The following is a 111596-nucleotide window of genomic DNA, read 5'->3' as shown; positions in this document are numbered from 1 at the left end:
GTGGTCGACTGGCTGGCCGAGCACATGCCGCCGCTGCTGGCGGCCCGCTGAGCGGCTTTGCCCGCTATCCTCGGGTCGCCTTTCATCCTTCGGAGAACGCATGCGCCCCTTTGCCATCAGGAACGTCGCGGCCCTTGCCGCATGCGCGGGCGCCATGGCCCTGTTTTTTTCCCCAGGCGCCGCGGCGCAGGGCGCGGTGAATGCGCTGTGCAGCACCGACGCGGGCTGGTGCGAAGCCGCGGCCACGGCCTTCACGCGCGAGACCGGCATCCGGGTGCAGCAGGCGCACAAGGGCACCGGCGAGATCGGTGCCCAGCTGCGCGCCGAGGCCGCCAATCCCAAGACCGACATCTGGTGGGGCGGCACCGGCGATCCGTTCCTGCAGGCTGCCGAGCAAGGTTTGCTCGAAGCCTACCGGCCGGCCTACATCAATGACCTGCACGACTGGGCGGTGCGCCAGTACGCGATGTCGCAGAACATGGTGGGCGGCTTCTACACCAGCGCCATCGGCTTCGGCTTCAACACCGATCTGCTCAAGCGCAAGAAGCTGCACGAGCCCAAGTGCTGGGCCGACCTCGTCAAGCCCGAATACCGGGGCGAGATCGAGATCTCGCATCCGGCGTCCAGCGGCACGGCCTACACCATCATCGCGGGCCTGGTGCAGCAGATGGGCGAGGACGCGGCCTTCGACTATTTGAAGAAGCTGCACCGCAACGTCACCAGCTACACGCGCAGCGGCCAGGCGCAGGCGCCCAACGTGGCCAAGGGCGAGGTGGCGGTGGGCGTGAGCTTCATCTTCGGCTTCGAGCGCTGGCGGTACGACAAATTCCCGGTCAAGACGGCCGCGCCCTGCGAGGGCACGGGCTACGAGGTGGGCGGCATCGCGCTGGTCAAGGGCGCGCGCAACAAGGAGAATGCGAAGCGCTACTACGACTGGCTCATGAGCCCGGCCGGCCAGGCGATCGGCGGGCAGGTCGGCAGCCTGCAGTCGCCCGCCAACAAGACCTTCAAGCCCGATGCGCGCATTCCATCGATGAGCGACGTGAAGCTCATCAAATACGACTTCGAGAAATACGGCAAGGCCGCCGAGCGCAAGCGGCTGATCGACCGCTGGACCCGCGAGGTCGAGTCCCAGGCCAGGTAAAACGGGGACTATTGTTTTTCCGGGGCGCAAGCCCCAACTCGCGGAGTTGGTAAGCCGGGCGCCCGGTGGCGGCTGTCCGGCTTAGAATTTTTTGGCTTCGATATTTCTTCTCTTTCCATGGCTGATTCTTCCAATACGAAACTCCCGTTCCAGGCCGAAGTCGCGCAACTGCTGCACCTCGTCACGCATGCGCTCTACTCGAACAAGGAAATCTTCCTGCGCGAGCTGATCTCGAACGCATCGGACGCCTGCGACAAGCTGCGCTTCGAGGCGCTCGACCACCCCGAGCTGTACGAGGACCAGTCCGAGCTGGACGTGCGGCTCTCCTTCGACAAGGCCGCGCGCACCATCACCATCACCGACAAGGGCATCGGCCTGTCGCGCCAGGAAGCCATCGAGAACCTCGGCACCATCGCCAAAAGTGGTACCAAAGACTTCGTGAGCAAGCTCAGCGGCGACCAGAAGGCCGACGCCCAGCTGATCGGCCAGTTCGGCGTGGGCTTCTATTCGGGCTTCATCGTGGCCGACAAGATCACGGTCGAATCGCGCCGCGCGGGCCTGCCGCCCGAGCAAGGCGTGCGCTGGACGAGCGGCGGCGCGGGCGACTTCGAAGTGGCCGACATCACGCGCGCCGAGCGCGGCACCCGCATCACGCTGCACCTGCGCGACGACGCCGACGAATACCTCAACGCCTGGAAGCTCAAGCAGATCGTCGGCAAGTACTCCGACCACATCTCGCTGCCCATCCTCATGGAAAAGGAGGAGTGGAAGGAAGGCGAGAACGACCAGCCCGGCGACATGGTCAAGACCGGCGAATGGGAAACGGTCAACAAGGCCAGCGCCCTCTGGAGCCGCCCCAAGAAGGACATCACGCCCGAGCAGTACGAAGAGTTCTACAAGACCATCAGCCACGACTACGAGGCGCCGCTCGCCTGGAGCCACAACCGCGTGGAGGGCAGCACCGAGTACACGCAGCTGCTCTACATCCCGGCCAAGGCGCCGTTCGACCTGTGGAACCGCGAGAAGAGCGCGGGCGTCAAGCTCTACGTGAAGCGCGTCTTCATCATGGACGACGCCGAGGCGCTGCTGCCGAGCTACCTGCGCTTCGTGAAGGGCGTGATCGACTCGTCCGACCTGCCGCTCAACGTGAGCCGTGAACTGCTGCAGGAAAGCCGCGACGTGAAGGCCATCCGCGAAGGCAGCACCAAGCGCGTGCTCGGCATGCTCGAGGACCTGGCCAGGAAGCAGAAGACCGGGCCGGAAAGCGGCGAGGGCAAGATCGACGTGGGTTCGGGCGAATCGGTGCCGGCCCCCGAGCCGACCGAGGCCGTGACCGACGTGGTCGACAAGAACGCGCCCACGGCCGCCGAAGCCGCCGCGGCCGCCGCCGACGAATCGGGCAAGTACGCCAAGTTCTATGCCGAGTTCGGCGCCGTGCTCAAGGAAGGCCTGGGCGAGGACTTCGGCAACCGCGACCGCATCGCCAAGCTGCTGCGCTTCGCCTCCACCACGAGCGACGCGGTGAGCGTGAGCTTTGCCGACTACAAGGCGCGCATGAAGGAAGGCCAGGACGCGATCTACTACATCACGGCCGACACGCTCGCCGCCGCCAAGAACAGCCCGCAGCTCGAGGTCTTCAAGAAGAAGGGCATCGAGGTGCTGCTGATGACCGACCGCGTCGACGAGTGGGCGCTCAACTACCTCACCGAGTTCGACGGCACGCCGCTGCAGAGCGTGGCCAAGGGCGCGGTCGACCTGGGCAAGCTGCAGGACGAGGCCGAGAAGAAAGCCGCCGAGGAAGCCGCCGAATCCTTCAAGCCGTTGCTCGAGAAGCTCAAGGAAGCCCTCAAGGACAAGGCCGAGGACGTGCGCGTGACCACGCGCCTGGTCGATTCGCCGGCCTGCCTGGTGGTGCAGGACGGTGGCATGAGCACGCAGCTCGCGCGCATGCTCAAGCAGGCCGGCCAGCCCGCGCCCGACCTCAAGCCCGTGCTCGAAGTGAACGCCGAGCACGCGCTCGTGAAAAAGCTCGACGGCTCCGAGCATTTCGACGATCTTGCGAACATTCTTTTCGACCAGGCGCTGCTGGCCGAAGGCGGCCTGCCGGCCGATCCCGCGGCCTACGTGAGGCGCGTCAACGCGCTTTTGGTGTGAACGCCCGGCCGCGCACCGCCCGTGCAGCTGCCGCCCTTGCGGCGGCGCTGCTGCTGGTGATGGTGAGCGGCTGTTCGCACTACCGCATCGGCATTCCGCTGGTGCCCGGGCTCTCGCTCGGGCTCGGCGCCACCAGGGACGGCAATTTTTCCGTCGGCCTGAACACCGGCTGGGGCCCGCTCGGCGCCGGCGTGGTGGTCAACAACGCCGGCGTGGTGGCCGGCACGGCCGGCGTGGGCGTGGGCGTCGGCATCGGGCCGATCGGCACCGGCGTGGGCGTGGGCAAGAGCGTGGTGCTGCACGACCCCAATGCGGGGCAGGCCGGGTACGCGCCTGCGGGCGGCGCCGCACCGGTCACGACGGCGGCGGTGGGGGCCACGGTCCCGGTTTCCGGTACCTCCGGCATCACGGGCGTGGCGCCCGTGGCGGCCGTGGCGGCGACTCCACCGGCTGCGCCGGTCACGGTCACCAAGGGCGGCGTGACCAAGCCGGCCGCCGGCCCCGCGCCGCAGGCGGCACCTCAGCCTTCCGCGGTACGCGTCTCCTACCGCCCGCCCGCCAATGCCGCCGCCGCTCCGGCCGGCAGCCTCGGCACGCCGGGCAATCCCGTCGCGCCTTGATGGCCGCGTCTTTCCAATCATCCGCGCCGCGGGTCGGCGCGAGGGTGCCCCGATGACTCTCAGCACAGAAGCCGTCCTGGCGCTCGCGCCCGACGATGCCTCCGCGAAAGCCGCGAAGGGCCTGCTCGCGCCGGCCAAGTGGCCCACGCTCGGTTATTCCGACGATGCGGTGTGGGGCGAATGCCAGGGCAGCGGCAGCAAGCCCTACCAGACGCAGGTCGACCTCGGCGGCCCGGTGTTCCGCTGCTCCTGCCCGAGCCGCAAGTTCCCGTGCAAGCATGGCCTCGCGCTGTTGCTGCTGCGCGCGCAGGGCGGCGCCAGCTTCACCGCGGGCGCGCCGCCAGCCTGGGTTTCCGAATGGATCGCCTCGCGCCGCGAGAAGGCCGAGAAGAAGGAAGCGCGCGCCGCCGAGCCTGCGGCCGCGCCCGATCCCGCAGCGGCCGCCAGGCGCGACGCACAGCGCTGGAAGCGCATCGAGGCCGGCGTGCAGGAACTCGCGCGCTGGCTCGACGACCAGGTGCAGCGCGGGCTCGCCTCGCTCGGCAGCGAACAGCAGCAGGCCTGGGGCGCGATGGCCGCGCGCATGGTCGATGCGCAGGCGCCCGGCCTCGGCCAGCGCGTCACGCAGGCGGCCGAACTCATCGGCGCCGGCGAAGGCTGGCCGGCGCGGCTGCTCGACCGGCTGGGCCGGCTCCAGCTGATCGCCGATGCGGTGCCGCGCCGCGAATCGCTCTCGCCCGCCACGCTGGCCGACCTGCGCAGCGCGCTCGGCTGGCCGCAGGACCGCGAAGCCCTGCTCGCGGACGGCGAGCGCATCAGCGACCACTGGCTCGTGCTGGGCCAGTGCACCGACGAACGCGACACGAAACTGGTCGAGCGCCATGTCTGGCTGCAGGGCCGCGCGAGCGGACGGCGCGCGCTGCTGCTCGACTATTCGCACGGCGGCCGCGGCTTCGAGACCGCCTGGGTCACGGGCAGCGAGCGCGCCGCCGTGCTGTGCTTCTATCCGGGCCATGCATCGCAGCGCGCCCTGGTGGCCGAGCTGGCCGCCGATGCGCCAGTTGCATCGGCTGCATCGGCCGGCGCCGCTCCGGACGCAGCCGGCGAATGGCAGCGCATGGCGCAGCAGATCGCGGCCAACCCCTGGCAACCGCTGCTGCCGATGGTGTGGACCGAAGCCGTGCCCGCGCGCCATGGCGATCAATGGTGGCTGCGCCTGGATGACGTGTCGCAGGCCCTGCCGATGCAGCTGGCGGCGCAGGAGGCGTGGCAGCTGATGGCGCATTCGGGCGGTGCGCCGCTGCGCGTCTTCGGCGAATGGGACGGCGAGCAGTTCGCGCCGCTCACCGCCTGGGCGCAGGGCGCACCGGCCGGCGCTGCGCCGGTCTGGACGCTGGCCGGAGTGCGTGCATGAGCCGCCACTCTGCTTCCGCTGCGAACACCGCGGCGCGCAGCGCGGAGGTCGACCAATGAGCCACTGGAACACCCTGCTGCAGACCGCGCTGGTCGGCACCGCGCGCCAGCCCGTGCCCGCAGCCGATGGCATGGCGGGAGAATTCGCGGCGCTGCTGCAATCGATCAACGGCGGCGACGCCCAGGGCCGCTTGCTGCGCGCCGCCGGCGCCGTGGCTGTCGGCCGCCGCGCGGGCTTCGTGGCGCCCGGTCTGTCGCCGTCCGATGCGCCCGTCGCAACCGCCGACGCGCGGCCCCCACTCGCCGAACCCGCTTTGCAGGCCGCGATCGCGGATGCGCTGGGCAGCGGCCCGCTGCGCCTGCAGCACGAAGGCCTGGCCGCGCTCGCCGCCGCCGGCCTGCGGCTACCACACGGCCTGCTGCCCGCGGCACTCGACGCCGGCCGCCGCGCCGTCGAGCTGCGCCCCGCCGTGGTCGCCGCGCTCGGCGAACGCGGGCTCTGGCTTGCCGCGCGCAACGACGACTGGCGCTATGCCGCCGGTGCCAGCGAGCAGGCCGATGCGCAGACGCGCTGGGACCAAGGCAGCCTCGAGCAGCGCCGCGCGGTGCTGGTCGAACAGCGCCGCATCGACCCGGCGGCCGCGCGCGAGCGCCTCGCCGCGGAGCTGCCGCAGCTTCCCGCCAAGGAGCGGGCCGCGCTGCTCGGTGCGCTGGCCGAGAACATCGGGCCCGGCGACGAAGCCCTGCTCGACGCCCAGCTGAAGGACCGCGCCCGCGACGTGCGCCAGGTGGCCACCGAGCTGCTGCAGCGATTGCCCGGCAGCGCGCATGTGCAGCGCATCCAGGCCTTCCTCGGGCCGCTGCTGTCGCCGCAGGACGCGGGCTGGCAGCTGCAGGCGCCCGAGGCCGCCGACCCGCGCTGGAAGGACGATGCCATCGACCCCGCGCGCCCCACGCACGACAGCCTCGGCGAGCGCGCCTGGTGGCTCTACCAGCTGGTGCGCCAGGCGCCGCTCGCATGGTGGACCGCGCGCACCGGCATGGCGCCCGCCGCGCTGCTCGACTGGGCCGCCAACGGCGACTGGAAGGACGCCCTGCTGCGCGGCTGGAACGAAGCCGTCCTCGCCACCCCCGATGCCGACTGGTGCGACGCGATGCTCGATCGTTCGCGCAACCAGCGTGCGTGGACGGGCCAGCTGCTGGCGCTGCTGCCGCGCGGGCGGCGCGAGCGCCACTGGCTGCGCGAGCTCGGCGAATCGGGCGATGGCGTGCAGGAGGTCGTGGCCTTCGCCGAACAGGCCTGCGCGCCGGGCGGAACCCCATCGGCCGAGCTGTCGCTGCGGATCGCGGCCGCGCTGCGCGCCCGCGTCGAGCGCGGCGACCTCGTCAACGACTACGTGCTGCGCCAGGTGCTCGGCGACGCCGCCGCGCTGCTGCATGCGAGTGCGCTGCACCTCCTGGCCGGCCTGCCGCGCGCGGCCGAGGAAAGCCCCGGCCTTGCCAACGCGCTGAGCGACACCGCGCGCATCGTGCGCGCGCGCCAGCTGTTCTCTTCCCTTTCTTCCCAGCCAACCTCTTCTTCATCTTCCCAAGGCCGTCCATGAGCAATGTCCTGCGCCAGCATGCCGAACAGCAATTCGCCGAAGAACTCGATGCGCTCCAGAAGGTCGACGACCGCCAGCGTCCGGCCAACTGGAAGCTCTCGCCTTGGGCCGTGCTCACCTACCTGATGGGCGGCAAGCTGGCGAATGGTTTCGAAGTCAGCCCCAAGTACATCGGCAGTCCGCGGCTCATGGAGATCGCGGTCTCCACGCTCGCGACCGACCGCGCGCTGCTGCTGTACGGCGTGCCGGGCACCGCCAAGTCGTGGGTGTCGGAGCACCTGGCCGCCGCCGTGAGCGGCGACTCGACCATGCTGATCCAGGGCACCGCCGGCACCAGCGAGGAGCAGCTGCGCTACGGCTGGAACTACGCCGAGCTGCTGGCCAACGGCCCTTCCGAAAAGGCGCTGGTGCCCAGCCCGCTGGTGCATGCGATGCGCCTGGGCAAGATCGCGCGCGTCGAGGAACTCACGCGCATTCCGGCCGACGTGCAGGACACGCTGATCACCGTGCTCTCCGAAAAGACGCTGCCCATTCCCGAACTCGGCAGCGAGGTGCAGGCGGTGCGCGGCTTCTCGGTGATTGCCACCGCCAACAACCGCGACAAGGGCGTGAACGAGCTCTCGAGCGCGCTCAAGCGCCGCTTCAACACCGTGGTGCTGCCGGTGCCGGCCAGCGAAGCCGAGGAAGTGCAGATCGTGGTCAAGCGCGTGTCCGAGCTGGGCCGCGCGCTCGCGCTGCCGGCCGAGCCGCCGGCGCTGCAGGAAGTGCGCCGCGTGGTGCAGATCTTCCGCGAACTGCGCAACGGCCAGACCGAGGACGGCAAGACCCGCATCAAGTCGCCGAACTCCACGCTATCGACGGCCGAGGCCATCTCCGTCATCAACAGCGGCATGGCGTTGGCCGGCCATTTCGGCGACGGCGTGCTGCGCTCGGCCGACGTGGCCTCGGGCCTGATCGGCGCCGTCATCAAGGACCCGGTGCAGGACCAGGTGGTGTGGAAGGAATACCTGGAGACCGTGGTCAAGGAACGGGGCGACTGGAAGGACCTCTACCGCGCCTGCCGCGAACAGCTCTGACTGCGGACCGGCGCATGAGCACGACGAGCACGCCGCCTTCGCCGCCGCACTACTTCGGCATCCGCCACCACGGGCCCGGCTGCGCGCGCAGCCTGCTGCGCGCCTTCGAGTCGCTGCAGCCCGACTGCATCCTGGTCGAGGGCCCGCCCGAGGCCGAGCCGCTGCTGTCCTTCCTGGCGCACGCCGACCTGCAGCCGCCGGTCGCGGTGCTGATCCACGCGAGCGAGGACACCGGCCTGGCCGCGTTCTATCCCTTCGCCACGTTCTCGCCCGAATGGCAGGCCCTGCAGTGGGGCGCCGCACGCGGCGTGCCCACGCGCTTCATCGACCTGCCGCAGGCGCACCGCATGGCGATCGATCAGGCCGCACGCGCAGCCGACGAAGCCAAGGCGGAAGCGCCCGAAGAAACACCGCTGGGCGATGACGAGACCGGCACGGTGCCCGTGTCCGAGACGGTCGAAGCGCCCGAACAGGAACAAGCAACCCGCACGCTGCCCGACGACCCCTTCGACTGGCTCGCCCACGCCGCCGGCTATGCCGATGGCGAAAGCTGGTGGAACCACATGGTCGAGGAGCGCGGCGACGGCGAAGACCTGTTCGGCGCCATCGCCGAAGCCATGACCGCGGTGCGCGCCGAAACACCCGAAGACCGGCGCGGCCAGCGCGCGATGGAGCGCGAGCAGCAGCGCGAGGCCTTCATGCGCCAGTCGATCCGCGAGGCCGTCAAGGCCGGCCACCAGCGCATCGCGGTGGTCTGCGGCGCATGGCACGTTCCCGCGCTGCAGGGCGCGGCCACCGCCAAGGCCGATGCCGCATTGCTCAAGGGCCTGCCCAAACTCAAGGTGCTCGCCACCTGGGTGCCCTGGACCTTGCGCCACCTCACGAGCGCGAGCGGCTACGGCGCGGGCATCGATTCGCCCGGCTGGTACGAGCACCTCTGGCAGCAGGGGCACGAGGCGGCCGGCCGCACGACGGGCTGGCTCGCACGCGTGGCCAGGCTGCTGCGCGCGCACGACCTCGACTGCTCTTCCGCCCACCTGATCGAGGCCACGCGCCTGGCCGACACGCTGGCCGCGCTGCGCGGGCGCCCCGCGCCGGGCCTGCCCGAGCTCGACGAAGCCGTGCGCAGCGTGATCTGCATGGGCGAACAGGCGCCGCTCACGCTGATCCGCGAACGCCTCACGGTCGGCGACCGCATGGGCCAGGTGCCTGCCGACGTGCCGACCGTGCCGCTGCAGCGCGACATCGAACAGGCGCAGAAAAGTTTGCGCCTGAAGCCCGAGGCCACCGCGAAGACGCTCGACCTCGACCTGCGCCAGCCCAACGACCTGGCGCGCAGCCACCTGCTGCACCTGCTGCACCGGCTGCGCCTGCTCGACCTGCCCTGGGGCCAGGTCACCGCCGGCCAGCGCGCCAGCCGCGGCACCTTTCATGAGGTGTGGCAGTTGCAATGGCAGCCCGAGTTTGCCCTCCGCATCATCGAGGCCAGCCGCTTCGGCGCGACCGTGGCGCATGCCGCGAGCGCGCGTGTGATGGAAGGGCTCGCGGCGGAAACCTCGCTGGCCGCGTTGGCCGAGCAGGTCGACACCGTGCTGCTGGCCGACCTGCCCGTGGCCGTGCAGGCCGTGACCCGCGCGCTCGAAGACCGCGCCGCGCTCACCGGCGACGCGGTGCAACTGATCGGCGCGGTGCCGCCGCTGGCCAACGTGTTCCGCTACGGCAGCGTGCGCCAGACCGACAGCGCGCTGCTCTCGCACGTGCTCGACAGCCTGATCGTGCGCGGCGCCATCGGCCTGCCGATCGCCTGCGGCGCGCTCGATGCCGAAGCCGCCGAGGCGCTGCGCACCCGGCTCATCGCCGCGCACGATGCGGTGCGGCTGCGCGACGCCGAGGAAACCACCGCCGCCTGGCGCGCCGCGCTGCGCGCCATTGCCTTCGGCGAAACCGGCGCGCCGCTGCTGCGCGGCGTGAGCTGCCGGCTGCTGCTCGACGAGGCGCAGCTCGACAGCGACGGCGCTTCGCAGCAGCTCGCGCGCAATCTTTCCTCCGGCGCACCGCCGGCCGAAGCGGCCGCCTGGCTCGAGGGTTTTCTCAACCGCAATGCGATGGTGCTGCTGCACGACGAGGCCGTCTGGTCGCTGGTCGACCGCTGGCTTTCGGGGCTCGGCGAAGAACACTTCGTGCAGGTGCTGCCGCTGGTGCGGCGCAGCTTCGCGGATTTTTCGGGTGCCGACCGGCGTGCGCTCGGCGAGCGCGCCAAACGCGGCACGGTGGGTGGCACGGCGCCGGCTGCCACGGCCGCCGCCGACTGGGACGAAACGCGCGCGGTGCTCGCGCTGCCGCTGCTGCGGGAACTGCTGGGAGTGAAGGCATGAGCGCGAATCCAACCTCCATCGACGACGAAGAGGCCCTGCCGTCCACCGACCGCCTGCAGCGCTGGCGCCTCGTGCTCGGCAGCGAGGCCGATGCCAGCTGCGGCGCCATCGAGGGCCGCGTGCGCGAGATCGACCAGGCGCTCGCCGCGCTCTACGAGGCCGACAGCCGGCGCGGCCTGGGGCAGGGCGGCCAGCGCGGCGGCCGCGGCGATTCGGCGCCCAGCGTGGCGCGCTGGCTCGGCGACATCCGCAAGTACTTCCCGAGCCAGGTGGTGCAGGTGATGCAGCGCGACGCGATGGAGCGGCTCAACCTGCGCCAGATGCTGCTGCAGCCCGAGATGCTCGAGAACGCGCAGCCCGACGTGCACCTGGTCGCCAACCTCGTGGCGCTCGCGAGCGTGATTCCGGCCGGCACCAAGGACACCGCGCGCGCCGTGGTGCGCAAGGTGGTCGACGAGCTCATGAAGAAGCTCGAGGAGCCGATGCGCAGCGCCGTGAGCGGCGCGCTCAACCGCAGCCAGCGCAACCGCCGGCCGCGCCATTCGGAGATCGACTGGAACCGCACCATCCGCGCCAACCTGCGCCACTGGCAGCCCGCCTACCGCACCGTGGTGCCGCAGACGCTGGTCGGCTATGGCCGCAAGGCGCGCCAGCCGCAGCGCGAGGTGATCCTGTGCATCGACCAGAGCGGCTCGATGGCCGCCTCGGTGGTCTATTCGAGCATCTTCGGCGCCGTCATGGCGAGCCTGCCGGCCGTGTCGACCCGGCTCGTGGTGTTCGACACCGCCGTGGTCGACATGACCGAGCAGCTGCGGGACCCGGTGGACCTGCTGTTCGGCGTGCAGCTCGGCGGCGGCACCGACATCAGCGGCGCGGTCGGCTACTGCCAGGGCCTGGTGCGCGAGCCGCGCAACACCATCCTGATCCTGATCTCCGACCTGTACGAAGGCGGGGTCGAGGGCAAGCTGCTGCGGCGCGCCAACGAGCTGGTCGAGGCTGGCGTGCAGTTCATCGCGCTGCTGGCGCTCAGCGACGAAGGCGCGCCCGCCTACGACCGCGACTTGGCCGCCAAGCTGGCTGCGCTCGGCGTGCCCTCGTTCGCCTGCACGCCCGATGCGTTTCCGGGCCTGATGGCCGCTGCCATCAAGCGCGAGGACGTGTCGGCCTGGGCCGCGGGGCAGGGCCTGAAGACCAGCCGGGCGGCATAGCTCTGAACGGAGGCCGCTCCTTGGAACTCAAACAATGGCGATGCTTCGTCACGCTGGCCGAGATCGGCAACATCCGCCGCGCCGCCTCGCTGCTCGCCATCTCGCAGCCGGCGCTCAGCGTGCGGGTGCAGCGGCTCGAGGAAGCCCTGGGCTTTGCGCTGTTCGACCGGCAGGCGCGCGGCGTCCGGCTGACGGAGCAGGGCGCGCGCCTGCTGCCGCACGCGCGGCGGCTGCTGTCACGCGCCGCCGAGACCGACGAGGCCGCGCGCGCCATCGGGCGCGGCGCCTTCGACCGGCTGGAGATCGGCGTCACGCCCATCGCGGCGCTGTCGTTCTTTCCCGATGCGATGCGTGCCTTTTCGGCCGCGCATCCGGGCGTGGTGCTGGCGCTCACCGAGGGCCTGTCGGACGAACTCGAGGAGGCCGTGGCGCACCGCAGGCTCGACCTCGCGGTGGTGCATCCGCCGTCTTCGCGCGACGACCTCGTGGTGCGCGAGGTGGCCCGCGACCGCTTCATGGCCGTGATGCCGGCCGCGCATCCGCTCGCGGGCGCCGGGCGCATCGCGGCGGCGGACCTGCGCCAGCAGACGCTGGTCGGCGTGCGCCGCGACATCGGGCCGGTGGTGTTCGACCGCATCGCCGCCTACCTTGCGCGTGCCGGCATCACCACGCAGGTCAACCAGTGCGCGAGCTCGTCGATCTCGCTCGTGGGGCTGGTGGCGGCTGGAGCCGGCATCGGGCTGGTGGTGGAATCGCTCGCCTGCATTGCGCGGCCCGACATCCGTTTTGTTGCGCTGTCCGACGATCCGCCGAGCCTCGGCTATGCGATGTGCCACCGGCCCGACCTGCCGGCGGAGCTGCAGGGCGCGTTCATGCAGGCTTTCCATGCGCCCAAGGCGGGCGGCGGCGTGCGGCCCGAGCTATGAGCTGCTGTCGCCGGCCGCGGATTCGGGCAGGAAGCGCTCGCCCGGCGTGAGCGGCGCGTGGCGGTAGCTCGCCGGCGTGCGGCTGAGCTTCACCGGCGCGCCGATGCCGCGGTAGCCGCCCTCCATTTCCACCACCATTTCGCGATGCGCGGTGTGCGGATGCTCGAGCGCCGCATCCACCGGCAGCACCGGCGCGGCGGGCACGCCCGCGGCCATCAGCTGCTCGACCAGCGCACGGCCGTCGAACGCCGCCATGGCCGCTTCCAGCTGCTGCTTGAGCCCCGCACGGTGCACCGAACGCGCGCCGGCCGTGCGGTAGAGCGGATCGTCGGCCAGCGCGGGCAGGCCGATGCAGCGGCACAGGCTTGCGAACTGGCGGTCGTTGCCCACCGCCACGAACACCGGGTCGGCGCCGGTGGCCAGCGCGTCATAGGGATAGATGTTGGGATGCGCGTTGCCGGTGCGGCGCGGCTCGGTGCCATCCATGAACCAGTTGGCCGCATGCGGATGCAGCAGCGAGAGCCCGCTGTCGTACAGCGCGGCTTCCACGAACTGCCCGCGGCCGCTGCGGTTGCGCTCCTGCAGCGCGAGCAGCACGCCGATCACCGCATTGAGCCCGGTCACCATGTCGACCACCGGCAGGCCCACGCGCAGCGGGCCGCCGTCGGCCTCGCCGTTGATGCTCATGATGCCGGTCATGGCCTGCACGGCGGCGTCGTAGCCGGGCAGCGCGCCCAGCGGACCATCGGCGCCGAAGCCCGAGACGCGGCACCACACGAGGCGCGGAAAGCGCGCCGAGAGCGCCTCGTAGCCGATGCCCCAGCGCTCCATGGTGCCGGTCTTGAAGTTCTCGATCAGCACGTCGGCCTCGGCCACGAGTGCGAGCAGCGCTTCGCGGCCTTCGTCCGTGGAAAAGTCGAGGTGCTGCACGCGCTTGTTGCGGTTCAGGCCGTGGTAGTACGAGGCCACGCCGTCCTTGAAGGGCGGACCCCAGGTGCGCGTGTCGTCGCCTTGCGGCGGCTCGACCTTGAGCACGTCGGCGCCATGGTCGCCGAGGATCTGGCCGCAGTAGGGGCCGCCGAGGATGCGCGAGATGTCGAGGACTCGGATGCCTGCGAGGGCGCCTTGAGGGTTTGTCATTTCGGTGTTCCGATGCATTGCTTGTTGGTGCTGCTGTTCTTGTTCGGGGCGCTTTGCTCGGGGCGCTTTGTTCAGGGCGCGTGCACAGATCACCGGGTACTCCCCTCCGCGAATGTCCCCCGGCCTTCGGCCTCCTCCTTGATTTCGCTGCGGGGAGCACCCGATGCTCTGTGCACTTGGGCACGCTCGTTGTGCATCGCTGATCAACGACCGCTCCGCATAACGCTCCCGTCGATGGGGTGCCTTGCGCAGCGAAATCAAGGGGGAGGCCGAAGGCCGGAGGACATTCGCGGAGCAAGGTGCCCCGTCGGCGTGAGCGCGCCCTGAACAATAACGCAACAGGGCGCAAATCAATCCAGCTGCGCCCCCGACTTCTTCACGACATCCTTCCACTTGGCCGACTCGCTCACGATGAACTGCCCGAGCTTCTGCGGCGAGGTGTCCGCCGAGGCCTCGAGGCCCTGCGCCGCGAACATCTGCTTGACCTTGGGCGAATTCAGAACCTCGGCGAAGGCCTGGTTGAGCCTGGCCACGCGGTCCGCGGGCGTGCCGGCCGGCGCGACGATGCCGAAGAACACGCTCACGTCGTAGCCTTTGTAGCCCTGCTCGGCAATCGTCGGCACCTCGGGCAGCGCCTGCGAGCGCGCGAGCGTCGCCACGCCCAGCGCACGCAGCTTGCCGGCCTTCACGTAGGGCAGCGCGGTGAGGATGTCGGTGAAGGTCATGCTCACCTGGTTGCCGAGCAGGTCGTTGAGCGCGGGGCCGGTGCCCTTGTAGGGGATGTGCTGCAGGTCGGTGCCGGCCACCGAATTGAACAGCACGCCCGCCAGGTGCGACGACGCACCGTTGCCCGACGACGCATAGCTGAGCTTGCCGGGGTTGGCCTTGGCATGGGCGACCAGTTCCTTCACGTCCTTCACCGGCAGCGCGGGGTTCACCACCAGGATGTTCGGCAGGTAGCCGACCTGGATCACCGGCGCAAAGCTCTTGACCGGGTCGTAGCTGATCTTTCGGTAGAGGCTCGCGTTGATGGCCAGCGGCCCCGAGGTGCCGAACAGCAGCGTGTGGCCGTCGGCCTCGGCGCGCGCCACGTAGTCGGCGCCGATGTTGCCGCCCGCGCCCGCGCGGTTCTCCACGATCATCGGCTGGCCGAGGCGGTCCTTCATCTCGGCGGCCAGCGTGCGGGCCATGGCATCGGTCGGGCCGCCGGGCGGAAAGGGCACGACCAGCACCAGCGGCTTGGAAGGGAAGGCTTGGGCCTGTGCGGCGGGAGCGGCGCCCAGCAGCGCGGCGCAGGCGGCCAGGGCCGCGAAGAAGGGGGTGAGGTGTCGCAAGGTGATGTCTCCGTTTTTTCTGTCGTCGTGAATCAGGCCGTGGCCCTGGCGGTGTGCGTGGTGGCCACGCTGTTCCAGTCCGCGGGCATTGCGTCGGGCGCGAGCGGGTCGCGCGGCAGCACGCGGTGCAGCAGCACCAGCTGGGCCCAGCGCAGGCGCGGGGCCGAGCCGCTGCGCGCGGCCTCCCAGGCCATCGCGATGCTGCTCGTGCAGTGGTAGAGCGCCGAGGCGGCCTGGCGCGCAAGCACGTCGCCGCCTTCGCGCGCGGCGGTCTTGGCGAGCGCGGCGGCGCGCGCCAGTGCATCGCGCAGCGCCTTGGCAAAGGCCGGCGGCAGCGCCGCATCGGCCAGCAGCTGTTCGCAATGCGCGCGCAGCACCGGCAGCGAGCCCTCGCGCTTCACGGCGCGGATCACGTCCAGCGCCACGATGTTGCTCGTGCCTTCCCAGATCGAGCCCAGGTGCGCATCGCGCACGAGCCGCGGGTCGCTCCATTCCTCGATGTAGCCGCAGCCGCCGCGCACTTCCATGGCATCGCCCGTCACCTTGCGCGCGTCTCGGCAGGCGCGGAACTTGATGAGCGGCGTGAGGATGCGCAGCAGCGCGTAGGCGTCGGGTTCCCCGGCATCCGAGCGCGCGAGCGCCAGCGCCGTCTGGCACACCATGGTGCGCGCCTGCTCGGCCGGCAGGCGCAGCTTGTCGAGCTGGCGCTGCATCAGCGGCATCTGGTCGAGCGTGCGGCCGAAGGCACGGCGTTCGGCGGCGATGTACTCGGCCTCGGCCACCGCGCGGCGCATGAGGCCGGCGGCGCGCACGCCGTTCGACAGGCGCGAGTTGTTGACCATGTCGGCCATCTGCACGAAGCCGCGGCCTTCCTCGCCCACCAGGTACGCGACGGCGCCTTCGAGCCGGATCTCGCCGCTGGCCATCGAGCGCGTGCCGAGCTTGTCTTTCAGGCGAATGATGCGGTAGTGGTTGAGGCTGCCGCCATCGAGCCGGCGCGGCAGCAGGAACAGCGACACGCCCTTCATGCCGGCCGGGCCGTTGCCGGCGCGTGCGAGCACCATCGCAAAGTCGGCATCGGGGTTGGAGCAGAACCACTTGTCGCCGCTGAGGCGCCAGCTGCCGTCGGCCTCCTGCCGCGCCGTCGTCGCGGTGGCCGCGATGTCGGAGCCCGCGACCTGCTCGGTCATGAACATCGCGCCCTGCGCGAGCTCGTCGAAGTCGAGCGAGGTCAGGCGCGGCAGGAAGCGCGCGACCAGTTCGGGGCTCGCGAACTTCTTGAGCGTGCGCGTGAGCGAGTCGGTCATCGAGACCGGGCAGCACAGGCCGAACTCGGCCTGCACGAAGAGATAGGTCAGCACGTACTTGACCAGCGGCGGCATCCTGCCCTTCCAGCCCAGCGTCTCGTCGCGGTGCGACATGGCGGCCAGGCCGAATTCGCTGAGCGCGAGGCGTTCCATCTCCACGTAGGCCGGGTGCTTGACGATCTTCTGCTCGTCCAGGCCGGTGCGGGTGCGCTGCTTCAGCGTGGGCGGGTTGCGGTCGGCGGTGCCGGCCAGGTCGTCGAGCAGGCCGCCCGCGAGGCCGCCCAGGCGCTCGAAGTGCGGCTGCATGTGGGCCAGCAGGTCGGCGGGCAGGTAGAGCGCGAGCAGCTTGTGCAGCTCGGCGTCGGTGCTGAACAGGTTCTGGCCGTGGCGGTCGGGAATCGGGTGCGCGTGCGCGGCGGTGGCGTCGTTCTGGGCCATGCGTTTGTCTCCTGGTTCGCCGCATTGTTGGTTTCCGGGCGATCCGTGTCTAATATCGAATAGGTCTTGTCCGATTCGATTTGCCTATTCATGGAACTGCGACACCTGCGCTACTTTTCCGTGCTGGCCGAGGAGCTGCACTTCGGCCGCGCCGCGCGGCGCCTGTCGATCTCGCAGCCGCCGCTGTCGGTGGCCATCCGCCAGCTCGAGGAGTCGGTGGGCGCGCGGCTGTTCGAGCGCAACAGCAAGGAGGTGCGGCTCACGCATGCGGGCGAGGCGCTGCGCATCTCGGCGCGGCGGCTGCTCCTGCAGGCGGAAGAGGCGGCACTCGAAGCACGCGACGTGGCCGCGGGCTCGGCGGGGCGGCTGCGCATCGGCTTCGTCGGCGCGATGCTCTACCGCGGCCTGCCGCAGGCGCTGCGCGCGTTCCAGGCCAGGCACCCGGCGGTGCGCATCACGCTCGCCGAACTCAATTCAGGCGTGCAGATCGCCGAGCTGCTGCACGACCGGCTCGACCTGGGCTTCGTCCACACCAGCCGCATGCCGCCCGAGCTGCAGCACCGGCTGCTGCTGTCCGAGCCTTTCGTGTGCTGCCTGCCCGCGGGCCACGCGCTCGCGCGCAAGCGCGTGCTGGCGCCGGCCGACCTGCGCAACCAACCCTTCGTGCTGTTCTCGCGCGAGGCCTCGCCCGACTACCACGAGCGCATCCTGTCGATCTGCGCCGACGCCGGCTTCCTGCCCGAGGTGCGGCACGAGGTGCGCCACTGGCTCGCGGTGGTCTCGCTGGTGTCGCAGGGCATGGGCGTGGCGCTGGTGCCGCAGGCCATGCGGCACTCGGCCCTGCGCGGCGCGGTGTTCCGGCCGCTCGACCGCGCGGTGGCGCAATCGGAGGCCCATGGCGTGTGGCGCAGCGGGCCGCCGAACGTGCTGGCCGAACGCTTGCTGCAGGGGGTGGCGGAAAGCCTCGCGGCCGAAGCGGCGTCCTAAGCGTAGAGCGGCTCTTCGGCCATCTGCTCGCATTGCTCCTGCAGCACCAGGATCTGGCCCTTCCAGTAGTCGCTGGAGCCGAACCACGGAAAGTTGATCGGGAAGATCGGGTCTTCCCAGCGCCGCGCGAGCCAGGCGCTGTAGTGGATGAGCCGCAGGGTGCGCAGCGGCTCGATCAGCGCGAGCTCGCGGCGGTCGAATTCGCGAAATTGCTCGTAGCCGTCGAGCAGCCCCGAGAGTTGCGAGGTGCGCTGCGCGCGCTCGCCCGACAGCAGCATCCAGAGGTCCTGCACCGCGAAGCCGGTGCGCGCATCGTCCAGGTCGACGAAGTGCGGGCCGCCGCCGGGCCGGTCGGTGGGTGTCCACAGGATGTTGCCGGGATGCACGTCGCCGTGCAGGCGCAGCTTGCGCGGCTTGAAATCGGACGCCGGGGCGTTCACCGCCAGTGCCGTGGCGCCAATCATGTCCAGTGCTTCGTTGCAGGCCTTTTCCCAGTCGCGCTGCACGTCGAGCGGCACCTTGTCGTTGGCCAGCAGCCAGTCGCGCGAGGCGATGCCGAAGGTCTGCAGGTCGAGCGCGGGCCGGGCCTCGAAAGGCCTGGCGCTGCCCACGGTGTGGATGCGCGCGAGAAAGCGGCCGACCCATTCGAGCACTTCGAAATCGTCGAGCTCCGGCGCGCGGCCGCCGCGGTAGGGGCTCACGCTGAAGGCAAAGCCGCCGTGGCGGTGCAGCGTGCTGCCGTCGAAGGCCAGCGGCGCCACGGCGGGCACTTCGGCCGCCGCCAGTTCGAGCGAGAAGGCGTGCTCCTCGAGGATCTCGGCTTCGCTCCAGCGCCCGGGGCGGTAGAACTTGACCACCACGGAACTGCGGTCTTCCAGGTAGACCTGGTAGACCCGGTTCTCGTACGAGTTCAGGCCGGTGAGCCGGCCATCACCGTGCAGGCCGAGCGTTGCCAGGGCGTCCAGCACCACGTCGGGCGTGAGGTTCTCGTAGGGATGGGTATTCGCGGGCGCTGCGGGGGAAAGGGTCATGCGGCGATTGTCGCTACCCCGGCGCCCGGAATGTCAGAGGCCGCCCGGTTGTTTGTAAAGCGAAAGGACATGGCCGATGCGCGGGTCGCCCTTGCCGGCCAGCACCTGCGCATAGGCGGCCTGCACCGCCTCGCCGCCGTGGTGGTGCTCGGCGCGCAGCCAGGGGTTCTTGGCATCGGTCACGGTGGCCAGGAAGCGGTGCCATGCGGCCACCATGCGCCGGCCGAATTCGTCGGCGCCCCATTCGGCGGTGCGCTTCTTGATCTGCGCCGGCGCGAAGAACAGCGTGGCGCGCGGGCCCGCCAGGTCCTTGCCCGCGCCCTTGGCCGCGAGCTGCTCCACATGCGTGCCGCCGATCGAGCAGCTGTACTTGAGGTTCGTGAAGCGCGCGTGGATCGCGTTGCGCAGCCCGGCGTTGCCCGCAAAGTCCACATAGACGCAAGGCGTGTCGGCCGCGATGCCGTCGAGCGCGTCGTAGGTCAGCACGCGGTGGTAGCAGCCCAGGCTCTCGCAGAAGGCAACGTTGGCGGCGGATGTCAGGCCGATCACCTCGACGCCTTCGCGCTGGTGCAGCTGGAAGGCGGTGCCGTAGGCCGTCTTGCTCGATGCGCTCGACAGCAGCATGGTGTTGGCGCCGAAGAAATCGTTGTCGGCCATGAAGTCGTCGATCAGCCACGAGGTGATGAACAGCGGGCGCAGCAGTGCCTGCACGTCTTCGGTGTCGGCGGTGTAGAGCGGATCGGCGTTGCAGCGGAAGTACTGGTTGTAGACCGCGGGCAGCTCCGCGCGGTGCGCGGCGGCGTCGGTAAAACGCCCGGGCGAAAGGCGGTCGGGGCTCAGCACGGCGCCCGACGACATCGGCCAGTAGCCGTAGAGCCGCTCGCCCACCGCCACGCCCGGGTGCAGCGACTGCACCACGCTGGCAAAGCCCCACACCGGGATGCTGCCCCAGCCTTCTTCCGTGGACGGGAAGAACTGCCAGTAGCTCATCGCATCGCCGAAGGCGGCGTAGGTGATGTTGTTGGAGGTGAGCGCAAAGCTGTCGATGCGCACGCGCACCTGGCCCTCGGCCAGCGGCTGGTCGGTGGCGGTGTGCAGGCGCGTGGTGGCGAGTTCGCCCTTGCGGATCAGGAGGCTGGTGGTGGTGCTCATGGTGTCGATCTCCATGGTGGTGGTATGGGTTGCGGGATGGCGCGTGCTGCAGCCACATTAGCCAAGCTCGATGAAAGGCGCTATCGCGTTTCCCTTTTCCGCGTCGCCCGCGGGACAACGCCGGCCATGAAAAACAAAAAGCGCCCCGGCTTGTGGCCGGGACGCTTTGCTTCTTGTTGCCGCTGCTGCTGTTGCGCAGGGCGCGCGGAATCAGGCGATCGAGAGTTCGACGTCGATGTTGCCGCGCGTGGCGTTCGAGTACGGGCAGACCTGGTGAGCCGTGTCGACCAGCTTCTGCTTCTGCTCGGCGTCCAGGCCCGGCAGCGTGATGGCCAGCTTCACGGCGATGCCGTAGGCGGCGCCGCCGTTCGTCGGGCCAAGGGAAACGCTGGAGTCGATGGCCACGTCCTCGGGCACCTTCACGCCGATCTTCGGGCCGACGGCCTTCATCGCGCCGATGAAGCAGGCGGCATAGCCGACCGCGAACAGCTGCTCGGGGTTGGTGCCGGGCTTGCCCGAACCGGGCGAGCTGAGCTTGACGTCGATGGCGCCGTCGCTGGACTTGCCTGCGCCGTCGCGGCCGCCGACGGTGTGGGCTTCAGCGGTGTAGAGAACCTTGTCGAGCTTGGTGGTCATGGTGGTGATTCCTTCGGTTGGTGAGGGTGGTGAAAAAGAGCTTCTTTTTTGAATCGAAGCGGGGGGAACCTGGGATTGCTTGCTTGCCTGCGTGTCAGGCCGCTTTCCTGATGCGGTCGCGCAGCGTCTGGATCTGCTGGGTGAGCGAGATGAGTTCAGGCACCGAGCATTGCGCTGCGGCCATGAGGCAGCCGGGCACGCCGGCGGCGCGCGCCTTGAGCTTGCGGCCCGCGGCGGTGAGCGTGATGTGCACGCGGCGCTCGTCGGCCACGTCGCGCAGCCGCGTGACATAGCCGACGGCTTCGAGCCGCTTGAGCAGCGGCGTGAGCGTGCCGGAGTCGAGCGAGAGGCGTTCGCCGAGCTCGGAGACCGTGGGGCCGTCTTGCTCCCAGAGGGCGAGCATGACGAGGTATTGGGGATAGGTGAGCTGCAGCTTTTCCAGGACCGGCTTGTAGAGGCGGGTCATGGCCAATGAGGCGGAATAGACGGCGAAGCAGAGCTGGTTGTCCAGCTTGAGCATTTCGTCTGAGGCTTGTATGGTGCTGCGCATGGCTGTGATTGTAGCGTGCAATTGAATTGTGTGCAATGTAGTTATTTTGGGTGCTGTTTTGGGTTTGTGTTTCGGGGCCGGGTCTCGCCCCGGCGGGCGACCTACTTTTCTTTGCTTCGCCAAAGAAACGTAGGCAAAAGAAAGGCGACCCCACTGTCTGCGACCCTCCGCTTCGCTACGGGCAACCTGCGGTGCTCGCGTTTCGCGGGGTCTCGCAGAACTCGCCTTCGGCTCAAACAGCTGCGAGCCCTGATCCGCGAAACGCTGCGCTCCTCGGCGCATACAGAGGGGAGGGCAAACCACACGGGCCTTTGCTTCGCTCGGCCACCAAGCCACCGCAGGCGCGCAGCGCCTGCGGTGGTTGGTATTGAGTTGGGCTGTTGGTCTTGGGGCCGAGCGCAGCGAAGGCCGCCCGCTCCCACCCCTTCTGTATGCGCCGAGGAGCGCAGATGGAGGCGGGATCAGGGCCGCAGCTGTTTGAGCGAAGCGAGTTCTGCGGACCCCCGCCGGAATCGAGCACCGCAGGTTGCCCGCAGCGAAGCGGAGGGACGCAGACAGTAGGGGTCGCCTTTCTTTGCTTACTTTCTTTGGCGAAGCAAAGAAAGTGAGTCGCCCGCCGGGGCGAGACCCGGCCCCGGAACAAAAACTACCCCCGAAACCTCTTCCGAGTCAACGCCAAAGCAACCCAAAAAGAAACAACCCCATAAACCACCAGCACCCCCGCATGCACCCACCACCCGTTAGGCCATTGATCCATGAACAGCGGCCGCACCAGCGCCACCGCATTGGTCAATGGCAGCCAGGCCGCCACCGCCCTCACGGCGGAAGGCAGTTGTTCCAGCGGAAAGAACACGCCGCTCAAGAACATCATCGGCGTCATGAACAGCGTGAAGTAATAAGTGAAGAAGTCGTACCCCTTCGCGAGCGCATTGAAGATCAGCGCAATCGACGAGAAGGTGATCCCCGCGCCGATCAGCACCATCCACGCGACGATCAGCTTGGGGCTGTGGCTGATGCCCAGCCCGAGCATCACGAACAGGATCGCGGTCACGGTGAAGATCGACTTGAATGCGGCCCACAGCATCTCGGCCAGCACGATGTCGTCCAGGCCCACGGGCGCGTTCATGATGCCGTCCCAGGTCTTCTGCACGTGCATGCGCGAGAACGCCGAATACAGCGCCTCGAAGCTCGCGGCGTTCATCGCGCTCATGCAGATCGAACCGCTCGCGAGGAACAGGATGTAGGGCACGCGGATTCCGTCGACCGACACCTCGCCGACCAGCGCGCCCATGCCGTAGCCGAAGGCCACGAGCCAGATCAGTGGCTCGGCGATGTTGCCGATGAGGCTGGGAATCGCGAGCTTGCGCCACACCAGCAGGTTGCGCAGGAACACGGGCCACCAGCGCAGCGAGATCTCGGGGGGGCGCCACACGGAACGGGCCGGCGGCGATGCCGCGGCAGAAGAAGAACTTGCAGTCGTCGTATTCATGATCGTCGTGGCCTAGCCGTCTTCGCGGATCTGCCGGCCCGTGAGCTTGAGAAAAAGGTCTTCGAGGTTCGCGGGCCGGTGGAAGGTGCGCAGGCGGCCATGCCGGCTGAGCGCATCGAGCAGCCGGCGCGCATCCTGCGTGTAGAAGAACACGGTCTCGCCGCTCACCTCCACGCGCGCCGCCATCGCCTTCAGTTCCGGCGACTCGGCCAGCGAGAGCGCGCCATTGCCGTACACCTCGACCACGTCGGGCTCCAGGTGCTCGGCGATCAGGTCGCGCGGGCGGCCCTCGGCGATCTTGCGGCCGTGGTCGAGCACCAGGAGGCGCGAGCACAGGCGCTCGGCCTCGTCCATGAAGTGCGTGGTCAGCAGGATCGACTTGCCCTGCTGCAGCAGCACCTGCAGGCGCTCCCACATCAGGTGGCGCGCCTGCGGATCGAGCCCGGTGGTGGGTTCGTCGAGCAGCAGCAGCTTGGGGTCGTTCACCAGCGCGCGCGCCAGCGAGAGGCGCCGCCGCATGCCGCCCGAGAGCTCGCCCGGCTTCGCATCGGCCTTGTGCGATAGCGCCGCAAACTCCAGCAGCTGCGGCACGCGCTCGCGCACCTGCGCCTTGCTGAAGCCGAAGTAGCGGCCGTACACCACGAGGTTCTCGGCGCAGCTGAAGTCGGGGTCGAGCGTGTCGAACTGCGTCACCACGCCGAGCTGCGCCTTGATGGCCAGCGCGTCGCGCGGCATCTGCAGGCCCAGCGCGCAGATGTCGCCGCCGTCGGGCGTGGTGAGGCCCAGGCACATGCGGATGGTGGTGGTCTTGCCGGCGCCGTTCGGCCCGATCACGCCCAGGCATTCGCCGGGCGCGATCTCGAACGACAGGTCGTCCACGACCGTGGTGCCGCCGTAGCGCTTGCAAAGGTGGCTGGCGTGGAAGAGCGGGGCGGAGGAGGAAGAAGAGGAAGGCACGCGGCCATTCTGACGCAGGCCCGAGAAGCCTGCCGCCATCGCTTCAACCGATGGACAAGCCGCGCATATTCGGAGCCACTGCTGCCGCCGCCGGCCTACATGCGAAGGCCGCTGAACTCCGTCTTCATCCAGTCGATGAAGGCCCGCGTGCGGGCTGGCAGCAGCCGCGCGTTCGGGTAGATCACGCTCACCGGACGCGGCGGCGGCTCGAAGTCTTCCAGCACCAGCTTCAACCGGCCCTGCGCCACATGCGGCAGCACCTGGTAGGAGAAGAAGGTGCCGAAGCCCATGCCCGCGGCACAGGCCTCGATGGCTGGGGCGAGGTGGTTGAACTCGAGGCGGCAGCTCGGCGTCACGCTGAGGGTCTTGCCGCGTTCGTGGAACACCCACTGCGGCGGCGCGTCGACGCGGCCGCGCACGCAGGGTGCGCCATGGAGCTCGCGCGGATGGCGCGGCGTGCCGTGGCGCGCGAGGTACTCGGGGCTCACCGCCACCACGCGCCGGATGGTGCCGAGCGTCTGCGCCACGAGCGACGAATCCGCGAGCGGGCTGATGCGGATGCCCACGTCGATGCCTTCCTCGAGCAGGTTCACCGTGCGGTCGTGCAGCAGCACGGTGCAGCGCACCTTGTCGTGGCGCTGCATGAAGCGCGTGATGGCGGGCGCCACGTACATGTGGCCGAACAGCACCGGCGCGGTGATGGTGAGCTGGCCCGCGGGCTCGCGCGCCTCGGCCTTGAGCGCGAGGTCGGCGGCATCGGCCGCCAGCAGCACCTCGCGCGCGCTCGGCAGGTAGTGGCGGCCCTCTTCGGTGAGCGAGAGGCGGCGCGTGGTGCGGTGGAACAGGCGCACGCCCAGGTGGGCCTCGAGCGCGGCGAGCGCGCGCACCACCGCGGGCAGCGAGCTGCCGAGCGCCTCGGCGGCGCGGGTCAGGCTGCCCTGGTCGGCAATCTGCACGAAGGTCTGCATGGCCTTGAAGCGATCCATGGCGCGATTAAACCGGATTAAGCCGAATAGCGCAGCAGTTAAATGCAATAACGGCTATTCCTTCATTCAGCGCAAGAGAGAAGAATCCGGATCACGCCCACTCCACATTCCAGAGGACCTCCCATGAACGCCATTGCCACCCGTCCCGCACAACCCATCAAGCTCTACGGCAGCGCCATCTCGGGCCACGTGCACCGGGTGCGGCTGTTCCTCTCGATGCTCGGCCTGCCTTTCGAGGTGATCGAGCTCGACCTGAAGAAGCGCGACAACCGCACGCCCGAGTTCCTGGCGCGCAACCCTTTCGGCCAGGTGCCGGTGATCGAGGACGGCGAAACCACGCTGGCCGATTCCAACGCGATCCTGGTCTACCTCAACGAGCGCTATTCGGCCGATCCGGCGCGCTGGATGCCGCGCGACGCGGTGGGCGCGGCGCGCGTGCAGCGCTGGTTCTCGGTGGCCGCGGGGCCGCTGGCCTACGGGCCGGCCGCCGCGCGCGTCATGGCGCTGTTCGGCCTGGCCGCCGATCCCGCCGAGACGGTGACGCGCTCGCATGCGCTGCTCGCGGTGATGGAGATCCACCTCGGGCAGCAGCCCTTCCTGGCCGGGCCTGCGGCCACGCTGGCTGACGTCGCGAACTACGCCTATGTCGCGCATGCGCCCGAAGGCCGCGTGTCGCTCGACGCCTACCCGCAGGTGCGCGCCTGGCTCGGGCGCGTGGAGGCGCTGCCCGGCTTCGTGCCGATGGTGCGCACGCCGGTCGGCCTGGCGGCGGCTCAATCATGATCGCCGAACCGTTCCACGCCGGCGAGCGCGCGCTGCAGGTACAGACGGGCTGGCGCGAGCGCATGGAAGCCATGGGCCCGCGCGTGATCCGCGACTACATGCCTGACCAGCACCGCGAATTCTTCGCGCAGCTGCCCTTCCTCGTGGTCGGCAGCCTCGATGCCAATCTGCAGCCCTGGGCCAGCGTGCTCGCGGCGCCCGCGGGCTTCGCGCATTCGCCCGATGCCACGCACCTGCGCGTCGATGCGCTGCCGGGCCGCGGCGATCCGCTGGCCGGGCAGCTCGCGCAGGGCGCCACGCTCGGCCTGCTGGGCATCGAGCCGCACACGCGGCGGCGCAACCGCATGAACGGCACGGTCGAGTCGCTCGATGCGGATGGCTTCATGGTCGCGGTGCAGCAGAGCTTCGGCAACTGCCCGCGCTACATCCAGGCGCGGGAGCCGGAACTGGTGGCCGCGCGCGACGGCAGCGCGCCCGTGCAGCGGCTCGATGCGCTCGACCTCGACGCACAGCGCCTCATCGGCAGCGCCGACACGCTGTTCATCGCCACCGCGTACCCGGGCGATGCGGCCAGGGGCGACGAAGCCGATGCGCGCTCGCACGGTGTCGACGTGTCGCACCGCGGCGGCCGGCCCGGCTTCGTTCGCGTCGACGCGGGCGGCGTGCTCACGGTGCCCGACTTCAACGGCAACCGCTTCTTCAACACGCTGGGCAACCTGGTGGCCTATCCGCGTGCGGGCCTGCTGTTCATCGACTACGACAACGGCGATCTGCTGCACGTGGCGGCCACGGCCGAGCTGGTGCTGGACGGCCCCGAGATCGCCGAGTTCGAAGGCGCCGAGCGGCTGCTGCGGCTGCATGTGGAGCACGCACTGCGCCGGCCTGCCGCCTTGCCGCTGCGCTGGGGTGACGCGGCGCTGTCGCCGCATCTCGAAGGCACCGGGCGCTGGGCTGCCGCGCGCGCCTGAGCGGTCTTCGCGCTCCCGTCAGTGAAAGACGGGAATGCGCGCGGCGACCGAGGGCCGGTAGTGCCAGCCGCGCTCGCGCAGCGCCGCGAGATCGGGCGTGCGATGCAGCACGGCCTCCAGCCCCGCGGCGGCGAGCGTGCAGGCCAGCGCCTGGCCCGGGCAGGCGTGCATGCCGTGGCCGAAGCCCAGCATGCGGCGCCGCGCGCGCACGAGGCTGAAGCGCTCGGGCTCCGGGTTGAGCGCCGGATCGCGGTTGGCCGCGGCCAGCACCAGCAACACCGCATCGCCTGCCGCCAGCGGCGTGCCTGCGAGGGTGACGGGCTCGGCCACGAAGCGCCGCGTGTTGTGCACCGAGGGGTCGTGCCGCGCCGTCTCCTCCACGATCGCCTGCAGCCCGGCCTGGGTCTGCGCGGCCTGCTGCAGCGACGGTTCGCGCATCACCGCGATCAGGCTGTTGCCCAGCAGGCCGGCCGTCGCATCGCAGGTCTGCGAGAGCAGGCCGACGAGGTTCGCGAGCAGCGCGCGCGAGAGCGGCGCACTGGCCTGGCTTTCGGCGAGCACGGCCGCGAGCAGTGTTCCGTCGCGCGGCGCTGCACCTGCGGCCAGCGCCTCGAAGCGCGTCATGAGTGCGCCCGCGGCGGCGCTGGCGCCTTGCAGCTGCTCTGCCGTGGACAGCGGCGACAGGCAGGCGACGAAATCGCGCATCCACCGGTCCACCTGCGGCAGCGCTTCATCGTCGAAGCCCAGCAGGTGCGCGACGCTCCGCACCGGCATGGAGAAGAGCGCGTCCGACACAGGCTGCACCGGCACATCGCGAGCAACCCGCAAGGCCGCCGTGCGCACTGCGCGCAGGTCCAATCCGGCCAGCGCACGCTGCAGCGCGGGCCGATGGGCCTGGTGCGCCGTGCCGTCGTTCATGCGCACGAGATGGCCGAACACCTCGCCCGCCGCGCTGCCCGCAATGGCGCGCGGCACCGGTTCGGCCGCCGGCCGCACGCGCAGCGCGCCGTGCGCGAGCAGCAGCGATTCGATCACCTCCGCGCGGCTCGCGACCCACAGGCGCAGCGCCTCGTTCCACGCGAGCGGCGGCCCCGCGCGCAGTTCCGTATAGAAGGGATACGGATCGGCATGCGTGACGGCCGCGACGGGGTCGGGCGGCATGCCGTCGGAGTGGGAAGGCGTGGGGCTTGTGTTCATGCCGCGCAGTGTGCAATTGCGGCCGCCGCCACACTTCGGCCGCGAACGAAGTGTGGGATGCGGCGGCGTCTTAGGATCAGCGCATGGACACGAGCCCTTCTTCTTCCTCCAACGCCGACGTGCAGCTGGCCCGCCTGGCCGGCGCCATCGCCGAGCCCGCGCGCGCCCGCATGCTCAGTTGCCTGATGGACGGCCACGCGCGCACCGCGACCGAGCTGGCCACCGTGGCCGAGGTGGCCGCCTCCACCGCCAGCGCGCACCTCGCGCGCCTCAAGGAAGAGCGGCTGGTCGAGCTGCTCGTGCAGGGCAAGCACCGCTACTTCCGGCTGGCGGGCGACAACGTGGCGGCCGCGCTCGAAAGCCTGATGGTGGTGGCCGGCGCGCCGCGCGCCGCGCAGTTCAAGCCCAGCACGCCGAGCCGCCTGCGCGCCGCGCGCACCTGCTACGACCACATGGCCGGCACCGCCGGCGTCGCGCTGCACGACCGGCTGCATGCGCAGGGCTGGCTCAGCGGACTGCAGAGCGGCTCGTACGAACTCACGCCCGAAGGCGCGATCGCGCTGGAGAGCCTGGGCGTGGAGGTGGATGCGGTGCGCCGCTCGCGCCGGCGCTTTGCCTGCGCCTGCCTCGACTGGAGCGAGCGCCGCCCGCACCTGGGCGGCGCGCTCGGCGCGGCCTGGCTCCAGCTGTCGCTGCGCCGCGGCTGGGTGCGCCAGGAGCTCGACGGCCGCGCGCTGGCGCTCACGCCCAGGGCGCAGCGCGAGATGCCCGAGCTCTTTGCCTGAAGGCGCGCGCTCAGGCTTTCAGCTTGAGGAGATAGATCATCGGACCGGCCATCGCCAGGTCGAGCTCGAGGAAGCTCTCGAAATCCTTGCCCGCCATCCAGTACGCATCCCAGTTGTTGCGTTTGATGGTCTTTTGCCAGACATCGGCGTTGGTGGCGCGGTGCACCGCCTCGAGCAGCACGGCCCGGCGCTCCGCCGTCACCTTCTTGCCGGTGAGCACGCCGCGCCAGTTGGCCAGGTCGGCGTCCACGCCCTGCTCGCGCACCGACGGAATGCCCAGGAACGGCCGCTTCGACGACACGCCGATGGCGCGCAGCGTGCCGTTGGACAGGCCCGCGCTGAATTCGCTGAAGCCCGAGATGCCGGCCACGGCCTTGCCGGTGGCAAGCGCTTCCACCACCTGCGCGCCGCCCGGATGTGGCTGGTAGACCAGGCCCGCGGTGTTGCCGGCCACGCGGGCCAGCATGCCGGCGTACATGTGGTCCACGCCGCCGGCCGAACCGCCCGCGATGACGGCCTTGGCCGCATCGGCGCGCAGCTGGGCGATCAGGTCCTTGGGCGTCCTGATCGGCGAATCGGCCTTCACGGCCACCACCTCGTAGTCGCTGGTGAGGCGCGCCACGGGCGCCACCTGGGCCATGGTGACGGCCGGTTTCTGCAGCGCCACCGCGCCGACCATGACCATGCCGCTCATCAGCAGCGTGTCGGGGTCGGCGTCGTATTTCTCGACGTACTTTGCGAGGCCGATGGTGCCGCCCTTGCCGCCGATGTTCTCGTAGACCACTTCGCCCGCTGCGCCCGAGGCCAGCAGCGCCGCGCCGAGCGCGCGGCCGGTCTGGTCCCAGCCGCCGCCTTCGTTGGCCGGAATCACGATGCGCAGCCTGGAAACGAGCTGCGGCTCGGCCGCGCCAGCCAGGCGGGGCCACAGCAGCGCAGGCCCGGCCCCGGCAGCGGCGGCCGCACCCGCCATCCATGCATTGAAGTTGCGGCGAGAAAGCTTGCCGGGCGACGAACGAGGCATTTTGTTTCCAGGTGTGAGAAAGGTTTCCGGATGATGTCCGGGAAATGCGTCGCCCGCCTACCTTCGAAGGTAGGTGAAAACCCTAGGTAAGCCCGGCCGTTACTGGAATGCGACCTCGGCGAAGCTGCGCAGCTTGCGGCTGTGCAGCCGGGTCGAACCCTGCTCGCGCAGGATGTCGATGGCCCGCATGCCGATGCGCAGGTGCTGCTCCACGCGCTCGCGGTAGAAGTGGTTGGCCATGCCCGGCAGCTTGATCTCGCCGTGCAGCGGTTTGTCGCTCACGCACAACAAAGTGCCGTAGGGCACGCGAAAGCGGAAGCCGTTGGCCGCGATGGTGGCGCTTTCCATGTCGAGCGCCACGGCCCGGCTCTGGCTGAAGCGGCGCTGCGGCTGGTTGCCCGGCAGCAGCTCCCAGTTGCGGTTGTCGGTGCTCGCCACCGTGCCGGTGCGCATGATCTTCTTGAGGTCGGGGCCGGTGTAGCGCGTGACGTCGGCCACCGCCTTTTCCAGCGCGAGCTGGATTTCCGAGAGCGCCGGGATCGGCACCCACAGCGGCAGTTCCTCGTCGAGCACGTGGTCCTCGCGCACGTAGGCATGCGCCAGCACGTAGTCGCCGAGCTGCTGCGCGTTGCGCAGGCCCGCGCAGTGGCCCAGCATCATCCAGGCATGCGGGCGCAGCACGGCGATGTGGTCGGTGATGGTCTTGGCATTGGCCGGGCCGACGCCGATGTTCACCATGCTGATGCCGCTGCAGTCCTCGCGCACCAGGTGGTAGGCCGGCATCTGCGGCAGGCGCGGCGGCGCCGTGCCCTGGCTGCCGTCGAGCAGGCCGCCGTAGTTGGTGCTGGCGCCCGCGGCCAGCCCGCGCCGGCGCGTGACCACGTTGCCGGGCTCGATGAAGGCGACGTACTCGCTGTTTTCGTCGGCCATGGCCTCGTGGCCCAGGCGCACGAACTCGTCGATGTAGAACTGGTAGTTGGTGAACAGCACGAAGTTCTGGAACCACTCGGGCGCGGTGCCGGTGTAGTGCCGCAGCCGGTGCAGCGAGTAGTCCACGCGCGCCGCCGTGAAGAGCGACAGCGGCTGCGCCTCGCCTGCCAGCGCCTCGTAGGTGCCGTTGGCAATGCCGTCGTCCATCACGCCCAGGTCGGGCAGGTCGAACACGTCGCGCATCAGCGCGCGGCGCTCCTCGTTCATCGTGCCTTCGATGTGGTCGTTCTCGGCAAAGGAGAAGTGGATGGGGATCGGCTGCGTGCTGGTGCCCACCTCGATCTCGACCTGGTGGTTCTCCAGCAGCAGCCGAAACTGGTCGAGGTAGTAGCGCGAGAACAGGTCGGGCCGCGTCAGCGTGGTCTCGTAGCGGCCCGGCCCGGCGACGAAGCCGTAGCTCAGCCCCGCGTTGGCCGGCGGCGTGTGGCGCGACACCGTGTGCGTGTGCACCCGCACGAACGGGTAGCAGGCCCGCACCCGGCCCGGCATCGCCTCCCCGGCCACGAAGCGCAGCATCGATTCGCGCAGGTGCGCCAGGCCGCCCTGGTAGATGGACTTGACCTGTTCGAGTGCGGCGGCAGCATCGTTGAAGCGGGCGGGAGCGACGAAAGTGGGCATGTAGGGCATGACGGCATTGTGCAATGCGGCCGTGTCGGCCGCTGCCCCCGCAACAGGCTCAGGCGAGAAGGCAGGCCAGCACCTTGGCCAGCATGTCGTCGACGCCCGTGGCCTGCACCGCGCCCGGCAGCTCGACGTCGCCATGCATCACGAACACCGGCTTGCCCCACTTGAGCCCCATCGCCATTTCCGACAGCGTGCCCATGTTGCCGCCGATGGCGACCAGGCAGACCCCGCTGCGCGCGATGATGCCGTTGCGCATCTCGCCCATGCCGGTGGGAATGGCCACGCTGAGCCATTCGTTGGCGTTGCGGTCGTCGTCCTCGGGCAGGATGCCCACGGCAATGCCGCCGGCCTCGGCGGCGCCGCGCGAGGCCGCGGCCATCACGCCGCCGCGGCCGCCGCAGACCACCGCCATGCCCGCGCCGGCCAGCGCATGCGCCACGGCGTAGGCCGCCCCGCATTCGGCCGGGCCGCCGTCGCCGGGGCCGAGGATGGCCACCGGCTGGCGGTGGCGCGCCGGCCCCGACTGCTTCTGCGCCAGGCGCGCCAGCGCCTCAATGACCGGCGCCGGCAGCACCGCGCTCGCGCCTTCGCGTAAGGACATCGCCCACTCCCATCACGATCACACACACCACCATCAGCACCAGCGACAAGGCCGCTGCCACCGCGAAATCCGAACCGCCGTCGCCCACCTGCGCGAGCAGCATCAGCGGCAGGATGTTGAGCTGCGTGCCCACCAGCGCCAGCGCCGTGCCGTAGGTGCCCATCGCAATCGCGGCCACCATGCAGGCGTTGGACAGCACCGAGGGCATCACCTCGGGCAGCACCGTGTCCCGGAAGGCCCGCGCCCGCGAGGCGCCCAGCGTGCGCGCCGCCTGCGCCGGACGCAGGTCGAGGTTGGCGAACACCGGGTACAGCGACAGCGCCACGCGCGGGATCAGGTAGTAGGCATAGGCGAATCCCAGGCCCGAGACGCTGTAGATCCAGCTGCCGAGCGCGGCCGGGTCCGCGCCCAGGCCGGCCAGCAATTGCGTCACGAAGCCCGCGCGGCCGAAGGCCAGGATGAAGCCGTAGGCGATCACCAGGCCCGAGAAGGCCAGCGGCAGGCCCAGCAGGGTCATCATCCATTGGCGCCGGCCCTCGGGCTGGCGCGCGAGCTCGATGGCGATGCAGGTGCCCACCAGTGCCGAGATCGCGCCCGCCGCGAGGCCCAGGCCCAGCGTGTTGCGCAGCGCGCCCAGGAACAGCGGGTTGTCGAACAGCCGTCCGAAGGCGCTGCCGCCTTCGCCGAAGGCCTCGGGCAGCAGGGCAGCCAGCGGCACTGCGAAGAACAGCGCCATGAAGGCCCAGGCGGGCCAGGCGCCAAAGCGTCGCATGGCGGCTTACTTTCCCAGTGCGGCCTGCGCCCAGAGCTTGTCGACTTCGGCCTTGCGCTCCGAGGCCTTCACCACGTCGAGCGGGCGGATCTGCGGCGCGGCCGGCATCTTGGCCGCGACATCGGCCGAGAGCGGCGTGCCGGGCACGGCAGGGCGCACGAAGCCCTGCGCGAACAGCGACTGGCCGGCCTCGCTCATGATGAAGTTGAGCCACAGCTTGCCGGCGTTGGGGTTGGGGCCGTTCTTCACGAGGCTGATGGCATAGGGCGCGGCCACGCTCGCTTCCTTCGGGATCACGACTTCCACCGCATCGCCCATGCCGTCGACATGCTTGGCCTTGAGGCCATCGTTCTCGTAGCTGATCCACACCGGGATCTCACCCTTGAGGAACTTGGCGTACGGCGTGGTGCCTTCCACGCGCAGCACGTTGCCGGCCGAGTGCAGCTTGCCCAGGTAGTCCGTGCCGGGCTGCACGTTGTCGACGCTGCCGCCGTTCGCGTACGCCGCGGCGAAGGTCAGCACCTGGCCGATGCCAGTGGAGCGCGGGTCGAGGTAGACCACCGTGCTCTTGAACTCGGGCTTGAGCAAGTCGGCCCAGCCGGTGGGCACGTTCTTCACCAGCTTCTTGTTGACCAGGAAGGCGATGTTGAGCGTGTGGATGGTGAACCAGCGCCCCTCGGCCTCGCGGAACACCGGCGGCAGCTTGTCGAAGTTCACGGGCTTGAAGGGCGCAACCACGTCCTTCTTCGCGGCGTCGACGGCCGAGGCGGCGAAGTAGTAGGCGGTGTCGGCCTGCGGGCGGCGCTTGGTCTTTTCGAGCGCAACCACGGTGGCGGCCGAGCCGATGTCGTTGTAGGTCAGTTCGATCTCGGGGTAGCGCTTCTTGAAGTCGCGGAACAGCGACTTCCAGTTGGCCCACTCGGGGCCGGTGTCGAAGGAGACGCACAGGCCCTCCTTCTGCGCCTCGGCATAGAGCGCCTTCTCGCCCGCGTAGAGCTCGGGGCCGTCGAAGGCGAAGGCGGTGCGGGCCGCGAGGGTGGCCAATGACAGCACGGGCAGTGCGCCGGCGGCCTGGATCAGATGTCTGCGTTGCATGGGGGTGGCTCCTTGGAAGGAAAAAAGGTCAGTGGTCGAGCAAACGGAGGTGTTCGGGCGCGATGGCGATCGCCTCGGCGGCGGGTGTGGCCGATTCGGCGAGGAAGGGCTTGGGTGCGCCCGCCACTTCGAAGTCGTAGCGCGTGAGCGCGCCCAGGTAGCGCTGCGCGCCGGTGCGGCCCGCGAGCCGGTTGAGGCTGCCGGCGGGCGGATCGGCCCGGATGTGTTCGGGCCGCACCAGCACATGCACCGCGCTGCCGGCGGTGCGGCTGCCCGTGGGCGCGGCAAGCTCCGCAAAGCCGAGGTCCAGCCGGTCTGGCGCGCCGACCTTCGCGGGCAGGATCGTCGAGAGCCCGACGAACTCCGCCACCGCGCGGCTCGCGGGGTTCTCGTAGATCTCGCGCGGCGTGGCGATCTGCAGCAGCCGGCCGTCCTTGAGCATCGCCACGCGGTCGGCCATCACGAGCGCCTCTTCCTGGTCGTGCGTGACCAGCAGCGTGGTCGCGTTGAAGCGCTGCTGGATCGAGCGGATCTGGTCGCGCAGGTGGCCGCGCACGCTGGCGTCCAGGGCCGAGAGCGGCTCGTCGAGCAGCAGCGCGCGCGGGTCGATGGCGAGCGCGCGCGCCAGGGCCACGCGCTGCTGCTGGCCGCCCGAGAGCTGTGCGACGGCGCGCTGTGCGTACTCGCCGAGCGCCACCACGTCGAGCAGCTCCTGCGCGCGCTTGCGGCGTTCGGCCGTGGCCACCTTGCGCAGCTTGAGCCCGTAGGCCACGTTGTCGAGCACGCTCAGGTGCGGAAACAGCGCATAGCTCTGGAACACCATGCCGATGTGGCGCTGGTGCACCGGCGTGCGCGACATGTCTTCGCCGTCGAGCGCGATGCGGCCGCTGTGGCCGGTCTCCAGGCCCGACACCAGCTTGAGCAGCGTCGACTTGCCCGAGCCGCTCGGCCCGATCACCGCCACCAGCTCGCCCGTTCGTACGTCGAGCGACACATCGTGCAGGCCGTGCGTGCTGCCCGGGTAGTTGTAGCTGACCTGATCCAGAAGGAGGCTCATGCGCGTTGCTTCACAAGGGAGGACGAAAGAAGGGCCGACGCACTTGCCAGCACCAGAAGGATCACCGTCGCCGCGCAGGCAAAGCCCGTTGCGCCGTAGAAGGCCTGCAGCAGCACCACCGGGTAGGTGCGGTTCTGGAAGCTCGTGAGCAGGTTCGACAGCCCGAACTCGCCCACCGAAATGGCGGCCACCATCACCAGCCCGCTGATCAGGCTCTGCCGCAGGCTGGGCAGCACGATGCCGGTGAACTGCTGCCAGCCCGAGGCGCCGAGCGTCGCGGCCGCCTGTTCGAGCCGGCCGAGGTCCAGGTGGCGCAGGTCGCTCAGCAGCGTGTTGGTGAGATAGGGCAGCGTGAGGATCGCGTGCGCCGCAATCAGCAGCGGCATCGAGCCCAGCCAGGGTGCGAAGTCGGTGTTGAACACGATCATGTAGCCGAAGGCCAGCGTGATGGTCGGCACCGCGATCGGCATGGCGCTCACGATGCGCGCCGCCAGGCTGCTGCCGCGCCCGGCGCCGTGGTACAGCGCATAGGCCAGCGGCAGCGCCAGCACGGTGTTGATCGCGCAGGCCGACAACGCCACCACCAGGCTGCTCGCGAAGGCCCTGCGGAACGAGGGGTCGAGCCAGAGGTCGAGGTACCACTGCCCGGTGATGCCCGTGGGCAGCAGCGTGTTGGTCCAGTTGCCGCCGAAGCTGCCGACCAGCAGCAGGGCGATCGGCAGCAGCAGGTACAGGCCGTAGATGAGCGAGATGCCGCGAACCAAGATGATGTCTCCCGATGTCTTGCGCAGCCGGCATACTTTCCGAGTGCGCTACCTTTTGCGCACGGCCAGTTGCCGCGCTCCAGCGAATTCTAGGAAGCACATGCGTACTTATGGGTGAAAGCTGGATGACGACGCTTGAGCAATCGGAAAGTGTTTTTCACGGAGTTTTCATCGACCGGAGCCATGCATGAAGCGCGACTGCCCCACCATCCAGGAACTGCTGGCCTTCGACGCGGTGGCGCGCCACCAGAGCATCACGCTCGCGGCCGGCGCCCTGTGCATCACCGTGAGCGCGGTCAGCAAGCAGATCGCGGGGCTCGAGGCCTTCCTGGGCCGCGAGCTGCTGCAGAAGAACGGCCGCGGCGTGCAGCTCACGCCGCAGGGGCGCGTGTACTGGCAAAAGATCTCGGGCGGCCTGCGCGCCATCGAGACCGCGACCTTCGAGGCGCGCTCGGGCGATGCCGGCGCCGGCCTGCTCACGCTCGCGAGCGTGCCCACCTTCCTCACCAAGTGGCTCATTCCGCGCCTGCCGGCCTTCAGCCAGAAGAGCCGCCATGTGATGCTGAGCTTCAGCCGCCACCTGGAGCCGAGCGACGGCATCCCGGCCGGCGTCGATGCCGCCATTCGCTACGGCCCCGACGGCTGGCCCGGCGTGGTGTCCGAATACATCGCGGGGCGCGAGTTCGTGCTGATCGCGGCGCGCGCGCTGGTCGAAAAGCGCCACCGCATCGCGCAGCCGGCCGACGTCGTCGCCCACACGCTGCTGCATCACGAGGGCGCGCCCACCGCCTGGCGCGAGTGGGCCTCGCAGCACGGCGTGCCCGAGGTGCAGACCGTGGCGGGGCCGCGCTTCGCGCAGTATTCGGCGCTGATCCAGGCGGCGCTCAACGGGCTGGGCATCGGACTGGTGCCGAAGCTGCTGGTGCAGGAGGAACTGGCCGAGGGCTCGCTGCTGAGCCCCTGCGGCACGCCGGTGCGCGTGGACCAGGGCCACTACCTCTGCTACCGGCCGGACCGGCTCGACCTGCCGGCCTTCGCGGCGTTCCGCGAGTGGCTGATGGAAGAAGGCGCGAAGTCGCGCGGCACGGAGGTCTGAACGCGAGGCTTCTTCAGCCCCGCTTGACGAGATTCAGCGCCGGCGGCGGTCCGCCGGGAACTGCTGCATCGCGCCGCCGGTGGCCAGGCAAAAGTCAGAAGTTTCGCAACTTGCCGAACATGCAACCGGCCCTTTGAAAGGTATATGCCCACATCTCGTCGGTCAGCACGCAATAGCGCGCGAGAAAAAGCAGTGAGCGAATTTCGGCAAACTGCATGAAGAGGGGGAGGGCGTCTTTCTCGAGCGCCGACAAAGGGCGGATTTTTTCGTATCCGGTGACCAATGCAGTGATCAGGCCATCGGAGGCTGGACCCTCGTCTGCGAGATGCCAGGCGGCCGTTCCGAGATCGATCGCGAGGGGGCCGCGGCCGAAGTCATCGAAATCGAAAAATCCGGCTCGACCTTGGTGAACGCGAACGTTGCCAGTCCAGGCGTCGCCGTGGCACAGGCCGCTTGGCAGGGCGCGCAGTTCGGGCCGTTGCAAAGTTGCAAGGTAGTCATGCGCGATCTTTCTCGCGACGTCTTTGCTTTGGCGAATGCGATGAAGTGCCTGTAGAGAATCCTGGACGATTGCAACCGGATCGAGGCTGCGCACTTCGCCGCCAATGATGGTTGGCATCGCCAGATGCAGGCGCGCGAGCGCCGCGCCAAATTGCTCCATGCCGGCGCGAGTGAGGTCAAAACCATCGCCCTCGACGCTCTCGAAAAGGCAAGCAAGGCGCGATTCGCCGCCCCAAGCGACTTCCAGAACGTAGGTTCCATCCTTGGCAGCCACAGGACGACTGACGGCGACTTCTGCATCGCCCTTGAATTCTGTCAGCAGGCAGATTTCAGCTGCGATCTGCGGCAGAGGTCTTCCCGATTTCCGATAGAGGCGCAGGTAGAAAGTGTTTGCTGCTTCGCGGACCCGGTAGGTCCGGTTCACTCCGCCAACAACCAACTCCACGGCTGCAAAACTGCGTGCATATTTTGAGGAAAGCCAGTCCTTGTCGATATCGGTCACATCGTGATTTTGCAGCGGTCGACCGATTAACCTCGGGGCTCCCGAAAACAAGCTCGAAGGGCGAATCGATGAAAGTCGCAGTCATGGGCGCCGGCGCAGTCGGCTGCTACTACGGCGCCATGCTGGCGCGCGCGGGCCACGAGGTGGTGCTGATCGGCCGGCCTTCGCACGTGGAGGCCGTGCGCGCCCGCGGGCTGCGTCTGGAGACCAAGACCTTCGACGAGCAGGTGCCGCTCGGCGCAAGCACCGAGCCCAGCGCGGTGCAGGGCGCCCAGCTTGTGCTGTTCTGCGTGAAGTCCATCGACACTGAAGCGGCCGCGGCGCAGATGAAGCCGCATCTCTCGCCCGATGCGCTGGTGCTCACGCTGCAGAACGGCGTCGACAACGACGAGCGCGTGCGCTCGGTGCTGCCGTCCAGCGAAGTGGCCGCCGCCGTGGTCTACGTGGCCACCGAGATGGCCGGCCCCGGCCACGTGAAGCACCATGGCCGCGGCGAGCTGGTGATCGCACCGTCGCGCCGCAGCGAGCAGGTGGCGCAGCAATTGGTGGCCGCCGGCGTGCCCACGCAGATTTCCGGCAACGTGCGCGGCTCGCTCTGGGCCAAGCTGGTGCTGAACTGCGCCTACAACGCGCTGTCGGCCGTGTCGCAGTTGCCCTACGGCGAGCTCGTGAAAGGCACGGGCGTGGCCGAGGTGATCCGCGACGTGGTCGCCGAATGCATGGCCGTGGCAAAGGCCGAAGGCGTCGAGATTCCGGGCGACACCGATGCGGCCCTCCGCGGCATTGCGCAGTCGATGCCCTCGCAGTATTCATCGACCGCGCAGGACCTCGCACGCGGCAAGCCCAGCGAGATCGACCACCTCAACGGCTTCGTCGTGCGCCGCGGCGAGGCGCTCGGCGTGCCCACCCCCGCCAACCGCGTGCTGTTCGTGATGGTGAAGCTGCTCGAGGGCAAGCAGCGCTAGCCTGGCATGGGTTCGCGCATCGTCACGAACTCTTCGGCCGCCGTCGGGTGGATGCCGATGGTGCTGTCGAACAGCGCCTTGGTCGCGCCCGCGCGCATCGCCACGGCAAAGCCCTGCACCACCTCGCCCGCATCGGCGCCCACCATGTGCAGGCCGACCACGCGGTCGCTGGCCTTGTCGACCACCAGCTTCATGAAGGTGCGTTCGGTGCGGCCCGACAGCGTGTGGCGCAGCGACTTGAATTCGCTCGAGAACACCGCCACGTCGCCGAATTTCGCGCGCGCGTCGAGCTCGGTGTAGCCGCAGGTGCCGATGTTGGGGTGCGTGAACACGGCCGTCGGAATGAACTCGTAGTCGAGCCGGCGCCGGCCCTTGCCGAACAGTTCGTCGACCACCACCATCGCCTCGGCCAGCGCCACCGGCGTGAGCTGCACGCGCGTGGACACGTCGCCCACCGCATGGATCGATGGCACCGAGCTGCGGTAGTGCGCATCGACCGCGATGGCGCCGCGCTCGTCGAGCTTCACGCCCGCCGCCTCGAGGCCGAGTCCCTGGGTGTTGGGCACGCGGCCGGTCGCAAAGAGCACCGTGTCGGCTTCGATCTGCTGGCCGCGCGCGAGCGTGACCGTGAGCCCGTGCGCCCCGCGCGTGATCGAGGTGGCCTCGCAGTTCAGCCGCACGTCGACGCCCGCCTTGCCCATCTCGTTGGCAAGGAACTGCCGCACGTCGTCGTCGAAGCCGGTGAGCAGGTGCGCACGGCGGTGCAACTGCGTCACCTGGGCACCCAGGCCGTTGAAGATCGATGCGAACTCGCAGGCGATGTAGCCGCCGCCCACCACCAGCAGGCGCTTGGGGAACGGGTCGAGGTCGAACATCGCGTCGGAGATGGCGATGTGCTCGCGGCCCGGAATGTCGGGTACGTAGGGCGTGCCGCCGGTGGCCACCAGCAGATGGCGCGCGGTGTGGCGCTTGCCGTCGACCTCGACCGTGTGGCCGTCGAGCAGTTGCGCCCAGCCGCTGACCAGCACCACGCCGGAATTCTTCAACAGCGAGGCGTACACGCCGTTGAGCCGCTTGATTTCCTTTGCGCGCTGCGCCTTGAGGTGCGCCCAGTCGAATTTCGGCGCCTGCGGCAGCTGCCAGCCGTAGCCTGCGGCTTCCTCGAAGGATTCGGCATAGCCGGCTGCGTAGCTGTAGAGCTTCTTCGGAATGCAGCCCACGTTGACGCAGGTGCCGCCGAGTTCGGCCGCCTCGGCCAGGCCCACGCGCACCCCCTGCTGGGCCGCCATGCGCGCCGCGCGCACGCCGCCGCTGCCGCCGCCGATGACGAAAAGATCGAAGTCGAATGTGGGCATGGAAAAGACGCTCCTTGGCGGCGACTGTAGCCGCCGGCCAAGGGCGCCGCTTGCGGCGGGGCTTGCGCGATGCGATGGCGCCGCGCAAGCCCAGGAGGTTCAGCGCTGGTCCGGAGAGGACATCAACCTGCGCCGGTCGTCGCCGCCGCGTTGGCCCGGCTGAAGCTGGGGCGGCTGCGGTGAGGGTGGTGCAGGCGCGAAGCCGCGCTGCTGCTGGATGGCGCGCACCTGCGCTTCCTGGGCCTGGCGCATCGCGTTCTGCTGGGCCTGTTGTTGCGCCTGGGCCTGCTGCTGCGCCTGCACGGCGCGTTGCTGCATCTCCTGCTGTTGGCGCAGCATCTGTTGCTGGGCCAATGCCTGCTGCTGCGCCGCGCGCTGTTGCTGCTGCATCTGCTGCATTTGTTGTTGCTGCTGCAGGGCTTGCGCCTGGGCTGCGCGCTGCTGCATCTCCTGCTGTTGCCGCAGCGCCTGTTGCTGCTGTTGCTGGACCTGCAACTGCTGTTGTTGCTGCTGCTGGCGTTGCGGTTGCCGCTGGTCATGCGCACCGCGCTGCGGCCATTCCTGCTGCTGCTGTCGCAAGCCTTGCTGGCGCTGCCATTCCATTTGCTGCTGCTGTTGTTGCTGCTGTTGCTGCATCGCCTGGACCTGCTGCGCCTGCTGCGCCTGCTGCATCTGCTGGGTTCGTCGCGCCTGCTCGCGCGCCATCAGCTGCGTGGGCGGCGGCGCCGCGGCGGGCCGGCCGAAGCCGCCGCCGAAGCCATGCATCGGGATGCCCGGCGCCGGCGCCACCGGCACGCGCGCGAAGCGGTCGTCCGGCAGCCGCACCAGGTCGCGCCGGCCGAAGGGGCCGCGGCCGAAGCGGTCGGCCGGCAGCACGGTGACGGCGCCCGCCATCTGCTGGTTGGCATAGAAGCCGCTGCGCAACTCGGCCTGCCGGTTGCGGTAGGCCGCCATGCGGTTCACCTGGTCGAGGTAGCGCTGGCTCGCGCGATAGCCGGGCCGCCATGCCTCGCCGGGGGCCAGCGGGAACCAGCCCACGCCGCTGCGGCCATCGCCGATCGGCAAGGCGGCATTGGCGCCGCTGCCGCCCACGAAGCCGACCAGCGCGGGCGAATACACGGGCCGTGCGGCCGGCCGTCCCGGCACCCAGGCCCAGCGCGGCCCCAGGCGCGCCCAGCGGCCATAGTGGAAGGGCGCAAAGCCCCAGGGCGCAGCGTCGACCCAGGTCAGGCCCCAGGGCGCGATGTTGACCCACTGGCCGTCGCGGTAGGGCGCCCAGTCGGCGTCCACGTTGCGCGGGAGCCAGACGTCGCCATAGTTCGGGTCGCTCTGCCAGTCGCCGTAGGCGTCGAGCTGCTGGTAGCCGACGACCTCGCGCGACACGTAGCGTGCGGAGATCGACTGGTCCTCGATGCGGTTGCGCTCGGCCACCCAGGCATCGAAGCTGCCGTTCTGTGCCGGCGCGCCGCCCACCGCGGCCAAGTTGCGGCCCGACACGGTGAGTTGCTGCCGCGCACCCAGCGATTGCGATTCGCCGTTCTCGCCATGCAGCGTGACGCGGCCCGAAGCCACCGCGATCCAGGTGGTGCCGGCGGCGGGGTCGGCCGCCACGCGGTATTCGCCGGGCGCATCGATCACGACCGCGAGGTTGCCGGTGTCCACCTCGAAACGCTGGCCCGCGAGGTCGTCGCGCACGCGCAGCTGCAGGTTGCCCTGGTTCGCGGTGAGGCGCACGGTGTCGTCGTCGAGTTCGGAGAATTCGATGTGCGTCTGCCCGTCCATGCGCAGCGCGGCCGAGCCGATGTGGACTTCGGCGCGCGCATTGCGGTCGGTCCAGAGCCGGTCGCCGGTGGTGATGGGGCGGTTGGGCTGCGCGTCGTACCAGCTGTCTTCGCCGGCGGGCGCGAAGCTCACCGTGCCCTGCTGCAGGTTCAGGCGCGCCACGCGTCCGGGCGGGTCCTGCTGTGCGCTGGCCGCCGCACCGAGGCACAGCAGCACGAGGCCGAACAGCCATCGGTGCAATGGCCGGTGAAGATCGAGAAAGGCGGGGCGGTTCATGGGTTTGTCTCCGGTTCCCGGGGGCGGATGAATGCGATGGATATGTAACGCGCGAGAATCCGCTGCCGCTGTCAGCGCATGTCCCCTGCTTGGTGAAGCGCACGCACATTCGGCAACCGCTTGTAATCGAGGACTCGGCATGAAAAACAACAAGAACGCCTGTGCACCGGGCGAACTGCGCTACCGGAACCATAGCGCGGCGCGTTGGATCGCAGTGCTCGTGTGCGCCACGCTGGCCATTGCCGCCGCGCCCGCGCACGCGCAGCTTGCGCGCAAGCCTTCCTACTACCAGCAGCAGAACAGCAACACGTCCGCCCCGGAAGGCGCGCAGCTTCCCGCGCGGCCGGCCGCGCCCGCGTCGCTGCCAGTGCTGCGCAGCCGCGGCGACTTCGACACGCTGGCCCGCGTCTACGACGCCGGCACGCCGATGCAGCTGGCCCACGTGCTGTTCGCCGTCGACCGCCGGGCCCGGCCCGTGCGCACCTACTACATCGACACGCCGCGCTACCAGCTGCATCTGCGCTTCGTGCGCGAGACCGGGCTCGCGCCACGCGCGGGCAAGCGCGAGATCGATCGCAACTACCTCGTGCCCGATCGCCGCTTCCTGTTCGGCACGCTGAGCTGGCAGCAGAACATCGGCAGCTTCACCTACGAGTTCTGGGAAGGCGACCGGCTCACCCCCGCGCTGCTGCGCCAGGCCGATGCACAGGTGAAGGCCAGCTTCTTCGCACCCGTGAAGTTCAAGACCAACTCGACGCTGCACGAACGCATCGCGAACGAGGCGGGCATTGACTTCGTCAGCCAGGAGGCGCTGATCCGCGAGCAGCCCTACATGCCGATGAACCTGGGCACGGCCACGGGCCGCGTGCGCATCGTGGACGAGGCCTCGGGTGCGAATGCGCTGAACGCGCTGCTGCCCGACGACATCGCCGTGCTGCGCCAAGTGCCGATCGGCCTGCCGCCCGTGGCCGGCGTGCTGACCGAGCGGCCGTCCACCGCGCTCTCGCACGTCAACCTGCTGGCCAAGGGCTGGGGCATTCCCAATGCCTATGTGCGCGATGCGGCGGCCGTGCTGCGCGAGCACGCGGGGCAGTGGGTGGCGCTCAAGGTGGCCGCGTCGGGCTACCAGGTGCGCCGCCTCGCGGCGGAAGAAATCGCCGCGCTGCCGCCGCGCAGCGCGCGCGCCGCAGCCATCGGCGCGCTACCGGGCCATGCGAAGGCCGCCAAGCCCGATCTGCGTGAAACCCGCCTGCTTCCGTTCGCCTCGCTGCGCGCGCGAAACAGCGTGCAATGCGGGGCCAAGGCTGCCAACCTCGGCGCCGTGCTGGCCGCGCGCATTCCGGGAACCTCCGTGCCCGACGGCTTCTGCATTCCCTTCGCGCACTACGACCGCTTCATGCGCGCGAACGGGCTGGCGGAGCGCATCGCGCGCATGCAGCAGCAGCCCGGCTTCGCGGGCGATCCGCAGGTCCGGCAGAAAGCGCTGGCGCAGTTGCAGGGCGAGATCGTGCAGTGGCCCGTCGATGCGGCCAGCGCGGCGGCGTGGCGGGCCGCATGGCAGGCGCAGCTTGGCGGCGGTGGCGTGTTCGTGCGCAGCTCGTCCAACTCGGAAGACCTGCCGGGCTTCAGCGGCGCGGGGCTCTACACCACGGTGCCCAACGTCAAGACCGGCGACGCGCTCGAACTCGCGGTGAAGAAGGTCTGGGCCTCGGTGTTCAACCCCGAGGCCTGGGAGGCACGCAGCGCCGCGGGCTTCGGCGCCGAGTCGGTGCTGATGGGCGTGTTCGTGCAGACGGCCATCGATGCCACCAACGCCGGCGTGATGATCACGCGCGACCCCTTCGACGCCGGCCACCCGCACGTCACCTACATCTCGGCCAAGCGCGGCATCGGCATTCGCGTGGTGGAGGGACGGCGCGTGGCCGAGCAGGTGATGTACTCGAGCTGGTCCAGGGCCATCCAGGTGCTCAGCCGCTCGGCCGAAGAGACGGCGCTGCAGCTGGACAAGGACGGCGGCGTGAAGGAAGTGCCGGTGGAGGCCGGCCGCGCCGTGCTGACGGACGAACTGGTGCTGCGCCTTGCAGGCGTTGGCGCGGCCGTGAAGCGCGCCTTCGGCGGCGTCGACCAGGACATCGAATGGGCCACCGTGGGCGACCGCATCGTGCTGCTGCAGGCGCGGCCCTATGTGGAGCGGCGCCGCTGATCCGCAGGCTACTTGTAGAGCAGCTGCGGCAGCCACAGCCCGATCTGCGGCCAGATGTAGAGCAGCACGATGGCCAGCACCTGGATGCCCATGAAGGGCAGCATGCCCAGGAAGATCTGGTTCAGCGTCACGTGCGGCGGGCTCACGCCCTTCAGGTAGAACGCGGCCATGGCCACGGGCGGCGAAAGGAACGCGGTCTGCAGGTTCATTGCCACCAGCAGGCCGAAGAACAGCGGATCGACGCCGAAGTTGTCGAGCAGCGGAATGAAGATCGGCATGAAGATCACGATGATCTCGGTCCACTCCAGCGGCCAGCCCAGGATGAAGATGATGACCTGGCTGAGCACCAGGAACTGGACCTTGCTGAGGTTCATGCTCAGCACCCATTCCTCCACCAGCGCCTGGCCGCCGAGCAGCGCGAACGCAGCCGAGAAGATGGCCGAGCCCACGAACAGCCAGCACACCATGGCCGAGGTCTTGGCGGTGAGGAACACCGACTCCTTCAGCACGTCCATGGTCAGCCGCCGGTAGGCGGCGGCCAGCAGGAAGCCGCCGAGCGCGCCCATGGCGGCGGCTTCGGTGGGCGTGGCGAGGCCGAGCACGATGGAGCCGAGCACCGAGACGATCAGCAGCATCAGCGGGAAGAAGGATGCGAGCAGCATCTTGAAGATCTCGAGCCGCGCGAAGCTCAGGAACAGGTAGAACAGCGTGGTGATCGCGCCGAACAGCGCGAAGCAGACCCACCACCAGGTCGGCGCGGCGCGCGTGGTGGCGCCTTCCGTCGCGGCGGCTTCCGGCGTGCCGGCGGATGGTTCTGCGGCAGGGGCCGGCGGTGGTTCGGCTCCGGGCGGCTCCGCGACGCCGCCGCCTGCCGACGACGGCTCGGAAGGCGTGTCGCCGGTGGGCGGTTCCTGCAGGCCCGATGGCTCGGCAGGCGGCTCCTGCAAGCCGCCGGTGGACGGTGGCTCGGCGAGCCCGCCGCCGGCCCCGGGTGCGGCGCGCGTGGCCGCACCGATCTCCTGGATGTCGTAGACCTCCTCGGCCGCCACGTTGGTCGCGGCGCGGTAGCTCGTCAGCGCCAGGAATACGAAGAGCAGGCCGGGCAGGGCGACGATGCCGAGCTGGCGCAGCAGGTGGCCTGTCGGCACGCCGGCATTGCGCTTGCCCTTCAGGGCGGCGAGCAGGTTCGGCAGCGCATGGGATGCCGAGTCGGTGGTCAGCTTCTGCGTGAGCGGCGGCAGGGCCACCGCGCGGTCGGCGGCGGACAGCGGTGGCGCCCACGCCGGCTTGAGCTTCGCAACGATGATGACGTAGAGCACGTACATGGAAGCCAGCATCACGCCCGGAAAGAACGCACCCGCATAGAGCTGCACCACCGAGACGCCCGCGGTGGCGCCATAGACGATCAGCAGCACCGAGGGCGGGATCAGGATGCCGAGGCAGCCGCCGGCCGTGATGGCGCCCGCCGCAATCGGGACGCTGTAGCCGGCGCGCAGCATCGCGGGCAGCGCCAAGAGGCCCATCAGCGTCACCACCGCGCCGACGATGCCCGTGGCCGTCGCGAAGATGGTGCAGGTGACCAGCGTGGCCACCGCGAGTGCGCCGGGCAGCCGCGCCATTGCGAGGTGCAGGCTCTTGAACAGCGTCTCGATCAGGTTGGCGCGCTCGACCAGGTAGCCCATGAAGACGAACAGCGGCACCGCGATCAGCACGTCGTTGGCCATGGTCTTGTAGGCCGACTGGACCATCAGGTCGAGCGTGCGCGTGGTGTCCCGGTTGTAGGCGAACCAGGTGAAGATCATTCCCATGCCCATCAGCGTGAAGGCGGTGGGAAAGCCCAGCATGATCGCGACCACGACCAGCGACAGCATCAGCAGGCCCAGGTGCCCGTCGGTGATGGTGTCGGCGCGCAGCAGCAGCACCGCGGCGGTGATCACGACCAACGCCATGAAGGAGAGGCCGAACCAGAGTTCGCGGCGGATCATCGCGTGCCCTCCTTGGCGATCACCACGGCATCCAGTGCCTCGATGTCCGCGTCCTTGACGTTGACCATCTCCTTGAGCTTGCCGACGTCGACTTCCTCGACGTCCTCCTCGCGCAACGGCCAGGCGCCTGTCTGGATGCACTGGATGCAGCGCACGATCTCGGCAAAGCCCTGCACCAGCAGGGTGAAGCCGGCGAGCGGAATGACGTACTTGAACGGATAGAGCGGCAGCGGGTCGGCCGAGAAGGTCTGCTCGCGGATCGCGAGCGATTCGCCGGCGTAGATCCAGCCGGCCCAGGTCAGCGCAACGATGCCCGGCAGGAAGAAGACGATGTAGAGCGTGAGGTCGAAGATGGCCTGCGTGCGCGGCCGGAAGAAGCCGTAGAGCACGTCGCCGCGCACGTGGCCGTTCTTCGAGAGCGTGTAGGCACCGGCCGTCATGAACATCGCGCCGTACAGCATGATCTGCGCATCGAGCACCCAGGCATGGGGCCTGTTCAGCACATACCGAGAGAACACCTCCCAGCTGATCAGCAGGGTGAGCAACACCGCGCACCACGCAAAGGTCTTGCCTATCCAGGTCGAGAAACGATCGACGGCCAACAGGAAAGATTGCATCGAGAGAAACTCCTCGCTACGGCCGGCGCAGCACGAGACTGGCAAGAAAAGAGGGCACCGGCCGGGTGCCCTCGGGTCACCGGGTCGGTCTCAGGACTTCTTGGCCTTCGCCCCGAAGTAGTGGTTGTAAGCCATCTTGAAATCGACCGTGTAGTCGTTCTGCCACTGGCCGGCGCGTTCCGCGAAGGCCCGCTGTGAATCGAGCACCTTCTTGAACATCGGGTTCTCGGTCGCCTTCTTGGCAACGGTCTTGTCCCACGATGCCAGCTGCGCGCGCAGGATGGGGTCGGGCGTCTTGTAGAACTTGACACCGGCCTTCTTGAGCTCGATGTAGTCCTGCGAATTGCGCTCGATGGCCTTCCAGCTCATGTCGGCGCTGGCCGCCTGCACCGCATAGTCGATGATCGACTTGAGTTCGGCCGGCAGCGCCGTGAGCTTGCCCTTGTTGAAGAGGATCTCGAACTGCTCGCCCGACTGGTGGAAGCTCTGCAGCATGCAGTTCTTGGCCACGTCGGGAAAGCCCAGCACGCGGTCGCTCGAGGCGTTGTTGAACTCGGCCGCATCGATCAGCCCGCGGTCCAGCGCCGGCACGATCTCCCCGCCCGGCAGCGGGTTCACGGCCGTGCCCATGTCGGTGAACACGTCGACCGCCAGGCCCACGGTGCGGAACTTCAGGCCCTTCATGTCTTCCACCTTGGCCACCGGCTTCTTGAACCAGCCCAGCGGCTGCGTGGGCATGGGGCCGTAGAGGTAGGACACCACGTCCAGGTTCAAACTCTTGTAGATCTCCTCGATCAGCGCCTTGCCGCCGCCGTAGTTGTGCCAGGCCAGCACCATGTTGGCGTCCATGCCGAAGCCGGGCCCCGAGCCCCAGAGCGCAAGCGCCGAGTTCTTGCCGTACCAGTAGGCCACCACGCCATGGCCGCCGTCGAGCGTGCCCTTGGCAACCGCGTCGAGCAGCTGGAACGCGGGCACGACCGAGCCCGCGGGCAAGACCTCGATCTTCAGGCGGTTGCCCGCCATGTCGTTGACCTTCTTCGCGAAGTCCTGTGCATATTCGTGGAAGATGTCCTTGGCCGGCCACGTGCTCTGGAAGCGCAGCGAGGTGGTCTGGGCCATGCTGACCATCGGCGCCGACATGGCGCCTGCGGCCACGGCGGCACCCTTCAGGAGGTTGCGGCGGCGAGGCGATTTGCTGTCTGTCATCTTGTCTCTCTCCATACAATTTCTGACCGAAGAAACCCTGCCCGCCTTCTTGGCGTGATGTTCGGCAGGCCCACACGCATCTTTGGCGCGCCGGAATATGTGACAAACAGGGTTTTCACGAACTGGTGAAAAATTCCATCATCCGGCGAGGACGCAGAGCAACGTAAAGATGGCTGCTGCCAGTGAAGTAACCCTATCGATTGGAAGGAATGAACAAAGATGACTGAACCCATTGGGGAAAAGGGCTATGCGGGCGACGTGACGCCCGAGCAGGCCGCGCAGTGGATGGCGAGCGGCGAGGCCGTGCTGGTCGACGTGCGCACCGACGCCGAGCGCGAATGGGTCGGCTACGTGCCCGGTGCCGTGCCGCTGGCCTGGAAGCAGTGGCCCGGCATGACGCTCAACCCGGCCTTCGACGGCGGCATCCGCGCCGCGGGTGAGGACGGCAACAAGAAACTGGTGCTGCTGTGCCGCAGCGGCGTGCGCTCCATCGCCGCCGCCCGGCGCGCCACCGAGCTGGGCCTGAAGGCCTACAACATCCTCGAAGGTTTCGAGGGCGATCCGGACGAGAGCGGCCACCGCGGGCAGATCGGCGGCTGGCGCAAGCGCGGGCTGCCTTGGAAGCAGAACTAGATTTGGGCCTGGGCTCGGGCTCGGGTTCAGTTCGGGGCGCGCTCCCGCCGACGGGGTACCTTGCTCCGCGAATGTCCTCCGGCCTGCGGCCTCCCCCTTGATTTCGCTGCGCAAGGCACCCCATCGGCGGGAGCGTGATCAGAAGAGCGGTCGTTGATCAGCGATACACCAGCAGCGTGCCCTCGTGCACAGGGCATCGGGTGCTCCCCGCAGCGAAATAAAGGAGGAGGCCGCAGGCCGGGGGACATTCGCGGAGGGGAGTACCCGGTGGCCTGTGCACGCGCCCCGTACAGCGACGCCTCGAACACCAGCGCCCATAAAAAAAAGGCCCACCGATACCAGTGGGCCTTTTTGCCGCAGCCGCGAGCGAATCAGCTCACAGCGCTGGAATGCGCAGCTTCTGCCCCGGATAGATCTTGTCCGGGTGGCTCAGCATCGGCTTGTTCGCCTCGAAGATCGCGTTGTACTTGTTGGCGTCGCCGTAGTACTTCTTGGAGATGGCCGACAGCGTGTCGCCCTTCACCACGTCGTGGTACTGCGCCGGCGGTGCGGGCGGAGCGACCAAGTTGTTGTCGACGCTCGTCACGTTGGCCACGTTGCCCGCGGCAAGCGCGGCTTTTTCGCTGGCTTCCTGCGAAGGCGCCTGGCCGGCCAGCGTCACAACGCCGCTGCTCGCGGTGTAGGTCACTTCCAGGCCCGTGAGACCGAGATTCTGCGTCTCGATGTAGGTCTTGATGGCTGCCGCGGCCTTGGTGTTGGCGTCCGGCTCGGCCGCCTGCGCCGCCGATCCGCCGAACAGCTTCTCGCCGGCCTCCTTGATGAAACTAAGCAAACCCATGGTTCTCTCCTTGCGCCTTGGTTGAGGGAATCGCGAATGTAGCGGCGAAACCGGGCACGGGCGCGTAGGTCCGCGCCGCGTGTGTCAACGATGCGCCAGCATCCATGACAACAAAGTCGCAATAATCCCGCCCATGGCATCCCCCTTCCTCGCGATCGACATCGGCAATACCCGCCTCAAATGGGCGCTCTACGATGCGGCGCATCCGGGGGCCGCACTTCGGGCGCATGGCGCGGAATTCCTCGACCACATCGAGCGGCTGGCCGACGGCCCTTGGGCCGACCTGCCCGCGCCCGGCTCCATGCTGGGCTGCGTGGTGGCCGGCGACGCGGTGCGCCGCCGCGCCGAGGAGCAGATCGTCGAGCGCTTCGATTGCGCCCCGCGCTGGGTGGTGTCGAGCGCGGCGGAGGCCGGCATCGTCAACGGCTACGACCATCCGACGCGGCTGGGCGCCGACCGCTGGGTGGCGATGATCGGCGCGCGCCACCGGATGCTGGACGCGGGGCCGGCGCGGCCGATGGTGGTGGTGATGATCGGCACCGCGGTGACGGTCGAGGCCATCGATGCCGGCGGCAAGTTCCTGGGCGGCCTGATCCTGCCGGGCCACGGCATCATGCTGCGCGCGCTGGAGTCGGGCACGGCGGGCCTGCACGTGCCGACCGGCGAGGTGCGCGAATTCCCCACCAACACCAGCGACGCGCTCACCAGCGGGGGGACCTATGCCATTGCCGGGGCGGTCGAGCGCATGGTGCAGCACGTGCGCTCGCATTGCGGCGCCGAGCCCGCCTGCTACATGACCGGCGGCGCGGGCTGGAAGATGGCGCCCGTGATGAACGGGCATTTCGAACTGGTCGAGAGCCTGATCATGGACGGCCTGCTGGTGATCGCCCAGGCACGGGGCTGACCCATCCAGGGCCTCATCAGGGCCGCATCAGCGCCTCGGCCACGGCCTGGAAGGCCGGCAGCGTGAGCGGGTCGTTGCCCGCACTGGCCGCCACCGGGTGCGCGGCATAGCGCACGATCACCATTTCCGCCTTCGGATCGACGTAGATGCTCTGGCCGTGGATGCCGCGCGCCATGTAGGCGCCATGCGGGTTGTGCGTGACCCACCACATGTTGCGGTACGACCAGCCCGGCAGCAGCGCGTAGCCGGCCTTGGCGAACTTGGCCGGGTCGGCGCCGCGCGCGATGTCCGCGACCACCGCCTTTGGAATGGCCTGCTGCCCGTTGGGCGCGCGGCCGCCGTTGCGCATGGTCTCGCCGAAGCGCGCGAGGTCGCGCAGCACGGTGTTGAGTCCGCCGCCGCCCGACTCGGTGCCGATGCGGTCGACCATGAAGTAGGCGTCCTGCTCGGCGCCGATGCGGCGCCAGATCTTCTCGCTCAGCAGGTCGGCGAGCGACTGGCCGCTGGCGCGGCGCAGCATCCAGGCGAGCACCTCGGCATTCACCGTCTTGTAGGCAAAGGCGGCGTCGTGCGCGCCTTCCTTCTTCAGCGTGGTGAGAAATTCGTAGAACGACTTCGGGCCCGTGTAGTTCGGCCCCTGTGCCAGCATGCCGCCGGCGCGCGCATAGTCCCAGATCTCGGCCTTCGGGTCGGCGTAGTTCTCGGAGTAGTGCACGCCGATGGTCATGTCCATCACCTGGCGCACCGTGGCGTCGCCGTAGGCCGTGTCCTTGAGTTCGGGCAGGTAGCGGGTGACGGGCGCCGACGGGTCGAGCCTGCCCTCGTCCGCGAGGATGGCCGCCAGCGTGCCGACGAAGGACTTGGTGACCGACATCGCGATGTGCGGCCGCTCGGGCGTGAGCGCGCCGAAGTACTTTTCGTAGACCACGCGGCCGCGGTGCAGCACCAGGATGCCGTCGGTGTAGGTGCGCGGGATCATCTGGCCGAAGCTCACCGTCTCCTCGCTGCCCAGGGGCTTGAAGGTCACGGCCTCGAGGTCGCTGCGCGGCGCCGCCGGCAGGGGGCTCGGCGCGCCGCTGCCGCGCCACACGTTGGCCGTGGGCACGGTTTCGCGCACATGCGAGAAGCTCCAGCGCGTGCGCGGAAACACGCCGCCGGCCGGATCGTCGAAGGTGATCAGCCTGTCGGGCGGGGGTGGAAAGCCCTTCATCCAGCCCATGGCCTCGACCGAGGTGGCCGCGGGATCGGGAGGGGAGGCGGGCGCCTGGGCCAGGGAGGTGGTGGTGTTCACGGCGAGCAGTGCGAAGACGGCAGCGAGCGCCGTGCGTTGGAAGAGGCCGATCATCGTCTCAGCGGCCGCTGAAGCGCGCGGGCCGGCGCTCGACGAAGGAACGCACGCCTTCGGCCGCGTCTTCGCTGTTGGACAGGCGCTTCTGCGTCTCGATGAATTCCGACACGGCCGCGAGCGGCCCGTGCTCGACGGCCTTGATCACGTTCAGCCGCGTGGCCACCACCGCCAGCGGGGCCTGCGCCGCGATGCGCTGTGCAATGGCCAGCGCCGCGTCGAGTTCCTGCCCGGCCGGCACCACCTTCTGCACGAAATTCAGGCGATAGGCTTCGGCGCTGTCGAACTCGTCGGCCGTCAGCAGGTGCAGCATGGCGTTGCCCACGCCCGCGCGTTCGGCCATGCGCAGCGTGGCGCCGCCCGTGGCCATGATGCCGCGCTGTACTTCCATCTGCGAGAAGCGGCAGTTGTCGGCCGCCACCACGATGTCGGCGCCCAGCATCAGCTCGATGCCCACCGTGAAGCAGATGCCCTTGACCGCCGCCACCATCGGCTTGGTGCGGCGGCGGTAGCCGGGCAGGCCGAAGTCGTGCGGCTCCACCAGGCCGGCCGGCACCGCCTTCTCGCCGCGCTTCATGTACTCGGTGACCGCCGGCAGGTCGAGCCCGGCCGTGAAGTGGTCGCCGAAGGCATGCAGCACGCCCACGCGCAGCGCGGGGTCGTCGTCCAGCCGGGTGTAGGCCTCGGCCAGTTGCCGGAACATCGGCGGCGTCCAGCCGTTGCGCTTGGCCGGGCGATTGATGCCGATCAGCAGCACGTGGCCGATCACCTGGGTGTCGATGCAGCCTTCTGCGGGTGGGGTGGTAGGCGTGGCGGTCATGGCGCTTGTCTCCTTGTTTTTGCTGGACGCCGGATCAGTAGGTGTAGACGCCCCGTCCGGTCTTGCGGCCCAGCTGGCCCGCAGCCACCATCTCCTTCAGCAACGGGCAGGGGCGGTACTTGGAGTCGCCGAACTGCTCAAGGTAGACCTCCATCACAGCCAGGCACACGTCCAGGCCGATCATGTCGGCCAGCGCCAGCGGGCCGATGGGCTGGTTGCAGCCCAGCTTCATGCCGGCGTCGATGTCCTCGGCCGTGGCGATGCCTTCGGACAGCACGAAGAAGGCCTCGTTGATCATCGGCACCAGGATGCGGTTGACGACGAAGCCCGGCGCGTTCTTCACGGTGATCGGCGACTTGCCGAGCTTCTCGGCCAGCGCCTTGACGGCATCGTGCGTGGCGTCGCTCGTGAGATAGCCGCGGATCAGCTCCACCAGCGCCATCATCGGCACCGGGTTGAAGAAGTGCATGCCGATGAAGCGGTCGGCGCGCGAGGTGGCGGCCGCGAGCTGCGTGATCGAGATCGACGAGGTGTTCGACGCGATGATCACCTCGGGCGCCAGCAGCTCGTCGACCTGCTTGAGGATCTTGAGCTTGAGCGCGTGGTTCTCGGTGGCGGCCTCGATCACCAGCTGCGCGCCCTTCAGGTCGTCGTAGTTGGTCGAGCCCTTGATCAGCGCAAGCGCCGCGGTCTTCTGCTCGGCCGTGAGCTTTTCCTTCTTGATCAGGCGGTCGAGGCTGCCCGAGACGGTGGCCAGGCCCTTGTCGACCGCCGCCTGCGCGACATCGATCATCACCACGTTGACGCCCGACACCGCGCAGGCCTGCGCGATGCCGTTGCCCATTGTTCCGGCGCCGATGATGCCGACGGTCTGAATCGTCATGAGAAAACTCCTTGAAGAATAAAAGCGGAAGAAAAAGGGAGCGGGTGGATGCGCCACCGCGGCAGGAGATCGATTGTGAAGCAGCCCCGCCGGGGCGCCGTTGCCGCGCGTGACACAGGCGGTGCGCGGGTGGCTTACAGTGCGGCGATTGCTTTTTCCTCCCCTTTTCCGACTCCGACCATGACCACCCTCGGCACCCCTCTTTCCCCCTCGGCCACCCGCGTGATGCTGCTGGGCTCCGGCGAACTCGGCAAGGAGGTGCTGATCGCCCTGCAGCGCCTCGGCGTCGAGACCATCGCGGTCGACCGCTACGAGAACGCGCCGGGCCAGCAGGTGGCGCACCACGCGCGCACCATCACCATGAGCGACCCCGAGCAGCTCAAGGCCCTGATCGAGGCCGAGAAGCCCATGCTCGTGGTGCCCGAGATCGAGGCCATCGCCACGCCGATGCTGCAGCAGCTCGAAGACGCCGGCGTGGTGCGCGTGATTCCCACCGCCCGCGCCGCCCGCCTCACGATGGACCGCGAAGGCATCCGCCGCCTGGCCGCCGAGACGCTGGGCGTGCCCACCAGCCCCTACAAGTTCTGCGACTCGCTGGCCGAGCTGCAGGCGGCCATCGATGCCGGCATCGGCTACCCCTGCATCGTCAAGCCCGTGATGAGCAGCTCCGGCAAGGGCCAGAGCAAGATCGACGGTCCGGCCGACGTGCAGAAGGCCTGGGACTACGCCATGGCCGGCGGCCGCGTGAGCCACGGCCGCGTGATCGTCGAGGGCTTCATCGACTTCGACTACGAGATCACGCTGCTGACCGTGCGCGCCAGGGATGCGGCCGGTGCGGTGCAGACCCAGTTCTGCGAACCCATCGGCCATGTGCAGGTGAGCGGCGACTACGTCGAAAGCTGGCAGCCGCACCCGATGGCGCCGGCCGCGCTGCAGAAGGCGCAGCAGATTGCCGAGGCCGTCACGTCCGACCTCGGCGGCCAGGGCCTGTTCGGCGTCGAGCTGTTCGTGAAGGGCGACGAGGTCTGGTTCAGCGAAGTGAGCCCGCGTCCGCACGACACCGGCATGGTGACCATGGCCACGCAATGGCAGAACGAGTTCGAGCTGCATGCGCGCGCCATCCTCGGCCTGCCGGTCGACACCTCGCTCAAGAGCCCGGGCGCGAGCGCCGTGATCTACGGCGGCGTCGATGCCGCCGGCATTGCCTTCGACGGCGTGGCCCAGGCGCTGCAGGTGCCCGGCAGCGACATCCGCCTGTTCGGCAAGCCCGAGAGCTTTGCCAAGCGCCGCATGGGCGTGGCGCTGGTGCATGCGGCCGATACCGGCACGGCGCGCAGGCTCGCCAAGGAAGCCGCCTCGCGCGTGAAGCCGCGCAAGGCATAGCCAGTTTTCGCAAGCCGCGCCAGGGCGGCGCGGGCATGGTCGGACCGATCCACCGGAGACACCATGCTGCATCCCCAGGCGCGCGCCTTGCTCGACTTCATCGAGGCGCGCGGCATCCCGCCGACCCACACGCTTTCGCCGGCCGAGGCGCGCGCCTTCTATCGCGAGCGGCGCACCGCCACGCAACCCGAAGCCCCGCCGGTCGCCGAAGTCCGCGGGCTGGAGGCCGACGGGCCGCACGGCACCATCCCGGTGCGCCTGTACCGCCCGCTGGGTTCCACGCCCGATGCCGCGCTGCCGGTGCTCGTGTACTTCCACGGCGGCGGCTGGGTCATCGGCGACCTCGACACGCATGACGTGCTGTGCCGCTCGCTTGCCAACGGCGCAGGCTGCGCGGTCGCCTCGATCGACTACCGCATGGGGCCCGAGCATCGCTTCCCGGCCGCGGTCGACGACGTGCTGGCCGCCACCCGCTGGGTGCGTCGCGAAGCCGCCTCGCTCGGCCTCGATGCCGGCCGCCTCGCGGTGGGCGGCGACAGCGCGGGCGGCAACCTCGCGGCGGTGGCGGCCATTGCGGCGCGCGATGCCGGCGACCTGCCGATCGCCTTCCAGCTGCTGATCTATCCGGCCACCGACATGCGCCGCGGCCATCCCTCGCACCAGGCCAACGGCCAGGGCTACCTCCTGACCCGCGACACGATGGCCTACTTCCACGACCACTACATCGACGACGCCCGGCACGACCTCGACTGGCGGGCATCGCCGTTGCTGCACGCCGATCTCTCGGGCCTGCCGCCCGCGCTGGTGCTCACGGCCGGCTACGACCCGCTGCGCGACGAAGGCATGGCCTACGCCGAGGCATTGACCGCCGCCGGCAACCGCGCCGCGTACGTCTGCTTCGAGCGCCAGATCCACGGCTTCATCACCATGGGCAAGGTGCTCGACGAGGCCGATACGGCGATCGCGCTGTGCTGCGCCGAACTGCGCCGCGCGTTCGCGCCGGCTTAGGCCGGCCTAGGGAAAGTCCCCGCGCAAATGCACGCCGCGCCGCCGGCCCCCGCCGCTACGATCCAGCCAACGCAACGCCGGCCCCAGGCCGGCGGCGGCCCGATGCAGGAGACAGACACCATGCAGCGAACGAAGACGGCGCCGCCCGAAAGCGGCGGCGCGCAGCGCGGGGAGCGCCTGATGTGGCTCACGCACCAGCGCGTGTTCTACGCCGGGCTGCTCGGGGCCGCCGCCGAGCGCACGATGGGCGGGCACGGCGTGTACGTGTCGCCCGCGGGCGCGCCGCCGAACCGCCTGTGCATCGGCGGCGGCGCCTGGCAGACGGGCGAACTGCTGGTGGTGCCGCCGCAGGTGCCGCACCGCGTGGAAAGCGCGCATCCGCTCATCTTCAACCTGCTGATCGAATCGGAGTCGGTCGATCCCGCGCGCATGCCGGCCTTCATGCAGCACTGCGGTCCGGTCGATGCACCGGCCTTCGTGCGGCGCATGCGCGGCGCCCATGCACACCTGCTTGCCGCGTCGGGCCGCGGCATCAACTTCGACGGCTTCGACTTCGATGCGCTGTTCTTCGGCGAGCCGCTGGCGCCGCGCGCGCTCGATGCGCGCATCCGCAAGGTGATCGACGCCATCAACGCCGACCCGGCCGCACCCACCTCGGCCGAAGACTGCGCGGCCTCGGTGCACCTTTCCTTCTCGCGCTTCCTGCATCTGTTCAAGCAGGAAACCGGCATGGCGTTCCGCGCCTTCCGCGCCTGGAAGCGCGCGCGCAGCCTGCTGCGCTACGTGCGCCAGGCCAGCACGCTGACCGACATCGCGCTGGACACCGGCTACCCCGATTCGACGCACTTCAGCCATTCGATCCGCCAGGTCTACGGCCTGAAGCCCAGCGACATCCTGGCGGGCTCGCGCCGCCTCGCGCTGCACGACGCGGCCGGCGGCTTCAGGCAGTAGTCGCAAGGAAGCCCCATGCAGATACTCCAACTCCTGCTGTCGGGCATTGCGCAAGGTTGCATCTACGGGCTGATTGCGCTGGGCTTCGTGCTGATCTACAAGGCCACCGAAACCGTGAGCTTCGCGCAGGGCGACCTGATGATGCTCGGCGCCTTCGGTGCGTTTGCCGGCATGTCGCTGTTCGGCCTGCCGTTCTGGCTCGCGGCCCTTCTTGCGGTGGTGGCGATGGCCGCCTTCGGCGTGCTGCTCGAGCTGGTGGTGATCCGCCCGATCCTCGGGCAGCCGCAGTTCTCCATCGTGATGCTCACCATCGGCATCGCCTACGTGGCGCGCGGGCTCATCACCATGGTGCCGGGCATCGGCACCGACACCCACACGCTACCCGTGCCCTACAAGGACCAGATCTGGAAGCTGGGCGAACTGGTGGTCAACCTCGAACAGCTCGCGATCATCATCGCGACCGCCATCCTGTGCGGCCTGCTGTTCGCGATGTTCCGCTACAGCAAGCTCGGCATCGCGATGCAGGCCTCGTCGCAGAACCAGCTCGCCGCGTACTACATGGGCATTCCGGTGAAGCGCCTGAACGGGTTGGTGTGGGGGCTCGCTGCAGCGGTCGCAGCCATCGCCGGCATGCTGCTCGCGCCCATCACCTTCGTGCACGCGAACATGGGCTTCATCGGGCTCAAGGCCTTTCCGGCCGCGGTGGTGGGCGGCTTCGGCAGCCTGCCAGGTGCGATCGTCGGCGGGCTGGTGATCGGCATCGTCGAATCGTTCGCGGGCTTCTACCTGCCCGACGGCTTCAAGGACACGGCGCCGTACATCGTGGTGCTGCTGATGCTGATGATCAAGCCCAACGGATTGTTCGGCGAAAAGCTGCGCAAGAAGGTGTAAAAGCATGTGCCCCCACGCTCGTCACTTCGTGTACTCGCTGCCCCCCGAGGGGGCGCAGGTCCGCCTTGGGGCGGCCCGGCGACGGACCTGATTCATGCGCTTCATCTTCAAGACCAGCTACGACCAGGACATCCGCCTCGCGCGGCACGGCGGCCATGTGTTCTGGTACGGCCTGCTCGCGGCGTTCCTCGTCGTCGCGCCATGGGCGATCGACGAGTACTGGCTCGCGCAGCTGACCTTCGTGCTGATCTACGGCATCGTCGGGCTGGGGCTGATGCTGCTGGCGGGCTTCACGGGGCAGTTCTCGATCGGGCACGCCGCGTTCCTTGGTGCGGGTGCCTACACGCAGGGCGTGCTGACGAACCTGGGCGTGCCGTTTCCGATTGCGCTGGTCGCAGCCGCGGCGCTGTCGGCGGCGGTGGGCGTGGTGGTGGCGCTGCCGGCCTTGCGCGTGAAGGGCATCTACCTGGGTATCGCCACGCTGTCGTTCGGCTTTATCGTGGAGGAAGTGTTCGCGCGCTGGGAGAGCGTGACAGGCGGCAACGCGGGGCTGCATGTGAAGTCGCCGCAGCTCTTCGGCTGGTCGCTCGGATCGGGCAACGGTTTCTACTTTCTGTGCCTGGTGGTGGCGGTGCTCAGCACGCTCGGCATCCTGAACCTGCTGCGCTCGCCGACCGGCCGCGCCTTCGTCGCGATCCGCGATTCGGAGATTTCGGCGCAGAGCATGGGCATTCACCTCGCGCGCTACAAGACGATGTCGTTCGCGATCTCGGCCGCGCTCGCGGGCCTGGGCGGTGCGCTGTATGCGCACAAGCTGAGCTTCATCTCGCCGGACCAGTTCAACATCCTGCAGTCGATCGACCTGCTGCTGATGGTGGTGATCGGCGGCCTGGGTTCGGTGCATGGCGCGTTCCTGGGCGCGATCTTCCTGATCGCGATGCCGCAGCTGATCTCGATGGGCAAGGACTGGCTGCCGGCCGTGATCGGCCAGGCGCCGGGGCTGCAGGGGCTGGTGTACGGCGTGGTGCTGATCGCCTTCGTGCTGTTCGAACCGCTGGGGCTGTATGGCCGCTGGCTCAAGATCCGTACCTGGCTGCAGCTCTTCCCGTTCTACCGCAAGGGATTGTTCAAGCGGCAGAAGTCGTTCACCAAGTCGGACCGATTGAGATGAGCAGCAGCAGCGACGTTCTTCTTTCCGCGAAGGACCTGAGCGTGCGCTTCGGCGGCGTGCTCGCGGTCAACAAGGTGAGCTTCGACGTGCGCCGCGGCGAGGTGTTCACGCTGATCGGCCCGAACGGCGCGGGCAAGACGACGGTGTTCAACCTGATCAGCCGGATCTACACGCCGACGATGGGCGAGATCACGTGGCATGGCGAGGCTGCGGGGCCCTTGGCGCTGACGCAGCAGGCACCGCACGCGATTGCGGCGCTGGGCATTGCGCGCACCTTCCAGAACATCGAGCTGTTCGAACATGCGACGGTGCTGCACAACCTGCTGATCGGCCGCCACACGCACCGGCAGACGGGGTTCTGGAGCGAGGTGTTCTTCACGCCCGCGACGCGGCGTGCGGAGATTGCGGCGCGCGAGAAGGCGGAGCAGGTGATCGAACTCCTGGATTTGCAGCATCACCGCGATTCGATGGTGGCCGGTTTGCCTTATGGCGTGCGCAAGGTGGTGGAGCTCGCGCGTGCGCTGTGCACCGAGCCGAAGCTGCTGCTGCTCGATGAGCCGTCGTCGGGGCTCAACGTCGAGGAGACGGCCGACATGGCGTTCTGGATTCAGGACATCCAGCATGAGCTGGGTGTTTCGGTGCTGATGGTCGAGCACGATATGTCCCTGGTGTCGAAGGTGTCGGACCGTGTGCTGGCGATGAACATGGGCGAGGTGCTGGCCACTGGTACGCCACGCGAGGTGCAGGCTGATTCGCGGGTTGTCGAGGCCTATCTTGGGACTGTGGATGACGTGAGCAGCTTGAGGAGGGTGGCGGCGTGAATGTCTTGTTCGCTGCTTCGTTGGAGACGCCCGGTGTGCGGTGCGGGGCGGTCGCCCCCACTATGCCGGCCGCTTCGCGGCTCCCCTGCGGTGCTCGCGTTTCGCGGGGTCTCGCAGAACTCGCTTCGCTCAAACAGCTGCGAGCCCTGATCCGCGAAACGCTGCGCTCCTCGGCGGCACAGAGGGGGCGCCCACCCCGCACCGCACACCGGGCTTGGGAGTGGAGGAACGACCCCGAGCGTGCCCTCGGCGTTGGGGCCCATGCCCCGGGCGGGCCGTTGAGGCACCGCCGAGCAGCGCAGCGACAGGCGGATCAGGGCTCGCAGCTGTCTGAGCGCAACGCAGTGGAGCGAGTTCTGCGAGACCCCGCCTGTCGTGAGCAGCGCAGGGGAGCCGCGAAGCGGCCGGTGACGTCGGCCCGCCCGGGGCATGGGCCCCAACGCCGCTCCCCGCCCTTGTCGAACATTCGAGGGACAACGAAGTGACCGACGTCGTCCTCCAGCTGCTCAACGTCGAGAGCGCCTACGGCCCCATCAAGGCCATCAGAGGCGTGAGCCTGAAAGTCAGGCAGGGCGAAATCGTGACGGTCCTCGGCTCCAACGGGGCGGGCAAGACGACCATCCTGAAAACGATCTCCGGAATCATCGACCCGAGAAAAGGCAGCATCGAATTCCAGGGCAAGGACATCACCGCCAAGGACCCGGCCCACATCGTGCAGCAGGGCCTGAGCCACGTGCCCGAAGGCCGCGAGGTGTTCCCGCTGCTGTCAGTGAAGGACAACCTGCTGATGGGCGCCTACACCCGCAAGGACCGCGACGGCGTGGCGCGCGACATGGAGAGCGTCTATGCCTATTTTCCGATCCTGCGCGAACGCGCCACGCAGGACGCCGGCCTGCTCTCGGGCGGCCAGCAGCAGATGCTCGCCATCTCGCGCGCCATCATGGCCGCGCCGCATCTCATCCTGCTCGACGAACCCAGCCTTGGCCTCAGCCCCAAGCTGACGAAGGAGATCTTCGAGATCGTCGTGCGCATCAACCGCGAACGCGGCACCACCATCCTGCTGGTGGAGCAGAACGCCAACATGGCGCTCAACGCCTCCGACCACGGCTACGTGCTCGAGAACGGCCGCATCGTCATGGAAGACACCTGCGAACGCCTGCGCGAGAAAGAAGACATCAAGGAGTTCTACCTCGGCGTCAAGGACGACGGCGTGCGCGGCGAGCGGCGCTGGAAAAAGAAGAAGACCTGGAGATGACGGCATGAGCACAACCGCCCTGCGCGCTCCCGCCGGCCTCTGGGACCTGGCGCACCTGCAGCCGAGTCCGGGCATCGCCGTGCCGGGCGACACCATCCCGGCCGTGTTCTGGAAGGCCGTGGAGCTGCGCGCCGACAAGGTCTGGATGCGGCAGAAGGAATTCGGCATCTGGCGCGCATGGACCTGGCGGCAAACCGCCGAGGCCGTGCGCGAGATCGCGGGCGGCCTGCTGGCGCTCGGCTTTGGCCAGGGCGAGTGCGCGTCGATCCTTGCCAACACCGTCATCGAATGGGTGCTGTGCGACGTGGCCGTGCTCAGCTGCGGCGGCGTGTCCAACGGCATCTATCCCACCGACGCGGCCTCGCAGGTGCACTACCTCTGCGAGGACTCGCGCACCACCGTGCTCTTCGTCGAGGACGACGAGCAGCTCGACAAGGCGCTCGAGGTGCGCGCGCAATTGCCGATGCTGCGCAAGGTCGTCGTGTTCGACATGGAAGGCCTGCGCGAGCTCGACGATCCCGGCGTCATCAGCCTGGACGCCCTGCGCGCACTCGGCCGCGATTACCTGCAGGCCCATCCGCAGGCGCTGGAGCAGCGCATCGCCGCCTGCCGGCCCGAAGACCTCGCGATCCTGGTCTACACCTCGGGCACCACCGGCAAGCCCAAGGGCGCGATGCACAGCCACCGCGGGCTGGTCTACACCATGCGCGGCTACAACACCCTGCTGGCGCAGGGCGAGGGCGACGAGCGCATGTGCTTCCTGCCGCTGTGCCACATCGCCGAGCGCATGGGCGGCGAATACTTCGCGATGTACACCGGCTCGATCCTCAACTTCGTCGAGAACCCGGAGACGGTGCCCGAGAACGTGCGCGAGATTTCGCCCACCGTGTTCACCGCCGTGCCGCGCGTGTGGGAGAAGTTCTATTCGGGCGTGATGATCGCGCTGAAGGAAGCCAGCCGCCTGCAGCAGGCTGCCTACGGCTGGAGCATCGGCGTGGGCCGGCAGATCGCCGATCGCGTGCTCGAAGGGCGGCCGGTGGGCGCCTGGCTGCGCTTGAAGTTCCGCCTGGCGCGCTGGCTGGCGCTGGACAACGTGCGCAAGCTCATCGGCATCCACCGCGCGCGCTTCCTCGTGACCGGTGCGGCGCCGATCTCGCCCGAGCTCGTGCGCTGGTACCTGGCGCTGGGCGTGCCCATGCTGGAGGTCTGGGGCATGACGGAATCGTGCGGCGCCTCCACCGGCGTGCCGCCGTCGCGCATCATGCCGGGCTCGATCGGGCCGGCCACCAGCTACAACGAGGTGCGCCTCGATCCGCAGACCGGCGAGATCCTGGTGCGCGGCCCCAATGTCTTCATGGGCTACCTCAACCTGCCCGAGAAGACCGCCGAGACCATCGACGCCGACGGCTGGCTGCACACCGGCGACGTGGGAACGGTCGACGCGGGAGGGTATTTCCGCATCACCGACCGCATGAAGGACATCATCATCACGGCAGGGGGGAAGAACATCACGCCGAGCGAGCTGGAGAACGAGCTCAAGTTCAGCCCCTACATCACCGACGCAGTGGTGATCGGCGACAAGAAACCCTACCTCACGGTGATCGTCATGATCGACCAGGAGAACGTCGAGAAGTTTGCGCAGGACCACGACGTGCCGTTCAGCAACTACGAAAGCCTGACGCGCGCGCAGGAGGTGCTGGACCTGATCCAGGGCGAGATCGACCGCGTCAACGCGAAGTTTGCGCGGGTCGAGCAGATCAAGAAGTTCTTCCTGCTCGAAACGCAGCTGAGCGCCGAGGACGAGGAGCTCACGCCGACGATGAAGCTCAAGCGCAAGCTGGTGCAGACGAAATACGCCGAGCGCATCGACGCCATGTACCGCTGAATCATTTTCGCCAACCCGAGGAGACAACCCCATGAAGCTCAAGACAGTGACGACCCTGGCCGTGCTGGGCCTGGCCGCAGCGTTCGCGTCCGCGCAGCAGCAACAGGGCGTGAGCAAGGACGAGATCCGCATCGGCACCATCCAGGACCTGTCGGGCCCGCTCGCAGGCTTCGGCAAGCAGGCGCGCAACGGCATGCAGCTGCGCGTGGACGAACTCAACGAGCAGGGCAACATCCACGGCCGCAAGCTCAAGCTCTTCGTCGAGGACTCGGGCTACGACCCGAAGAAGGCCGTGCTTGCGGCGCAGAAGCTGGTCAACCAGGAGAAGATCTTCATCATGGCCGGCCACATCGGCACGGCGCAGAACATGGCGGCCATGCCGGTGCAGTTCGAGAAGAACATCGTCAACTTCATGCCGATCACCGCGGCGCGCGAGATGTACGACCCGCTGCACCGGCTCAAGTATTCGTTCGCCGCCACCTACTACGACCAGATCCGCCTGGCGCTGCCCAAGATGATCAAGGAGAAGGGCGCCAAGAAGGTCTGCACCATCTACCAGGACGACGAGTTCGGGCTCGAGGTGCAGCGCGGCGCCGAGGCCGGCCTGAAGACCGCCGGCTTGGAGCTGGCCGAAAAAACCTCGTTCAAGCGCGGCGCCACCGACTTCAGCTCGCAGGTCGCCAAGATGAAGGCTGCCAACTGCGACCTCGTGGTGCTCGGCACCATCATCCGCGAGACCATCGGCACCGTGGGCGAGGCGCGCAAGACCGGCTTCAACCCGACCTTCCTGGGTTCGAGCGCGGCTTACACCGACCTGATCCACAAGCTCGGCGGCAAGGCGATGGACGGCATCTACGCCACCATGACGGTGCAGAACCCCTACACCGACGAGCAGTCGCAGCCGCTGCGCTTCTGGGCCAACAAGTACAAGACCAAGTTCAACGAAGACCCGACGGTGTTCTCGGTGTACGGCTACGTCATCATCGATTCGTTCATCAAGGCGGCGCAGAAGGCCGGCCCGAACCTCTCGACCGACAGCTTCATCAAGGCCATGGACAGCATGACCTTCGAGCCCGACATGTTCGGCAGCGCGAAGAGCACCTACACCGCCACCAAGCGCCTGGGCAACGACCAGTCCCGCTTGTCCCAGATCAAGGATGGGAAATGGGTCGTCGTGTCCGACTATGTGACACCATAGCGGGACCATGCCCAACTACTGGCTGATGAAATCCGAGCCCGACGAGGTCTCGATCGACGACGCGCTTGCCGCACCCGGCGCCACCGTGGCGTGGACCGGCGTGCGCAACTATCAGGCACGCAACTTCATGCGCGACGGCATGAAGGTCGGCGACGGCGTGCTGTTCTATCACTCGAGCTGCCCCGAGCCCGGCATCGCGGGCATTGCGCGCGTGGCCTCGGGCATCAAGCCCGACCCGACACAGTTCGACCCGAAGTCGCCCTACTACGACCCGGCCTCGAAGAAGGACGATCCGCGCTGGCTGCTGGTCGACGTGCAGGCCGTGCGCAAGACGCGGCTGCTGCCGCTGCCCGAGCTGCGCGCCAGGCCCGAGCTGGCCGATCTCGTCGTGCTGCGCAAGGGCAACCGGCTGTCGATCACGCCGGTCGAGCCCGCGCACTGGCGAGTCATCGAGAAGATGCTGGGCTGAAGGGCGTCAGCCCACGCGCTGCAGGATCGGGAACAGCTTGCCCAGGCCGTCGGCCATGACCTCGACCGCGAGCGCGGCGAGGATCAGGCCCATGAGCCGCGTCATGATGTTGATGCCCGTCTTGCCGAGCACGCGCGCAATCGGCTGCGCCAGCGAAAACGCCAGCGCTGTGGCCAGTGCCACCACCACGCCATAGCCCACCAGCAGCCCGAGCTCCCACAGGTGCTGCGTCTTGTCGGCATAGATCACCACGGTCGATATGGTGGCCGGCCCGGTGAGCAGCGGAATGGTGAGCGGCACCACCGCGATCGAGGCGCCCATCGAGGCCTTGACCTCGGTGGCCCGCAGCTCCTCGACATTGGTCTTGCTCTCGGCCGGCTTGGCATTGAGCATCGACAGCGAGCTCATGAGCAGCAGCAGCCCGCCGCCCACCTGGAAGCTGGCAATCGAGATGCCGAAGAACGCCAGCAGCTGCAGCCCGATCAGCGCGCTGACCGCAATCACCACGAAGGCGCTGAAGGCCGACATGCGCACCGTGTGCCGGCGCTGCGCATCGGAATAGCCCTGGGTGTAGTGGATGAAGAAGGGCACGATGGCCAGCGGGTTGACGATGGCCACCAGCGTGACCAGCGGCTTGATCAGGTCCATCGAGGTGCTCATGCTTACCTTCCCCCGGTCACGTCGAGCAGCGCCATGGTGGTGTAGCTCGCTTCGGCGGACAGCAGCCACAGGATCGCGCCGGCAATTTCCTCGGCGCTGCCGGTGCGCTGCATCGGCACGGTGGGCGCGAGCTCGAAGGCGCGCTCGGGCATGCCGCCGGAGGCGTGGATCTCGGTGTCGATCAGGCCCGGGCGCACCGCGTTGACGCGGATGCCCTCGGCGGCCACTTCCTTGGCCAGGCCGATGGTGAAGGTGTCGATGGCGCCCTTGCTGGCCGCGTAGTCGACGTACTGGCCGGGCGAGCCCAGCCGCGCGGCGCCGCTCGAGACGTTGACGATGGCGCCGCCCGATCCGCCGTGCCGGGTGCTCATGCGCCGGACCGCCTCGCGCGCGCAGATGAAGCTGCCGATCACGTTGATGCGGAACATGCGCTCCAGGCGCGCCACGCTCATTTCGTCGACCCGGGCCTGCACGTCGACGACGCCGGCGTTGTTGACCAGCGCCGTGAGCCGGCCGAGCCTGGCATCGACCTTCTCGAACATGGCCAGCACCTGGGCCTCGTCGCCCACGTCGGCCTGCACGGCCATGGCGCTGCCGCCGCCCGCGCGGATGGCGCGCACCACCTCGTCGGCGGCGAGCGAGTTGTTCGCGTAGTTGACGGCCACCGCGTAGCCGCGCTGCGCCGCCAGCAGGGCCGTGGCGGCGCCGATGCCGCGGCTGCCGCCCGTGATCAAGAGCACCTGGTCCAAAACCCACCTCCTGCAGAGAAACTGCGTGTCAGTTAAAACCGTCGGCTTGGATTACATCATCGGGGGCACGCGCATGAGCGTGAGCGCCGCGCCGGGCCGCCCCAAGCAAGCTCGCACCGCAGTGCGAAGCACGGAGGTTATTGAATGCACAAGACGATCGACTATTACTTTGCGCCACAGAGCCCATGGACCTATCTGGGGCATTCCCGCTTTGCCGCGATCGCCGCAGCCGCCGGCGCCACGGTGCGTGTGCGGCCGATCGACCTGGGCAGCGTGTTCCCGGTGTCGGGCGGGCTGCCGCTGGGCAAGCGCGCGCCGCAGCGCCAGGCGTACCGGCTGGTCGACCTCGCACGCTGTTCGCGCCACCTCGGCCTGCCGCTGAACACCAAGCCGAAGTTCTTTCCGGTGGCCAGCGACGACGCAGCCCGGGTCATCATCGCGGTCGACATGCACGACGGCACCGAGGCCGCCATGCGCATGTGCGCGGCGGTGTTCGCGGCCGTGTGGGTGCAGGAGCGCAACATCGGCGACCCGAAGGTGCTCGATTCGCTGGTCGTCGAATGCGGGCTGTCGCCCAAGCGCGCGGAGCAGTCGCAGAGCCAGGCGGTGCAGGAGCGTTACGAGGCCTACACGCAGGAAGCGATCGACATCCAGGTGTTCGGCGCGCCGAGCTACGTGATCGACGGTGAAATTTTCTGGGGGCAGGACCGCCTCGACTTCGTCGAGCGGGCGCTGCGCCCCTAACCCGGCCTTTTTTTCTCAGTTGCCATCAAGGAGCAAGACATCATGGGTCAATTCATCGATCTGAAAGCCAAGGACGGCTTCACCTTTCCCGCCTACGTGGCCGAACCGGCCGGCAAGCCGCGCGGCGCAGTGGTCGTGGTGCCGGAGATCTTCGGCGTCAACTCGCACATCCGCTCGGTGGCCGACGGCTACGCGGCCGACGGCTACCTGGCGGTGTCGCCCTCGACCTTCCATCGCGTGAAGCCCGGCGTCGAGCTCGGCTACAGCGACGAGGACATGAAGGCCGGCTTCGCGCTGAAGACCGCGGTCGAGGCGCTGCCCGCGCCCGGCGTGCTGCAGGACATCGAGGCCGCCGTGGCCTATGCGTCCAAGGCCGGCAAAGTGGGCATCGTGGGCTATTGCTGGGGCGGCCTGCTGGTCTGGCGCGCCGCCAGCCTGGTTCCCGGCGTTGCCGCCGCGGCGCCCTACTACGGCGGCGGCATGACCACGCCGGAGGAAACCGCGCGCCAGCCCAAGGTGCCGGTGCTCGCGCATTTCGGCAACCAGGACCACTGGATCCCGTTGGACACCATCGAAGCCTTCAAGAAGGCGCATCCCGAGGTGGAAGTGCACGTCTACGAATCCGGCCACGGCTTCAACTGCGACCAGCGCGGCTCCTACAACGCCGAGGCCGCCAAGCTCGCGCGCACGCGCACGCTCGCGTTCTTTGCCAAGCACGTTGGCTGAGCGCGGCCGGGGCTCGGCGTGCCGGGCCTTGCCTTATTTCTTCTTTTGCGAGCCCGGCCCTTTGCCGACGCGGGTCTGCAGAAAGTCGAGCAGCGCACGCAGCGCGGCGCTGTTGTGGCGCCGCTGCAGGTAGGCGGCCGAGAGCCACATGTCCTTGCGCGCATAGCCCTGCAGCACCGGCACCAGCTCGCCGTGGTCGATGTGCGACTGCACCAGGATCGAGGGCAGGTAGATCACGCCGAAGCCGTGCATCGCCACCCGGATCAGCGGCGCGCCCTCGGTGCAGTCCATGCGGCTCTTCACCGGCACGTCCAGCGGCTCGCCGCCGTCGTCGAAGCGCCAGACCGGCTGGGCGCCCAGCAGCGAATGCGTGAGCGCCTCGTGCGCCGCGAGGTCGCGCGGATGCTCGGGCTTGCCGTGCTTCTTCCAGTACACCGGCGAGGCGCAGACCACCATCTCCATGAGCATCAGCTTGCGCACGATCAGGTTGGCGTCCGCGACCGGGCCGCTACGGATGTCGACGTCGATGCCTTCTTCCGCAAGGTCGACCGCGCGGTTGGTCAGCTGCAGGCTGATGCTCACGTCCGGGTAATAGCGCATGAATTCGGCCAGCAGGCTCGGAAACTCGCCGTTGCCCATGCCGTGCGGCGCCGAAATCCGCAGCCGGCCGCCGGGCTGCCTGGCGCGCTCCTGCAGTTCGGCCTGCGTGAGTTCCACCATTTCGAGCACCGGGGTGCTGCGCTCGAGCAGCAACTGCCCGGCATCGGTCAGGCTCACGGAGCGCGTGGAGCGGTTGAGAAGGCGCACGCCGAAGCGCGTTTCGAGCTCCGCCACGTATTTGCTGACCGTCGCCTTCGACATGTCGAGCTTCTTTGCCGCGTGCGAGAAGCTGCCATGCGAGGCCACTTCCCGGAAGGTTCTGATCAGATCGAGACTGTCCATGTCAAAGCGCCCATTGTTTCCGTTTCATGACCAGCCTGCCGCGATTTTCCGGGATGACCGCCTTTTGCAGCCGCCAACGCGTCTTTCGATCGTGTGCATGCCGCCGGGGCGTGATTGTTTCAATAGAGGAAACACGGTGTCTCTGTTCCGCGTGATTTACAAAGGCCGTTCAGTTGGAAACTCGCCGCACAGGTGAGCACGAACGAACGAGCGAGCCTGGTGGACGAACCATCCAACGAACACAAGGAATTGAAATGAAGACCTCGCACATCCTCGCCGCCGCTGCCCTGACCCTGCTTGCCGCCACCGGCGCCCAAGCCGAATCCTACGAAGGCGTGAACACCGCCGTCTCGACCAAGAGCCGCGACGAAGTCAACGCCGAAGCCGTGCGCGCCGCATCGGCTCCGAACCAGAACGTGACCCGCGGCTCGCGCGGCCCGGAAACGGTCGCCGTGTCGAAGGACCGTGCGCTCGTGGAAGCCGAAGCCGTTCGCACCGCCTACGCTCCCGACCAGAACGTGACCGGCGGCTCGCGCGTCAACAGCAAGGTCATCTCGACGATGGTCCACCCGATGGACGCACGCGTTCAAGCCCAGCAAGGCTCGGGCGCCGTCGCCAAGTAAGACCGGCAAGACCGCTGCCCCTCGCGGGCAAGCAAAAAGGCCACGCAATCGCGTGGCCTTTTTGCTTTCAGGGCGGCTTGCGAGCTTCAGCGCGTGCGTGCGAGGTAGCGCTTGCGCCAGAACACCAGCACCAGCAGCAGCGCGATCACCAGCATTGCCATCATGGCGATCCAGAAGCCGTCGGCCTTGTGCACCAGCGGGATGAACTCGAAGTTCATGCCGAAGATGCCGGCAATGAGGTTGAGCGGCAGGAAGATGGCCGTCAGCACGGTGAGCACCCGCATGATGTCGTTGGCGCGGTGGCCCTGCACGCTGAAATGCATCTGCACCGCGGTTTCGGCGTTCTGCTCGAGCCGGTGCACGTGGTGCACCACGCGCTCGATGTGCTCGAGCACGTCGCGGCTTCGCACCATGATCAGTTCCCGTTCGCGCTGCTCCGCCTCGCCCTGGGCTGGAGGCAGCGTCTCGAGCGAATCGATCCAGTCCTGGATGGCCGCGCGCTGGTCTTCGCAGATCTCGTCCAGGTGGTGCAGCGACTGCCGGGCTTCCATCAGCGCGCCCCAGTTGGTGAAGCGGCTGCGCGGATCGATCAGCTCGGTCTGCCAGTGGTCGAGCTGGCGCGTGAGCTCGCGGCGCATGTCCAGGTAGCCGTCGACGATCTGGTTGATGACGCGCAGCATCAGGTCGGCGGTGCCGGTGGGCACGCGGGCCGAGGTGGCGCGCACGTCCAGCGCGGGGGCGCCCTTGTCGTCCGGCGATCCGGCGGCGAGCAGCCGGGCGGCAAAGGCGTCGCGCACGGCGCCGTCCTCGGGGTGCACCGACAGCAGCACGCGGTCGAACAGCGCGAAACCCACGGGACGGGTGTCGACCCGCCGCAGCACCGGCGGGCCGTGGCGCAAGGGCGCGGGAAGGGGCGGCTCGCCGCCGGTGGTGCCCTTGCCGTTGCCCAGCGCCGCCTGGCCGGGACCGCTCGAGAGGCGCCGGAACACCAGCACGTCGTATTGCGAGGTGTAGTCGTAGTGCGATGGCAGCTGGTCGTTGAGCAGGTCCGCCACGTGCAGGTCGACCAGCTGCGCCTGGCAGAGCGACTGCAGGATCTGCTGGACCTCGGGCAGCGAGGCGCGGAATTCGTCCCGCGTGAGCGAAATCCAGAGATAGCCTTGCGCGGCGCACGCCCCGGGCAGCGCGAGAGGAGCCAGCGCCGGATGCTCGCTGACGCGCGAGCGGTCGATTTCGAAGATGCGCATGCGCTATTGTTTTTGTAGCAACCGCGCGGCGTCGAGCGCAAAGTAGGTGAGCACGCCGTCGGCGCCGGCGCGCTTGAAGGCGAGCAGGCTCTCGAGCACCACCGCATCGTGGTCGAGCCAGCCGTTCTGGGCGGCGGCCTTGAGCATCGCGTATTCGCCGCTCACCTGGTAGGCGAAGGTCGGCACATGGAATTCGTCCTTCACGCGGCGCACGATGTCCAGGTACGGCATGCCGGGCTTGACCATCACCATGTCGGCGCCCTCGGCAATGTCGAGGCCGACCTCGCGCAGCGCCTCGTCGCTGTTGCCCGGGTCCATCTGGTAGACCTTCTTGTTGCTCTTTCCGAGCGTCGCGGCCGAGCCCACGGCATCGCGGAACGGGCCGTAGAAGGCGCTCGCGTACTTGGCGCTGTAGGCCATGATGCGGGTATGGATGTCGCCGCGGGCTTCCAGCGCGGTGCGGATCGCGCCGATGCGGCCGTCCATCATGTCGCTCGGCGCCACAATGTCGACGCCGGCTTGCGACTGTGTGAGCGCCTGCTTCACCAGGACTTCAACGGTGGCGTCGTTGAGGATGTAGCCGGTGTCGTCGAGCAGGCCGTCCTGCCCGTGGCTGGTGTAGGGGTCGAGCGCCACGTCGGTCATGACGCCGAGCTCCGGAAAGCGCGACTTCAGCGCGGCGACCACGCGCGGGATCAGCCCGTCGGGATTGAAGGCCTCGTCGCCCTCGGGCGTCTTGAGGCTCGCATCGATCACCGGAAAGAGCGCCATCACCGGGATGCCGGCCTCCACGCACTGCTCGGCCACCGGCAGCAGCAGGTCGAGGCTCAGGCGATCCACGCCGGGCATCGACGCCACGGCCTCGCGCTTTTTCTCTCCTTCCTGCACGAACACCGGGTAGATGAGGTCGTGCGTCGTCAGCGCATGCTCCCTGACCAGGTTGCGGGTGAAGGTGTCGCGGCGCAGGCGGCGCGGACGGCCGGCGGGGTACATGGCAAAGGAAGATGGCGTCATAGACGGAAAATTGTGCCTGAAGCCTCCATCCGTGCGCTGGACGGCTGGCCAAGTGTTGTCCGATGACCATCCGGGCGGGTAGACCGAAGGTTCTCTTTTTTTGCGTGGAAATGTCAAAGAATCTGGCCCGGGCCGCTTGAAACTTTGTTTCGCCTTTGTTAAATTCAAAAGCGGGCGGTTTACCGCTCCCCGCTTTTCCTCCCTGAGCGGGTGCCTTGATGTGTGACAGCAAAAGGGCTTCCCAGCCCGACGTGAAGACGTCGGGCTTTTTTTTGCCCGCTGCATCCGCGCCGGCGCCAAAGCCCGGCCTGCACGGCGCGGCCGGCCACTAAACTGGCCCCATGCTCTGGGTTAAATCTCTTCACATCGTCTTCATTGCCAGCTGGTTCGCCGGGTTGTTCTACCTCCCCCGGATCTTCGTCAACCTGGCGATGGTGCCGCCCGAGTCCGTGGCCGAACGCGAGCGCTTGCTCCTGATGGCGCGCAAGCTGTTGCGCTTCACGACCTTCCTGGCCGTTCCGGCGCTGGGTTTCGGCCTCTGGCTCTGGCTGGGCTATGGCATCGGGCGCGGCCCGGGCAACGGCTGGCTGCATGCCAAGCTGGCGCTGGTGCTGGCAGTGATCGGGTACCACCATGCCTGCGGCGTGCTGCTGCGCCGCTTCGTGGCCGGCGGCACCCAGCGCAACGACCGCTGGTACCGCTGGTTCAACGAACTGCCGGTGCTGCTGCTGCTCGGCATCGTGGTGCTGGTGGTCGTCAAGCCGTTCTGAGCCCGAAAGCCACGGTGGAGACGCAGCACAAGTCCGCCGCGCTGCCCCTGGCGCTGGCCTACGCGGCGCTGATCGTCTATGCCAGCCTGTACCCGTTCGCCGACTGGCGCGACCAGGGCATTGCGCCGTGGGCCTACCTGTCGGCCTCGTGGCCCAAGTACTGGACGGGCTTCGATTTCGCGGTCAACGTGGGCGGCTATGTTCCGTTCGGCTTCCTGTGTGCGCTGGCGGTATTGCGGACGCGGCGCGACGCCAGCGTCTGGCGTGCGGTGCTGCGCGCCACGCTGGCCGGCGCGGCCGTGGCTTTTGCCATGGAAACGCTGCAGAGCTATCTGCCCGCGCGCATTCCTTCCAATGTCGACCTGGGCCTGAACAGCTCCGGCGCGCTGCTGGGAGCCCTGCTCGCGGCGGGGCTCGAACGGCTCGGCGCGGTGGCGCACTGGAGCCGCACGCGCTCGCAGTGGTTCGTCGACGACTCGCGCGGCGCGCTGGTGCTGCTTGCGCTGTGGCCGCTGGCGCTGCTGTTCCCGGCTGCCGTGACCTTCGGGCTCGGCCAGGTGTTCGAGCGGCTCGAAGTCGCGGTCTCGGAGTGGCTGCTCGACACGCCCTTCATCGACTGGATGCCGCTGCGCCAGTTCGAGCTGGAGCCGCTGGTGCCAGCCGTCGAGTTGCTGTGCGTGATGCTCGGTGCCCTGGTGCCGTGCCTGCTGGCTTTCATGGTGACGCGCACGGTCGTCCGGCGTGCCGTGCTGCTGCCGCTCACGCTGCTGGCGGGCATCGGCGCCTCGGCGCTGTCGGCGGCGCTGAGCTACGGCCCCGAGCACGCATGGGCATGGCTGGGCCTGCCGGTGCAGGTCGGCATCGCGACGGCGCTGGTTGCCGGCGTGCTGCTGCTCGGCGCGCCGCGGCGGCTGTGCGCGGCCTTGCTGCTGGTGGCGCTGGTGATCCAGCTGAGCCTGCTGAACCAGGCGCCCGAGAGCGCGTATTTCGCCCAGACCCTCGCCACCTGGGAGCAGGGGCGCTTCATCCGCTTCCACGGCCTGGCGCAGTGGCTCGGGTGGCTGTGGCCGTTCGCGGTCCTTGCCTATGTGGTGGCTGCGCTGTCGCGCCGGGGGCGGCCGGCAAGCTGATGGCGTGCGGCGGCGTCACTAAAATCTCCCGATGCCCAGTTCCTCTCCCGCCGCGCCGCGCGGCTATTACGGCCGCCACATCTTCTTTTGCCTGAACGAGCGCAAGAACGGGGAAGACTGCTGCGCCCTGCACAACGCCCAGGCGGGTTTCGACCGCTGCAAGGCGAAGGTCAAGGAGGCGGGGCTGGCCGGTCCCGGCAAGGTGCGCGTCAACAAGGCGGGCTGCCTGGACCGCTGCGCCGGCGGCCCGGTGGCGGTGGTCTATCCCGACGCGGTCTGGTACACCTTCGTCGATGCCGACGACATCGACGAGATCGTCGACTCGCACCTGAAGAACGGCCAGGTCGTCGAGCGCCTGCTGCTGCCTCCCGATGTGGGCCGCTGAACTTTTGGCGGGATCCCGCGCTCGTACCGTGCACCCAAGCCCTCGGGGCCGGTCAGTTCCATTCCTCGCATCATGAATTCCCAGACCGAAAAGATCCGCCTCCAGGGCACCGCCGGCGTCATCGAGGTGCAGCGCGATCAGCCGTCGGAGGCCGCGCGCGGCATTGCCGTGATCGCCCATCCGCATCCGCTGTTCGGCGGCACCATGGACAACAAGGTGGTGCAGACCCTGGCGCGCGCCTTCGTCTCCTGCGGCTGGACCGCGGTGCGCTTCAACTTCCGCGGCGTGGGTGCGAGCGAAGGCGTGCACGACGAAGGGCGCGGCGAGTGCGAAGACATGATGAACGTCGTCGCCCAGCTCGCGCCCGAGGGCCCGCTGGCGATTGCCGGTTTTTCGTTCGGCGCCTTCGTGGCAAGCGGCGCGGCCGAAAAGCTCTGGGCCGGCCGCGACCTGCGGCAGCTCGTGCTGGTCGGAACGGCGGCTTCGCGCTTTTCCGTCGCCACGCTGCCGGCTGAGGCGCACGAGCGCACGCTGGTGGTTCACGGCGAGGCCGACGACACGGTGCCGCTGGCGGCGGTCATGGACTGGGCGCGGCCGCAGTCACTGCCTGTCACGGTTATTCCGGGGGGCGGCCATTTCTTTCACGGACAATTGCCCCTCCTCAAAAGTCTGGTTGTCCGCCATCTGCGTGCGGGCGCCGCATGAAAAGCCTCACGGGCTTGAGTTTTCGTTTCCTCCCGTCTCTCCCGTTTTCCCTATTGCTCCATGAATCGTTTTCTTGACGCGTTTCGCGCGCTGGTGCTGGCCGCCGCCGCATCGGCTTGCATGATCGCCGCTGCCCAGGTGCCGGCGCCGCCCGAGATCGCCGCACGCAGCTACCTGCTGCTGGACGTCACGGCCAACCAGATCCTCGCGCAGAAGGACATCGACAGCCCCGTGGAGCCCGCGTCGCTCACCAAGCTGATGTCGGCCTACGTGGTGTTCGATGCGCTGCGCGCCAAGAAGATCACGCTGGCCCAGACGCTGCCGGTCAGCCAGCGCGCCTGGAAGATGCCCGGTTCGCGCATGTTCATCGATCCCAAGATGCAGGTGCCGGTCGAAGACCTGATCAAGGGGCTGATCGTGCAGTCGGGCAACGACGCCACCGTGGCGCTGGCCGAAGGCGTGGGCGGCACCGTGGAGCATTTCGTCGAGCTCATGAATGCGCAGGCCAAGGTGTTGGGCATGAAGAACACGACCTACAAGAATCCCGAAGGCCTCACCGCGCCCGGCCACACCACCACGGCGCGCGACCTGAGCATTCTCGCGACGCGACTGGTGCGCGACTTCCCGGAAGAAGCCAAGTACTACGCGATCAAGAAATACCGCTACCCGGGCACGCCGTCGACCAACGACACCAACCGCAACCTGCTGCTGTTCCGCGACCCGACCGTCGACGGCCTGAAGACCGGCCACACCGAGGCGGCGGGCTACTGCATGATCGCCACCGCCAAGCGCGACTTCCCCAACCTGACCGGCGGGCGCCGGCTGCTGTCGATCGTGCTGGGCACCTCGGGCGAAACCGTGCGCGCGAACGAATCGCAGAAGCTCCTGAACTGGGGCTACACCGCCTACGACGCCGTGCGCCTGTTCGACGCCGGCCAGCCGGCCGCCACGCCGGCGGTCTGGAAGGGCAAGGCCAACACGCTCAAGCTGGGCCGCCCGGAAGCCATCGTGGTCGCGGTACCGGCCGGTACCGCCAACAAGATCAAGACCCAGGTGGCGCGCCCCGATCCGCTGGTGGCGCCGTTCACCAAGTACCAGCCGGTGGGCTCGCTCAAGGTGACCCTGGATGACCAGCCCCTGGCGGACGTGCCGCTGGTGGCGCTGGAAGGCGTCGAGCAGGCGGGCATCCTCGGCCGCGCCTGGGATGCCGTCCGGCTCTGGATCAAGTAAGGAAGGGCGCCAGGCAACGCCGGCCGATGCTGTCCTTGCCGTTTCAAGCCCGCCTGCTATACTCGTGGGCTTTTCGGAATTTTCCGAAGGGTTTCACGTTTTCGTTATTCCCGGTTTCCTTGCCTTGCGTCACGACAAGTCAGGGGCGGCTTCACAGCCAAAAGCCGGGTTGTTTTGGGACTAATTCATTCATGCCAACCATCAATCAACTGGTGCGTCAGGGTCGAACGGTCGAAAAGATCAATTCGAAGAGCCCTGCCATGCAGAACTCGCCGCAACGCCGCGGTGTCTGCACCCGCGTCTACACCACGACGCCCAAGAAGCCCAACTCGGCGCTTCGTAAAGTTGCCAAGGTCCGTCTGACCAATGGCTTCGAAGTCATCTCCTACATCGGCGGCGAAGGCCACAACCTGCAGGAACACAGCGTCGTGCTGGTTCGCGGCGGTCGTGTCAAGGACTTGCCCGGTGTTCGCTACCACATCGTGCGCGGCTCGCTCGACCTGCAAGGCGTGAAAGACCGCAAGCAGTCGCGTTCCAAGTACGGCGCGAAGCGTCCCAAGAAGGCTTAAGCCTTCCTGTCGTAGAAAACAAACAAGCGGTGTTCGGTTGCCTTGGCGGGCACATCGAACGAAGTGACCCAATGTCGGGTCGAGTAAGTGAGGGTCCGGAATGGCTCTCGCGGTATCGGAAACGATGCCAACTGAAGCAAAGAGGTTAGAAAAATGCCACGTCGTCGCGAAGTCCCCAAACGTGAAATCCTGCCGGATCCCAAGTACGGCAATGTCGAGCTGTCGAAGTTCATGAACGTGATCATGGAAGGCGGCAAGAAGGCTGTTGCCGAGCGCATCATTTATGGCGCGCTCGACTTCATCGAAAAGAAGAACCCTGACAAGGACCCGCTCGAGGCCTTCACCGTTGCCATCAACAACGTGAAGCCGATGGTCGAAGTCAAGTCGCGCCGCGTCGGCGGTGCCAACTACCAGGTGCCGGTCGAAGTGCGTCCCGTGCGCCGCCTGGCGCTTTCGATGCGCTGGATCAAGGAAGCCGCCCGCAAGCGCGGCGAGAAGTCGATGGCCCTGCGCCTGGCCAACGAGCTGATGGAAGCCACGGAAGGCCGTGGCGGTGCCATGAAGAAGCGCGACGAAGTGCACCGCATGGCAGAAGCCAACCGGGCATTCAGCCACTTCCGCTTCTAAGAATCAAACTTCGCTTGGGCGTTGGGTGTTGAGTTTCGGGCGGCGTCGCCCGTGCTCGAGGCCCAGCGCTCAACGCATTTAACCCGAAAGTAAATCATGTCCCGCAAGACCCCCATCGAGCGCTACCGCAACATCGGCATCTCCGCGCACATCGACGCCGGCAAGACCACGACGACCGAGCGCATCCTGTTCTACACCGGTGTGAACCACAAGATCGGTGAAGTGCACGATGGCGCCGCCACGATGGACTGGATGGAGCAAGAGCAAGAGCGTGGCATCACGATCACCTCGGCTGCCACCACCTGCTTCTGGAAGGGCATGGCCGGCAAGTTCGAAGAACACCGCATCAACATCATCGACACCCCTGGCCACGTGGACTTCACCATTGAAGTCGAGCGCTCGATGCGCGTGCTGGACGGCGCCGTCATGGTGTACGACGCTGTCGGCGGCGTGCAGCCCCAGTCGGAAACCGTCTGGCGCCAGGCCAACAAGTACAAGGTGCCGCGCCTCGCGTTCGTCAACAAGATGGACCGCACCGGCGCCGACTTCCTGCGCGTGCGCCAGATGATGGTGGACCGCCTGAAGGCCAACCCCGTCGTGATCCAGATCCCGATCGGTGCCGAAGAGCACTTCCAGGGCATCGTCGACCTCGTGAAGATGAAGGCGATCATCTGGGACGAAGACAAGGGCGTGACCTTCACCTACGGTGAAATCCCCGCGAACCTGACCGACGTCTGCAACGAATACCGCGAAAAGCTCGTCGAAGCCGCTGCCGAAGCGAGCGAAGAGCTGATGAACAAGTACCTCGAAGGCGGCGAGCTGTCCGAAGAGGAAATCAAGAAGGCCATTCGCCAGCGCACCATCGCCGGCGAAATCCAGCCGATGCTGTGCGGCTCGGCCTTCAAGAACAAGGGCGTGCAGGCCATGCTCGACGCTGTCGTCGAATACATGCCCGCTCCGACCGACATTCCGCCGGTCAACGGCACCGACGAAGACGAAGCCCCCGTCACCCGCAAGGCTGACGACAACGAGAAGTTCTCGGCGCTCGCATTCAAGCTGATGACCGACCCGTTCGTGGGCCAGTTGACCTTCGTTCGCGTCTACTCGGGCGTGCTGACCAAGGGCGACAGCGTCTACAACCCGGTGCGCGGCAAGAAGGAACGCATCGGCCGTATCGTGCAGATGCACGCGAACAACCGCGAAGAAGTCAACGAAATCCGCGCCGGCGACATCGCCGCCTGCGTGGGCCTGAAGGAAGTCACCACGGGCGAAACCCTGTGCGACCCGGCAGCCGTCGTGACGCTCGAACGCATGGTGTTCCCGGAATCGGTGATCTCGCAGGCCGTCGAGCCCAAGACCAAGGCCGACCAGGAAAAGATGGGCATCGCCCTGCAGCGCCTCGCTCAGGAAGACCCGTCGTTCCGCGTCAAGACCGACGAGGAATCGGGCCAGACCATCATCGCCGGCATGGGCGAGCTGCACCTCGAAATCATCGTGGACCGCATGAAGCGCGAGTTCGGCGTGGAAGCCAATGTGGGCAAGCCGCAGGTGGCCTACCGCGAAACGATCCGCAAGACCGTCGAAGAAGCCGAAGGCAAGTTCGTGCGCCAGTCGGGCGGCAAGGGCCAGTACGGCCACGTGGTGCTCAAGCTCGAGCCGCAGGAAGCCGGCAAGGGCTTCGAATTCGTCGACGCCATCAAGGGCGGTGTGGTTCCTCGCGAATACATCCCCGCAGTGGAAAAGGGCGTTGTGGAAGCGCTGACGCAAGGCGTGCTGGCGGGCTACCCCGTCGTCGACGTCAAGGTCACGCTGCACTTCGGCTCGTACCACGACGTGGACTCGAACGAAATGGCGTTCAAGATGGCCGCGATCTTCGGCTTCAAGGAAGGCGCCCGCAAGGCCAACCCCGTGATCCTCGAGCCGATGATGGCCGTGGAAGTCGAAACGCCTGAAGACTACGCCGGCAACGTGATGGGCGACCTCTCGTCACGCCGCGGCATGGTGCAGGGCATGGACGACATGATCGGTGGCGGCAAGTCCATCAAGGCCGAAGTGCCGCTGTCGGAAATGTTCGGCTACTCGACCACGCTGCGTTCGATGTCGCAAGGCCGCGCCACGTACACGATGGAGTTCAAGCACTACGCCGAAGCTCCCCGTAACGTGGCCGAAGCCATCGTGGCCGCTCGCGCAAAGTAAGTTTTCAAGAACGTCGGGCGACGCACGGCGCCGCCCAACTTGTCTGCGATCCGGTGCCGCCCTGTTCCCGTGCGGGGCGAACCAGCAATCGGATGCAGACATAAAACCAATACACGGGAATGCTCTTTCAAGGATTGAAAAATGGCAAAAGGTAAATTCACCCGCACCAAGCCGCACGTGAACGTGGGCACGATCGGTCACGTTGACCACGGCAAGACCACGCTGACGGCGGCCATCGCCACGGTGCTGTCGGCCAAGTTCGGCGGCGAAGCCAAGGCCTACGACCAGATCGACGCGGCGCCCGAAGAAAAGGCCCGCGGCATCACCATCAACACCGCCCACGTCGAGTACGAGACGGCCAACCGCCACTACGCCCACGTCGACTGCCCCGGCCACGCCGACTACGTCAAGAACATGATCACCGGCGCGGCCCAGATGGACGGCGCCATTCTCGTGTGCTCGGCCGCCGACGGCCCCATGCCCCAGACCCGCGAGCACATCCTGCTGGCGCGCCAGGTGGGTGTGGGCTACATCATCGTGTTCCTGAACAAGTGCGACATGGTGGACGACGCCGAACTGCTCGAGCTCGTCGAAATGGAAGTGCGCGAGCTGCTCGACAAGTACGAGTTCCCCGGCGACGACACCCCCATCATCCACGGCTCGGCCAAGCTCGCCCTGGAAGGCGACAAGGGCAAGCTCGGTGAAGAAGCCATCATGAAGCTGGCCGAAGCGCTGGACACCTACATCCCGACGCCCGAGCGCGCCGTGGACGGCACCTTCCTGATGCCCGTGGAAGACGTGTTCTCGATCTCCGGGCGCGGCACCGTGGTGACCGGCGCCGTCGAGCGCGGCGTGATCAAGGTCGGCGAGGAAATCGAGATCGTCGGCATCCGCCCGACCGTCAAGACCACCTGCACCGGCGTGGAAATGTTCCGCAAGCTGCTCGACCAGGGTCAGGCTGGCGACAACGTCGGCGTGCTGCTGCGCGGCACCAAGCGCGAAGAAGTCGAGCGCGGCCAGGTGCTGTGCAAGCCCGGCTCGATCAAGCCGCACACGCACTTCACCGCCGAGGTGTACGTGCTGTCCAAGGACGAAGGTGGCCGTCACACGCCGTTCTTCAACAACTACCGTCCGCAGTTCTACTTCCGCACGACGGACGTGACCGGCGCGATCGAGCTGCCCAAGGACAAGGAAATGGTCATGCCTGGCGACAACGTCAGCATCACCGTGAAGCTGATCAACCCGATCGCGATGGAAGAGGGTCTCCGCTTCGCCATCCGCGAAGGCGGCCGCACCGTGGGTTCGGGCGTCGTGGCAAAGATCCTCGACATCTAAGCCGCACGCAAAGGAATCACCATGGCTACCAAGCAAAAAATCCGCATCCGCCTGAAGGCGTTCGACTACAAGCTGATCGACCAGTCGGCAGCCGAAATCGTTGATACCGCCAAGCGCACCGGCGCGATCGTCAAGGGCCCCGTGCCCCTGCCGACCCGCATGAAGCGTTTCGACATCCTGCGTTCGCCGCACGTCAACAAGACCTCGCGCGACCAGCTCGAGATCCGCACGCACCAGCGCCTGATGGACATCGTCGACCCGACCGACAAGACCGTGGACGCGCTGATGAAGCTCGACCTGCCGGCCGGCGTGGACGTCGAGATCAAGCTGCAGTAAACCCGGCCTCGCGCCGCGTTTCCTGAAAAGCCCGCTTGCAGAAATGCAAGCGGGCTTTTCTTATTTGTCTCCCAACTGTGGCATCCTCGCGCACCGGTATTCTTCGGGGCAAGCAGGGCCGGGGCTGAAACGAGGGCAGTACAAGCTATGAGCTACAGGAACTCTTCTGCATGGATCGCGGCATGTGTTGCCGCGGCGCTGCTGGCCGGTTGCGGTGGCGGAGGCGGGGGAGGTGGCGGCGGCCTGGCCGGCTTCCCGCTGCCAGTGGCGGGTCCGGTGACCCTGAGCGGCACGGCCACTTACGAATCCGTGCCGAATCCGAACGGCACCCTCGTCTATGCCAGCTCTGCCCCCAGGCCTGTGCGAGGGGCCATGGTGGAAGTGCTCAACGTGGCAACGTCCGCGCAGCTGGCCACGGCCACCACCGACGACAACGGTGCCTATGCGGTGTCCGTGCCCGCGAACACGGCGATCGCGGTGCGGGTCAAGGCCCAGCTGGTTCGAAGCGGCCCGGGCGCAAGCTGGGATGTGACGGTGCGCGACAACACGCGTTCCGGCGGCCTCTACACCATGCAAAGCCCCGCCTTCTCGTCCGGCGCGGCCGCCTCGGTGCGCGACCTCCACGCACCGTCGGGATGGGGTGGTTCGGGCTACACCGAGGACCGGGTGGCGGCACCGTTCGCCATCCTCGATACGGTCTACACCGCCATGCAGAAGGTGGTCTCGGTGGCGCCTGCAACGGCGTTTCCGGCATTGCGCGTGTTCTGGAGCGTCAACAATGCGCCATCCCCCGGTAGCGTCGCGGCGGGGCAGATCGGCACCACTTTCTTCGTCGACAGGGGCAGCAACGGCCGCGAAATCTATGTGCTGGGCAAGGAAGACGTCGATACCGACGAATACGACACCTCGGTGATTGCCCACGAGTGGGGGCACTACTACCAATCCTCCTTCAGCCGCGACGACTCGATGGGCGGGGACCACAGCCAGAGCCAGCGTACCGATCGCCGGCTCGCGTTTTCGGAAGGCTGGGGCAACGCCTGGTCGGGCATCGCGCTGGGGCGCCGGAACTATGTCGATTCGGGCGGCGCGCAACAGGCGTCCGTTCGGGAGAGCATCAACATCGACCTTTCCGCCGGTGCGGCAACCCAGCCGGGCTGGTACCGCGAGACCTCGATCCAGTCGATTTTCTGGAACCTCAACCAGCAGGTGGGCTTCAAGCCGATCCACGACACGCTGACCGGCTTCCAGTTCAGGAGCGGAGCGGCCGTCACCTCGATCCATCCTTTCTCGGCGGCCTTCAACGCGACCGCCCCGGGCAGCGCTTCGGCCCTGGCGGCCCTGCTCGGCGGGCAGAGCATCAACGCGACGGACAACGATCCGTTCGGCGGCGCCGAAACCAACGACGGCGCAATTCCGGTCGCGATTCCGATGTACCGGGTGGCGGCCGTGGGCGGCGCCGTGACCCAGGCCTGCGTTTCCAACGACGCCGGCACAGGCAACAAGCTCGGCAACTTCTCCTATGTTCGCTTCGCAGCGCCTGCCAACCGCAGCTACCAGATCGTCGTGAATGGCGGTCCGTCGGGATCCAATCCCGATTTCGACATCTTCAGGGGCGGCCTGATTGCCCGCACCGGCAATACGGTCAGCCTGTCGGCTGGCGAGTACGTTCTGGCAGTGACGGACCTCAGCAGTCTCGACGCATGCTTCAACGTATCCATTCAGTAGCAAGAAAGGCCGCCATGAACATCCGATCGAATTCGATGATGGCCCTCGCGTGCCTCGCACTGGCAACGCTGTCGGCGCCGGCCGCGGCAGACGGCGAGCCCGGGTCGCGCAGCGCCAGGCATGCGGCGTCGCAGCAGCGCCAGGCCGCCCCGATGACCACGGCGCCGCAGAAGCCCGGGGGCGCCGGCGTCAAGCTCGGCTATCGGCTCGACGCCACGCCGCAACTGGGCCAGGCCACGCCTGTGGTGCTGCAATTCGACGGCGTGACCGACGCCGACGGTGCCACGGTCCGCCTGAGCGCCGACAAGGGGCTGGCGCTCCAGGGAAGCAGCACCCTCGCGCTGCCGGCCGGCAAGCGGACCACGGCCACCGTCGTCGTGGTGAGCGAGGCCGAGGGGCTGGCCTACCTCAATGTGTTCATCAAGCATGGCAGCGCCTCGAGCGCGGTTTCGGTTCCCATCCAGACCGGTACGGCGGCACCGAACCTGAAATCCAGCGGCGAAATGAAGTCCACGCCAAGTGGCGACAGCATCATCACGATGCCTGTCAAATAGGCCAGAAGCAGTAAAAAAACGGCCCAGAACAGGGGGCAGGCGCCCTCCGGGCCGCTTCGCAATGCAGCTTGCACTGCGCCCGCATCGCGGGCTATAATCGCTGGCTCTGCCCTTCGTGCGTCCATTTGGGCGCCGTGAGAGCGGAGATTTATCAACCTTCCTTCGTAGGCCGGGACCCCCAAGGGAATCGGCCAAACGCTGTCGCCAATTGAAGTGGCAGCGGCGAGGGGAGTTTCCATTTTTGGAGAAAACAAATGAGTCTGAGCAACTCCCTCGGGTTGCTGGGCCGCAAGGTGGGGATGATGCGTCTCTTCACCGATGACGGGGACGCAGTTCCTGTCACGGTGGTGGATGTGTCCAACAACCGTGTGACCCAGATCAAGTCGCAAGAGACCGACGGCTACGTCGCACTGCAAGTGACGTTCGGTTCGCGCAAGGCATCGCGCGTGACCAAGCCCCAAGCCGGCCACCTCGCCAAGGCGGGTGTCGAAGCTGGTGAAATCATCCGCGAATTCCGCGTGACCGCCGATACCGCAGGCCAGCACAAGGCTGGCGGCGTGATCGCCGCGAGCAGCGTGTTCTCGGTGGGCCAGAAGGTCGACGTGCAAGGCACCTCGATCGGCAAGGGCTACGCCGGCACCATCAAGCGCCACAACATGAGCTCGCAGCGCGCGTCGCACGGCAACAGCCGTTCGCACAACGTTCCCGGCTCGATCGGCATGGCACAAGACCCCGGTCGCGTGTTCCCCGGCAAGCGCATGACGGGCCACCTCGGCGACGTCACCAAGACCACGCAGAACCTCGATGTCTTCCGCATCGACGAAGCGCGTCAACTGTTGCTCATCAAGGGCGCGATCCCGGGTTCGAAGGGTGGCTTCGTCACCGTGCGTCCCGCCATCAAGGCCAAGCCGCAAGCGGCTGAAGGAGCGAAGTAATGCAACTCGAACTCCTGAACGAACAAGGCCAGGCCGCGTCGAAATACGACGCCCCCGAGACCGTGTTCGGCCGTGATTACAACGAAGACCTGGTCCACCAGATCGTCGTTGCATTCCAGGCCAATGCCCGCCAAGGCACGCGCGCCCAGAAGGACCGCGAGCAGGTCAAGCACTCGACCAAGAAGCCTTTCAAGCAAAAGGGAACGGGCCGCGCCCGTGCCGGTATGACGTCCTCGCCGCTGTGGCGCGGGGGTGGCCGGATCTTCCCGAACATGCCTGACGAAAACTTCTCGCAGAAGATCAACAAGAAGATGTACCGCGCCGGCATGGCCGCCATCTTCTCGCAGCTCGCTCGCGAAGGCCGTCTGGCCGTGGTGGATTCGCTGACCGTGGATTCGCCCAAGACGAAGCCGCTGGCAGCCCGTTTCAAGGCGATGAATCTCGAGTCCGTGCTCGTGATCGCCGAAGAAGTCGACGAAAACCTGTACCTTGCCTCGCGCAATCTGGTCAACATTCTCGTGGTCGAACCCCGCTACGCCGATCCGGTGTCGCTGGTCCACTACAAGAAGGTGCTGGTCACCAAGGGTGCCGTCGACAAGCTCAAGGAGATGTTCGCATGAGCCGCGTGAACCCTACCGCCGCTGAACGTACGTTCGAAGAAGGCCGCCTGATGGCGGTGCTGGTCGCCCCGATCGTGTCCGAAAAGGCCACGATGGTCGGCGAGAAGTCGAACGCTGTCACTTTCAAGGTGCTGCAAGACGCCACCAAGCCCGAGATCAAGGCCGCTGTCGAACTGATGTTCAAGGTCGAAGTCCAGGGCGTGTCGGTGCTCAACACCAAGGGCAAGACCAAGCGCTTTGGCAAGTCCATCGGCCGCCGCGACAACGTTCGCAAGGCCTATGTGACGCTCAAGCCCGGTCAAGAGCTCAACCTCGTCGGGGAAGGCGCTTAATCATGGCCGTCATCAAGATGAAACCCACTTCGCCGGGCCAACGCGGCGCGGTGAAGATCTCGCGGGACCACCTGTTCAAGGGTGCTCCTCACGCGCCTCTGCTGGAACCCCAGTTCCAGAAGGCCGGCCGCAACAACAACGGCCACATCACGATCCGTCATCGTGGCGGCGGTGCCAAGCACCACTACCGCGTTGTCGACTTCGTGCGCAACAAGGACGGCATCCCGGCCAAGGTCGAACGCATCGAGTACGACCCGAACCGCACCGCCCACATTGCCCTGGTCTGCTACGCCGACGGCGAGCGCCGCTACATCATCGCCCCGCGCGGTCTTGAGGCTGGTGCAACGCTGCTGAGCGGTTCGGAAGCCCCGATCCGCGCCGGCAACACGCTGCCGATCCGCAACATTCCGGTCGGCTCGACGATCCACTGCATCGAACTGCAACCCGGCAAGGGCGCGCAGATCGCGCGTTCGGCCGGCACGTCGGCCACGCTGCTGGCTCGCGAAGGCGTCTACGCCCAGGTCCGCATGCGTTCGGGTGAGGTGCGCCGCATCCACATCGAATGCCGCGCCACTATCGGTGAAGTCGCGAACGAAGAGCACAGCCTGCGCCAACTCGGCAAGGCCGGTGTGAAGCGTCACATGGGTATTCGCCCGACCGTTCGCGGCGTGGTGATGAATCCTGTCGACCACCCGCACGGTGGTGGCGAAGGCAAGACCGGCGAAGGCCGCCATCCTGTCGACCCATGGGGCAACCTGACCAAGGGCTACCGTACCCGTAACAACAAGCGCACGCAGGTCTTCATCGTGTCGCGCCGCAAGAAGTAAGGGATAGCAAATGACTCGCTCTCTCAAAAAGGGTCCGTTTGTTGACCATCACCTCGTGGCCAAGGCCGACAAGGCAGTGACGACGAAGGACAAGAAGCCGATCAAGACCTGGTCGCGCCGCTCGATGGTCCTGCCCGAGTTCATCGGCCTGACCATTGCCGTGCACAACGGCAAGCAGCACGTGCCTGTCTACATCACCGACCAGATGGTCGGCCACAAGCTCGGCGAATTTGCGCTCACGCGCACGTTCAAGGGGCACCCCGCGGACAAGAAAGTCCAGAAGAAGTAAGGAACGACCATGTCTGAAACACGTGCAGTCCTCCGCGGTGTCCGCCTCTCGGTCGACAAGGGCCGTCTGGTCGCTGACCTGATCCGCGGCAAGAAGGTTGATCAAGCGCTCAACGTCCTGCAATTCACGCAGAAGAAAGCCGCTGTGATCATCAAGAAGGTGCTCGAGTCGGCAATTGCCAACGCCGAGCACAACGATGGCGCCGATATCGACGAACTGAAGGTCAAGACCATCTACGTCGAACAGGGCGCGACGCTCAAGCGCTTCACGGCGCGAGCCAAGGGTCGCGGTAACCGCATCAGCAAGCCCACGTGCCATGTGTACGTGACGGTTGGCAACTAAGAACGCCTGGAAGAAATATGGGACAGAAAATCCATCCGACCGGCTTCCGCCTTGCGGTTACCCGTAACTGGTCCAGCCGCTGGTACGCAAGCGACCGCGATTTCGCGGGCATGCTGGCCGAAGACATCAAGGTTCGCGAATACCTCAAGAAGAAGCTGAAGAACGCTTCGGTGTCGCGCGTCATGATCGAGCGTCCCGCCAAGAACGCACGCATCACGATCTACTCGGCTCGTCCGGGCGTCGTGATCGGCAAGAAGGGCGAAGACATCGAGAACCTCAAGCGCGAACTGGGCAAGCAGCTCGGCGTGCCGGTGGCAGTGAACATCGAAGAAGTGCGCAAGCCCGAAATCGATGCCCAGCTGATCGCCGACAGCATCACGCAGCAGCTCGAAAAGCGGATCATGTTCCGCCGCGCCATGAAGCGCGCCATGCAGAACGCCATGCGTCTGGGTGCCCAGGGCATCAAGATCATGTCGGCTGGCCGCCTGAACGGCATCGAAATTGCCCGTACCGAGTGGTACCGCGAAGGTCGCGTGCCCCTCCACACGCTGCGCGCCGACATCGACTACGGCACCTCGGAAGCCAAGACCACCTACGGCGTCATCGGCGTCAAGGTCTGGGTCTACAAGGGCGACACGCTGGGCCGCAACGACCTGCCGGCCGTCGAAACGCCGCGTCCGGACGACGAGCGTCGTCCGCGTGGTCCGCGCCGCGATGGCCGCCCGGGTGGCGACCGTCCGGGTTCGGACCGTCGTGGTCCCGGCCCGCGCGCCGGTGCCCGTGGCCCGATCGGTGGCAACACCGCCCCGGCCGACGGCAGCGACAAGCCCGCAGAAGCCACTGGCGCAGCTCCCGCTGCTCCGGGTGCAGACTCGAAACCCGCCGTTAAGCGCGTCCGCAAAGCCGCGCCAGCTGCAGCAGCTGACGGTGCCAAGACCGAGTGATCGGTCTTAGAACTACGGAGTATTAAAAATGCTGCAACCTGCACGCAGAAAGTTCCGCAAGGAACAAAAGGGCCGCAACACCGGCGTCGCAACCCGGGGCAACTCGGTTGCCTTCGGTGATTTCGGTCTCAAATGCACCGACCGCGGCCGCCTCACGGCGCGCCAGATCGAAGCCGCTCGCCGCGCGATTTCGCGTCACGTGAAGCGCGGTGGCCGTATCTGGATCCGCGTGTTCCCGGACAAGCCGATCTCTACCAAGCCCGCCGAAGTGCGGATGGGTAACGGTAAGGGCAACCCCGAGTACTACGTCGCTGAAATCCAGCCTGGCAAGATCGTGTTCGAGATCGTCGGCGTGCCCGAAGAACTCGCCCGCGAAGCGTTCCGCCTGGCCGCCGCCAAGCTTCCGCTGCGCACGACGTTCGTCGCTCGCCAGCTCGGCGCCTGAGAGGAGAACATCCATGGCAACACGTAAGAAAAAAGAAACCGCGGCTCCGGCCAAGGTGACCAAGGCTGCAACCCTGCGCACGAAGGACGTCGCAGCGCTGCAAACCGAAGTCAAGGAACTGCAGAAGGCCCATTTCGGCCTGCGCATGCAGAAAGCCACGCAACAGCTGTCGAACACGTCGACGCTGCGCGTGACGCGCCGCGACATCGCGCGCGCCAAGACCATTCTTGCTCAGAAGCAGCAAGAAACCCAAGCCGCCAAGTAAGGAGTGAACATGACGGAAGCTAAAAAATCCCTCAAGCGCACCTTGATCGGCAAGGTGGTCAGCGACAAGCGTGCCAAGACCGTGACCGTGCTGGTCGAGCGCCGTGTGAAGCACGAGCTCTACGGCAAGATCGTGGCCAAGACGAGCAAGTACCACGCCCATGACGAAAAGGGCGAGTACAAGCTGGGCGACACCATCGAGATCACGGAAAGCCGTCCGATCTCGAAGACCAAGAACTGGGTCGTGACCCGTCTGGTCGAGAAGGCCGTGCTGGTCTGATCACCGGCTGATCGACCTCGGGAAGCCTCTTGAAGGCAACCCATCCGGAAACGGCCCACAATGTGGGCCGTTTTTCTTTTTCAGGAGCACTCAGATGATCAAAGTCGGCGACACCCTTCCTTCGGCAACCCTGCAGGAATATTCCGAGGTCGAAGGCGAAGGCTGCAGCATCGGACCGAACCCGGTGGACGTGAGCAAGGCCACGGCCGGCAAGACCATTGCGCTGTTTGCGCTGCCGGGCGCCTTCACGCCCACCTGCTCGGCCAAGCATGTGCCCGGCTATGTGCAGCACTTCGACGACTTCAAGGCCGCCGGCGTGGACGAGATCTGGTGCGTGAGCGTGAACGACGCCTTCGTGATGGGCGCTTGGGCGCGCGACCAGAAGACCGGCACCAAGGTGCGCATGCTGGCCGACGGCAGTGCCGATTTCGCCAAGGCCACCGGCCTCACGCTGGACCTGACCGGCCGCGGCATGGGCCTGCGCAGCAACCGCTATTCGATGCTCGTGAAGGACGGCAAGGTGGCCACGCTGAACGTCGAGGCCCCGGGCAAGTTCGAGGTCAGCAATGCCGAGACGCTGCTGGCCCAGGCCCGCGGCTAACTAGAGATCGACCTTGAGGTAGTGCGCGCCCGCGATCGGGTTGTGATAGTAGGGCGGCACTTCCTCGAAACCCAGGTCTTCGTAGAGCGCGCGGGCCGACTCCATCTCATCCAGCGTGTCGAGCAGCACACAGGCATAGCCTGCGCCGCGCGCGGCATCGAGGATGGCTTCGGCGAGCTGCCGGCCGACCCCCAACCCGCGAAAGCCGGGCCGCACGAACAGCCGCTTCATCTCCGCGGCGTTGGCGTAGTCGGTGTTGTCGAGCGGGCGCAGCGCACAGCAGCCGGCCACGTGCGCCAGCGTGCCGTTGGCCCGCATGAAGGTCGGCGCGCGTTGCCCGGCTTCCTCCTTGATGTGGGCGGCATCGACCAGCGCAAGCAGCAGGGCGCCGCGCGGCTCGGCATAGTCGCCTGGCAGCGTGGCGACTTCTTCCTCGAAATTCTGGAAGCACAGGTCGATGTCCAGCGAGGCGGCGTAGTCGCGGAAGATCGCGCGTGCGGCATCGAGTTCGCCGGGTTCCTCCGGCGTCAGGAGCACGACGGCTGGCGTGTCGGCCAGCGGCAGGGGGCGTGAAACCGAAAAGCTCATACGCGCAGCGATGAAATCCACCAGGCCGCGCCTGCGCATGCGGCGAACAGCACCAGCGCGAGCCCGCGCGAGGCGGTGTCGTCGCGGCTGGGTGCCGCCTGGCTGTGCGCGGGCGTGACCAGTTTGTCGCCCGACACCATGGGCCGCACCAGGCGGTGCCGCTTGACCAGCACGTAGAAGAGCACCGCCAGCACGTGCAGGCTCACCAGGGCGATCACGATCGTCTTGCCCGGTCCCTCGTGCCAGCCCGTGGCAAGGCTCACCACGTCGCCGGAGACGAAGCGCGTGAGCGGCCCCGCTGCCGAAATTTCGTCGTCCGCCATCAGCCCCGTGCCGACCTGTACCGCAAGCACCGCGAGCACGGCGAAAACCGAGAGGGCGCCCAATGGCGTGTGGCCGATCACATGATCGGGATGGGCCCGCCCGCGCAGGTACGCGACGACCGAGCCCGGGCCATAGAAGAACGAGGCAAAGCGCGACCAGCGTCCGCCCACGAAACCCCAGAGCAGGCGGAACAGCAGCAGGGCGAGCACTGTGTAGCCCAGGCGGAAATGCCACTCCATGACACCGCCGAGGCCGGTGGCGACCAGGCCGATCACGGCGACGCTCAATGTCCAGTGGAAAATGCGCGTCGGCAGATCCCAGATGCGCTTTCGGACGGGGGTGTCGGACGCTGCGGCCTGCATGGCGGCCACGGAAGAGTCGGTCATCGAAGAGGCGGGGTGCGCAAAAGACTGCGGAAGGCGCAGATTAGCAAAGTCCGGGCCGCTGCATGCATCGGGTTGTTGCTATGCGCACCGGGAACGCTGCCCCTACACTCGGCGCGGCGCCGTTTCCGGCGGTGCCCAACCCACAACAAGGACCCCCCGATGATTCGACTTGCTTCGTTCGCGCTGGCCGCTGCCTGCGCCGCGGTTTCCCTGCCGGCGGCCGCCCAGTTCGCCAAGCCCGAGGACGCCATCAAGTACCGCCAGAGCGCGCTGTTCGTGATGGGCCAGCATTTCAGCCGTGTCGGCGCCATGGCCAATGGACGCATTCCCTACGACGCGGCTGCTGCCTCCGCCAACGCAGAGCTCGTGGCCGAAATGGCCAGGTTGCCCTGGACCGCCTTCGGGGCCGGAACCGAGGGCGGCAAGGGCAAGCCCGAGGTCTGGAAGGAAGCCGCGAAGTTCAAGGAACACCAGGACAAGATGGTTGCCGAGACCGGCAAGCTGGTGGTTGCGGCCAAGGCCGGCACCGTCGAGGCGCTCAAGGCCCAGTTCGGCGCCACCGCCTCGAGCTGCAAGGCCTGCCACGACAGCTTCCGCAACCAGTAGGCGAGCGGCGGAAACAAAAAAGGCGCTGCCGAAAGGAGCGCCTTCATGATGCCCGCGGGCGGATTCAAGCCTCGGCGAGCAGTTTCTCGATCAGCTTGTGGAGCTCGGCGAAATCGGGCTCGCCCACATAGCGCTTCACGATCTCGCCCTTCTTGTTGACCAGGTAGGTGGTGGGCGTGAGCTTCACGTCGCCCCAGGCCTGCGCCACGCTGCCGGTGTTGTCGATCGCCACCTTGAACGGCAGCTTGCGGGTCTCGGCAAAGTTGACGACGTAGCTCGGCGGGTCGTAGCTCATGGCCACGGCCAGCGTGTCGTAGCCCTTGGACTTGTACTTGTCGTAGGTGGCAATGACCTTGGGCATTTCAGCCACGCAGGTCACGCAGCTCGTGGCCCAGAAGTTCACCAGGGTGACCTTGCCCTTCAGGTCGCTGGTGCTTTTCGTGCTGCCGTCGAGCAGCACGAAGGTCGAGGCCGGTGCCGCGGTGGCGCCGGAACCGAGGTACACCCCCACGCCAGCGGCCAATGCAAGGGCGACTGCGGCGACGGCGATGTATTTTTTCATGGCAGCGGATGGAGAGGGGCGAGCCGATTTTAGTTCCGCCCGCCGGATCGTGCCGGCGGGCGTCCGCGCGGCTCGATAATGGCTTTCCGATGCCATCGTCCGACTCCCGTTTCCGGCCCGCGCTGGCCGCAGCCACCGCGCTCGCGCTTGCCGCCTGCAGCCCAACCTTCAACTGGCGCGAGGTGCCGGTTGCCGATGACGGCCTGATCGTCCTGCTGCCCTGCAAGCCGGACCGCGCGAATCGCGCCTTGCCGCTTGGCGTCGAGTCGGTGCAGGTCGACATGGCGGGCTGCGAGACCGGCGGTGCGACCTTCGCCGTGGCCCATGCATCCGCCGAGAGCCCGGCGCAGGCCGAGGCCTGGCTCAGGGCATGGCGCGCTGCCACCCGCAGCCAGCTGGGCGAGGCGCAGATGACCGAAGCCCCCGCTGCACTGAAACGCGCGATCGCCGCGCCCGCGCCGGTGCGGCTCGATGCGCAGCCGCCGCAAAAGGGCGCCGTGCCGGTCCAGGTGCTCTGGTTTGCCCAGTCGAAGAAGAACGGCGGTGTTTCGCTCTACCAGGCCACCGTGCTCGGCCGCCCTTCTGCGCCCGATGCGGCCAATACCTTCTTCGAGGGCCTGCGCCTCCCATGAGCGCCGGCCTGCTTGCCGGACGGCGGCGCATCGCCACCGTCTTCCTGGCCTTTGCCTTCGCCTATTTCCTCTCGACGCTGGTGCGCGCCATCACCGCCACGCTGTCGCCCGCGCTCACCGTTGAATTCGGACTCGAATCACGCGACCTTGGATTGCTCGCGGGCGGCTATTTCCTGGGTTTCGCGTTCACGCAGCTGCCCATGGGCACCTGGCTCGACCGCCATGGGCCCAAGCGCGTGATCGTCTGCTTCCTGTCTGCCGCGGTGGCCGGCTGCCTGCTGTTTTCGGTGGCCACGCATTTCTGGCTGCTGCTGGCGGCGCGCGTGCTCACCGGCGTCGGCGTGAGCGCCTGCCTGATGGCGCCGCTCACCGGCTACCGGCGCTGGCTGACGCCGCCCATGCAGTTGCGCAGCAACTCGTGGATGCTGATGGTGGGCTCCTTCGGCCTGGTCGGCGCGACCCTGCCGGTGCAGTGGCTCATGCCCTATCTCGGCTGGCGGCCGCTGTTCTGGCTGCTGGCGGCCGGCGTGCTCGTGTCGATGGCGTTGATCGCATGGGCCGCGCCGGCATGGCACGACGACACCGCTGTGCGGGAAAAGAACCAGGAAGAGGGCAGCAGCTACGCGGCCGTATGGGGCGATCCGTTCTTCCGCAAGCTCGCGCCGATCGGTTTCTTCAACTACGGCGGCTTCGTCGCGATGCAGACGCTCTGGGTCGTGCCATGGCTCACGCGCGTGGCGGGCTACACGCCCCAGGAGGCCGCCGGCGCGCTGTTCTGGATCAGCATCGCGCTGCTCGCGACCTACGGGCTCTGGGGCATGGTCAATCCGCGGCTTGCGCACCGCGGCATTCCCGCCGCCCGGCTGCTGGCTTGGGGCATGCCGCTCGGGATGCTCGCGCTTGCTCTGGTTTTGATAGCTGGCCCCGCGGCGGGGACGGTGGCCTGGGTGGCCTTCCTGTGCGTTTCCACCGTCGTCACGCTGGCCCAGCCCGCCGTGGCCCTGGCCTTGCCGACGGCGCTCGCGGGTCGCGCGCTGTCGGCCTACAACCTGGTGGTCTTTGCAGGCGTATTTGTCGTGCAGTGGGGCATCGGGCTGCTGATCGACCTGTTCGCCAGCGCCGGGCTCGACCAGGTGGCGTCGTTCCGTGCGGCGCTGTCCGTTTTCCTCGCCTGCTGCGTTATGTCGTATGTCTACTTCCTCTGGGCGCCCCCGCATAATCGGTGCGTAGTCCCCCGACCCGCATGAACAGCATCCTCATCATCGCCCACTCACCGTTCGCGCAGGCGCTGCGGCGGTGCGCGCTGCATGTGTTCCCCGATTGCGAACAGGCCATCGTCGCACTCGACGTGCTGCCCAACGTGTCGCCCGAAGAAACGCTGGCGGCGGCCCGCATCACGCTCGCGCAGCAGCTCAATGCGCCGCGCTCGCAGGTGCTGGTGCTGGCCGACGTGTTCGGCGCGACGCCCTGCAACGTGGCGCAGAAGCTGGTGGACGGCGTCCGCTCGCGGCTGGTGGCGGGTGTCAACCTGCCGATGCTGCTGCGCGCGGTGACCTACCGCCACGAGCCGCTCGAGACGCTGGTGCAGCGCGCCATCGCGGGCGGCACCGCGGGAGTCATGCAGGTGGCGGTGGCGGCACCCCAGAATCAGGCGAAGAGAAAGCACAGTGATCAAGAAATCCGTGACCATCAGCAATAAGCTGGGCCTCCATGCGCGCGCATCGGCCAAGCTCACCAAGATCGCAGGCAGCTTTCCTTGCGAGGTGTGGCTCTCGCGCGGCGACCGCCGCATCAATGCCAAGAGCATCATGGGCGTCATGATGCTGGCCGCCGGGCTCGGCTCGACCGTTGAACTCGAGACCAACGGCCCGCAGGAGGAAGAGGCGATGGACGCCCTCGTTCAATTAATGAACGACAAGTTCGGCGAAGGCGAATGAATGTGGCCCCCACGCTCCCGCACTGCGTGTCGTCGCTGCCCCCCGAGGGGGCTCGGCCGCCTTGGGGCGGCCCGGCGGCGGCCGGTGATCTTCGGTAGGCTCCCATGACCTTCGCAGTCCACGGCCTCCCTGTTGCCCGTGGCATTGCCATTGGCCGCGCGGTACTGGTGGTGTCGAGCCGCATCGACGTGGCCCACTATTTCATCAAGCCCGAAGAAATAGAAACCGAGATCGACCGGGTGCGCATGGCCCGCAACGCGGTGGCCGACGAGCTTGCCAAGCTGCAGGCCAGCGTCGCGCTGATGGGCCCCAACGATGCGCCGCACGAGCTTGCGGCGCTGCTCGAAGTGCACCAGATGCTGCTGCAGGACGAGGCGCTCACCGGCGGCGTGAAGCACTGGATCACCGACCGGCTCTACAACGCCGAATGGGCGCTGACCACGCAGCTCGAAATCATCGCGCGCCAGTTCGACGAGATGGAGGACGAGTACCTGCGCGAGCGCAAGGCCGACCTCGAGCAGGTGGTCGAGCGGCTGCTGCACCGCATGAAGGGCACGGCCGCGGTGCTGGCACCGAGCCCGCCGCGCCGCAAGCGCCCCGCGGCCGAGGAGGACGACGACCCCACCGCCGGCGACGGCATCGACGCGCCGCTGGTGCTGATCGCGCATGACCTGTCGCCGGCCGACATGCTCCAGTTCAAGAAGAGCGTGTTCGCCGGCTTCGTGACCGACGTGGGCGGGCGCACCTCGCACACCGCCATCGTGGCGCGCAGCATGGACATTCCGGCCGTGGTGGGCGCGCGCACCGCGAGCCAGCTGGTGCGCCAGGACGACTGGGTGATCATCGACGGCGATGCCGGCGTGGTGATCGTCGATCCCTCGCCGATCATCCTGGCCGAGTACGGCTTCAAGCAGCGCCAGGGCGACCTCGAACGCGGCCGGCTCGCGCGCCTGCGCCACAAGCCCGCGGTGACGCTCGACGGCCAGCGCGTCGAGCTGCTCGCCAACATCGAGATGCCCGAGGACACCGCCGGCGCCGTCAAGGCCGGCGCGGTGGGCGTGGGGCTGTTCCGCAGCGAGTTCCTCTTCATGGGCCGCGAGTCGCAGCACCAGACCCGCCTGCCCGACGAGGAAGAGCAATACCAGGCCTACAAGCGCGCGGTCGAAGGCATGCAGGGCATGCCGGTCACCATCCGCACCATCGACGTGGGCGCCGACAAGCCGCTCGACGGCAAGGCAGTCAGCAAGCAGGAGCACCTGAATCCCGCGCTCGGCCTGCGCGCCATACGGTGGAGCCTGGCCGATCCGGCGATGTTCCTCACGCAGTTGCGCGCCATCCTGCGCGCGGCGGCGCACGGCGAGATCCACCTGCTGATCCCCATGCTCGCGCATGTCAGCGAGATCCGCCAGACGCTGTCGCTGATCGACTTCGCGCGCTCGGAACTCGACAGCCGCGGCGCCGTGTACGGCAAGGTGAAGCTCGGCGCGATGATCGAGATTCCCGCCGCTGCGCTCACGCTCAAGACCTTCCTGAAGTACTTCGACTTCCTGTCGATCGGCACCAACGACCTGATCCAGTACACGCTGGCCATCGACCGGGCCGACGAGGCCGTGGCCCACCTCTACGACCCAGCCCATCCCGCAGTGCTCAGGCTGGTGGCCGACACCATTGCCGAATGCCGCCGCCAGGGCAAGAGCGTGGCCGTGTGCGGCGAAATGGCAGGCGACGTGGCCTTCACGCGCCTCTTGCTCGGCCTGGGACTGCGCAGCTTCTCGATGCATCCGTCGCGCATCCTCGCCGTCAAGCAGGAGGTGCTGCGCGCCGACACCACCAAGCTCGAGGAATGGGCCAGGGGCGTGCTCGAGTCGGACGATCCGGCGTCGGTCCTCGCCGGAAATTAGTTCTTCCTATTTCAATTCGCTCAAAGGCAGGGCGGAACCGAAATAAAACGAAACACGCCGAAACTGCGGCGAAAGGACTTGCCGCACCGCGGCAAGCACCATCAGGTCTCCTCTTCAACTACAGAAAGGCCTGACCATGAAATCCCTCTCCCTGACCCAAGTCGTTGCCATCGGCTCCTTCGCGCTGCTCGCTGCAGCCGGCGCCAAGGCTGAATCCTACGAAGGCGTCCAGCCGCTCACCTCGGCCAAGAGCCGCGCCGAAGTCAACGCCGAGGCCATTCGCGAGGCTTCCGCACCGGACCAGAACGTCGTGCGCGGTTCGCGCGGCGCCGAGACGATGGCCGTTTCCAGGGACCGCGCGGGCGTCGTCTTCGAAGCCATGCGCACCGCCGCCGCACCCGACCAGAACGTGACCTCGGGTTCGCGCGTGAACAGCAAGGTCGTCTCGACCATGCAGAACCCCGTCGATGCACGCGCCGCAGCCGCCGGCAACAGCAACAGGCTCTAAGACACATCACGCCCGCAGGGCACCCCTGGGGCCGCAAGGAACATCATGAAACACTGGATCAAACGCACTCTCTTCGGTTTTGCCGGACTTGCGGTGGTGGCGGGCAGCATTGCCGGCTGCGCCGGCCATCGGCACGGCTGGGGCAGCGGCGACTCCGCCGAGTTCCGCACCAAGATGGTCGAGCGCGTCGGCAGCAAGCTGGAACTCGACACAGCGCAGAAGCAGAAGCTCACCGTGCTGGCCGAGAAGCTGCAGGCGCAGCGCGAAGCCATGCGTGGTGCGAGCGGTGCAGGCGATCCGCGTTCGCAGTTCAAGGCGCTGTTCGCGGGCAACAAGCTCGACCAGGCGGCCGCCACGCGGCTCGTCGACGAGAAGACCACGGCCGTGCGCAACGGCAGCCCCGAGATCATCGCGGCCGCCGCCGATTTCTTCGACAGCCTGAACGCCGAGCAGCAGCAGAAGGTGCGTGACTTCATGGACCGCGGCGGACGCCGCTGGCGCCGTCATGGCTAGGCTTGGCTCACCCCCGGGCTTCGCGCACTTCGTGTCGCTTCGCCAACCTGCTGCAAGGGGGCGACACCTGTGGCCCGGCGAAGCCGGTTCCACGGTGTCTCGCGAACAGGCCGCGGCGGGCGGCGTGCGCTCGCTGCTGCGCGTGGAAGGGGCGGTGGTGCTGGCCGCATCGCTGGCCGCCTACGCGCAGTTCGGTGCCGGCTGGGGCGTGTTCGCGCTCTGGCTGCTGGTACCCGATCTCGCGATGCTGGGCTACCTCGCCGGGCCGCGCATCGGCGCCGCCTTCTACAACGCCACGCATTCGTACCTCGGTGCCGTGGCGCTGCTGGCGATCGGCGCGCTCGCGGCCATCCCGTGGGCCGTGGCCGGCGGCCTGATCTGGTGCGCCCACATCGGCCTCGATCGCGCGCTCGGCTGGGGCCTCAAGTACGGCGCGGGCTTCGGCTCGACGCACCTGGGCCGCATCGGGCGGGCCGATCCGTGGTGAAGGCCGCGCAATGGCGCGCCTTGCAGCGAGCGGAAACGGCGGTGCAATGCCTGCAGGCCTGATCGTCAGCCAATTGTTCGCCAGGAGGCACAATCCCGCCATGCCGCGCATCCTGCTGATCGACGACGACGAACATCTCGCCGCGCCGCTGACCACCTACTTCGCCCGCTTCGGCTACACGCTGGAGAGCGCGGTGCGCCCGAGCGAAGGGCTCGCCAAGCTGCGCGCGGGCCCCTACGACGCGGCGATCCTCGACGTGATGCTGCCCGAGATGGACGGCTTTGCGCTGTGCCGCGAGATCCGCAAGGAGAGCGACATTCCCATCGTGATGCTCACCGCGCGCGGCGAAGTGATGGACCGCGTGGTCGGCCTCGAGCTGGGTGCCGACGACTACGTGCCCAAGCCCTTCGAGCCGCGCGAGCTGGTGGCGCGCGTGCAGACCATCCTGCGCCGCCAGCGCAGCACGCCGGCGGCAGCCAACGGCAACGGCACCCAGCACCGCGTGTTCGACGGGCTGTCGATCGACCTCGACCGGCGCCAGGTGCTGCGCCAAGGCGAGCGCGTCGAGCTCACCGGCACCGAGTTCGAACTGCTCGCGCTGCTGGCGGCCGAGCCCGGCAAGGTGTTCAGCCGCGACGACATCCTGAACCGCCTGCGCGGCCACGAGGCCGAGCTCTACACCCGGGCGGTCGACATCGTGGTGAGCCGCCTGCGCAAGAAGCTCGAGCCGCTGGACTGCATCAAGACGCTGCGCAATGCCGGTTATGCGCTGGCCGTCGCGCGCAGCGAGGCCGCATGAGGCCCAGGCGGCGGGGTTTGCGCGAGGCGCTGCACGGGATCGCATCGCGCCGCGCGGAACTGCACAGGCAATGGCACGCGCAGTGGCACGAGAAGGTGCAGGGCAAGCGCCGCTGGCGCCGCTCGCTGCGCATCCGGCTGGTCATGATGTTCGTGATGCTGGCACTGGTGATGGCGGCGGTGTTCATGGGCGGCATGAAGAAGTCCTTTTCCACCGGCTGGGCCGAGGCCGCCAAGCCGATGCTGGTCGACTATGCCGACCGGCTCGTCGCCGAGATCGGCACGCCGCCCGACGTGGCGCGCGCGCAGGCGCTGGTCGCCCGGCTGCCGATCACGATCCGCATCATCGGCCCCAAGGTCAACTGGGACTCCAACCCCGGCGGCAGCAACGGCCGCGGCGGCTGGATGCACGACCGCGACGAGAAGCCGTGGAGCGACAAATGGTTCATCCGCCCCACGGCCGATGGCCACCACGTCATCTTCGGCTGGTCGCCCAGGCTCTGGCAGCTCGCGCCGCGCGTCGTCGGCTGGGCCACGCTCTGCGCGCTGCTGCTGCTCGTGGTGCTGGGCTATGCCTATGTCAGCCGGCTGCTGCGGCCGCTGATCGACATCCGCGAAGGCGCGCAGCGCTTCGGCCGCGGCGAGTTCACGCAGCCGATTCCGATCCGCCGCAACGACGACCTGGGTGACCTTGCCGAGCACATCAACACCATGGCCGACGACATCCAGGCCATGCTCGATGCCAAGCGCGGGCTGCTGCTGGCGTTGAGCCACGAGCTGCGCTCGCCGCTCACGCGGGCCCGGCTCAATGCCGAGCTGCTGCCGGTCACACCCGAAAGCCAGGCCGAGCGCGAGGCGCTGCTGCGCGACTTGAACGAAATGCGCGACCTGATCAGCGACCTGCTCGAGAGCGAACGGCTCGCGAGCCCGCACGTGGCGCTGCAGCGCGAACCGGTCGACCTGGCGGCGCTGGTGCGCGAAGTCGCGGCCGAGATGCCGGGCGCCCAGCAGGTGCACCTGGACCTGGCCGAGGGACTGCCGCCGCACGCCGTCGACCGCATGCGCATCCGCCTGCTGGTGCGCAACCTGCTGGACAACGCCTTGCGCTACAGCACCGATGCGCCCCGCCCGCCCTGCGTGTCGCTGCGCGCCGTGGTCGACGGGCCGGCGCAGGGCGTGGAGATCGAGGTCCGCGACCACGGCCCCGGTGTCGACGAGGCCCAGCTCGAACGCCTGACCGAGGCCTTCTACCGCACCGACAGCGCGCGCGCGCGCGCCACCGGCGGCGTCGGGCTCGGGATGTACCTTTGCCGGCTGATCGCCGAAGCGCACGGCGGCAGCCTGGCGGTGCGCAACGCGAATCCGGGCCTGCGGATCGTCGTTCGGCTGGCCTGAGCGGCTATCGGCAGCGCGCGGTGCTGTCGCCTGCGCTACGGCCAACAGCGCCGCGCGCCGCTAGCATGGCGCCGCAACAACGACCTCCAAGGAGACCCCCCATGGCCGAAGCACCCGTCAATCACCAGGTCAGGCTCGCCAAGCGGCCCGAGGGCGCGGCAACCCGCGAACACTGGCAGTTCACCACTGAGCCGGTCGGCGAGCCTGCCGAGGGTGGCGTGCTGGTCAAGACCCTCTCGCTCTCGCTCGACCCCGCCATGCGCGGCTGGCTCAACGACGCCAAGAGCTACATCGCGCCAGTGGAAATCGGCGCCGTGATGCGCGCGGGCGGCATCGGCCGCGTCATCGCGTCGAAGAACCCGGACTTCGCGGTCGGCGACACGGTCTACGGCACGCTGGGCGTGCAGGAATACATGCTCGTGCCCCAGGAGGAGATCAAGCGCAACGGGCTCGCCAAGATCGACCTGCGCGCCGGCACCATCCATCAGTGGCTCAACGTGCTCGGCATGCCGGGCATGACCGGCTACTTCGGACTGATGGACGTGGGCCAGCCCAAGGCGGGCGAAACCGTGGTCATCTCCGGTGCCGCGGGTGCCGTGGGGCAGACCGTCGGGCAGCTCGCCAAGATCAAGGGCTGCCGCGTGGTCGGAATCGCCGGCGGCCAGGCCAAGTGCGACTGGGTGGTGAAGGAGCTGGGCTTCGACGCCTGCATCGACTACAAGGCCGGCGCGGGTGCTGTGCGCGACGGCCTCAAGGCGCACTGCCCCAAGGGCGTGGACATCTACTTCGACAACGTCGGCGGCGAGATCCTCGACGCGGTGCTTGCGCGGCTCGCGCGCAAGGCCCGCGTGATCATCTGCGGCGCCATCAGCCAGTACAACAACGCCAACAGCATGCCCGCGGCCGGCCCGAGGAACTACCTGAGCCTGCTGGTGAACCGCGCGCGCATGGAAGGCATTGTGGTGTTCGACTACGCGGACCGCTTCCCCATTGCCGTGGCCGAGCTGGCCGGCTACCTCAAGGACGGCCGCATGAAGAGCAAGGAAGACGTGGTCGTGGGGCTCGACACCTTCCCCGAGGCGCTGAACCGGCTATTCAGCGGCGAGAACTTCGGCAAGCTGGTGCTGCAGGTGGCGGAGGCTTAGTTCGGCCTGCTGACTGCCTTGTCCGTGACCTAAGTCTCGAAGATCCGGGTAGGGAGTGTTAACTATCGTCAACTGACGACAGACGGTGTTCTTTTGCATCTTTGTGTGAATAAGCTGCGCCCTGCCTTGCACAAGCGGGCGCAGTCACATCAATCCCAGGGAACGCAAAAATGCAAAAGACCGTATTCGTCAAGTTCGCAGCGCTGGCCGTCGCCGGCGCGCTGTCGCAAGCCGCCTTCGCCGCCGACGGCACCATCAATTTCACCGGTGAAATCGTCGATGCGCCTTGCTCGATCTCGCCCAACAGCCAGAACCTGACGGTGCCGCTCGGCAAGGTGACGCGCAACGCGTTCGGTGGCACCGCCGGCACCGCGGTCATTGGCACGAAGGCCACGCCCGCCAGGTTCACCATCGACCTGCTCGGCTGCGGCGCGACCGCCAAGGGTGCGACCGTGACCTTCTCCGGCACGGCCGACCTCGATAACGCCACCACCCTGCGCCTGGCCAATGCCGGCCAGGTGGGCGTGGGCTCCGCTTCGGGCGTGGCCATCGAACTCGGCGATTCCGCCGGCACCAAGATCGCCCTGGGTTCGCCGTCGGCCGACTACGTTCTGGGCCTCGGCGACAACTCGCTGAAGTTCCAGGCAGCCTACGTGGCAACCAAGACGGCCGTGACGGTCGGCCCGGCCAACGCGGTCGCGCAGTTCACGGTGGCCTACAAGTAAGCCGCCGGCGGCCGCCGTGCCGCTTATGCCCGCGCTGCGCCGGGACTCCAGGATCCGGCCGGCGTAGGCAAATCCCATTTTTCTTTTTTTCCTCGGCGACTCGATGCGCCGCGGTGCCGGGCTGCGCGCGCCATGCGTCCGCCCGCCAAGGATTTCTCTTCCTATGTGCAGCAACAATCGCCTTCGGTGGGCTTTCGCCATCCTGCTGATGCTGGGCCTCCAGTGGCCCGCGGCTGCGGGCGTGATGCTCGGCGGCACGCGCGTGATCCTCGGCGAAAAGGACCGCGAAGCCTCCATTCCGGTGAAGAACACCGGCACCTCGCCCTACGTGGTCCAAGCCTGGATCGATGCTGGCGAAGGCAGGAACAAGACGCCGCTGATCGTCACGCCGCCGCTGTCGCGGCTCGATCCCGGCATGGAAAACATCCTGCGCATCATGCGCGTGGGTGGCGAATTGCCGGCCGACCGCGAGTCGGTGTTCTGGCTCAACGTCAAGGAGATTCCGGAGAAGTCGAAGGAAGAGAACGTGCTGCAGATCGCGGTGCGCAGCCGCATCAAGCTGTTCTACCGCCCCGCGAAGCTCGCCGGCAAGCCCGAGGAATCGCGCGCGCAGCTCAAGTGGGCCGTCAGCGCCGGCGCGCAGGGCCACGGCGCCGTGCTCAAGGTCGGCAATCCCACGGCCTACCACGTGACCTTCACCGCGTTGAACATCAACAGCGGCCAGCAGCTGATCAATGCCGACATGGTGCCGCCCTTCGGCGAGATGGCCTATCCGCTGAGCGCGGTCAAGGCGCCGCAGGCGATCCAGGTCGACTTCACCACGCTCAACGACTACGGCGGCGAGACGCCCGAAGAGCGGGTGCAGGTGCCGCCGGGTGCAGAGCCCGTGGCCGTGAAGGCCGAACTGGTGCCTCCGCCTGCGCCTTCTGCGCCGTCTGCCGACGCGGTGAAGCGCTGAGACCCAAGGCCACATCGCCATGCGCCGTTCGTCACCTGCTCGTTGTGCGCCGTTCCGGCTGGCCCTGTGCGCAGCCCTGCTGGGCGCGCTCGGCATGCCAGGCCATGCGCAGCAGCAGCTGGCCGGCTCCAGCTTCAACGAGGAATTCCTCGGCATCGGCGGCGACCAGCCGCATGCCGATCTTTCGCTCTTCTCCTTCGGCAACCGCGTGCTCGCGGGCAAGTACATGGTCGACGTGTCGATCAACGAGCGCGGCGCGGGGCAGACCGAAATCCGCTTCGCCGCGAAAGACGGCAAGCACGATGCCGAGCCCTGCCTCACGCGCGGCATGCTCGATGCGTGGGGTGTCAACGTGGCCGTGTTTCCCGAGCTCGCGGGTGCCGCGGACGAGGCCTGCATCGACCTGCTCAAGGTCATTCCTGACGCGGCCGTGAGCTACGACGCGGGCAAGCAGCGCCTGTTCGTCAGCATCCCGCAAGCGGCGCTCAAGCGCTCGGCGCGCGGCGCGGTCGGCCCCGAGAAATGGGACCGGGGCATCACCGCCAGCATGCTGGATTACCAGCTCAATTTCGCGCGCTACAGCGGCAACAACTACCGCAACGACGCGAGCCCCTTCGCCTTGCCGCAGAACGTGTTCGACGGCAACCCCTTCGTCGACCGCAACAAGACCCTGCAGCGCAACACCCTGTTTGCGGGCCTGCGCGCCGGCTTCAACCATGGCGACTGGCGCTTTCGCCACTTCTCGACCTACAACCGCGGCATCGACGGCAAGAGCCGCTGGCAGGGCATCAGCACCTATGCGCAGCGCGACCTGGCCTCGATCAACGGGCGGCTGCTCATCGGCGACGGCAACACGCCGGGCAACTTCTTCGACAGCCTGCCGTTCCGCGGCGTGCAGCTCTCGTCCGACGACGCGATGCTGCCCGACAGCCAGCAGGGCTACGCGCCCACCATCCGCGGCGTGGCGCAGACCAACGCGCGCGTCACGGTGCGCCAGAACGGCTATGTGGTCTACAGCACCTTCGTGGCGCCGGGGCCGTTCGTCATCGACGACCTGTATCCCACCGCCTCGAGCGGCGACCTCGAAGTGACCATTGCCGAGGCCGACGGCCGCCAGACCAAATACACGCAGGCCTTCTCCGCCGTGCCCACGCTGCTGCGCGAAGGCACCTGGCGCTATTCGGCCACCGTCGGCAGGTACCGCAGCGGCTATGACAGCGGCAGCGTGCTCGGCATGCGGTCTTCGCTCTCGCAGCCGGCCTTCATGCAGGCCACGCTCGCGCGCGGGCTGGGCAACGAGTTCTCGCTCTACGGCGGCCTGCTGGTGGCGAACATGTACCAGTCGCTGCTCGCGGGCGTGGGCAAGAACCTGCGCGACTTCGGCGCCGTGTCGGTCGACCTGTCGAGCGCGCGCACCACCGGCCGTGCGCCGGTCCACGGCCAGAAGACCTACGACGGCCAGTCGGTGCGCTTCCTCTATTCGAAGTCGTTCCTCGCCTCGGGCACCAATTTCCGCGTGGCCGGCTACCGCTACTCGACCAGCGGCTACCGCACCTTCCAGGAGGCGGTGCAGATGCAGGACCTGCGGTCTTTCGAGTCGTTCCACAGCCGCCGCAACGAGGTGCGCTTCGAGCTTTCTCAGCAGATCGGTGACTGGGGCAGCGTGTTCGCCTCCGCCCGCCAGCAGAGCTACTGGGGCACCAGCGCCAAGGACCGGCTGGTGCAGGTGGGCTACTCGGGCAACTACAAGCAGTTCGGCTACAGCGCCTTCTACAACCACACCACCAGCCTGAACCGCGCGCCGGTGCGCCAGGTGATGTTCACGCTGAGCATTCCGCTCGGCGACACCCGCGCCAGCGCGCAGTACGCCCTCACCCGTGACAGCACCGGCCGCGTCAACCAGCAGGCCAGCGTCTACGGTTCGGCCTTCGACGACAGCCGCCTCAGCTACAACGTGACGGCCGGCGGCGCCAACCAGGGCGGCGGCAGCAGCGGCAGCGCGAGCGCGAGCTACCTGTCGCCCGTGGGCCGCTTCGATGCCGGCCATTCGCAGGGCCGCGGCTACGGCCAGAGCACCTTCGGCGTGTCGGGCGGCGTGCTGGTCCACGGCGGCGGCGTCACGCTGTCGCAGCCGCTCGGCGAGACCATCGGACTGGTGCAGGCGCCCAATGCCGGGGGCGTGGGTCTCGAATCGCAGCCCGGCGTGGCGACCGATGGCGCGGGGAACGCGGTCATCCCCAATCTCACGCCCTACCGACTGAACCGCCTGGCCATCCGCACCGCCGACCTCGGCGACACGGTGGAAGTGAAGAACGCCGCCACCGAGGTGGTGCCCACGCGCGGCGCCGTGGTGGTCGCGAAGTTCGAGACCTCGGTGGGCTTCCGCCTGCTGATGGTGCTGACCGACGCCAAGGGCCGCCCGCTGCCGCTGGGTTCCAAGATCGAGAACGAGGCGGGACAGGAGGTCGGCATCGTCGGCCCTGATGGCCAGGCCTTCGTGACCGGCGCGGGCAACAGTGGACAGCTGACCGTGCGATGGGGCCTGGACAAGGCCGACCAGTGCGTGGTGCCCTACAGCCTGCCCGACGAAAAGAACCCGCCGCCGATCCGCGAGCTCAACGGCCAATGCGCCGTGGCCGAGCCGGGCGCGACGAAGAAGGAGGTGGAATGAACCGCAGCAAACGATCGGGTGCGACGAAGTTCCTGCGCTGCTGCGTGCCGGTTCTTGCGCTGCTGGCCGGTGCGCAGGGGGCGTGGGCGGCATGCGTGCGCTATCCGGGCACTGCAGCGAAGCGCGTCAACATGGACGTGGGCACGGTGGTCGTTCCCAACGATCTGCCTGTCGGCGCCGTCATCGCGAGAAAGTCATTTGCCATTCCAACCAGAGATACGTCGGAATACATATTCGACTGCACCACAGGCGGCGGCACGCTCATCGGCGAGATGCTGCAAGGAACACCGATGCCGAGCGATCCAACGATCTACTCGACGGCGGTACCGGGTGTCGGCATCCGCTTGTCGCGAGTGATCGATGCATATCTGACGGTGAACTACCCGCACCGGCTTTCGCGCGGACCCGCCTACATCTACTTTGCGGCGGGCACACAGTTTCAGGTCGAGTTGATCAAAACGGCGGCGGTCACCGGAAACGGGCCACTGGCCTCGGGGGTCTATACCCGGTACTACGGCGATGGTGACGGCGTGTCGATGCTGACCACCGTGCTCTCCGGCAACGGCATCACCATCGTCACACCCTCGTGCTCGGTGGACCTGGGCTCGCGGAACATCTCGGTGCAGTTCGGCAGGGTGCCCCAGAGCAACTTCAAGGGCAGGGGCACCACCACCGGCGACCGCAGCTTCAGCATCAAGCTCAACTGCAAGGCCGGGCAGAACGCGCAGAACACCGTCTACCTGCGCATGGACGCGACGCCGGACCCGTCGAACGAGCAGGGCGTGCTCAAGATCACCCAGGGCGGAGCCAGCACGGCCACCGGTGTGGGCATCCAGGTGATCGACCGGCAGAGTCTCCCCGTCAAGTTCGGCAGCGATGCGCTGGTCGGCCCCTCGAAGGACGGCGACTACGTGTTGCCCTACACGGCGCGCTACTTCCAGACCGGCGCTACCGTAACGCCCGGCCGCGCCGACGGCACGGCCACCTTCACGCTCGATTACAAGTAACCGGCGCGGGGCGCCCGCCGTTCAGTTCACTCGTCGGTCGGCCGCATCGGGATGTCGCCCATCGCGTCGTCCTCGCGCAGGCTGCGCGCGGCCTTCAGCAGTTCGATCGACAGGCCGCCGCCCTGGCCCGCGAAACCCTTCGCGACGCCTTCGAGCGCTGTCGCGAGGCCGCTCTCGCCGTCGGCGCGCGCATCCATGCTGATGTTGAGCACCCGGGCCGCCATCTGGCGGTAGGTGATGGCGCCTGCGCCCTCGAGTGCGGCCACCAGGTCGAGGTACAGCGCCAGGTTCAGGTCGAACACCAGCTTGGGCGTGATCTCGAAATCTTCGTTCTTGTTCTTGTTTTCCATGAGTGGGGGCTCCTTTATTCCTGAGCCTCCACTCTAGCCATAAAAACGCGCGCTTCCGTCGGACGAACGCCATTCAGCGTGCGCGCGTGCCCATGACGGCTGCCGAGATGATGAGCAGGGCCGCCAGCGCGATGGTCCAGGTCAGCGGTCGGCCGGTCACGAGCAGCAGCAGCGCCGTCGAGCCCAGGGGGGTGAGATAGCTCAGGATGCCGATGCGCCGCGGGTCGCCGCGCTTGAGCGCCATGTCCCACACGAAGAAGGCCGCGCCGAGCGGACCGAGGCCGCACAGCACGAGCAGCAGCCAGTCCTTGCCGGACAGCGCGGCCGGTGCTTCGAGCAGCGCATGGCAGGCCAGCGAGAGCACGCCCGAGACCAGCCCGAACAGGCCGATGGCCGAGGTCGGAAAGGCTTCCACACGCTTCGTCCACAGCGAATAGCTGGCCCAGATGAAGGCCGAGCCCAGCGCCGGCAGGAAGCCCCAGTAGCCTTGGATCGCGCTGGCGCCAGCGCCGCTGCCGCCGCGCGTGCCGAGGATCGCGACCGCCGCGCCCGCAAAGCCCAGCAGCGCCGCCGCCAGGTGCAGCGGCCGCAGCGACAGGCCCGGCAGCAGCACCGGCGCGAGCACCACCATGAAGAGCGGCCACAGGTAGTTGACCAGGTTGGCCTCGACCGGCGGCGCATGCCGCAGCGCGATGAACAGCAGGAAGTGAAAGCCGAACAGGCCGTAGACGCCCAGTGCCAGCGTGCGCGGCGGCACGCGCCAGGCCGCGCGGTTCCGCAGCACCAGCGGCCAGCTCGGCAGGCTGCCGATGATCAGCGCGAGCCCGGTCAGAAGGAAGGGCGGCAGGTGCGCGAGGGCGGTGCCGAGCGAGGCGAGCGTGGCCCAGAGCGCGATCGCGAACAAGGCAAGGAAGGTGGGCGACATGGAGAGCGAGGCTAACCCGGCCGGCCGTCGCGCAGCGCCGGTGCGTCGTCGCGCAACGACGGTGTTGCCGGTCAGCAGCGATCGCGCCGGCGCAGCGCGGCGGTGAGCGCCGAGGGCGAGCGGTAGCCGGTGCGGCGCGCGGTTTCGGCGACGCCCATGCCCTCGAGCCGCAGTTCGCGCGCATGCGCCAGTCGGAGGCCGCGCAGCCAGTGCATCGCGCTCACGCCCTGTTCCTCGCGGCAGCGCTGCGCGAGCTGGCTGGGGCTCAGGCAGGCCACTTCGGCCAGGTCGGCGACCGTGAGCGGCTCGTGCCACCGCGCCCGGGCCCAGGCCGCGAGCGCCGGCCAGTCGATGCGGCGGCGGCGCGTGTGCGGCATCGAAGAAGAAGACGCGGGGCTCCAGGCTTCGAGCAGCAGCGCGGGACCGTGCTGCAGTGCGAGCGCGAACTGCTGCGGCTGCGTCGTGCAGTGCGCGAGATAGCGCGCCAGCGCGTGCAGCTGAAGCGGGTCGGCCGGCGCGCGCTCGGCACATCGGGCCCAGGGCGCATGCGCGGTGTCGAGCACGAGGCAGCTGCTGCCGTCGCTGCCGCGCGCTTCGAAGTCGTGCCGGTCGCCCGGTGCGACCACCTGCGCCTGGCCGGCGCCGATGCCGCCGCCACGGCCTTCGACCTCGATCTCCAGAACGCCCTCGAGGCCGACCAGCACCTGGAAGTGGTCGTGCGCATGGCTGCCGCGCGAAGTGCCGTAGCGGCGCAGCGAAAGGATGGGCGGGGCGGGCTGGTGCATGGATGAGTCGGGTGCCATTGTCCTGCGGCGCCCGCCGCCTGTCACCCGAGCCGCAGCAGCAGCGCCGAGGCCGCGCACACCAGCAGGAACGGAATGCTGATGCGATGGAACTCGCGCAGCCCGTGCGGCAGCCTGGCCAGGCGCAGCGCGATCAGGTTGGCCAGCGAACCCAGCACGCAGCCGAAGCCGCCCACGCTCACGCCGGCTGCGAGTGCCGGCAGGTCGCGCACATGGCCGTCGAGCAGGATCGCGGCCGGCACGTTGCTGATGAACTGCGAGGCGACGATGGCGGCGAGGTAGGCGCGCCATCCTTCGGTGATGGGCCAGTGGTTCAGCAGCGAGCCGATCGCCTGCAGCTCGGCCAGCTGGCGCAGGTCCACGAACATCAGCGCAATGATCGCGAGCAGCGCCCAGTCGATGCCCTTCAGCACGCGTGGATAGGTCAGCAGGAACACGGCGAACACCACGCCCAGGCCCGCCAGCAGCCCGTGCCGGTCGAGCGCCACCACGAAGCCGATGAACAGAACGCCCGCCAGGGCCAGGAGGCGCGGCTGCACCGGCGCGGCTTCGGTCTCTGGCTTGAGCGCGATGGGCGTGCGCGGCACCAGCAGCCAGGCCGCCGCGAAGAGCCAGAACAGCATCACGGCGACGGTCGGCAGCATCATGCCCATGAAGCCGACGAAGCTCTCGCCCGAGCGGTGCCAGAGGTAGAGGTTCTGCGGATTGCCGATGGGCGTGAGCGCGGAGCCCGCATTGACCGCCAGCGCCTCGAGCACCACCAGCCGCGCGAGCGGCAGGTGCGCCTGGCTGGCGAGCACGCGCGTGAGCGGCACCAGCAGGAACAGGCTCACGTCGTTGGTCACCAGCGCGGAAAGCAGCGCCGCGCTGGCGGTCAGCAGCAGCGCCAGGCTGCGCTGGCTGTGCGTGCGCGCGAGCAGGCGCTGCGCGGCGGCCTGCAGCATGCCGCTTTTCTCGACCCCCTGCGTGATCGCGAGCAGCCCGGCCAGCGCGCCCACGGTCTGCCAGTCGACCAGCCGGAGCCAGTCCATCGGCGCGCGCGGGCGCAGGAAGGCGAACAGGAGCGCGACGGCGGCCAGCAGCCACAGCAGGCCGTTGCCGCCGCCTTCATGCGGCGAAGGGGCGTCGGACGAGGAGGCGGGCAGGGCGGGCGCGGTGTCTTGGGTCATGGAGCGGCGGAGATCAATGCGGAAGCGGCCGGCGCGTCGGCGGGCGGATGCGCCTGACCGCGAGTTTCGGGCATGGCCAGCGCAAACAGTGCGAGCGCGGCTGCCGCAATGCCGGCCAGCACGGAAAAGGCTGTGCCGTAGCCGGCCGCGTGCGCCACCGCGCCTCCCAGCAGGTTGCTCAGCGCCGCGCCCAGCCCGACACAGGTCGCGCCGAGGCCGAGCGCAAAGTTGAAGTGGCCGCTGCCGCGCGTGAGGTCGCTGATCATCAGCGTGAGCATCACGCCGAAGATGCCGGCGCCGAGGCCGTCGAGCAGCTGCAGCGCCAGCAGCGCGGCGGGACTGTCGGCCAGCACATAGAGCAGCCCGCGCACCGGCAGCACCGCGAAGCCGACCAGGAAAATGGGCTTGCGCGGCAGCCGCGGCGCCCATCGGCCGACCGCCAGGCCGATCGGAATGGTGACCAGCTGCGTGACGATCACGCCCCAGGAAAGCCAGAGCGCCATCGACGTGCCGGCCTGCGCACCCACCTTCTGCGCCACCAGCGTGAGCATGGCGGCGTTGGCCAGGTGGAACAGGAAGGCGCAGGCCAGCAGCACGAAGAGCCGGCGGTCGTGCCAGCGCACCGGGCGCGCAGTTGGCGTGGCCTCCGCATCGGCCCCCCGCGCGAGTTGCGGGTCGATGTCGCGGCGCCGAATGCACAGGGCCGCGGCGATCGTCGGCAGCGCCATCGCAGCCGCAAAGAAGAACATCGCGTGCGGACCGAAGGCGTGGCCGATCCAGCCGGTGCCCAATGCCCACAGAACCGTGCCGGTCGCGGTGATCGCGGTATTGCGGCCGACGCGTGCATCGAAGCCCACGCGGCCGACCATGCCGAGGCTGGTGGCCGCGATCGCCGGCGCCACCAGCGCACCGGCCGCACCGATCAGCGACTGTCCCGCGAGGATCACCGCGTAGCCCGGCCGGTTCACCATGACGACCAGGCTCGCCGCGATCAGCGCGATTGCGCCCGCAATCCAGCGTGGCTTGTGGCGCACGCTGTCGATCAGCGCGCCGGCCGGCGCCTGCACCGCCAGCCCCACCAGGGCCGAGACGAACATCACGGTGCCGATGCGCTGCGGGTTCCAGGCCAGCGTGCCGGCCATGAAGACGACGAGGAACGGCCCGACGCCGCCCTGGATGTCGGGCGCGAGGAAGGCCAGTGCGTCGAGGGCGCGCAGGCTGCGGCGCGAAGCTGCGGGCTGGGTCATGGCGGACGTCGCGCAGCGCTCAGGAGGCCGGATAGGGCGCCGGCGGTGGCATCACCGGGACGGGCGGCATCGGACCGCGGCCGCGCGGGCCCCGGGGGCCGCCGACTGGCGGTGCGGGCTCCAGCCCCGGACCACCCGAGACTTCGCGCACGGTGCCGGCGCTTCGGCCCAGGCTCGTCGCTTCCAGCACCGTGCCCTGGGCGCTGCGCGTTCCCCAGCCGCGCGCATGCAGCGGCGCACCGGGCCGCAGCTGGGCGTCGTACACCGCGGCAATGTGCGGCGGGAAGCGCACGATGGTCCTGTCGTCGAGCACCACGCCGTGGATGTCGCCGCGGTCGGTGTAGAGCAGGCGCTCGACGCGGCCGCCGGCCGTCATGGCGGTGAGCGCGCCCGGCTCGCGCAGCGGCGGCGGGGCCATGCCGGGCGCCGGCGGCGGCTGGTCGGTCACGCTGCGGCCGTTGGCGACGAGCGCCAATGCGCGCACCACCGGCACGTTCGGCGCGCGCCAGCCGCTGACCTGCACCGTATCGCCCGGCTGGAGCATCTGCATCACGGCGGCCGACAGGTGCGGCGCGAAGGCGACCTGGGTGCCGTTCGAAAGCAGCAGGCCGTCGGCCTCGCCGTTCGGATTGAGCAGCCATTGCTGCACGCGGCCGGTGACGATGGTGGTGCCGGCGTCGGGCGCGGCGGCGATGAGCGGGTGGGGCGCGGGGCCGCCGGGCGGCGGCGGTGGCAGTTGCGCGAAGGCGGCGCTGCCGGCCCACAGGCAGGCGGTGGCGATGAGGGGAATGCGAGCTGTCATGGGTGGGTCCCTGGTGTGGATGGATGCCCATGCACGTCTCACACAACGTGCCAACCCCGAAAGCCTTTGAAATCAAGGACTTGCGCGCGGCGGCCAGCCACCGGCCGGATGATCCGGGGACAGCGGGCGTCCGCTTTCCGGACACATCGCTTCAGTCGAGCCCGTACTGCGTGAGCTTGCGGTAGAGCAGCTGCCGATGAATGCCCAGCCGCCGCGCGGCTTCGGCGCGGTTGCCGCCGGCCTGCGCGAGCGCGTTCGCAATCAGCAGCCGTTCGAGCCGTTCCACCGCGGCCGGCAGTTCGGCGTCAAGCCAGTCGGCCGGCAGCGTTGGCGCGCTCTCGCGGCACTGCACGGCGCCGAGCCCGGCGGCCAGGTCCGCGCCGCCGATCACGCGATGCCGCACCAGCGCCTGGCAGCGCTCCATCACGTTGCGCAACTCGCGCACGTTGCCGGGCCAGGGATGGCTCAGCAGCCGCTGCGCGGCCTCGGCCGACAGCGCCTTGGGCGCCTCGGGCGCGGCTGCGCGCCGCAGGAAATGCTCGGCCAGCGGGATGATGTCGGCCAGCCGCTCGCGCAGCGGCGGCAGCCGGATCGACAGCACGTCGAGCCGGTACAGCAGGTCTTCGCGAAAGCGCCCCTCGCGCACGGCAGCGGCCAGGTCGCGGTGCGTGGCGGCGACCACGCGCACGTCGACCTTGACGGTCCTGTGGCTGCCCAGCGGCGTGACTTCGCCTTCCTGCAGCGCGCGCAGGATCTTGGCCTGCACGTCGAGCGCCATGTCGCCGATCTCGTCGAGCAGCAGCACGCCGCCCTCGGCCGCGCGAAAGCACCCGGGGCGCTCGCCCGTCGCGCCCGTGAAGGCGCCGCGCACGTGGCCGAAGAGC

Annotated in this window: 114 protein-coding genes (2 of these 114 running past the window's edge); 71 read left to right on the top strand and 43 right to left on the bottom strand. The window is 68.2% G+C overall.

Annotated features, from left to right (window positions below; genetic code table 11):
* From RZE77_RS25950 to RZE77_RS25905, 10 genes are all read left to right on the top strand, one after another.
* Positions 1–51: the 3' end of a LysR family transcriptional regulator gene (locus RZE77_RS25950; RefSeq protein WP_319439876.1), read on the top strand. Its footprint begins 867 nt before the window's first position; only the last 51 of its 918 coding nucleotides appear in the window; its start codon lies beyond the left edge, outside the window; it ends in the stop codon at positions 49–51.
* A gap of 49 nt (positions 52–100) precedes the next feature.
* The gene (locus RZE77_RS25945) at positions 101–1144 is read left to right on the top strand and encodes an ABC transporter substrate-binding protein (protein WP_319439875.1); all 1044 of its coding nucleotides are present in this window, start codon (positions 101–103) and stop codon (positions 1142–1144) included.
* 117 nt (positions 1145–1261) lie between these two features.
* A complete protein-coding gene (htpG, locus tag RZE77_RS25940) occupies positions 1262–3298 on the top strand; it encodes a molecular chaperone HtpG (RefSeq protein WP_319439874.1) in 2037 nt (678 codons plus the stop codon).
* Positions 3295–3918, top strand: a complete 624-nt coding sequence (locus RZE77_RS25935) for a hypothetical protein (protein ID WP_319439873.1) — start codon at positions 3295–3297, stop codon at positions 3916–3918. The genes htpG and RZE77_RS25935 overlap by 4 nt, the downstream gene beginning before the upstream one ends.
* 52 nt (positions 3919–3970) lie before the next feature.
* The gene (locus tag RZE77_RS25930) at positions 3971–5332 is read left to right on the top strand and encodes an SWIM zinc finger family protein (protein WP_319439872.1); all 1362 of its coding nucleotides are present in this window, start codon (positions 3971–3973) and stop codon (positions 5330–5332) included.
* A gap of 55 nt (positions 5333–5387) precedes the next feature.
* Positions 5388–6935: a DUF5691 domain-containing protein gene (locus RZE77_RS25925; protein ID WP_319439871.1), complete on the top strand. Its 1548-nt coding sequence runs from the start codon at positions 5388–5390 to the stop codon at positions 6933–6935.
* Positions 6932–8011 (top strand): ATP-binding protein, encoded by a 1080-nt coding sequence (locus RZE77_RS25920; protein ID WP_319439870.1) that lies wholly within the window; start codon positions 6932–6934, stop codon positions 8009–8011. Before RZE77_RS25925 ends, RZE77_RS25920 begins: the two co-directional genes overlap by 4 nt.
* A 14-nt stretch (positions 8012–8025) precedes the next feature.
* Positions 8026–10386: a DUF5682 family protein gene (locus RZE77_RS25915; protein WP_319439869.1), complete on the top strand. Its 2361-nt coding sequence runs from the start codon at positions 8026–8028 to the stop codon at positions 10384–10386.
* Entirely contained in the window at positions 10383–11594 is a 1212-nt protein-coding gene (locus RZE77_RS25910) for a VWA domain-containing protein (RefSeq protein WP_319439868.1), read from the top strand. Before RZE77_RS25915 ends, RZE77_RS25910 begins: the two co-directional genes overlap by 4 nt.
* A gap of 20 nt (positions 11595–11614) precedes the next feature.
* On the top strand, positions 11615–12520 hold the full coding sequence (locus tag RZE77_RS25905) for a LysR family transcriptional regulator (protein ID WP_319439867.1): 906 nt from the start codon (positions 11615–11617) through the stop codon (positions 12518–12520).
* On the opposite strand, the gene RZE77_RS25900 is transcribed toward RZE77_RS25905, so the two are convergent.
* The 3 genes from RZE77_RS25900 to RZE77_RS25890 form a co-directional block, all read right to left on the bottom strand.
* On the bottom strand, positions 12515–13660 hold the full coding sequence (locus RZE77_RS25900; RefSeq protein ID WP_319439866.1) for a CaiB/BaiF CoA transferase family protein: 1146 nt from the start codon (positions 13658–13660) through the stop codon (positions 12515–12517). The two genes, RZE77_RS25905 and RZE77_RS25900, sit on opposite strands and share 6 nt — an antisense overlap.
* 350 nt (positions 13661–14010) lie before the next feature.
* A complete protein-coding gene (locus RZE77_RS25895) occupies positions 14011–14994 on the bottom strand; it encodes a Bug family tripartite tricarboxylate transporter substrate binding protein (RefSeq protein WP_405546604.1) in 984 nt (327 codons plus the stop codon).
* Positions 14995–15026: 32 nt separating this feature from the next.
* Entirely contained in the window at positions 15027–16739 is a 1713-nt protein-coding gene (locus RZE77_RS25890; RefSeq protein ID WP_319439865.1) for an acyl-CoA dehydrogenase family protein, read from the bottom strand.
* 90 nt (positions 16740–16829) lie between these two features.
* Here RZE77_RS25890 and RZE77_RS25885 point away from each other — a divergent pair, with 90 nt between their 5' ends.
* A complete protein-coding gene (locus tag RZE77_RS25885; RefSeq protein WP_319439864.1) occupies positions 16830–17726 on the top strand; it encodes a LysR family transcriptional regulator in 897 nt (298 codons plus the stop codon).
* On the opposite strand, the gene RZE77_RS25880 is transcribed toward RZE77_RS25885, so the two are convergent.
* From RZE77_RS25880 to RZE77_RS25850, 7 genes are all read right to left on the bottom strand, one after another.
* The gene (locus tag RZE77_RS25880; protein ID WP_319439863.1) at positions 17723–18757 is read right to left on the bottom strand and encodes a serine/threonine protein kinase; all 1035 of its coding nucleotides are present in this window, start codon (positions 18755–18757) and stop codon (positions 17723–17725) included. The genes RZE77_RS25885 and RZE77_RS25880 overlap by 4 nt on opposite strands.
* A gap of 33 nt (positions 18758–18790) precedes the next feature.
* Positions 18791–19909 carry a DUF2855 family protein gene (locus RZE77_RS25875; RefSeq protein ID WP_319439862.1) on the bottom strand — a complete coding sequence of 373 codons (1119 nt, stop codon included), beginning with the start codon at positions 19907–19909 and terminating at the stop codon, positions 18791–18793.
* A gap of 210 nt (positions 19910–20119) precedes the next feature.
* On the bottom strand, positions 20120–20545 hold the full coding sequence (locus RZE77_RS25870) for an organic hydroperoxide resistance protein (protein ID WP_124961162.1): 426 nt from the start codon (positions 20543–20545) through the stop codon (positions 20120–20122).
* Between the two features lie 94 nt (positions 20546–20639).
* Positions 20640–21095, bottom strand: coding sequence for a MarR family winged helix-turn-helix transcriptional regulator (locus tag RZE77_RS25865; RefSeq protein WP_319428037.1), 456 nt, complete (start codon positions 21093–21095; stop codon positions 20640–20642).
* A gap of 646 nt (positions 21096–21741) precedes the next feature.
* Positions 21742–22584: an ABC transporter permease gene (locus tag RZE77_RS25860; protein WP_319439861.1), complete on the bottom strand. Its 843-nt coding sequence runs from the start codon at positions 22582–22584 to the stop codon at positions 21742–21744.
* Between the two features lie 12 nt (positions 22585–22596).
* Positions 22597–23580, bottom strand: coding sequence for an ATP-binding cassette domain-containing protein (locus tag RZE77_RS25855; protein ID WP_319439860.1), 984 nt, complete (start codon positions 23578–23580; stop codon positions 22597–22599).
* A gap of 56 nt (positions 23581–23636) precedes the next feature.
* Entirely contained in the window at positions 23637–24527 is an 891-nt protein-coding gene (locus tag RZE77_RS25850) for a LysR family transcriptional regulator (protein ID WP_319439859.1), read from the bottom strand.
* A 123-nt stretch (positions 24528–24650) separates the two neighbouring features.
* On the opposite strand from RZE77_RS25850, the gene RZE77_RS25845 reads away from it, so the two are divergent.
* Positions 24651–25310: a glutathione S-transferase family protein gene (locus RZE77_RS25845; RefSeq protein WP_319439858.1), complete on the top strand. Its 660-nt coding sequence runs from the start codon at positions 24651–24653 to the stop codon at positions 25308–25310.
* Complete coding sequence (locus RZE77_RS25840; RefSeq protein WP_319439857.1) at positions 25307–26278, top strand: pyridoxamine 5'-phosphate oxidase family protein; 972 nt, start codon at positions 25307–25309, stop codon at positions 26276–26278. The genes RZE77_RS25845 and RZE77_RS25840 overlap by 4 nt, the downstream gene beginning before the upstream one ends.
* A gap of 18 nt (positions 26279–26296) precedes the next feature.
* Here RZE77_RS25840 and RZE77_RS25835 read toward each other — a convergent pair whose 3' ends face one another.
* Positions 26297–27475, bottom strand: coding sequence for a cytochrome P450 (locus RZE77_RS25835; RefSeq protein ID WP_319439856.1), 1179 nt, complete (start codon positions 27473–27475; stop codon positions 26297–26299).
* 83 nt (positions 27476–27558) lie between these two features.
* On the opposite strand from RZE77_RS25835, the gene RZE77_RS25830 reads away from it, so the two are divergent.
* A complete protein-coding gene (locus RZE77_RS25830; RefSeq protein ID WP_319439855.1) occupies positions 27559–28260 on the top strand; it encodes an ArsR/SmtB family transcription factor in 702 nt (233 codons plus the stop codon).
* 10 nt (positions 28261–28270) lie between these two features.
* On the opposite strand, the gene RZE77_RS25825 is transcribed toward RZE77_RS25830, so the two are convergent.
* From RZE77_RS25825 to RZE77_RS25795, 7 genes are all read right to left on the bottom strand, one after another.
* Positions 28271–29230 (bottom strand): Bug family tripartite tricarboxylate transporter substrate binding protein, encoded by a 960-nt coding sequence (locus tag RZE77_RS25825; RefSeq protein WP_319442416.1) that lies wholly within the window; start codon positions 29228–29230, stop codon positions 28271–28273.
* Between the two features lie 150 nt (positions 29231–29380).
* Positions 29381–30898, bottom strand: coding sequence for an AMP nucleosidase (locus RZE77_RS25820; RefSeq protein ID WP_319439854.1), 1518 nt, complete (start codon positions 30896–30898; stop codon positions 29381–29383).
* 49 nt (positions 30899–30947) lie between these two features.
* The gene (locus tag RZE77_RS25815) at positions 30948–31496 is read right to left on the bottom strand and encodes a TIGR00725 family protein (protein ID WP_319439853.1); all 549 of its coding nucleotides are present in this window, start codon (positions 31494–31496) and stop codon (positions 30948–30950) included.
* A complete protein-coding gene (locus RZE77_RS25810; RefSeq protein ID WP_319439852.1) occupies positions 31447–32268 on the bottom strand; it encodes an ABC transporter permease in 822 nt (273 codons plus the stop codon). The genes RZE77_RS25815 and RZE77_RS25810 overlap by 50 nt, the downstream gene beginning before the upstream one ends.
* 6 nt (positions 32269–32274) lie before the next feature.
* Positions 32275–33363, bottom strand: a complete 1089-nt coding sequence (locus RZE77_RS25805; RefSeq protein WP_319439851.1) for an extracellular solute-binding protein — start codon at positions 33361–33363, stop codon at positions 32275–32277.
* Positions 33364–33391: 28 nt separating this feature from the next.
* Positions 33392–34420: an ABC transporter ATP-binding protein gene (locus RZE77_RS25800; protein WP_319439850.1), complete on the bottom strand. Its 1029-nt coding sequence runs from the start codon at positions 34418–34420 to the stop codon at positions 33392–33394.
* Positions 34417–35184, bottom strand: coding sequence for an ABC transporter permease (locus tag RZE77_RS25795; RefSeq protein ID WP_319439849.1), 768 nt, complete (start codon positions 35182–35184; stop codon positions 34417–34419). Before RZE77_RS25795 ends, RZE77_RS25800 begins: the two co-directional genes overlap by 4 nt.
* Before the next feature lie 187 nt (positions 35185–35371).
* On the opposite strand from RZE77_RS25795, the gene RZE77_RS25790 reads away from it, so the two are divergent.
* On the top strand, positions 35372–36280 hold the full coding sequence (locus RZE77_RS25790; RefSeq protein WP_319439848.1) for a LysR substrate-binding domain-containing protein: 909 nt from the start codon (positions 35372–35374) through the stop codon (positions 36278–36280).
* 94 nt (positions 36281–36374) lie between these two features.
* On the opposite strand, the gene RZE77_RS25785 is transcribed toward RZE77_RS25790, so the two are convergent.
* Positions 36375–37283, bottom strand: coding sequence for a phosphotransferase (locus RZE77_RS25785; RefSeq protein ID WP_319439847.1), 909 nt, complete (start codon positions 37281–37283; stop codon positions 36375–36377).
* Between the two features lie 68 nt (positions 37284–37351).
* Here RZE77_RS25785 and RZE77_RS25780 point away from each other — a divergent pair, with 68 nt between their 5' ends.
* Positions 37352–38248 carry a ketopantoate reductase family protein gene (locus tag RZE77_RS25780; protein ID WP_319439846.1) on the top strand — a complete coding sequence of 299 codons (897 nt, stop codon included), beginning with the start codon at positions 37352–37354 and terminating at the stop codon, positions 38246–38248.
* Here the strand turns inward: RZE77_RS25780 and gorA are convergent.
* Complete coding sequence (gene gorA / locus RZE77_RS25775; protein WP_319439845.1) at positions 38245–39603, bottom strand: glutathione-disulfide reductase; 1359 nt, start codon at positions 39601–39603, stop codon at positions 38245–38247. The two genes, RZE77_RS25780 and gorA, sit on opposite strands and share 4 nt — an antisense overlap.
* A 99-nt stretch (positions 39604–39702) precedes the next feature.
* A complete protein-coding gene (locus tag RZE77_RS25770) occupies positions 39703–41661 on the bottom strand; it encodes a DUF6600 domain-containing protein (protein ID WP_319439844.1) in 1959 nt (652 codons plus the stop codon).
* A 139-nt stretch (positions 41662–41800) separates the two neighbouring features.
* Between RZE77_RS25770 and RZE77_RS25765 the strand changes: the two genes are divergently transcribed.
* Entirely contained in the window at positions 41801–43864 is a 2064-nt protein-coding gene (locus RZE77_RS25765) for a PEP/pyruvate-binding domain-containing protein (protein ID WP_319439843.1), read from the top strand.
* 8 nt (positions 43865–43872) lie between these two features.
* On the opposite strand, the gene RZE77_RS25760 is transcribed toward RZE77_RS25765, so the two are convergent.
* The 3 genes from RZE77_RS25760 to RZE77_RS25750 form a co-directional block, all read right to left on the bottom strand.
* Positions 43873–45849 (bottom strand): TRAP transporter large permease, encoded by a 1977-nt coding sequence (locus tag RZE77_RS25760; protein WP_319439842.1) that lies wholly within the window; start codon positions 45847–45849, stop codon positions 43873–43875.
* Complete coding sequence (locus RZE77_RS25755) at positions 45846–46466, bottom strand: TRAP transporter small permease subunit (RefSeq protein ID WP_124961181.1); 621 nt, start codon at positions 46464–46466, stop codon at positions 45846–45848. Before RZE77_RS25755 ends, RZE77_RS25760 begins: the two co-directional genes overlap by 4 nt.
* Before the next feature lie 90 nt (positions 46467–46556).
* Positions 46557–47672, bottom strand: a complete 1116-nt coding sequence (locus RZE77_RS25750) for a TRAP transporter substrate-binding protein (protein WP_319439841.1) — start codon at positions 47670–47672, stop codon at positions 46557–46559.
* A 219-nt stretch (positions 47673–47891) separates the two neighbouring features.
* On the opposite strand from RZE77_RS25750, the gene RZE77_RS25745 reads away from it, so the two are divergent.
* Entirely contained in the window at positions 47892–48305 is a 414-nt protein-coding gene (locus RZE77_RS25745; protein WP_319428017.1) for a rhodanese-like domain-containing protein, read from the top strand.
* Between the two features lie 376 nt (positions 48306–48681).
* Here the strand turns inward: RZE77_RS25745 and lysM are convergent, their stop codons facing one another.
* Positions 48682–49143, bottom strand: a complete 462-nt coding sequence (lysM, locus tag RZE77_RS25740) for a peptidoglycan-binding protein LysM (protein WP_319439840.1) — start codon at positions 49141–49143, stop codon at positions 48682–48684.
* A 133-nt stretch (positions 49144–49276) separates the two neighbouring features.
* Here lysM and RZE77_RS25735 point away from each other — a divergent pair, with 133 nt between their 5' ends.
* The gene (locus tag RZE77_RS25735) at positions 49277–50047 is read left to right on the top strand and encodes a type III pantothenate kinase (RefSeq protein WP_319439839.1); all 771 of its coding nucleotides are present in this window, start codon (positions 49277–49279) and stop codon (positions 50045–50047) included.
* Between the two features lie 16 nt (positions 50048–50063).
* On the opposite strand, the gene RZE77_RS25730 is transcribed toward RZE77_RS25735, so the two are convergent.
* Genes RZE77_RS25730 through RZE77_RS25720 form a run of 3 tightly spaced genes read right to left on the bottom strand, consistent with a single transcriptional unit; the run spans position 50064 to position 53095 of the window.
* Positions 50064–51392 carry a serine hydrolase domain-containing protein gene (locus tag RZE77_RS25730; protein WP_319439838.1) on the bottom strand — a complete coding sequence of 443 codons (1329 nt, stop codon included), beginning with the start codon at positions 51390–51392 and terminating at the stop codon, positions 50064–50066.
* 4 nt (positions 51393–51396) lie between these two features.
* Positions 51397–52212: a crotonase/enoyl-CoA hydratase family protein gene (locus tag RZE77_RS25725; RefSeq protein WP_319439837.1), complete on the bottom strand. Its 816-nt coding sequence runs from the start codon at positions 52210–52212 to the stop codon at positions 51397–51399.
* Between the two features lie 34 nt (positions 52213–52246).
* Positions 52247–53095 (bottom strand): 3-hydroxybutyryl-CoA dehydrogenase, encoded by an 849-nt coding sequence (locus RZE77_RS25720; protein WP_319439836.1) that lies wholly within the window; start codon positions 53093–53095, stop codon positions 52247–52249.
* A gap of 180 nt (positions 53096–53275) precedes the next feature.
* On the opposite strand from RZE77_RS25720, the gene purT reads away from it, so the two are divergent.
* The 10 genes from purT to RZE77_RS25670 all read left to right on the top strand — a co-directional run bounded on the left by purT (position 53276) and on the right by RZE77_RS25670 (position 64127).
* On the top strand, positions 53276–54478 hold the full coding sequence (purT, locus tag RZE77_RS25715; RefSeq protein WP_319439835.1) for a formate-dependent phosphoribosylglycinamide formyltransferase: 1203 nt from the start codon (positions 53276–53278) through the stop codon (positions 54476–54478).
* A gap of 63 nt (positions 54479–54541) precedes the next feature.
* Positions 54542–55486 (top strand): alpha/beta hydrolase, encoded by a 945-nt coding sequence (locus RZE77_RS25710; RefSeq protein WP_319439834.1) that lies wholly within the window; start codon positions 54542–54544, stop codon positions 55484–55486.
* A gap of 120 nt (positions 55487–55606) precedes the next feature.
* The gene (locus tag RZE77_RS25705) at positions 55607–56437 is read left to right on the top strand and encodes a helix-turn-helix domain-containing protein (protein ID WP_319439833.1); all 831 of its coding nucleotides are present in this window, start codon (positions 55607–55609) and stop codon (positions 56435–56437) included.
* Positions 56438–56452: 15 nt separating this feature from the next.
* The gene (locus RZE77_RS25700) at positions 56453–57328 is read left to right on the top strand and encodes a branched-chain amino acid ABC transporter permease (RefSeq protein ID WP_124961192.1); all 876 of its coding nucleotides are present in this window, start codon (positions 56453–56455) and stop codon (positions 57326–57328) included.
* A 94-nt stretch (positions 57329–57422) separates the two neighbouring features.
* Positions 57423–58499, top strand: coding sequence for a branched-chain amino acid ABC transporter permease (locus RZE77_RS25695; RefSeq protein WP_319439832.1), 1077 nt, complete (start codon positions 57423–57425; stop codon positions 58497–58499).
* The gene (locus RZE77_RS25690) at positions 58496–59320 is read left to right on the top strand and encodes an ABC transporter ATP-binding protein (RefSeq protein ID WP_319439831.1); all 825 of its coding nucleotides are present in this window, start codon (positions 58496–58498) and stop codon (positions 59318–59320) included. Before RZE77_RS25695 ends, RZE77_RS25690 begins: the two co-directional genes overlap by 4 nt.
* Before the next feature lie 481 nt (positions 59321–59801).
* Positions 59802–60575 (top strand): ABC transporter ATP-binding protein, encoded by a 774-nt coding sequence (locus RZE77_RS25685; protein WP_018905088.1) that lies wholly within the window; start codon positions 59802–59804, stop codon positions 60573–60575.
* Between the two features lie 4 nt (positions 60576–60579).
* The gene (locus RZE77_RS25680) at positions 60580–62460 is read left to right on the top strand and encodes an AMP-dependent synthetase/ligase (RefSeq protein ID WP_319439830.1); all 1881 of its coding nucleotides are present in this window, start codon (positions 60580–60582) and stop codon (positions 62458–62460) included.
* Positions 62461–62491: 31 nt separating this feature from the next.
* A complete protein-coding gene (locus RZE77_RS25675) occupies positions 62492–63658 on the top strand; it encodes an ABC transporter substrate-binding protein (RefSeq protein WP_319439829.1) in 1167 nt (388 codons plus the stop codon).
* 7 nt (positions 63659–63665) lie between these two features.
* Positions 63666–64127 (top strand): EVE domain-containing protein, encoded by a 462-nt coding sequence (locus tag RZE77_RS25670; protein ID WP_319439828.1) that lies wholly within the window; start codon positions 63666–63668, stop codon positions 64125–64127.
* 6 nt (positions 64128–64133) lie between these two features.
* Here the strand turns inward: RZE77_RS25670 and RZE77_RS25665 are convergent, their stop codons facing one another.
* On the bottom strand, positions 64134–64787 hold the full coding sequence (locus RZE77_RS25665) for a MarC family protein (RefSeq protein ID WP_015867683.1): 654 nt from the start codon (positions 64785–64787) through the stop codon (positions 64134–64136).
* 2 nt (positions 64788–64789) lie between these two features.
* Entirely contained in the window at positions 64790–65536 is a 747-nt protein-coding gene (locus RZE77_RS25660; protein WP_319439827.1) for an SDR family oxidoreductase, read from the bottom strand.
* Between the two features lie 144 nt (positions 65537–65680).
* Between RZE77_RS25660 and RZE77_RS25655 the strand changes: the two genes are divergently transcribed.
* The gene (locus tag RZE77_RS25655; protein ID WP_319439826.1) at positions 65681–66280 is read left to right on the top strand and encodes a 2-hydroxychromene-2-carboxylate isomerase; all 600 of its coding nucleotides are present in this window, start codon (positions 65681–65683) and stop codon (positions 66278–66280) included.
* Between the two features lie 42 nt (positions 66281–66322).
* Positions 66323–67006, top strand: a complete 684-nt coding sequence (locus RZE77_RS25650; protein ID WP_319439825.1) for a dienelactone hydrolase family protein — start codon at positions 66323–66325, stop codon at positions 67004–67006.
* A gap of 33 nt (positions 67007–67039) precedes the next feature.
* Here RZE77_RS25650 and RZE77_RS25645 read toward each other — a convergent pair whose 3' ends face one another.
* Positions 67040–67948, bottom strand: coding sequence for a LysR family transcriptional regulator (locus RZE77_RS25645; RefSeq protein WP_319439824.1), 909 nt, complete (start codon positions 67946–67948; stop codon positions 67040–67042).
* Positions 67949–68202: 254 nt separating this feature from the next.
* On the opposite strand from RZE77_RS25645, the gene RZE77_RS25640 reads away from it, so the two are divergent.
* Positions 68203–68571, top strand: a complete 369-nt coding sequence (locus tag RZE77_RS25640; protein ID WP_319427999.1) for a DUF4148 domain-containing protein — start codon at positions 68203–68205, stop codon at positions 68569–68571.
* Positions 68572–68657: 86 nt separating this feature from the next.
* Here RZE77_RS25640 and RZE77_RS25635 read toward each other — a convergent pair whose 3' ends face one another.
* On the bottom strand, positions 68658–69818 hold the full coding sequence (locus tag RZE77_RS25635) for a magnesium transporter CorA family protein (protein WP_319439823.1): 1161 nt from the start codon (positions 69816–69818) through the stop codon (positions 68658–68660).
* Positions 69819–69821: 3 nt separating this feature from the next.
* Positions 69822–70811 (bottom strand): porphobilinogen synthase, encoded by a 990-nt coding sequence (gene hemB, locus RZE77_RS25630; protein ID WP_319442415.1) that lies wholly within the window; start codon positions 70809–70811, stop codon positions 69822–69824.
* Between the two features lie 362 nt (positions 70812–71173).
* Here hemB and RZE77_RS25625 point away from each other — a divergent pair, with 362 nt between their 5' ends.
* The 23 genes from RZE77_RS25625 to RZE77_RS25515 all read left to right on the top strand — a co-directional run bounded on the left by RZE77_RS25625 (position 71174) and on the right by RZE77_RS25515 (position 88273).
* Positions 71174–71602, top strand: a complete 429-nt coding sequence (locus RZE77_RS25625; protein ID WP_319439822.1) for a CopD family protein — start codon at positions 71174–71176, stop codon at positions 71600–71602.
* A gap of 14 nt (positions 71603–71616) precedes the next feature.
* On the top strand, positions 71617–72732 hold the full coding sequence (locus RZE77_RS25620) for a VanZ family protein (RefSeq protein ID WP_319439821.1): 1116 nt from the start codon (positions 71617–71619) through the stop codon (positions 72730–72732).
* 31 nt (positions 72733–72763) lie between these two features.
* Positions 72764–73117 carry a (2Fe-2S) ferredoxin domain-containing protein gene (locus RZE77_RS25615; RefSeq protein WP_319439820.1) on the top strand — a complete coding sequence of 118 codons (354 nt, stop codon included), beginning with the start codon at positions 72764–72766 and terminating at the stop codon, positions 73115–73117.
* A gap of 72 nt (positions 73118–73189) precedes the next feature.
* Complete coding sequence (locus tag RZE77_RS25610) at positions 73190–73822, top strand: alpha/beta hydrolase (protein WP_319439819.1); 633 nt, start codon at positions 73190–73192, stop codon at positions 73820–73822.
* A 60-nt stretch (positions 73823–73882) separates the two neighbouring features.
* On the top strand, positions 73883–75052 hold the full coding sequence (locus RZE77_RS25605; RefSeq protein ID WP_319439818.1) for a D-alanyl-D-alanine carboxypeptidase family protein: 1170 nt from the start codon (positions 73883–73885) through the stop codon (positions 75050–75052).
* A gap of 191 nt (positions 75053–75243) precedes the next feature.
* Entirely contained in the window at positions 75244–75621 is a 378-nt protein-coding gene (gene rpsL, locus RZE77_RS25600; RefSeq protein ID WP_013543948.1) for a 30S ribosomal protein S12, read from the top strand.
* A gap of 153 nt (positions 75622–75774) precedes the next feature.
* A complete protein-coding gene (gene rpsG, locus RZE77_RS25595) occupies positions 75775–76248 on the top strand; it encodes a 30S ribosomal protein S7 (protein WP_007829591.1) in 474 nt (157 codons plus the stop codon).
* Between the two features lie 96 nt (positions 76249–76344).
* The gene (fusA, locus tag RZE77_RS25590; RefSeq protein ID WP_015867670.1) at positions 76345–78444 is read left to right on the top strand and encodes an elongation factor G; all 2100 of its coding nucleotides are present in this window, start codon (positions 76345–76347) and stop codon (positions 78442–78444) included.
* Between the two features lie 141 nt (positions 78445–78585).
* Positions 78586–79779, top strand: coding sequence for an elongation factor Tu (gene tuf / locus RZE77_RS25585; RefSeq protein ID WP_012745744.1), 1194 nt, complete (start codon positions 78586–78588; stop codon positions 79777–79779).
* Between the two features lie 21 nt (positions 79780–79800).
* Positions 79801–80115, top strand: coding sequence for a 30S ribosomal protein S10 (rpsJ, locus tag RZE77_RS25580; RefSeq protein WP_007838118.1), 315 nt, complete (start codon positions 79801–79803; stop codon positions 80113–80115).
* 147 nt (positions 80116–80262) lie between these two features.
* The gene (locus RZE77_RS25575) at positions 80263–81840 is read left to right on the top strand and encodes a hypothetical protein (protein ID WP_319439817.1); all 1578 of its coding nucleotides are present in this window, start codon (positions 80263–80265) and stop codon (positions 81838–81840) included.
* 14 nt (positions 81841–81854) lie between these two features.
* Positions 81855–82394 carry a hypothetical protein gene (locus RZE77_RS25570; RefSeq protein WP_319439816.1) on the top strand — a complete coding sequence of 180 codons (540 nt, stop codon included), beginning with the start codon at positions 81855–81857 and terminating at the stop codon, positions 82392–82394.
* Between the two features lie 254 nt (positions 82395–82648).
* A complete protein-coding gene (gene rplC / locus RZE77_RS25565) occupies positions 82649–83329 on the top strand; it encodes a 50S ribosomal protein L3 (RefSeq protein WP_021012791.1) in 681 nt (226 codons plus the stop codon).
* On the top strand, positions 83329–83949 hold the full coding sequence (gene rplD / locus RZE77_RS25560) for a 50S ribosomal protein L4 (RefSeq protein ID WP_013543942.1): 621 nt from the start codon (positions 83329–83331) through the stop codon (positions 83947–83949). The genes rplC and rplD overlap by 1 nt, the downstream gene beginning before the upstream one ends.
* A complete protein-coding gene (gene rplW, locus RZE77_RS25555; protein WP_007838129.1) occupies positions 83946–84281 on the top strand; it encodes a 50S ribosomal protein L23 in 336 nt (111 codons plus the stop codon). The genes rplD and rplW overlap by 4 nt, the downstream gene beginning before the upstream one ends.
* A gap of 2 nt (positions 84282–84283) precedes the next feature.
* Positions 84284–85108, top strand: a complete 825-nt coding sequence (gene rplB / locus RZE77_RS25550) for a 50S ribosomal protein L2 (RefSeq protein WP_015867666.1) — start codon at positions 84284–84286, stop codon at positions 85106–85108.
* A gap of 10 nt (positions 85109–85118) precedes the next feature.
* Positions 85119–85397: a 30S ribosomal protein S19 gene (rpsS, locus tag RZE77_RS25545; protein WP_007838132.1), complete on the top strand. Its 279-nt coding sequence runs from the start codon at positions 85119–85121 to the stop codon at positions 85395–85397.
* Between the two features lie 9 nt (positions 85398–85406).
* Entirely contained in the window at positions 85407–85739 is a 333-nt protein-coding gene (gene rplV, locus RZE77_RS25540; RefSeq protein WP_007838134.1) for a 50S ribosomal protein L22, read from the top strand.
* Positions 85740–85756: 17 nt separating this feature from the next.
* The gene (gene rpsC, locus RZE77_RS25535) at positions 85757–86683 is read left to right on the top strand and encodes a 30S ribosomal protein S3 (protein ID WP_015867665.1); all 927 of its coding nucleotides are present in this window, start codon (positions 85757–85759) and stop codon (positions 86681–86683) included.
* A gap of 28 nt (positions 86684–86711) precedes the next feature.
* Positions 86712–87128, top strand: a complete 417-nt coding sequence (rplP, locus tag RZE77_RS25530; protein ID WP_015867664.1) for a 50S ribosomal protein L16 — start codon at positions 86712–86714, stop codon at positions 87126–87128.
* 55 nt (positions 87129–87183) lie between these two features.
* Positions 87184–87393, top strand: coding sequence for a 50S ribosomal protein L29 (gene rpmC, locus RZE77_RS25525; protein ID WP_041946241.1), 210 nt, complete (start codon positions 87184–87186; stop codon positions 87391–87393).
* Between the two features lie 9 nt (positions 87394–87402).
* Entirely contained in the window at positions 87403–87672 is a 270-nt protein-coding gene (gene rpsQ / locus RZE77_RS25520) for a 30S ribosomal protein S17 (protein WP_015867662.1), read from the top strand.
* 94 nt (positions 87673–87766) lie between these two features.
* Complete coding sequence (locus tag RZE77_RS25515) at positions 87767–88273, top strand: peroxiredoxin (RefSeq protein ID WP_319439815.1); 507 nt, start codon at positions 87767–87769, stop codon at positions 88271–88273.
* On the opposite strand, the gene RZE77_RS25510 is transcribed toward RZE77_RS25515, so the two are convergent.
* Together RZE77_RS25510 and RZE77_RS25505 are read right to left on the bottom strand one after the other, a co-directional pair.
* Entirely contained in the window at positions 88274–88861 is a 588-nt protein-coding gene (locus RZE77_RS25510; protein ID WP_319439814.1) for a GNAT family N-acetyltransferase, read from the bottom strand.
* Positions 88858–89571, bottom strand: coding sequence for a cytochrome b/b6 domain-containing protein (locus RZE77_RS25505; RefSeq protein WP_319439813.1), 714 nt, complete (start codon positions 89569–89571; stop codon positions 88858–88860). The genes RZE77_RS25510 and RZE77_RS25505 overlap by 4 nt, the downstream gene beginning before the upstream one ends.
* A gap of 159 nt (positions 89572–89730) precedes the next feature.
* Between RZE77_RS25505 and RZE77_RS25500 the strand changes: the two genes are divergently transcribed.
* A complete protein-coding gene (locus RZE77_RS25500) occupies positions 89731–90177 on the top strand; it encodes a c-type cytochrome (protein ID WP_319439812.1) in 447 nt (148 codons plus the stop codon).
* Positions 90178–90241: 64 nt separating this feature from the next.
* Here the strand turns inward: RZE77_RS25500 and RZE77_RS25495 are convergent, their stop codons facing one another.
* The gene (locus RZE77_RS25495; protein ID WP_319439811.1) at positions 90242–90739 is read right to left on the bottom strand and encodes a TlpA disulfide reductase family protein; all 498 of its coding nucleotides are present in this window, start codon (positions 90737–90739) and stop codon (positions 90242–90244) included.
* Between the two features lie 89 nt (positions 90740–90828).
* On the opposite strand from RZE77_RS25495, the gene RZE77_RS25490 reads away from it, so the two are divergent.
* The 15 genes from RZE77_RS25490 to RZE77_RS25420 all read left to right on the top strand — a co-directional run bounded on the left by RZE77_RS25490 (position 90829) and on the right by RZE77_RS25420 (position 105416).
* Positions 90829–91371 (top strand): hypothetical protein, encoded by a 543-nt coding sequence (locus tag RZE77_RS25490; RefSeq protein ID WP_319439810.1) that lies wholly within the window; start codon positions 90829–90831, stop codon positions 91369–91371.
* Entirely contained in the window at positions 91368–92618 is a 1251-nt protein-coding gene (locus RZE77_RS25485; protein WP_319439809.1) for an MFS transporter, read from the top strand. The genes RZE77_RS25490 and RZE77_RS25485 overlap by 4 nt, the downstream gene beginning before the upstream one ends.
* Positions 92615–93070 carry a PTS sugar transporter subunit IIA gene (locus RZE77_RS25480; protein ID WP_124958947.1) on the top strand — a complete coding sequence of 152 codons (456 nt, stop codon included), beginning with the start codon at positions 92615–92617 and terminating at the stop codon, positions 93068–93070. The genes RZE77_RS25485 and RZE77_RS25480 overlap by 4 nt, the downstream gene beginning before the upstream one ends.
* Positions 93039–93308, top strand: a complete 270-nt coding sequence (locus RZE77_RS25475; protein WP_015867655.1) for an HPr family phosphocarrier protein — start codon at positions 93039–93041, stop codon at positions 93306–93308. Before RZE77_RS25480 ends, RZE77_RS25475 begins: the two co-directional genes overlap by 32 nt.
* 104 nt (positions 93309–93412) lie before the next feature.
* Positions 93413–95209, top strand: coding sequence for a phosphoenolpyruvate--protein phosphotransferase (gene ptsP / locus RZE77_RS25470; RefSeq protein ID WP_319439808.1), 1797 nt, complete (start codon positions 93413–93415; stop codon positions 95207–95209).
* Positions 95210–95345: 136 nt separating this feature from the next.
* Complete coding sequence (locus RZE77_RS25465) at positions 95346–95717, top strand: DUF4148 domain-containing protein (protein ID WP_319439807.1); 372 nt, start codon at positions 95346–95348, stop codon at positions 95715–95717.
* 45 nt (positions 95718–95762) lie between these two features.
* Positions 95763–96230 (top strand): Spy/CpxP family protein refolding chaperone, encoded by a 468-nt coding sequence (locus RZE77_RS25460; RefSeq protein ID WP_319439806.1) that lies wholly within the window; start codon positions 95763–95765, stop codon positions 96228–96230.
* 94 nt (positions 96231–96324) lie between these two features.
* Entirely contained in the window at positions 96325–96717 is a 393-nt protein-coding gene (locus RZE77_RS25455; protein ID WP_319439805.1) for a DUF4260 domain-containing protein, read from the top strand.
* Between the two features lie 100 nt (positions 96718–96817).
* Positions 96818–97516, top strand: a complete 699-nt coding sequence (locus RZE77_RS25450; protein WP_319439804.1) for a response regulator transcription factor — start codon at positions 96818–96820, stop codon at positions 97514–97516.
* Positions 97513–98910, top strand: coding sequence for a HAMP domain-containing sensor histidine kinase (locus RZE77_RS25445; RefSeq protein ID WP_319439803.1), 1398 nt, complete (start codon positions 97513–97515; stop codon positions 98908–98910). The genes RZE77_RS25450 and RZE77_RS25445 overlap by 4 nt, the downstream gene beginning before the upstream one ends.
* Before the next feature lie 101 nt (positions 98911–99011).
* Complete coding sequence (locus tag RZE77_RS25440) at positions 99012–100055, top strand: NADP-dependent oxidoreductase (protein WP_319439802.1); 1044 nt, start codon at positions 99012–99014, stop codon at positions 100053–100055.
* Between the two features lie 170 nt (positions 100056–100225).
* On the top strand, positions 100226–100780 hold the full coding sequence (locus tag RZE77_RS25435) for a fimbrial protein (protein ID WP_319439801.1): 555 nt from the start codon (positions 100226–100228) through the stop codon (positions 100778–100780).
* 163 nt (positions 100781–100943) lie between these two features.
* A complete protein-coding gene (locus tag RZE77_RS25430; protein WP_319439800.1) occupies positions 100944–101738 on the top strand; it encodes a fimbrial biogenesis chaperone in 795 nt (264 codons plus the stop codon).
* Between the two features lie 19 nt (positions 101739–101757).
* Positions 101758–104409 (top strand): fimbria/pilus outer membrane usher protein, encoded by a 2652-nt coding sequence (locus RZE77_RS25425; RefSeq protein ID WP_319439799.1) that lies wholly within the window; start codon positions 101758–101760, stop codon positions 104407–104409.
* On the top strand, positions 104406–105416 hold the full coding sequence (locus tag RZE77_RS25420) for a fimbrial protein (protein WP_319439798.1): 1011 nt from the start codon (positions 104406–104408) through the stop codon (positions 105414–105416). Before RZE77_RS25425 ends, RZE77_RS25420 begins: the two co-directional genes overlap by 4 nt.
* A 26-nt stretch (positions 105417–105442) precedes the next feature.
* Here RZE77_RS25420 and RZE77_RS25415 read toward each other — a convergent pair whose 3' ends face one another.
* The 7 genes from RZE77_RS25415 to RZE77_RS25385 form a co-directional block, all read right to left on the bottom strand.
* Positions 105443–105766, bottom strand: coding sequence for a hypothetical protein (locus RZE77_RS25415; protein ID WP_319439797.1), 324 nt, complete (start codon positions 105764–105766; stop codon positions 105443–105445).
* 73 nt (positions 105767–105839) lie between these two features.
* Positions 105840–106691 carry a DMT family transporter gene (locus RZE77_RS25410; RefSeq protein WP_319439796.1) on the bottom strand — a complete coding sequence of 284 codons (852 nt, stop codon included), beginning with the start codon at positions 106689–106691 and terminating at the stop codon, positions 105840–105842.
* A gap of 71 nt (positions 106692–106762) precedes the next feature.
* Positions 106763–107476, bottom strand: coding sequence for a helix-turn-helix transcriptional regulator (locus tag RZE77_RS25405; protein ID WP_319439795.1), 714 nt, complete (start codon positions 107474–107476; stop codon positions 106763–106765).
* 41 nt (positions 107477–107517) lie between these two features.
* Positions 107518–108663: an SLC13 family permease gene (locus RZE77_RS25400; protein WP_319439794.1), complete on the bottom strand. Its 1146-nt coding sequence runs from the start codon at positions 108661–108663 to the stop codon at positions 107518–107520.
* Entirely contained in the window at positions 108660–109910 is a 1251-nt protein-coding gene (locus RZE77_RS25395) for an MFS transporter (protein ID WP_319439793.1), read from the bottom strand. Before RZE77_RS25395 ends, RZE77_RS25400 begins: the two co-directional genes overlap by 4 nt.
* 19 nt (positions 109911–109929) lie before the next feature.
* On the bottom strand, positions 109930–110712 hold the full coding sequence (locus RZE77_RS25390) for a hypothetical protein (protein WP_319439792.1): 783 nt from the start codon (positions 110710–110712) through the stop codon (positions 109930–109932).
* A gap of 151 nt (positions 110713–110863) precedes the next feature.
* A protein-coding gene (locus tag RZE77_RS25385) for a sigma-54-dependent transcriptional regulator (protein ID WP_319439791.1) crosses the window boundary here: on the bottom strand, positions 110864–111596 show its 3' portion. Its footprint extends 623 nt past the window's final position; the window shows 733 of its 1356 coding nt (coding positions 624–1356); its start codon lies beyond the right edge, outside the window; it ends in the stop codon at positions 110864–110866.

The organism is Variovorax sp. SPNA7 (genome assembly GCF_033807855.1).
Classification (GTDB): domain Bacteria; phylum Pseudomonadota; class Gammaproteobacteria; order Burkholderiales; family Burkholderiaceae_C; genus Variovorax; species Variovorax beijingensis.
Note: the sequence above shows the minus strand (reverse complement) of the source record. Positions and strands in the feature narration are given on the sequence as shown.

Bases quoted from the DNA above. Each gene is read 5' to 3' on its own strand.
- RZE77_RS25490 (WP_319439810.1), top strand. From the start codon at position 90,829: ATGCCATCGTCCGACTCCCGTTTCCGGCCCGCGCTGGCCGCAGCCACC.
- rplC (WP_021012791.1), top strand. From the start codon at position 82,649: ATGAGTCTGAGCAACTCCCTCGGGTTGCTGGGCCGCAAGGTGGGGATG.
- RZE77_RS25800 (WP_319439850.1), bottom strand. From the start codon at position 34,420: ATGAGCCTCCTTCTGGATCAGGTCAGCTACAACTACCCGGGCAGCACG.
- RZE77_RS25570 (WP_319439816.1), top strand. From the start codon at position 81,855: ATGAACATCCGATCGAATTCGATGATGGCCCTCGCGTGCCTCGCACTG.
- RZE77_RS25845 (WP_319439858.1), top strand. From the start codon at position 24,651: ATGAACGCCATTGCCACCCGTCCCGCACAACCCATCAAGCTCTACGGC.
- RZE77_RS25930 (WP_319439872.1), top strand. From the start codon at position 3,971: ATGACTCTCAGCACAGAAGCCGTCCTGGCGCTCGCGCCCGACGATGCC.
- RZE77_RS25675 (WP_319439829.1), top strand. From the start codon at position 62,492: ATGAAGCTCAAGACAGTGACGACCCTGGCCGTGCTGGGCCTGGCCGCA.
- lysM (WP_319439840.1), bottom strand. From the start codon at position 49,143: ATGGGTTTGCTTAGTTTCATCAAGGAGGCCGGCGAGAAGCTGTTCGGC.
- rpsG (WP_007829591.1), top strand. From the start codon at position 75,775: ATGCCACGTCGTCGCGAAGTCCCCAAACGTGAAATCCTGCCGGATCCC.
- RZE77_RS25690 (WP_319439831.1), top strand. From the start codon at position 58,496: ATGAGCAGCAGCAGCGACGTTCTTCTTTCCGCGAAGGACCTGAGCGTG.
- RZE77_RS25720 (WP_319439836.1), bottom strand. From the start codon at position 53,095: ATGACGATTCAGACCGTCGGCATCATCGGCGCCGGAACAATGGGCAAC.
- RZE77_RS25430 (WP_319439800.1), top strand. From the start codon at position 100,944: ATGTGCAGCAACAATCGCCTTCGGTGGGCTTTCGCCATCCTGCTGATG.
- RZE77_RS25810 (WP_319439852.1), bottom strand. From the start codon at position 32,268: ATGCGACGCTTTGGCGCCTGGCCCGCCTGGGCCTTCATGGCGCTGTTC.
- RZE77_RS25405 (WP_319439795.1), bottom strand. From the start codon at position 107,476: ATGCACCAGCCCGCCCCGCCCATCCTTTCGCTGCGCCGCTACGGCACT.
- fusA (WP_015867670.1), top strand. From the start codon at position 76,345: ATGTCCCGCAAGACCCCCATCGAGCGCTACCGCAACATCGGCATCTCC.
- hemB (WP_319442415.1), bottom strand. From the start codon at position 70,811: ATGTACCCCGCCGGCCGTCCGCGCCGCCTGCGCCGCGACACCTTCACC.
- RZE77_RS25575 (WP_319439817.1), top strand. From the start codon at position 80,263: ATGAGCTACAGGAACTCTTCTGCATGGATCGCGGCATGTGTTGCCGCG.
- RZE77_RS25710 (WP_319439834.1), top strand. From the start codon at position 54,542: ATGCTGCATCCCCAGGCGCGCGCCTTGCTCGACTTCATCGAGGCGCGC.
- RZE77_RS25860 (WP_319439861.1), bottom strand. From the start codon at position 22,584: ATGAATACGACGACTGCAAGTTCTTCTTCTGCCGCGGCATCGCCGCCG.
- rpsS (WP_007838132.1), top strand. From the start codon at position 85,119: ATGACTCGCTCTCTCAAAAAGGGTCCGTTTGTTGACCATCACCTCGTG.
- purT (WP_319439835.1), top strand. From the start codon at position 53,276: ATGACCACCCTCGGCACCCCTCTTTCCCCCTCGGCCACCCGCGTGATG.
- RZE77_RS25635 (WP_319439823.1), bottom strand. From the start codon at position 69,818: ATGCGCATCTTCGAAATCGACCGCTCGCGCGTCAGCGAGCATCCGGCG.
- RZE77_RS25435 (WP_319439801.1), top strand. From the start codon at position 100,226: ATGCAAAAGACCGTATTCGTCAAGTTCGCAGCGCTGGCCGTCGCCGGC.
- RZE77_RS25945 (WP_319439875.1), top strand. From the start codon at position 101: ATGCGCCCCTTTGCCATCAGGAACGTCGCGGCCCTTGCCGCATGCGCG.
- RZE77_RS25695 (WP_319439832.1), top strand. From the start codon at position 57,423: ATGCGCTTCATCTTCAAGACCAGCTACGACCAGGACATCCGCCTCGCG.
- RZE77_RS25780 (WP_319439846.1), top strand. From the start codon at position 37,352: ATGAAAGTCGCAGTCATGGGCGCCGGCGCAGTCGGCTGCTACTACGGC.
- RZE77_RS25835 (WP_319439856.1), bottom strand. From the start codon at position 27,475: ATGAACACAAGCCCCACGCCTTCCCACTCCGACGGCATGCCGCCCGAC.
- RZE77_RS25735 (WP_319439839.1), top strand. From the start codon at position 49,277: ATGGCATCCCCCTTCCTCGCGATCGACATCGGCAATACCCGCCTCAAA.
- RZE77_RS25760 (WP_319439842.1), bottom strand. From the start codon at position 45,849: ATGATCCGCCGCGAACTCTGGTTCGGCCTCTCCTTCATGGCGTTGGTC.
- RZE77_RS25445 (WP_319439803.1), top strand. From the start codon at position 97,513: ATGAGGCCCAGGCGGCGGGGTTTGCGCGAGGCGCTGCACGGGATCGCA.
- RZE77_RS25900 (WP_319439866.1), bottom strand. From the start codon at position 13,660: ATGACAAACCCTCAAGGCGCCCTCGCAGGCATCCGAGTCCTCGACATC.
- RZE77_RS25610 (WP_319439819.1), top strand. From the start codon at position 73,190: ATGAATTCCCAGACCGAAAAGATCCGCCTCCAGGGCACCGCCGGCGTC.
- RZE77_RS25515 (WP_319439815.1), top strand. From the start codon at position 87,767: ATGATCAAAGTCGGCGACACCCTTCCTTCGGCAACCCTGCAGGAATAT.
- RZE77_RS25920 (WP_319439870.1), top strand. From the start codon at position 6,932: ATGAGCAATGTCCTGCGCCAGCATGCCGAACAGCAATTCGCCGAAGAA.
- RZE77_RS25925 (WP_319439871.1), top strand. From the start codon at position 5,388: ATGAGCCACTGGAACACCCTGCTGCAGACCGCGCTGGTCGGCACCGCG.
- RZE77_RS25485 (WP_319439809.1), top strand. From the start codon at position 91,368: ATGAGCGCCGGCCTGCTTGCCGGACGGCGGCGCATCGCCACCGTCTTC.
- RZE77_RS25640 (WP_319427999.1), top strand. From the start codon at position 68,203: ATGAAGACCTCGCACATCCTCGCCGCCGCTGCCCTGACCCTGCTTGCC.
- RZE77_RS25805 (WP_319439851.1), bottom strand. From the start codon at position 33,363: ATGCAACGCAGACATCTGATCCAGGCCGCCGGCGCACTGCCCGTGCTG.
- rpsJ (WP_007838118.1), top strand. From the start codon at position 79,801: ATGGCTACCAAGCAAAAAATCCGCATCCGCCTGAAGGCGTTCGACTAC.
- gorA (WP_319439845.1), bottom strand. From the start codon at position 39,603: ATGCCCACATTCGACTTCGATCTTTTCGTCATCGGCGGCGGCAGCGGC.
- RZE77_RS25615 (WP_319439820.1), top strand. From the start codon at position 72,764: ATGCCCAGTTCCTCTCCCGCCGCGCCGCGCGGCTATTACGGCCGCCAC.
- RZE77_RS25680 (WP_319439830.1), top strand. From the start codon at position 60,580: ATGAGCACAACCGCCCTGCGCGCTCCCGCCGGCCTCTGGGACCTGGCG.
- RZE77_RS25700 (WP_124961192.1), top strand. From the start codon at position 56,453: ATGCAGATACTCCAACTCCTGCTGTCGGGCATTGCGCAAGGTTGCATC.
- RZE77_RS25880 (WP_319439863.1), bottom strand. From the start codon at position 18,757: ATGACCCTTTCCCCCGCAGCGCCCGCGAATACCCATCCCTACGAGAAC.
- RZE77_RS25765 (WP_319439843.1), top strand. From the start codon at position 41,801: ATGAAAAACAACAAGAACGCCTGTGCACCGGGCGAACTGCGCTACCGG.
- RZE77_RS25425 (WP_319439799.1), top strand. From the start codon at position 101,758: ATGCGCCGTTCGTCACCTGCTCGTTGTGCGCCGTTCCGGCTGGCCCTG.
- RZE77_RS25870 (WP_124961162.1), bottom strand. From the start codon at position 20,545: ATGACCACCAAGCTCGACAAGGTTCTCTACACCGCTGAAGCCCACACC.
- RZE77_RS25650 (WP_319439825.1), top strand. From the start codon at position 66,323: ATGGGTCAATTCATCGATCTGAAAGCCAAGGACGGCTTCACCTTTCCC.
- RZE77_RS25415 (WP_319439797.1), bottom strand. From the start codon at position 105,766: ATGGAAAACAAGAACAAGAACGAAGATTTCGAGATCACGCCCAAGCTG.
- RZE77_RS25390 (WP_319439792.1), bottom strand. From the start codon at position 110,712: ATGACAGCTCGCATTCCCCTCATCGCCACCGCCTGCCTGTGGGCCGGC.
- rplW (WP_007838129.1), top strand. From the start codon at position 83,946: ATGAGCCGCGTGAACCCTACCGCCGCTGAACGTACGTTCGAAGAAGGC.
- rpsC (WP_015867665.1), top strand. From the start codon at position 85,757: ATGGGACAGAAAATCCATCCGACCGGCTTCCGCCTTGCGGTTACCCGT.
- tuf (WP_012745744.1), top strand. From the start codon at position 78,586: ATGGCAAAAGGTAAATTCACCCGCACCAAGCCGCACGTGAACGTGGGC.
- RZE77_RS25855 (WP_319439860.1), bottom strand. From the start codon at position 23,580: ATGGCGGCAGGCTTCTCGGGCCTGCGTCAGAATGGCCGCGTGCCTTCC.
- rplD (WP_013543942.1), top strand. From the start codon at position 83,329: ATGCAACTCGAACTCCTGAACGAACAAGGCCAGGCCGCGTCGAAATAC.
- RZE77_RS25450 (WP_319439804.1), top strand. From the start codon at position 96,818: ATGCCGCGCATCCTGCTGATCGACGACGACGAACATCTCGCCGCGCCG.
- RZE77_RS25825 (WP_319442416.1), bottom strand. From the start codon at position 29,230: ATGGCGGGTGCGGCCGCCGCTGCCGGGGCCGGGCCTGCGCTGCTGTGG.
- RZE77_RS25420 (WP_319439798.1), top strand. From the start codon at position 104,406: ATGAACCGCAGCAAACGATCGGGTGCGACGAAGTTCCTGCGCTGCTGC.
- RZE77_RS25840 (WP_319439857.1), top strand. From the start codon at position 25,307: ATGATCGCCGAACCGTTCCACGCCGGCGAGCGCGCGCTGCAGGTACAG.
- RZE77_RS25500 (WP_319439812.1), top strand. From the start codon at position 89,731: ATGATTCGACTTGCTTCGTTCGCGCTGGCCGCTGCCTGCGCCGCGGTT.
- RZE77_RS25890 (WP_319439865.1), bottom strand. From the start codon at position 16,739: ATGGCCCAGAACGACGCCACCGCCGCGCACGCGCACCCGATTCCCGAC.
- RZE77_RS25400 (WP_319439794.1), bottom strand. From the start codon at position 108,663: ATGACCCAAGACACCGCGCCCGCCCTGCCCGCCTCCTCGTCCGACGCC.
- RZE77_RS25750 (WP_319439841.1), bottom strand. From the start codon at position 47,672: ATGACAGACAGCAAATCGCCTCGCCGCCGCAACCTCCTGAAGGGTGCC.
- RZE77_RS25655 (WP_319439826.1), top strand. From the start codon at position 65,681: ATGCACAAGACGATCGACTATTACTTTGCGCCACAGAGCCCATGGACC.
- RZE77_RS25410 (WP_319439796.1), bottom strand. From the start codon at position 106,691: ATGTCGCCCACCTTCCTTGCCTTGTTCGCGATCGCGCTCTGGGCCACG.
- RZE77_RS25745 (WP_319428017.1), top strand. From the start codon at position 47,892: ATGACTGAACCCATTGGGGAAAAGGGCTATGCGGGCGACGTGACGCCC.
- RZE77_RS25725 (WP_319439837.1), bottom strand. From the start codon at position 52,212: ATGACCGCCACGCCTACCACCCCACCCGCAGAAGGCTGCATCGACACC.
- RZE77_RS25605 (WP_319439818.1), top strand. From the start codon at position 73,883: ATGAATCGTTTTCTTGACGCGTTTCGCGCGCTGGTGCTGGCCGCCGCC.
- RZE77_RS25505 (WP_319439813.1), bottom strand. From the start codon at position 89,571: ATGACCGACTCTTCCGTGGCCGCCATGCAGGCCGCAGCGTCCGACACC.
- RZE77_RS25480 (WP_124958947.1), top strand. From the start codon at position 92,615: ATGAACAGCATCCTCATCATCGCCCACTCACCGTTCGCGCAGGCGCTG.
- rplB (WP_015867666.1), top strand. From the start codon at position 84,284: ATGGCCGTCATCAAGATGAAACCCACTTCGCCGGGCCAACGCGGCGCG.
- RZE77_RS25670 (WP_319439828.1), top strand. From the start codon at position 63,666: ATGCCCAACTACTGGCTGATGAAATCCGAGCCCGACGAGGTCTCGATC.
- RZE77_RS25865 (WP_319428037.1), bottom strand. From the start codon at position 21,095: ATGCGCAGCACCATACAAGCCTCAGACGAAATGCTCAAGCTGGACAAC.
- RZE77_RS25820 (WP_319439854.1), bottom strand. From the start codon at position 30,898: ATGCCCTACATGCCCACTTTCGTCGCTCCCGCCCGCTTCAACGATGCT.
- RZE77_RS25755 (WP_124961181.1), bottom strand. From the start codon at position 46,466: ATGCAATCTTTCCTGTTGGCCGTCGATCGTTTCTCGACCTGGATAGGC.
- RZE77_RS25440 (WP_319439802.1), top strand. From the start codon at position 99,012: ATGGCCGAAGCACCCGTCAATCACCAGGTCAGGCTCGCCAAGCGGCCC.
- RZE77_RS25510 (WP_319439814.1), bottom strand. From the start codon at position 88,861: ATGAGCTTTTCGGTTTCACGCCCCCTGCCGCTGGCCGACACGCCAGCC.
- RZE77_RS25730 (WP_319439838.1), bottom strand. From the start codon at position 51,392: ATGATCGGCCTCTTCCAACGCACGGCGCTCGCTGCCGTCTTCGCACTG.
- RZE77_RS25395 (WP_319439793.1), bottom strand. From the start codon at position 109,910: ATGACCCAGCCCGCAGCTTCGCGCCGCAGCCTGCGCGCCCTCGACGCA.
- RZE77_RS25770 (WP_319439844.1), bottom strand. From the start codon at position 41,661: ATGAACCGCCCCGCCTTTCTCGATCTTCACCGGCCATTGCACCGATGG.
- ptsP (WP_319439808.1), top strand. From the start codon at position 93,413: ATGACCTTCGCAGTCCACGGCCTCCCTGTTGCCCGTGGCATTGCCATT.
- RZE77_RS25885 (WP_319439864.1), top strand. From the start codon at position 16,830: ATGGAACTGCGACACCTGCGCTACTTTTCCGTGCTGGCCGAGGAGCTG.
- RZE77_RS25830 (WP_319439855.1), top strand. From the start codon at position 27,559: ATGGACACGAGCCCTTCTTCTTCCTCCAACGCCGACGTGCAGCTGGCC.
- RZE77_RS25460 (WP_319439806.1), top strand. From the start codon at position 95,763: ATGAAACACTGGATCAAACGCACTCTCTTCGGTTTTGCCGGACTTGCG.
- rplP (WP_015867664.1), top strand. From the start codon at position 86,712: ATGCTGCAACCTGCACGCAGAAAGTTCCGCAAGGAACAAAAGGGCCGC.
- RZE77_RS25815 (WP_319439853.1), bottom strand. From the start codon at position 31,496: ATGTCCTTACGCGAAGGCGCGAGCGCGGTGCTGCCGGCGCCGGTCATT.
- rpsQ (WP_015867662.1), top strand. From the start codon at position 87,403: ATGACGGAAGCTAAAAAATCCCTCAAGCGCACCTTGATCGGCAAGGTG.
- htpG (WP_319439874.1), top strand. From the start codon at position 1,262: ATGGCTGATTCTTCCAATACGAAACTCCCGTTCCAGGCCGAAGTCGCG.
- RZE77_RS25850 (WP_319439859.1), bottom strand. From the start codon at position 24,527: ATGGATCGCTTCAAGGCCATGCAGACCTTCGTGCAGATTGCCGACCAG.
- RZE77_RS25495 (WP_319439811.1), bottom strand. From the start codon at position 90,739: ATGAAAAAATACATCGCCGTCGCCGCAGTCGCCCTTGCATTGGCCGCT.
- rplV (WP_007838134.1), top strand. From the start codon at position 85,407: ATGTCTGAAACACGTGCAGTCCTCCGCGGTGTCCGCCTCTCGGTCGAC.
- RZE77_RS25645 (WP_319439824.1), bottom strand. From the start codon at position 67,948: ATGGACAGTCTCGATCTGATCAGAACCTTCCGGGAAGTGGCCTCGCAT.
- RZE77_RS25790 (WP_319439848.1), top strand. From the start codon at position 35,372: ATGAAGCGCGACTGCCCCACCATCCAGGAACTGCTGGCCTTCGACGCG.
- RZE77_RS25910 (WP_319439868.1), top strand. From the start codon at position 10,383: ATGAGCGCGAATCCAACCTCCATCGACGACGAAGAGGCCCTGCCGTCC.
- RZE77_RS25465 (WP_319439807.1), top strand. From the start codon at position 95,346: ATGAAATCCCTCTCCCTGACCCAAGTCGTTGCCATCGGCTCCTTCGCG.
- rpsL (WP_013543948.1), top strand. From the start codon at position 75,244: ATGCCAACCATCAATCAACTGGTGCGTCAGGGTCGAACGGTCGAAAAG.
- RZE77_RS25625 (WP_319439822.1), top strand. From the start codon at position 71,174: ATGCTCTGGGTTAAATCTCTTCACATCGTCTTCATTGCCAGCTGGTTC.
- RZE77_RS25705 (WP_319439833.1), top strand. From the start codon at position 55,607: ATGCAGCGAACGAAGACGGCGCCGCCCGAAAGCGGCGGCGCGCAGCGC.
- RZE77_RS25915 (WP_319439869.1), top strand. From the start codon at position 8,026: ATGAGCACGACGAGCACGCCGCCTTCGCCGCCGCACTACTTCGGCATC.
- RZE77_RS25665 (WP_015867683.1), bottom strand. From the start codon at position 64,787: ATGAGCACCTCGATGGACCTGATCAAGCCGCTGGTCACGCTGGTGGCC.
- RZE77_RS25875 (WP_319439862.1), bottom strand. From the start codon at position 19,909: ATGAGCACCACCACCAGCCTCCTGATCCGCAAGGGCGAACTCGCCACC.